This is a genomic window from Bacillus sp. FJAT-50079, assembly GCF_018343515.1.
Classification (GTDB): domain Bacteria; phylum Bacillota; class Bacilli; order Bacillales; family Bacillaceae_C; genus Lederbergia.
Map to the genome: position 1 here is coordinate 320,260 of NZ_JAGYPD010000005.1, position 115,343 is coordinate 435,602.

General features: G+C 37.7%; 117 protein-coding genes and 1 pseudogene (2 of these 118 only partly in view). 29 read left to right on the forward strand and 89 right to left on the reverse strand.

Annotated features, from left to right (window positions below; all coding sequences use genetic code 11):
- The 5 genes from KHA95_RS15195 to KHA95_RS15215 all read right to left on the reverse strand — a co-directional run.
- A protein-coding gene (locus KHA95_RS15195; protein WP_213138366.1) for a hypothetical protein crosses the window boundary here: on the reverse strand, positions 1-209 show its 5' portion. 124 nt of this gene lie to the left of the window's left edge; only the first 209 of its 333 coding nucleotides appear in the window; the start codon lies at positions 207-209; the stop codon falls past the left edge of the window.
- Positions 210-230: 21 nt separating this feature from the next.
- A complete protein-coding gene (locus tag KHA95_RS15200) occupies positions 231-464 on the reverse strand; it encodes a DUF2249 domain-containing protein (protein WP_213138367.1) in 234 nt (77 codons plus the stop codon).
- Between the two features lie 207 nt (positions 465-671).
- Positions 672-1,904, reverse strand: a complete 1,233-nt coding sequence (locus KHA95_RS15205; protein ID WP_213138368.1) for a PTS sugar transporter subunit IIC — start codon at positions 1,902-1,904, stop codon at positions 672-674.
- On the reverse strand, positions 1,897-4,203 hold the full coding sequence (locus tag KHA95_RS15210) for a beta-glucosidase family protein (protein ID WP_213138369.1): 2,307 nt from the start codon (positions 4,201-4,203) through the stop codon (positions 1,897-1,899). Before KHA95_RS15210 ends, KHA95_RS15205 begins: the two co-directional genes overlap by 8 nt.
- A gap of 215 nt (positions 4,204-4,418) precedes the next feature.
- Positions 4,419-6,917: a GH39 family glycosyl hydrolase gene (locus KHA95_RS15215; protein WP_213138370.1), complete on the reverse strand. Its 2,499-nt coding sequence runs from the start codon at positions 6,915-6,917 to the stop codon at positions 4,419-4,421.
- A 246-nt stretch (positions 6,918-7,163) separates the two neighbouring features.
- Here KHA95_RS15215 and KHA95_RS15220 point away from each other — a divergent pair, with 246 nt between their 5' ends.
- The 3 genes from KHA95_RS15220 (at position 7,164) to KHA95_RS15230 (ending at position 10,120) form a co-directional block, all read left to right on the forward strand.
- The gene (locus KHA95_RS15220; RefSeq protein WP_213138371.1) at positions 7,164-7,565 is read left to right on the forward strand and encodes a YlbF/YmcA family competence regulator; all 402 of its coding nucleotides are present in this window, start codon (positions 7,164-7,166) and stop codon (positions 7,563-7,565) included.
- 105 nt (positions 7,566-7,670) lie between these two features.
- Positions 7,671-9,329 (forward strand): biosynthetic-type acetolactate synthase large subunit, encoded by a 1,659-nt coding sequence (ilvB, locus tag KHA95_RS15225; RefSeq protein WP_213138372.1) that lies wholly within the window; start codon positions 7,671-7,673, stop codon positions 9,327-9,329.
- A gap of 95 nt (positions 9,330-9,424) precedes the next feature.
- On the forward strand, positions 9,425-10,120 hold the full coding sequence (locus KHA95_RS15230; protein WP_213138373.1) for a Crp/Fnr family transcriptional regulator: 696 nt from the start codon (positions 9,425-9,427) through the stop codon (positions 10,118-10,120).
- A gap of 91 nt (positions 10,121-10,211) precedes the next feature.
- Here the strand turns inward: KHA95_RS15230 and KHA95_RS15235 are convergent, their stop codons facing one another.
- From KHA95_RS15235 to KHA95_RS15265, 7 genes are all read right to left on the reverse strand, one after another.
- Positions 10,212-11,756 carry a catalase gene (locus KHA95_RS15235; protein WP_213138573.1) on the reverse strand — a complete coding sequence of 515 codons (1,545 nt, stop codon included), beginning with the start codon at positions 11,754-11,756 and terminating at the stop codon, positions 10,212-10,214.
- A 138-nt stretch (positions 11,757-11,894) separates the two neighbouring features.
- Positions 11,895-12,257 carry a cupredoxin domain-containing protein gene (locus KHA95_RS15240; RefSeq protein WP_213138374.1) on the reverse strand — a complete coding sequence of 121 codons (363 nt, stop codon included), beginning with the start codon at positions 12,255-12,257 and terminating at the stop codon, positions 11,895-11,897.
- Positions 12,258-12,277: 20 nt separating this feature from the next.
- On the reverse strand, positions 12,278-12,835 hold the full coding sequence (locus tag KHA95_RS15245) for a hypothetical protein (RefSeq protein WP_213138375.1): 558 nt from the start codon (positions 12,833-12,835) through the stop codon (positions 12,278-12,280).
- A complete protein-coding gene (locus tag KHA95_RS15250) occupies positions 12,832-13,464 on the reverse strand; it encodes an SCO family protein (protein WP_213138376.1) in 633 nt (210 codons plus the stop codon). The genes KHA95_RS15245 and KHA95_RS15250 overlap by 4 nt, the downstream gene beginning before the upstream one ends.
- Positions 13,465-13,555: 91 nt before the next feature.
- Positions 13,556-15,235: a cbb3-type cytochrome c oxidase subunit I gene (locus tag KHA95_RS15255; RefSeq protein ID WP_213138377.1), complete on the reverse strand. Its 1,680-nt coding sequence runs from the start codon at positions 15,233-15,235 to the stop codon at positions 13,556-13,558.
- 14 nt (positions 15,236-15,249) lie between these two features.
- Positions 15,250-15,717, reverse strand: coding sequence for a cytochrome c oxidase subunit II (locus tag KHA95_RS15260; protein ID WP_213138378.1), 468 nt, complete (start codon positions 15,715-15,717; stop codon positions 15,250-15,252).
- 12 nt (positions 15,718-15,729) lie between these two features.
- The gene (locus KHA95_RS15265) at positions 15,730-15,876 is read right to left on the reverse strand and encodes a hypothetical protein (protein ID WP_213138379.1); all 147 of its coding nucleotides are present in this window, start codon (positions 15,874-15,876) and stop codon (positions 15,730-15,732) included.
- 219 nt (positions 15,877-16,095) lie between these two features.
- Here KHA95_RS15265 and KHA95_RS15270 point away from each other — a divergent pair, with 219 nt between their 5' ends.
- Entirely contained in the window at positions 16,096-17,583 is a 1,488-nt protein-coding gene (locus tag KHA95_RS15270; protein ID WP_213138380.1) for a catalase, read from the forward strand.
- 1,187 nt (positions 17,584-18,770) lie between these two features.
- On the opposite strand, the gene KHA95_RS15275 is transcribed toward KHA95_RS15270, so the two are convergent.
- The 3 genes from KHA95_RS15275 to KHA95_RS15285 all read right to left on the reverse strand — a co-directional run bounded on the left by KHA95_RS15275 (position 18,771) and on the right by KHA95_RS15285 (position 20,531).
- Complete coding sequence (locus KHA95_RS15275; protein ID WP_213138381.1) at positions 18,771-19,445, reverse strand: RluA family pseudouridine synthase; 675 nt, start codon at positions 19,443-19,445, stop codon at positions 18,771-18,773.
- 636 nt (positions 19,446-20,081) lie between these two features.
- Positions 20,082-20,264 carry a hypothetical protein gene (locus KHA95_RS15280; RefSeq protein WP_213138382.1) on the reverse strand — a complete coding sequence of 61 codons (183 nt, stop codon included), beginning with the start codon at positions 20,262-20,264 and terminating at the stop codon, positions 20,082-20,084.
- A 54-nt stretch (positions 20,265-20,318) separates the two neighbouring features.
- Positions 20,319-20,531 carry a gamma-type small acid-soluble spore protein gene (locus KHA95_RS15285; protein ID WP_213138383.1) on the reverse strand — a complete coding sequence of 71 codons (213 nt, stop codon included), beginning with the start codon at positions 20,529-20,531 and terminating at the stop codon, positions 20,319-20,321.
- Positions 20,532-20,870: 339 nt separating this feature from the next.
- On the opposite strand from KHA95_RS15285, the gene KHA95_RS15290 reads away from it, so the two are divergent.
- Complete coding sequence (locus KHA95_RS15290) at positions 20,871-21,296, forward strand: DUF5342 family protein (protein WP_213138384.1); 426 nt, start codon at positions 20,871-20,873, stop codon at positions 21,294-21,296.
- Positions 21,297-21,756: 460 nt separating this feature from the next.
- Complete coding sequence (locus KHA95_RS15295; RefSeq protein WP_481748453.1) at positions 21,757-22,539, forward strand: class I SAM-dependent methyltransferase; 783 nt, start codon at positions 21,757-21,759, stop codon at positions 22,537-22,539.
- Positions 22,540-22,597: 58 nt separating this feature from the next.
- Here KHA95_RS15295 and KHA95_RS15300 read toward each other — a convergent pair whose 3' ends face one another.
- The 8 genes from KHA95_RS15300 to KHA95_RS15335 all read right to left on the reverse strand — a co-directional run bounded on the left by KHA95_RS15300 (position 22,598) and on the right by KHA95_RS15335 (position 31,423).
- Positions 22,598-23,245: a YesL family protein gene (locus KHA95_RS15300; protein WP_213138386.1), complete on the reverse strand. Its 648-nt coding sequence runs from the start codon at positions 23,243-23,245 to the stop codon at positions 22,598-22,600.
- Positions 23,246-23,283: 38 nt separating this feature from the next.
- Positions 23,284-24,132 carry a carbohydrate ABC transporter permease gene (locus KHA95_RS15305; RefSeq protein ID WP_213138387.1) on the reverse strand — a complete coding sequence of 283 codons (849 nt, stop codon included), beginning with the start codon at positions 24,130-24,132 and terminating at the stop codon, positions 23,284-23,286.
- Between the two features lie 21 nt (positions 24,133-24,153).
- Complete coding sequence (locus tag KHA95_RS15310; protein ID WP_213138574.1) at positions 24,154-25,053, reverse strand: carbohydrate ABC transporter permease; 900 nt, start codon at positions 25,051-25,053, stop codon at positions 24,154-24,156.
- A 132-nt stretch (positions 25,054-25,185) separates the two neighbouring features.
- Entirely contained in the window at positions 25,186-26,532 is a 1,347-nt protein-coding gene (locus KHA95_RS15315) for an ABC transporter substrate-binding protein (protein WP_213138388.1), read from the reverse strand.
- A gap of 148 nt (positions 26,533-26,680) precedes the next feature.
- Positions 26,681-28,243, reverse strand: coding sequence for a response regulator (locus tag KHA95_RS15320; protein ID WP_213138389.1), 1,563 nt, complete (start codon positions 28,241-28,243; stop codon positions 26,681-26,683).
- Between the two features lie 5 nt (positions 28,244-28,248).
- A complete protein-coding gene (locus KHA95_RS23285) occupies positions 28,249-29,982 on the reverse strand; it encodes a sensor histidine kinase (protein ID WP_213138390.1) in 1,734 nt (577 codons plus the stop codon).
- Positions 29,983-30,229: 247 nt separating this feature from the next.
- The gene (locus KHA95_RS15330; protein WP_213138391.1) at positions 30,230-30,706 is read right to left on the reverse strand and encodes a GyrI-like domain-containing protein; all 477 of its coding nucleotides are present in this window, start codon (positions 30,704-30,706) and stop codon (positions 30,230-30,232) included.
- A gap of 15 nt (positions 30,707-30,721) precedes the next feature.
- The gene (locus KHA95_RS15335) at positions 30,722-31,423 is read right to left on the reverse strand and encodes a class I SAM-dependent methyltransferase (RefSeq protein WP_213138392.1); all 702 of its coding nucleotides are present in this window, start codon (positions 31,421-31,423) and stop codon (positions 30,722-30,724) included.
- Between the two features lie 103 nt (positions 31,424-31,526).
- Between KHA95_RS15335 and KHA95_RS15340 the strand changes: the two genes are divergently transcribed.
- Both KHA95_RS15340 and KHA95_RS15345 read left to right on the forward strand, forming a co-directional pair.
- Positions 31,527-32,024, forward strand: a complete 498-nt coding sequence (locus KHA95_RS15340) for a dihydrofolate reductase (protein ID WP_213138393.1) — start codon at positions 31,527-31,529, stop codon at positions 32,022-32,024.
- A 68-nt stretch (positions 32,025-32,092) separates the two neighbouring features.
- On the forward strand, positions 32,093-33,130 hold the full coding sequence (locus KHA95_RS15345; RefSeq protein WP_213138394.1) for a DUF5050 domain-containing protein: 1,038 nt from the start codon (positions 32,093-32,095) through the stop codon (positions 33,128-33,130).
- Between the two features lie 52 nt (positions 33,131-33,182).
- On the opposite strand, the gene KHA95_RS15350 is transcribed toward KHA95_RS15345, so the two are convergent.
- On the reverse strand, positions 33,183-34,184 hold the full coding sequence (locus tag KHA95_RS15350) for a VanW family protein (protein ID WP_481748448.1): 1,002 nt from the start codon (positions 34,182-34,184) through the stop codon (positions 33,183-33,185).
- Between the two features lie 129 nt (positions 34,185-34,313).
- Between KHA95_RS15350 and KHA95_RS15355 the strand changes: the two genes are divergently transcribed.
- Complete coding sequence (locus KHA95_RS15355; protein ID WP_213138395.1) at positions 34,314-34,895, forward strand: TetR/AcrR family transcriptional regulator; 582 nt, start codon at positions 34,314-34,316, stop codon at positions 34,893-34,895.
- Positions 34,896-35,052: 157 nt separating this feature from the next.
- A complete protein-coding gene (locus tag KHA95_RS15360) occupies positions 35,053-36,063 on the forward strand; it encodes a zinc-dependent alcohol dehydrogenase (RefSeq protein WP_213138576.1) in 1,011 nt (336 codons plus the stop codon).
- 565 nt (positions 36,064-36,628) lie between these two features.
- Here the strand turns inward: KHA95_RS15360 and fosM are convergent.
- From fosM to KHA95_RS15375, 3 genes are read right to left on the reverse strand one after another with little or no spacing between them, the layout of a single operon-like run.
- On the reverse strand, positions 36,629-37,048 hold the full coding sequence (gene fosM, locus KHA95_RS15365; protein ID WP_213138396.1) for a FosM family fosfomycin resistance protein: 420 nt from the start codon (positions 37,046-37,048) through the stop codon (positions 36,629-36,631).
- Positions 37,049-37,102: 54 nt separating this feature from the next.
- The gene (locus tag KHA95_RS15370) at positions 37,103-38,182 is read right to left on the reverse strand and encodes an NAD(P)H-dependent flavin oxidoreductase (RefSeq protein WP_213138397.1); all 1,080 of its coding nucleotides are present in this window, start codon (positions 38,180-38,182) and stop codon (positions 37,103-37,105) included.
- Between the two features lie 25 nt (positions 38,183-38,207).
- Positions 38,208-38,657 (reverse strand): GNAT family N-acetyltransferase, encoded by a 450-nt coding sequence (locus KHA95_RS15375; RefSeq protein ID WP_213138398.1) that lies wholly within the window; start codon positions 38,655-38,657, stop codon positions 38,208-38,210.
- A 164-nt stretch (positions 38,658-38,821) separates the two neighbouring features.
- Between KHA95_RS15375 and KHA95_RS15380 the strand changes: the two genes are divergently transcribed.
- On the forward strand, positions 38,822-39,064 hold the full coding sequence (locus KHA95_RS15380; protein ID WP_213138399.1) for a hypothetical protein: 243 nt from the start codon (positions 38,822-38,824) through the stop codon (positions 39,062-39,064).
- 35 nt (positions 39,065-39,099) lie between these two features.
- On the opposite strand, the gene qoxD is transcribed toward KHA95_RS15380, so the two are convergent.
- The 12 genes from qoxD to KHA95_RS15440 all read right to left on the reverse strand — a co-directional run bounded on the left by qoxD (position 39,100) and on the right by KHA95_RS15440 (position 48,416).
- Positions 39,100-39,381, reverse strand: a complete 282-nt coding sequence (gene qoxD / locus KHA95_RS15385) for a cytochrome aa3 quinol oxidase subunit IV (RefSeq protein ID WP_213138400.1) — start codon at positions 39,379-39,381, stop codon at positions 39,100-39,102.
- Between the two features lies 1 nt (position 39,382).
- Entirely contained in the window at positions 39,383-39,979 is a 597-nt protein-coding gene (gene qoxC, locus KHA95_RS15390; RefSeq protein WP_213138401.1) for a cytochrome aa3 quinol oxidase subunit III, read from the reverse strand.
- Positions 39,979-41,925, reverse strand: coding sequence for a cytochrome aa3 quinol oxidase subunit I (qoxB, locus tag KHA95_RS15395; RefSeq protein WP_213138402.1), 1,947 nt, complete (start codon positions 41,923-41,925; stop codon positions 39,979-39,981). Before qoxB ends, qoxC begins: the two co-directional genes overlap by 1 nt.
- Positions 41,926-41,972: 47 nt before the next feature.
- On the reverse strand, positions 41,973-42,908 hold the full coding sequence (qoxA, locus tag KHA95_RS15400; RefSeq protein WP_213138403.1) for a cytochrome aa3 quinol oxidase subunit II: 936 nt from the start codon (positions 42,906-42,908) through the stop codon (positions 41,973-41,975).
- A gap of 410 nt (positions 42,909-43,318) precedes the next feature.
- Positions 43,319-44,779 carry a DUF4153 domain-containing protein gene (locus tag KHA95_RS15405; RefSeq protein WP_213138404.1) on the reverse strand — a complete coding sequence of 487 codons (1,461 nt, stop codon included), beginning with the start codon at positions 44,777-44,779 and terminating at the stop codon, positions 43,319-43,321.
- Between the two features lie 65 nt (positions 44,780-44,844).
- Entirely contained in the window at positions 44,845-45,483 is a 639-nt protein-coding gene (locus KHA95_RS15410) for an HAAS signaling domain-containing protein (protein WP_213138405.1), read from the reverse strand.
- A complete protein-coding gene (locus KHA95_RS15415) occupies positions 45,464-45,811 on the reverse strand; it encodes a PadR family transcriptional regulator (RefSeq protein WP_213138406.1) in 348 nt (115 codons plus the stop codon). The genes KHA95_RS15410 and KHA95_RS15415 overlap by 20 nt, the downstream gene beginning before the upstream one ends.
- A gap of 357 nt (positions 45,812-46,168) precedes the next feature.
- Positions 46,169-46,822 carry an acetate uptake transporter gene (locus KHA95_RS15420; RefSeq protein WP_213138407.1) on the reverse strand — a complete coding sequence of 218 codons (654 nt, stop codon included), beginning with the start codon at positions 46,820-46,822 and terminating at the stop codon, positions 46,169-46,171.
- 98 nt (positions 46,823-46,920) lie between these two features.
- Positions 46,921-47,163 carry a hypothetical protein gene (locus tag KHA95_RS15425; protein WP_213138408.1) on the reverse strand — a complete coding sequence of 81 codons (243 nt, stop codon included), beginning with the start codon at positions 47,161-47,163 and terminating at the stop codon, positions 46,921-46,923.
- A 172-nt stretch (positions 47,164-47,335) separates the two neighbouring features.
- Positions 47,336-47,704 (reverse strand): fluoride efflux transporter CrcB, encoded by a 369-nt coding sequence (crcB, locus tag KHA95_RS15430; protein ID WP_213138409.1) that lies wholly within the window; start codon positions 47,702-47,704, stop codon positions 47,336-47,338.
- Positions 47,701-48,078: a fluoride efflux transporter CrcB gene (gene crcB / locus KHA95_RS15435; RefSeq protein ID WP_213138410.1), complete on the reverse strand. Its 378-nt coding sequence runs from the start codon at positions 48,076-48,078 to the stop codon at positions 47,701-47,703. The genes crcB (KHA95_RS15430) and crcB (KHA95_RS15435) overlap by 4 nt, the downstream gene beginning before the upstream one ends.
- A gap of 53 nt (positions 48,079-48,131) precedes the next feature.
- Positions 48,132-48,416 (reverse strand): PepSY domain-containing protein, encoded by a 285-nt coding sequence (locus KHA95_RS15440; RefSeq protein ID WP_349305487.1) that lies wholly within the window; start codon positions 48,414-48,416, stop codon positions 48,132-48,134.
- Positions 48,417-48,734: 318 nt separating this feature from the next.
- Between KHA95_RS15440 and KHA95_RS15445 the strand changes: the two genes are divergently transcribed.
- Positions 48,735-49,484, forward strand: a complete 750-nt coding sequence (locus tag KHA95_RS15445) for an AAA family ATPase (protein ID WP_213138411.1) — start codon at positions 48,735-48,737, stop codon at positions 49,482-49,484.
- A gap of 63 nt (positions 49,485-49,547) precedes the next feature.
- Here the strand turns inward: KHA95_RS15445 and pyc are convergent, their stop codons facing one another.
- Both pyc and KHA95_RS15455 read right to left on the reverse strand, forming a co-directional pair.
- Positions 49,548-53,051 (reverse strand): pyruvate carboxylase, encoded by a 3,504-nt coding sequence (pyc, locus tag KHA95_RS15450; protein WP_249316954.1) that lies wholly within the window; start codon positions 53,049-53,051, stop codon positions 49,548-49,550.
- 350 nt (positions 53,052-53,401) lie between these two features.
- Positions 53,402-57,052: a metallophosphoesterase gene (locus tag KHA95_RS15455; RefSeq protein ID WP_213138412.1), complete on the reverse strand. Its 3,651-nt coding sequence runs from the start codon at positions 57,050-57,052 to the stop codon at positions 53,402-53,404.
- Between the two features lie 328 nt (positions 57,053-57,380).
- Between KHA95_RS15455 and KHA95_RS15460 the strand changes: the two genes are divergently transcribed.
- On the forward strand, positions 57,381-57,548 hold the full coding sequence (locus KHA95_RS15460; RefSeq protein WP_213138413.1) for a hypothetical protein: 168 nt from the start codon (positions 57,381-57,383) through the stop codon (positions 57,546-57,548).
- 26 nt (positions 57,549-57,574) lie between these two features.
- On the opposite strand, the gene KHA95_RS15465 is transcribed toward KHA95_RS15460, so the two are convergent.
- Positions 57,575-58,123: a short-chain dehydrogenase gene (locus KHA95_RS15465; protein ID WP_213138414.1), complete on the reverse strand. Its 549-nt coding sequence runs from the start codon at positions 58,121-58,123 to the stop codon at positions 57,575-57,577.
- Between the two features lie 62 nt (positions 58,124-58,185).
- Here KHA95_RS15465 and KHA95_RS15470 point away from each other — a divergent pair, with 62 nt between their 5' ends.
- Positions 58,186-58,551: a hypothetical protein gene (locus KHA95_RS15470; RefSeq protein WP_213138415.1), complete on the forward strand. Its 366-nt coding sequence runs from the start codon at positions 58,186-58,188 to the stop codon at positions 58,549-58,551.
- Between the two features lie 303 nt (positions 58,552-58,854).
- Here the strand turns inward: KHA95_RS15470 and KHA95_RS15475 are convergent, their stop codons facing one another.
- From KHA95_RS15475 to KHA95_RS15515, 11 genes are all read right to left on the reverse strand, one after another.
- A complete protein-coding gene (locus tag KHA95_RS15475; protein WP_213138416.1) occupies positions 58,855-59,658 on the reverse strand; it encodes a formate/nitrite transporter family protein in 804 nt (267 codons plus the stop codon).
- Complete coding sequence (locus KHA95_RS15480; RefSeq protein WP_213138417.1) at positions 59,642-60,142, reverse strand: precorrin-2 dehydrogenase/sirohydrochlorin ferrochelatase family protein; 501 nt, start codon at positions 60,140-60,142, stop codon at positions 59,642-59,644. Before KHA95_RS15480 ends, KHA95_RS15475 begins: the two co-directional genes overlap by 17 nt.
- A complete protein-coding gene (locus tag KHA95_RS15485; RefSeq protein WP_213138418.1) occupies positions 60,115-60,849 on the reverse strand; it encodes a sirohydrochlorin chelatase in 735 nt (244 codons plus the stop codon). Before KHA95_RS15485 ends, KHA95_RS15480 begins: the two co-directional genes overlap by 28 nt.
- On the reverse strand, positions 60,842-62,248 hold the full coding sequence (gene cobA, locus KHA95_RS15490; protein ID WP_213138419.1) for a uroporphyrinogen-III C-methyltransferase: 1,407 nt from the start codon (positions 62,246-62,248) through the stop codon (positions 60,842-60,844). Before cobA ends, KHA95_RS15485 begins: the two co-directional genes overlap by 8 nt.
- Before the next feature lie 3 nt (positions 62,249-62,251).
- Positions 62,252-62,566, reverse strand: a complete 315-nt coding sequence (gene nirD, locus KHA95_RS15495; RefSeq protein WP_213138420.1) for a nitrite reductase small subunit NirD — start codon at positions 62,564-62,566, stop codon at positions 62,252-62,254.
- Between the two features lie 13 nt (positions 62,567-62,579).
- On the reverse strand, positions 62,580-64,985 hold the full coding sequence (gene nirB, locus KHA95_RS15500) for a nitrite reductase large subunit NirB (RefSeq protein WP_213138421.1): 2,406 nt from the start codon (positions 64,983-64,985) through the stop codon (positions 62,580-62,582).
- Between the two features lie 613 nt (positions 64,986-65,598).
- Complete coding sequence (locus KHA95_RS23190; protein ID WP_283248176.1) at positions 65,599-65,724, reverse strand: hypothetical protein; 126 nt, start codon at positions 65,722-65,724, stop codon at positions 65,599-65,601.
- Positions 65,725-65,762: 38 nt separating this feature from the next.
- On the reverse strand, positions 65,763-65,888 hold the full coding sequence (locus KHA95_RS23195) for a hypothetical protein (RefSeq protein ID WP_283248177.1): 126 nt from the start codon (positions 65,886-65,888) through the stop codon (positions 65,763-65,765).
- 232 nt (positions 65,889-66,120) lie between these two features.
- Positions 66,121-67,296, reverse strand: a complete 1,176-nt coding sequence (locus KHA95_RS15505; RefSeq protein WP_213138422.1) for a DUF3221 domain-containing protein — start codon at positions 67,294-67,296, stop codon at positions 66,121-66,123.
- A 114-nt stretch (positions 67,297-67,410) separates the two neighbouring features.
- On the reverse strand, positions 67,411-68,784 hold the full coding sequence (locus tag KHA95_RS15510; protein ID WP_213138423.1) for an MDR family MFS transporter: 1,374 nt from the start codon (positions 68,782-68,784) through the stop codon (positions 67,411-67,413).
- Between the two features lie 73 nt (positions 68,785-68,857).
- Positions 68,858-70,522 (reverse strand): SWIM zinc finger family protein, encoded by a 1,665-nt coding sequence (locus KHA95_RS15515; protein ID WP_213138424.1) that lies wholly within the window; start codon positions 70,520-70,522, stop codon positions 68,858-68,860.
- 314 nt (positions 70,523-70,836) lie between these two features.
- Between KHA95_RS15515 and KHA95_RS15520 the strand changes: the two genes are divergently transcribed.
- Both KHA95_RS15520 and KHA95_RS15525 read left to right on the forward strand, forming a co-directional pair.
- Positions 70,837-72,030 (forward strand): chromate transporter, encoded by a 1,194-nt coding sequence (locus KHA95_RS15520; RefSeq protein WP_213138425.1) that lies wholly within the window; start codon positions 70,837-70,839, stop codon positions 72,028-72,030.
- Between the two features lie 241 nt (positions 72,031-72,271).
- Positions 72,272-72,664: a hypothetical protein gene (locus KHA95_RS15525; RefSeq protein WP_213138426.1), complete on the forward strand. Its 393-nt coding sequence runs from the start codon at positions 72,272-72,274 to the stop codon at positions 72,662-72,664.
- Between the two features lie 185 nt (positions 72,665-72,849).
- On the opposite strand, the gene KHA95_RS15530 is transcribed toward KHA95_RS15525, so the two are convergent.
- Together KHA95_RS15530 and sstT are read right to left on the reverse strand one after the other, a co-directional pair.
- A complete protein-coding gene (locus KHA95_RS15530; protein WP_213138427.1) occupies positions 72,850-73,461 on the reverse strand; it encodes a class I SAM-dependent methyltransferase in 612 nt (203 codons plus the stop codon).
- A 125-nt stretch (positions 73,462-73,586) separates the two neighbouring features.
- The gene (gene sstT, locus KHA95_RS15535; protein ID WP_213138428.1) at positions 73,587-74,825 is read right to left on the reverse strand and encodes a serine/threonine transporter SstT; all 1,239 of its coding nucleotides are present in this window, start codon (positions 74,823-74,825) and stop codon (positions 73,587-73,589) included.
- Between the two features lie 302 nt (positions 74,826-75,127).
- Between sstT and KHA95_RS15540 the strand changes: the two genes are divergently transcribed.
- Positions 75,128-75,841, forward strand: a complete 714-nt coding sequence (locus tag KHA95_RS15540; protein ID WP_349305488.1) for a class I SAM-dependent methyltransferase — start codon at positions 75,128-75,130, stop codon at positions 75,839-75,841.
- A gap of 462 nt (positions 75,842-76,303) precedes the next feature.
- Here KHA95_RS15540 and KHA95_RS15545 read toward each other — a convergent pair whose 3' ends face one another.
- The 4 genes from KHA95_RS15545 to hpaB form a co-directional block, all read right to left on the reverse strand.
- The gene (locus KHA95_RS15545; protein ID WP_213138429.1) at positions 76,304-76,876 is read right to left on the reverse strand and encodes a Uma2 family endonuclease; all 573 of its coding nucleotides are present in this window, start codon (positions 76,874-76,876) and stop codon (positions 76,304-76,306) included.
- 162 nt (positions 76,877-77,038) lie between these two features.
- Positions 77,039-77,434: a VOC family protein gene (locus tag KHA95_RS15550; RefSeq protein WP_213138430.1), complete on the reverse strand. Its 396-nt coding sequence runs from the start codon at positions 77,432-77,434 to the stop codon at positions 77,039-77,041.
- Between the two features lie 231 nt (positions 77,435-77,665).
- Positions 77,666-78,193 (reverse strand): cupin domain-containing protein, encoded by a 528-nt coding sequence (locus KHA95_RS15555; RefSeq protein WP_213138431.1) that lies wholly within the window; start codon positions 78,191-78,193, stop codon positions 77,666-77,668.
- A 103-nt stretch (positions 78,194-78,296) separates the two neighbouring features.
- A complete protein-coding gene (gene hpaB, locus KHA95_RS15560) occupies positions 78,297-79,733 on the reverse strand; it encodes a 4-hydroxyphenylacetate 3-monooxygenase, oxygenase component (RefSeq protein ID WP_213138432.1) in 1,437 nt (478 codons plus the stop codon).
- Positions 79,734-80,156: 423 nt separating this feature from the next.
- On the opposite strand from hpaB, the gene KHA95_RS15565 reads away from it, so the two are divergent.
- Both KHA95_RS15565 and KHA95_RS15570 read left to right on the forward strand, forming a co-directional pair.
- Positions 80,157-81,065 carry a peptidase U32 family protein gene (locus KHA95_RS15565; protein ID WP_349305493.1) on the forward strand — a complete coding sequence of 303 codons (909 nt, stop codon included), beginning with the start codon at positions 80,157-80,159 and terminating at the stop codon, positions 81,063-81,065.
- A 14-nt stretch (positions 81,066-81,079) separates the two neighbouring features.
- Positions 81,080-82,312: a peptidase U32 family protein gene (locus KHA95_RS15570; RefSeq protein ID WP_213138434.1), complete on the forward strand. Its 1,233-nt coding sequence runs from the start codon at positions 81,080-81,082 to the stop codon at positions 82,310-82,312.
- Between the two features lie 91 nt (positions 82,313-82,403).
- Here the strand turns inward: KHA95_RS15570 and KHA95_RS15575 are convergent, their stop codons facing one another.
- From KHA95_RS15575 to KHA95_RS15615, 9 genes are all read right to left on the reverse strand, one after another.
- Positions 82,404-83,150: a DUF6843 domain-containing protein gene (locus KHA95_RS15575; protein ID WP_213138435.1), complete on the reverse strand. Its 747-nt coding sequence runs from the start codon at positions 83,148-83,150 to the stop codon at positions 82,404-82,406.
- Between the two features lie 145 nt (positions 83,151-83,295).
- A complete protein-coding gene (locus KHA95_RS15580) occupies positions 83,296-83,775 on the reverse strand; it encodes a glutathione peroxidase (protein WP_213138436.1) in 480 nt (159 codons plus the stop codon).
- A 27-nt stretch (positions 83,776-83,802) separates the two neighbouring features.
- Complete coding sequence (locus KHA95_RS15585; RefSeq protein WP_213138437.1) at positions 83,803-85,917, reverse strand: MMPL family transporter; 2,115 nt, start codon at positions 85,915-85,917, stop codon at positions 83,803-83,805.
- A 135-nt stretch (positions 85,918-86,052) separates the two neighbouring features.
- Positions 86,053-86,631, reverse strand: coding sequence for a TetR/AcrR family transcriptional regulator (locus KHA95_RS15590; protein WP_349305489.1), 579 nt, complete (start codon positions 86,629-86,631; stop codon positions 86,053-86,055).
- Between the two features lie 54 nt (positions 86,632-86,685).
- On the reverse strand, positions 86,686-87,081 hold the full coding sequence (locus tag KHA95_RS15595; RefSeq protein ID WP_213138438.1) for a DUF5412 domain-containing protein: 396 nt from the start codon (positions 87,079-87,081) through the stop codon (positions 86,686-86,688).
- A 37-nt stretch (positions 87,082-87,118) separates the two neighbouring features.
- Positions 87,119-87,439 (reverse strand): hypothetical protein, encoded by a 321-nt coding sequence (locus KHA95_RS15600; RefSeq protein WP_213138439.1) that lies wholly within the window; start codon positions 87,437-87,439, stop codon positions 87,119-87,121.
- Positions 87,440-87,471: 32 nt separating this feature from the next.
- Complete coding sequence (locus tag KHA95_RS15605; RefSeq protein ID WP_213138440.1) at positions 87,472-87,912, reverse strand: YhfM domain-containing protein; 441 nt, start codon at positions 87,910-87,912, stop codon at positions 87,472-87,474.
- Between the two features lie 20 nt (positions 87,913-87,932).
- A complete protein-coding gene (locus KHA95_RS15610) occupies positions 87,933-88,967 on the reverse strand; it encodes a DUF1835 domain-containing protein (RefSeq protein ID WP_249316956.1) in 1,035 nt (344 codons plus the stop codon).
- Positions 88,968-88,982: 15 nt separating this feature from the next.
- Positions 88,983-90,035 (reverse strand): C45 family autoproteolytic acyltransferase/hydrolase, encoded by a 1,053-nt coding sequence (locus KHA95_RS15615; protein ID WP_213138441.1) that lies wholly within the window; start codon positions 90,033-90,035, stop codon positions 88,983-88,985.
- Positions 90,036-90,216: 181 nt separating this feature from the next.
- On the opposite strand from KHA95_RS15615, the gene KHA95_RS15620 reads away from it, so the two are divergent.
- On the forward strand, positions 90,217-90,723 hold the full coding sequence (locus KHA95_RS15620) for a GNAT family N-acetyltransferase (RefSeq protein WP_213138442.1): 507 nt from the start codon (positions 90,217-90,219) through the stop codon (positions 90,721-90,723).
- Between the two features lie 155 nt (positions 90,724-90,878).
- Here KHA95_RS15620 and KHA95_RS15625 read toward each other — a convergent pair whose 3' ends face one another.
- The 8 genes from KHA95_RS15625 to KHA95_RS15660 all read right to left on the reverse strand — a co-directional run bounded on the left by KHA95_RS15625 (position 90,879) and on the right by KHA95_RS15660 (position 97,670).
- Complete coding sequence (locus tag KHA95_RS15625; RefSeq protein ID WP_213138443.1) at positions 90,879-91,742, reverse strand: TIGR03943 family putative permease subunit; 864 nt, start codon at positions 91,740-91,742, stop codon at positions 90,879-90,881.
- Between the two features lie 9 nt (positions 91,743-91,751).
- The gene (locus KHA95_RS15630) at positions 91,752-92,756 is read right to left on the reverse strand and encodes a permease (protein ID WP_213138444.1); all 1,005 of its coding nucleotides are present in this window, start codon (positions 92,754-92,756) and stop codon (positions 91,752-91,754) included.
- A 20-nt stretch (positions 92,757-92,776) separates the two neighbouring features.
- On the reverse strand, positions 92,777-93,733 hold the full coding sequence (locus tag KHA95_RS15635) for a CobW family GTP-binding protein (RefSeq protein WP_213138445.1): 957 nt from the start codon (positions 93,731-93,733) through the stop codon (positions 92,777-92,779).
- A 158-nt stretch (positions 93,734-93,891) separates the two neighbouring features.
- Entirely contained in the window at positions 93,892-94,881 is a 990-nt protein-coding gene (locus tag KHA95_RS15640) for a zinc-dependent alcohol dehydrogenase family protein (protein WP_213138446.1), read from the reverse strand.
- 294 nt (positions 94,882-95,175) lie between these two features.
- On the reverse strand, positions 95,176-96,216 hold the full coding sequence (locus tag KHA95_RS15645; protein WP_213138447.1) for an alpha/beta fold hydrolase: 1,041 nt from the start codon (positions 96,214-96,216) through the stop codon (positions 95,176-95,178).
- Between the two features lie 73 nt (positions 96,217-96,289).
- Positions 96,290-96,850, reverse strand: a complete 561-nt coding sequence (locus KHA95_RS15650) for a hypothetical protein (protein ID WP_213138448.1) — start codon at positions 96,848-96,850, stop codon at positions 96,290-96,292.
- Positions 96,851-96,867: 17 nt separating this feature from the next.
- The gene (locus KHA95_RS15655; RefSeq protein ID WP_213138449.1) at positions 96,868-97,083 is read right to left on the reverse strand and encodes a DUF6980 family protein; all 216 of its coding nucleotides are present in this window, start codon (positions 97,081-97,083) and stop codon (positions 96,868-96,870) included.
- A 209-nt stretch (positions 97,084-97,292) separates the two neighbouring features.
- Positions 97,293-97,670: a DMT family transporter gene (locus tag KHA95_RS15660; protein WP_213138450.1), complete on the reverse strand. Its 378-nt coding sequence runs from the start codon at positions 97,668-97,670 to the stop codon at positions 97,293-97,295.
- A 263-nt stretch (positions 97,671-97,933) separates the two neighbouring features.
- Here KHA95_RS15660 and KHA95_RS15665 point away from each other — a divergent pair, with 263 nt between their 5' ends.
- Positions 97,934-98,416, forward strand: coding sequence for a GNAT family N-acetyltransferase (locus KHA95_RS15665; RefSeq protein ID WP_349305494.1), 483 nt, complete (start codon positions 97,934-97,936; stop codon positions 98,414-98,416).
- 339 nt (positions 98,417-98,755) lie between these two features.
- On the opposite strand, the gene KHA95_RS15670 is transcribed toward KHA95_RS15665, so the two are convergent.
- The 6 genes from KHA95_RS15670 to KHA95_RS15695 form a co-directional block, all read right to left on the reverse strand.
- Complete coding sequence (locus tag KHA95_RS15670; RefSeq protein WP_213138452.1) at positions 98,756-99,589, reverse strand: ABC transporter ATP-binding protein; 834 nt, start codon at positions 99,587-99,589, stop codon at positions 98,756-98,758.
- A 60-nt stretch (positions 99,590-99,649) separates the two neighbouring features.
- The gene (locus KHA95_RS15675) at positions 99,650-100,699 is read right to left on the reverse strand and encodes a FecCD family ABC transporter permease (RefSeq protein ID WP_249316958.1); all 1,050 of its coding nucleotides are present in this window, start codon (positions 100,697-100,699) and stop codon (positions 99,650-99,652) included.
- A gap of 45 nt (positions 100,700-100,744) precedes the next feature.
- Positions 100,745-101,761, reverse strand: coding sequence for a FecCD family ABC transporter permease (locus tag KHA95_RS15680; RefSeq protein WP_213138453.1), 1,017 nt, complete (start codon positions 101,759-101,761; stop codon positions 100,745-100,747).
- Between the two features lie 41 nt (positions 101,762-101,802).
- Complete coding sequence (locus tag KHA95_RS15685) at positions 101,803-102,807, reverse strand: iron-siderophore ABC transporter substrate-binding protein (RefSeq protein ID WP_213138454.1); 1,005 nt, start codon at positions 102,805-102,807, stop codon at positions 101,803-101,805.
- A 741-nt stretch (positions 102,808-103,548) separates the two neighbouring features.
- Complete coding sequence (locus tag KHA95_RS15690) at positions 103,549-104,169, reverse strand: hypothetical protein (protein ID WP_213138455.1); 621 nt, start codon at positions 104,167-104,169, stop codon at positions 103,549-103,551.
- Between the two features lie 20 nt (positions 104,170-104,189).
- Positions 104,190-104,711, reverse strand: a complete 522-nt coding sequence (locus KHA95_RS15695) for a CueP family metal-binding protein (RefSeq protein WP_249316959.1) — start codon at positions 104,709-104,711, stop codon at positions 104,190-104,192.
- 313 nt (positions 104,712-105,024) lie between these two features.
- Here KHA95_RS15695 and KHA95_RS15700 point away from each other — a divergent pair, with 313 nt between their 5' ends.
- From KHA95_RS15700 to KHA95_RS15720, 5 genes and pseudogenes are all read left to right on the forward strand, one after another.
- A complete protein-coding gene (locus KHA95_RS15700; protein WP_213138583.1) occupies positions 105,025-105,366 on the forward strand; it encodes an ArsR/SmtB family transcription factor in 342 nt (113 codons plus the stop codon).
- 22 nt (positions 105,367-105,388) lie between these two features.
- Entirely contained in the window at positions 105,389-105,886 is a 498-nt protein-coding gene (locus tag KHA95_RS15705; protein ID WP_213138457.1) for an SRPBCC family protein, read from the forward strand.
- 48 nt (positions 105,887-105,934) lie between these two features.
- Complete coding sequence (locus tag KHA95_RS15710; protein ID WP_213138458.1) at positions 105,935-106,333, forward strand: VOC family protein; 399 nt, start codon at positions 105,935-105,937, stop codon at positions 106,331-106,333.
- A 64-nt stretch (positions 106,334-106,397) separates the two neighbouring features.
- Positions 106,398-106,738, forward strand: a pseudogene (locus KHA95_RS15715) (DUF2200 domain-containing protein).
- A gap of 407 nt (positions 106,739-107,145) precedes the next feature.
- Positions 107,146-108,942: a DUF4153 domain-containing protein gene (locus tag KHA95_RS15720; protein WP_349305490.1), complete on the forward strand. Its 1,797-nt coding sequence runs from the start codon at positions 107,146-107,148 to the stop codon at positions 108,940-108,942.
- 196 nt (positions 108,943-109,138) lie between these two features.
- On the opposite strand, the gene KHA95_RS15725 is transcribed toward KHA95_RS15720, so the two are convergent.
- Together KHA95_RS15725 and KHA95_RS15730 are read right to left on the reverse strand one after the other, a co-directional pair.
- Positions 109,139-109,798, reverse strand: a complete 660-nt coding sequence (locus KHA95_RS15725; RefSeq protein ID WP_213138459.1) for a hypothetical protein — start codon at positions 109,796-109,798, stop codon at positions 109,139-109,141.
- A gap of 4 nt (positions 109,799-109,802) precedes the next feature.
- The gene (locus tag KHA95_RS15730) at positions 109,803-110,198 is read right to left on the reverse strand and encodes a DUF5071 domain-containing protein (RefSeq protein WP_213138460.1); all 396 of its coding nucleotides are present in this window, start codon (positions 110,196-110,198) and stop codon (positions 109,803-109,805) included.
- Positions 110,199-110,294: 96 nt separating this feature from the next.
- Between KHA95_RS15730 and KHA95_RS15735 the strand changes: the two genes are divergently transcribed.
- A complete protein-coding gene (locus KHA95_RS15735; RefSeq protein WP_213138461.1) occupies positions 110,295-110,960 on the forward strand; it encodes a DUF3885 domain-containing protein in 666 nt (221 codons plus the stop codon).
- 106 nt (positions 110,961-111,066) lie between these two features.
- Here KHA95_RS15735 and KHA95_RS15740 read toward each other — a convergent pair whose 3' ends face one another.
- The 4 genes from KHA95_RS15740 to KHA95_RS15755 form a co-directional block, all read right to left on the reverse strand.
- Positions 111,067-111,315 carry a hypothetical protein gene (locus KHA95_RS15740; protein ID WP_213138462.1) on the reverse strand — a complete coding sequence of 83 codons (249 nt, stop codon included), beginning with the start codon at positions 111,313-111,315 and terminating at the stop codon, positions 111,067-111,069.
- Positions 111,316-111,431: 116 nt separating this feature from the next.
- Positions 111,432-112,091, reverse strand: a complete 660-nt coding sequence (locus KHA95_RS15745; protein WP_249316963.1) for an NUDIX hydrolase — start codon at positions 112,089-112,091, stop codon at positions 111,432-111,434.
- A 38-nt stretch (positions 112,092-112,129) separates the two neighbouring features.
- Positions 112,130-112,351: a helix-turn-helix domain-containing protein gene (locus tag KHA95_RS15750; protein ID WP_213138463.1), complete on the reverse strand. Its 222-nt coding sequence runs from the start codon at positions 112,349-112,351 to the stop codon at positions 112,130-112,132.
- A 9-nt stretch (positions 112,352-112,360) separates the two neighbouring features.
- The gene (locus tag KHA95_RS15755; RefSeq protein WP_213138464.1) at positions 112,361-112,837 is read right to left on the reverse strand and encodes a DUF2975 domain-containing protein; all 477 of its coding nucleotides are present in this window, start codon (positions 112,835-112,837) and stop codon (positions 112,361-112,363) included.
- Positions 112,838-113,066: 229 nt separating this feature from the next.
- Here KHA95_RS15755 and KHA95_RS15760 point away from each other — a divergent pair, with 229 nt between their 5' ends.
- Together KHA95_RS15760 and KHA95_RS15765 are read left to right on the forward strand one after the other, a co-directional pair.
- Positions 113,067-113,642 (forward strand): LysE family translocator, encoded by a 576-nt coding sequence (locus tag KHA95_RS15760; protein ID WP_213138465.1) that lies wholly within the window; start codon positions 113,067-113,069, stop codon positions 113,640-113,642.
- Between the two features lie 25 nt (positions 113,643-113,667).
- Positions 113,668-114,444 carry a helix-turn-helix transcriptional regulator gene (locus KHA95_RS15765; protein WP_213138466.1) on the forward strand — a complete coding sequence of 259 codons (777 nt, stop codon included), beginning with the start codon at positions 113,668-113,670 and terminating at the stop codon, positions 114,442-114,444.
- A 316-nt stretch (positions 114,445-114,760) separates the two neighbouring features.
- On the opposite strand, the gene KHA95_RS15770 is transcribed toward KHA95_RS15765, so the two are convergent.
- Positions 114,761-115,343, reverse strand: the 3' portion of a protein-coding gene (locus KHA95_RS15770; RefSeq protein WP_213138467.1) for a CotH kinase family protein. It continues 1,115 nt past the right edge of the window; the window shows 583 of its 1,698 coding nt (coding positions 1,116-1,698); its start codon lies off the right edge, out of view — the gene reads right to left on this strand; the stop codon is at positions 114,761-114,763.

Sequence of the window (115,343 nt, forward strand, 5' to 3'; positions counted from 1 at the left end):
AACATTTTTTCAAATAATTGCGCGCTATTTTCATACGCATAAAAACAATAATGCGTAAAATGAAATTCAGGCATTTTTTCATAGATCATCATAATTTCATATGCATAATTTTCCACTTCTCTAGCCGCAGCTTGAACCATTGAAATGGCATCCTCAATCGTTAATGTAATTTTTATCTTCTTTTCATCGGTAATCGTCACATTTACCACTATGATCAACTCCGTACGATATTATAATTTATCTATTTTTACTTGAAATGTTGTTGGACCTTGTTCGATATACTCCCAGTTAAATTTTCCCTCATACATTGACTCAAACTGAAAACGTAATGGTACTGGATCATGATCATTTACGATTAACATTGACTCTGAAGAATGTAATTGTTTAAACGTCTCGAAAATAACTTTATGTTTAAGATGTGGCGGATACTCTGTTACTTTAACTGTTGCTGCAAAAGTACTCATCATTGATTCCTCCTAAATAATTGATTACACCTATCATCTTAAGCCTGTTAGTGCAACGATTCTGTGATGCGTATCACATAGTATAATTATTTTAATTGTGAGGCTTGTCACATCTCCTTCTTATAAAATCGATGTAAAGTTTCGAGGTAAAAAAAACCGGGCAAAAACCATGCCCGGTACTTTTTAGCTAGTGAATATTAGTTATACCTATCTTCTTTCTTTTTTCTCTTTTTCCCATTCTTGTTTGTCGTACACTTTAAAGAATGGGAACCATATAAGGAACATGATCACCAATACAATTGCGAGTAAAATTAATCCCGTTATGCCCGCAATAATGTATGTTGAAATACCGAGTGGTGTATACCAAAGTTGAAACAGTATGCTTGGAATTGGAACTAATCCAGTATTAAGAGCAATGTATACAATGATTGGTGATACCAATCCATTTATCCAAAATGGAATCATTAAGATCGGATTAAAAGCAACGGCTCCATAAACAATTGGCTCATTAATATTAAACAAGGATGGAACTAATGTTGTCTTACCAACTGCTTTCAAACGTGTTGATTTCGCAAAGAATAACAAAATCACCAATGGAAGTGTTGCACCTAAACCACCGACCCCAAGCCAACCAGAGAAAAATGTTTCAAATGTATTAATATTAACTGGGTCTAAGCCTTGTCCAACAAGTGAAGAGTTCTCATTAATCGCTTGCAGCCAGATTGGCATTAGGATTGGCATTAAAACCCAAGGACTCATCCCAAACGAATAAAGGAAAACTAGGATGAAATTAATGAGCACAAACCCTGCGAAACTTTGACTAATTAAAGTAAGTGGTTCAAGCGCTCCTAATATTACATCAAACATATCTATTTGTAATTGATAATTAAATAGCCAACCTACAAGTAAAATAAAGGTTATCGGAATTAATGAATCAATCCATTCGATAATAAACTCCGGGAGTTCACTGCCTTTTTTAAAAAATGAAAAGCGTTTAAAGATCCCCATTACTAGGCCGACAAACATTCCGACAATTAATGCATTCATCATTCCGGATGGCCCAAGTCTTTCTAAAATGAAAGTAATATGTCCTTCATCCGTAATGGAAGGTCGTAAGAGCATTAAAAATAGTGATAACCCCGTTGCACCTGCGATGATCTTGTTTTTATCATAGCCCTTTTTATCCATAATATAATATGGTGTTAGGAAAGAGATAAATAAGCCGAATAATCCGAAACTGAATGTTGTAATTGGCGATAAATCAGGCAACCATGAGATAAAATCATTTAAAATGGAAAATAGGGTTAATAATGAACCGACAAGGATCATTGGTAATATAACCATGATTGCCTCAGAAATGGAGGAAACATACACATTTTCAGTGAACTTGTTTAATTTCGGCGCAAACTTTACATTCATCCAGTTAATTAACCTATCCATTTAAAAGCCCTCCCTTGGCAGTTTCATTCACCTGATTAACTTGGGCAAGCAACTGATCTAATACGGCATCAGCATCATTTTCATCCATCCATTTTTGCCCAAATAGCGAAATCACTGCTGGAATTGGGCATTCCTTAAGAAATGATAAAGTGTATGGATCTTCCATATTCAATTCGTCACTTAGCTGATCAAAGAAATTCACGATAATTTTTTTGCCATTTTCATCTTGTAACCATTCTTTTGTTAAGCTTTTTCGTGTAAGCATAGGATTCCTCACTTCAGTTGAAGTTACATGTATCGTAGTTGATAAACGAATGTCTGCAACGGAACTTCCTACTAAAAGATTAAATAATCCTGTTTCTACATGCCATCCTTGAGATCCAACATCATAATAGGAAAAATCACGTTTCGCTAATTTGAAAGTAATCTGCTTAGCTTCACCAGGCTGTAAGTCAACCTTTTCGAATTTTTTTAGTTCCTTTAATGGGCGGATTACACGAGAACCTTGATCACTCACATAAAGTTGGACTACTTCTTTACCAGCCATTAAGCCATTATTTCGGATCATTACAGTTACTTCAACAGTTTCAGTATCGTTTATTGCTTCCTTGTTCACTTGAATCGATTCATACGTAAACTCGGTATAAGATAGACCATGTCCAAATGGGAACAGTGGCTTGATATTCTTTTTATCATAGTAGCGGTAGCCAACGAAAATACCTTCACGATAATGAACCTTGCCATTTTCACCTGGGTAAGTTAAATGCGCTGGATTATGGGATATATGTTCAGGAAATGTTTCCGACAACTTGCCTGATGGGTTTGCCAGCCCAAATAAAATATCGGCAATTGCACTTCCACCTGCCTGTCCGGCAAACCAGCCTTCAACTAAGGCGGGCACTTGATCCACCCAGCTAGTCATCGTTAACGGAGAACCATTCGATAAAACAACCGCCGTATTTGCTTGTTCTTGTACAATAGCTAAAATCAGATCGATTTGCGACTGCGGCAATTCAGTCACTTCTTTATCAAATCCCTCCGCTTCCTCTAATTCTTCTGGTATGCCTGCAAAGATAATGACTTTGTCTACTTGTTTCGCTAAAGCAATCGCTTCTTGCTGATTCATTTTATTTTTACTTGGATCAAAATCATCATATCCATCCAAATAATGAATCGTAATATCATCACCGGCAATTTCTTTCATCTTTTCCAACGGAATGTCCAAGCGATACGGCGTGACCATTGCACTTCCGCCTTTACCACCAATTCGAGGGTCAATCGCATGTTTACCAAGGACTAATATTGATTTCGTTTTTCCTTTTCGAATCGGTAAAACGGCATTTTCATTTTTCAATAATACTGTTCCTTCAACAGCTACCTGCTTTGCGACTAAATGATGTTGGTCGAAGTCACAAGCGTCTTTCGCCAATTTTTTCCCCTTAATCGCTTTCATAACTAATTCGAGGATTCGTTTCACGCTAGCATCAACTACGGCCTCATCGACTTCACCATTGCGAATCTGTTCAACTAACTGTTTTTGCCTAGAAAGAGACGGTCCTGGCATTTCAATATCTAGAGTCGCTTGCAATGCTTTTAAGCGATTCGTGACAGCTCCCCAATCGGAAATTGTTACACCGTTATAATTCCATTCATTTCGCAAAATTTGATTCATTAAATGCGGATTTTCCTCCGAGCGATAACCATTGACTAGATTATAAGAAGTCATAACAAGCCAAGGATTTGATTTTTTAATAGCGATTTCAAAAGCAGTTAAATAAATTTCACGTAATGTTCGTTCATCCACTTCCGAACTAATTGTCATCCGCTCAAATTCAGAATTATTAGCTGCGTAGTGTTTTAGTGAAGTACCAATTCCGTTTTCTTGTAAACCATTAATATAGGCACTAGCTATTTCACCTGCTAGAATCGGGTCTTCAGAAAGATACTCGAAGTTTCTGCCTCCTAATGGAGTTCGTTTGATATTTACTCCAGGTGCCAAGAGTACATGAACATCATAATGATGACATTCATTCGCTAAAGTCTCCCCTACTTCGTGAGCTAATTCGGGGTTCCAAGTGGAAGCTAGCGCTCCTAATATCGGGAAAGCCGTTGCTGGATTATTCCCCTCGAATACTCCGGTCGTATTAATGTCAAGCGGCTTACGTACTCCATGTGGCCCGTCCACCATCATTACATCTGGAATATCACTAACACCAGCGATCTCCCACATTCCTTTTCCAAATAGTAGAGATATCTTCTCTTCTAATGTTAACGTTGAAAGGCTTTCATTTATATTCATCTTCTTTTCATCTCCTGATGTTAAATCTATTTCTCATGATTTTAAATTTGAATCGACCTTATAACCTTCATAGTATATAAGTTGGTTAACCTTTACTTCGATGTTTTTGTTAAGTTTCAAGGCGTTTTTTGTTGATTTGGTTAACGCAATCATCGGGGAAAATCAAAAAAAAACAAAAAACACCCCTGCTGTTTAGCAAGAATGTCTTGTGTTCATTAGATGGTTTTATTAAGAGTAATTAATTGGACACCAAAAGATGGAATTTCCATTGTCACTTGAATGGAAGAGTCAACAACAAGCTGTTCTGTTCGAATTGTTGGCCCACTTCTTTTTTTCAGATAATTAATTTCCTCTGTTGAAGGAGATTCGGGCGCACCCATCGCTAACCACTCATCAAAGACAGAGCCATGCTTGCGATCCAACTGATAGTGCGTAAATTTATAATCTCCGGATATGTTGTGGATCTTCAATTCAAGACTTATTTGTTCTTTTATTTCAAACACACTATATCGATCTTTTTCCGTAATACCTGACCAATCACCTTCCATAAACAGTTGATCCACATGACTATAATTAAAGGCAAGTATTTGGATGTCCTCGTTTTTCTTCGTGATGATATACTGTTCACCTTTCTTAATGATGTGAGGCCCTAATTTATTCAGCAAATAGTAGGCATAGTAGGAAGGCTTCTTTAAGCCTTGCATATTCATCAAGCCAAACCCGCCATGAAATACCGATGTACCTGCAAGAAATTCCTCAAAAATGTCAGTAAATGTCCAAAAACCAAGCGACTGAACCTTACCGATTGAATCAAGCACATGCTTGATAATAAACGGCCCCATAAACATCGTATCATGAATAAGATTTCGTGAAAAAAGTGAGAAATTCCACTCCGTCACATGCATACTTAAATCATTACGATTAGCACGGGATAATGTTTCTTGCACTCTGTTAATGATTTCTTGATAAAATGTTGCTTGCTTAATTTCAGTTAAATGAGTAGATTTTGTTTCCGCTGTATCTATGTATTCGGAATACATATGAAACGAAACAAAATCAATCGGTACTTCATTTTGCTCGCAAAAATGAAGGAAATCTGACAGCCATGTTTTTTCCAAAGCAGTTCCATAATTAAGAGCAGGTCCTCCTACCTTTAACTCGGGGGAAACCGACTTGATCGTATTCGCTGTCGCTTGATAAAATTCAAAGTATTCTTCACGTGTCCCAGCCCAACAGACACCTTCTAAATCTGGCTCGTTCCAAACTTCAAAATTCCAATTTCGCACTTCCTCGATTCCATAACGCCGAATACAATGGCGAATAAAATTCTCGACGAGATCAGTCCATTTTCTCATATCATTGGGCGGAGCAATATTGCCTTTCCACCAAAATATCGTCTCATCCGAACGTCTTAAACTAGAGGGCATAAATCCCAATTCGACAAATGGATGTGTCTTCGTCTTAATGAGGAAATCGTATAATTTATCGACGTAATTCCAATTGTAAATGCTCTTTCCCTCAGGTGATTCCTGATAAACCATCATTTCATCATTAAAGATCCCATGGAAACGAATGTACTGAAAATCTAATTCTTCTTTCAACATTATAAATTGTTCTTGCCAATCTGCTCGAAGACCTTCTGCTGCTCTTCCAGCAGTCGTTAATACTTGCCAATATGGTTCATAGGGCTGACTATGCTTGTCGATATCAACTTCAACGCGAAGTTGATTAATGGTAGTAAGTTCCCCTGCAACATAAGTCTCCTCGCTAGGTAAATATTCAAATAAATTTTCTAAGATGTTTACCTTAGAAACATCTGAATAAATGCCATTGGGCGTTTCCTCGATCTTTAAAGGGATTAATGGCGGAAGAAAAGTTTGGTGCCCAATACACTGCTGACGAAACTCGGTTGGCGTCATTTCAAATTTATCCTTAAAACTCTTATTAAATGCTTTCGTATTCGCAAAGCCGCAATCAAAAGAAATATCTAAGATTCTTTTATCCGTTTCCAACAACTGAGTAGCTGCTTTATCTAACCTAATTAAGGTTAGGTATTTTTTAAAAGACAAGCCCATCTTATTCTTAAAAAAGTGTGAAAAATAGTAAAAACTAAGATGCTCTCGTTCTGCCATTTCATTTAAAGACAGCTTTCGCATATAATTTTCATCAATGTACTGAATAATCCTGCTTAATCGTTCCATATCATGATTATTGGACTTAATCATTTCTGGATCTTTAAATTCATGAGGAAAAGAACGAAACAGATGCCCAATTAATAAATAAAGAATCCCCACTAGATTTGACCGGAATCCATGTACACGTTTATTGAATTCCCAGACCATCTGTGCGAGATAACGCCGAATAATATCGTATGTCTCTTGATGCTCTGTATCTTGGGAATTGCAATGGAATATTGCTTTATCTAATTCTGGAATGTAGTGCTTTGTCAGGTCTAGATCAATTTGTAACGTTAACAACACATTTTCCGAATCGATTTTATCAACTTTATGTACATCCATGCTATTTATCACAATCAAATCTCGTTCATTCAGTATATACCGCTGACTTTCTACAATTAACTCAATCGACCCTTGTATAACAAAAATTAGCTCAATTTCCTTATGCCAATGAAATGGAATATAATCCACGCTATTGATAAACATTTTGAAAGGTAAATTTTCTTGATGTTCAATAAACTCATATTTATGCCTCATATGTTAACGCCACCTTCCATGTGTTGGGCAGTCATTTTCTTTATATAATGTACCACATGATCTAGATGGTAATGAAAGTAATGCCTTTTCTTAATATTAAGCATCCCATTTATATTTTTTGACATGCATAGAATTGGTTCATGATTATTAACAATTATTTTAATTGTGAGGCTTGTCACATCTCCTTCTTATAAATCGATGTAAAGTAAAATGGATTTCAAATGATTAAAGTGGAGTGATTGAAGAATGGTTGTAAAATCAAATACAGAATTCGTTTTTGAAAAGATGGAGGAACTTTGTTCTACCTTATTGAAGCAAAAATCTTATAAATTGTTTAGAGAGATGATCGATCAGTTCAATTCAGATGTAGAAGCAGTGCAACAATATGAGCATTTCATGGAAATACATCAACACCTTTATGAAAAGGAACAGAAAGACATTGAATTAAGTAAAGAGGAAATCGAGGCATATGACCAGGCTGAGCGAGCTTTATATGATTATGATGTCATTCGCCAATATTTATATGCTCAGCGTGAATTTAACCAACTACATACGATAATTAGTCAATTTTTCACAAAAACGCTTGAATTAAATCGTTTGCCAAGTCGAAGCGAACTGAAAAAAGCTGGCTGTGGCAGTGGACATTAATTTTTTATCAGAAAATTGCGCATAGCATTAAAAGAATGTGATTCATATCACATCTATTTCTTCAATCCTTTGGTAATGTTGCTACAAATAAGGAGGAAGAAAATTATGTATGGGGCAGAAATGCTAATTCAATTGTTGATAGAACAAGAAGTAGATACTATTTTTGGATATCCGGGCGGCGCAGTGCTGCCTGTATACGATGCTTTATTTGATTGTGATCGTATTAATCATATTTTGGTTCGGCATGAACAAGCTGCCGTTCATGCCGCCGACGGTTATGCACGAGCAACCGGAAAGCCAGGTGTCGCATTAGTCACGAGTGGTCCAGGAGCAACGAATGCGATAACTGGTATTGCCACTGCCTATATGGACTCTGTGCCGCTGATCGTACTAACGGGACAAGTGTCAACGGACTTACTCGGTTTGGATAGTTTTCAAGAAGTAGATATTTTCCGGATGACCATGTCAATCACTAAACATAATTATATCGTTACAAATCCAAATGATTTGCCAAAAATGATTCGCGAAGCTTTTCAGATTGCAGCAACAGGACGACCCGGACCTGTGCTAATCGATTTACCGAAAAATATAATGATGGAAAAAGTAACAAGATTTTTCGATTTTAAAGACGAAAAGTATATAAAGATGGCGCAACCAACAATCAACGGTGACCAGCTTGATCAAATGGTTGAAAGATTGATGAGCGCCGAAAGACCAGCACTAGTTGTTGGCGGCGGTTGTATTACAGGTGACGCTCCATTTTTATTACAAAAGCTTGCAGCCCGTTGCCAGCTTCCAGTAATTACGACATTAATGGGAATTGGCGCATTTCCAACGAACAATCCATTCTATTTAGGGATGCTTGGAATGCATGGAACGGTTGCCGCCAATCGCACGGTGCATGCGGCAGATGTTCTACTTTGCTTAGGAATGCGGTTTAGTGATCGTGTCACTGGCAAACGTAAATCCTTTTCACCCCATTCGTTCAAGATTCAAGTAGATATCGATGCAGCTGAATTAAACAAAAATATTCACATGGCAATACGCGGATCCGTCGATGATGCACTTCGGGGCATTCTCAACCGGGTCCAAACAAAAACGCATCATCGTTGGCATAAACAAATCAATCAATGGCCGAAACATGCGCCAAAATTTAAAACATCTGACCAGCAATTATTAACTCCTCAAGAAGTAATTCGGCAAGTTTGTGAATTAGCTGATGATGAGGCGATTGTTACGACCGATGTTGGTCAGCATCAAATATGGACAGCACATCATTATACGTTTACACAGCCGCGGTCTTTTTTAACATCTGGTGGACTTGGAACGATGGGATATGGTTTACCAGCTTCGATTGGTGCTGCCGTTGCCTTCCCCAACCGTCAAGTCATCTGCATTAGTGGTGATGGAAGTTTTCAAATGAATATGCAAGAAATGATGACCGCCGTTGATCTTGGCTTAAATATTAAAATCGTAATTTTGAAAAATGGTTATCTTGGCATGGTTAGACAGTGGCAACAGTTATTTCTTAATCAACGCTATTCGGCAGTACGAATTAGCTCTCCCGATTTTGCCTCAATGGCCAAAACATTCGGTGCACACGGTTTTTCCGCTAACAATACTGATGATGCCAAAAACATGATCAAGTTAGCCCTTCGCAAAAATGGCCCCGTTATTATGGAATTTGATGTAATCGAGGAAACGAATGTATATCCGATCGTTCCACCTGGTTTAAGCAATCAGGAAATGATCGAGCATGAATGAGCTTGTGAAGAATTGGTGATCTTTACCTTGTATATATTGGTGGATGCCCATTCGTTAGCTATAATGAAGGAAGAGAGTATGGAAGGAGCATTCCAATGAGCGACAAAAAGATCACTGAATTTTTCCAGCAAATTCCCTTATTTCAAGATTTAACGATCCAAGAATTAGATAGACTTGAAGAGATTACAATTTCACGATCTGTATCGAGAAAATCAGTTATTTTTTCCGAGGGAGTTGAAAAGGAAGCTGTTTTCTTTATTATGGAAGGATTGGTCAAGACATACAAAACCGATGAAAATGGCCATGAGCAAATTATTTCGTTCTTAAAAGCTGGAGATATGTTTCCACATACAGGACTTTTTAATAAAAAACCATACCCCGCAACTGCAGAAGCGATTATTGATTGTAAGCTGTTCGCTATTCCGGTCAGATTGTTCGAACATTTGATGACCGAGACGCCGTCGATCGCAATAAAAATGATGCATGTGATGGGAGACATTATTCGTGAGTTGCAAGAAAAGCTTCAAGTATTAACTGGACAGGATGTTAAATATCGTGCTCTCTCCTTCTTGTTAAAACTTGCTGATCAGCACGGCCAAATGAAAGATCAGCAAATAACGATCAATTTGCCAATGACGCACCAAGAATTCGCAAACTCAGTCGGGACGACTCGGGAAACAATTAACCGCCTTTTGAACCAACTGACAAAGGAAAATATTTTGGTCGTTGATCGAAGAAGAATTGTAATAAAAGATATTAATCGAATAAAAGAATTGTTGGAAAACAAATAAAGATATCATGTTAAGGGCAATGAAAATCAAGTAGCTTTTCCGTGCCCTTAACTATTATAAATACCAATCGTTTTAGATTTATTCGCGCTTCTTAATAACCGTCTGTTTTATGCCCCATCTTTTCTGCGTCCTTTACTGCCTTATCTGCCGTGGCACTACTGTTATGTTCGTAGCTTTCCTGTTTCGCATTTTTAATTCCTTCTGCTACACGTTTGCCGTATTCAGGGTCAGCATTTGTAAAGTATTCGATCATTTTTTTTTGAATTTTTGGGTTACATATTTTTAAAGCATCGACTAAATTTGAGATTAAATCTTGACGTTCCACATCATCTAAAGCGCGATATGTTTCCCCTGCTTGTTTGAAATCATTGGTCCGGTCAATTTTTTGCCTAACGAGTTTAGCGTCATAATACGGTTCATGATCTTTCCCTGTTTTCGCTGCCTCCTGTAATCCACCTAGGACCGACGGCTCATAGTTTACGTGAGGATTTTGACCAGGGGCGCGGTCCACTTTATATTGCATTTGTCCGCCGCCTTGATTCGTTGCCACTCTACATCTTGGAGCGTTAATCGGCAGTTGCAAATAATTCGTACCTACCCGATAACGCTGAGTGTCAGAATAAGAGAACGTCCGGCCTTGAAGCATTTTATCATCAGAGAAATCAAGCCCATCCACAAGTACACCTGTACCAAAGGCAGCCTGTTCTACTTCCGTAAAATAATCTTCGGGATTTTTATTTAAGATCATTTTTCCGATTGGTAGCCATGGAAATTGATCTTCCGGCCATAATTTTGTGTCATCAAGAGGGTCGAAATCCAATTCAGGATGCTCATCATCGCTCATAATTTGGACATGCAGCTCCCACTCAGGGTAATCACCGCGTTCAATCGCTTCATATAAATCTTGAGTCGCATGATTAAAATTCTTTCCTTGAATTTCTTCTGCTTCCTTTTGTGTTAAATTTTTTATCCCTTGCTTCGGTACCCAGTGATATTTAATGAGCACTGCTTCCCCTTCACTATTTACCCATTTATACGTATTCACCCCCGAGCCTTGCATTTGACGATAATTGGCCGGAATCCCCCATGGAGAAAATAAAAAGGTGATCATATGTGTGGCTTCCGGTGTTTGCGAAACAAAATCAAACATTCTTTCTGGATCGGGAAGATGTGAGACCGGGTCATGCTTAAAAGCATGAATCATATCAGGGAATTTCATTGCATCGCGAATAAAAAAGATTTTTAAATTATTTCCGACTAAATCCCAGTTTCCTTCTTCTGTGTAGAACTTTACCGCGAATCCACGAGGATCACGTAAAGTCTCCGGAGATTGACCTCCACCGGCTACCGTGGAAAAACGAACGAAGACAGGCGTTTGCTTCCCCGCTTCTTGTAATAATTTCGCTCTCGTATATTTAGAGATCGGCTCATCTCCAACCTTCCCGAAAGCTTCAAAATATCCATGTGCCCCTGCTCCGCGTGCATGTACAACTCGTTCAGGGATTTTCTCGCGATCAAAATGTGAAATTTTCTCAATGAAATGGTAATTTTCTAAAGTAGATGGTCCCCTGTCTCCAACCGTTCTAATGTTTTGGTTATCTGTAACTGGGTGACCTTGACGATTCGTTAAGGTCATATCGCTTTCATTTTTTTTCAAATCTTTCCCTCCAAATAAGTTGATATAGTCATATTAATCTCCAGAACTTATTCAAGTATGCACGAATAGAAAAATCTCCCAAATAGCTACCGTGCTAGCTGTTTGGGAGATTCGATTCTATTCCTCTACAATTAATTTTCCTACCATATCATTATGGCCTGCTCCACAGAAGATTGAACAAATATATTCAAATTCTCCTGCTTTGTCAGCAACAAATGTGATTGTTTCATCAGCTTTTACTTCTTTTTTATACCCTTCGAATTCAACGGCATGCATCCCTTCTACATTTTTCAGTGTTACTTTAACCGTATCCCCTTTATTTACTTTGATTTCCTTAAGGTCAAAATCAAAATTTGATGCTTCAATTGTAAACTCTTTTACTTCTCCTGTACCCGTAGCATCCTCTGATTTGCTGCCACAAGCAGACAAAGCCAATATAGCTACAATCGCTATTAATAATGCTGAAAACCATTTTTTCATTTCCGTTTCCTCCTTTGATTTCATTCATATTTTGTATGGTCCATAAAAGTCATGTAAATCATATAAACAATCATACAAATCGCCGTTAATAAAAACCCCCAACCGAGTGTAATTTGTTCGATTAACAAGTAGTTATTGCATAATTGAACAGGTGAACGAATGTACAACCAGCCTAAACCGATAAACATCGCCGTAAAGCTGACGAAAATAATGCTTTTCCCTGTTAATTCTAGCTTTCGCCATGAATCACGAAAAGGGACACCAGCTAAAAATGGGAGACTAATAAACTTGAATAGTTCAACCGTCCATACCGTTAACGCTTCATCCATCGTTCGCGGAATCATCCAATAGACGAAAATAATGATGAATAAAAGAATCCCTGGAACACCGTTTCCATTCCATTTTTCAATAAAACGCGGGAATTTATTTTGAAAAAACTTTCCCATTAAAAACCCGGCAATGATCAATAATGGCATTTGCATGTGCATATGCACGATCATAATTGACTCCATTACATGGGCGACAGGTGGAGTTATAAGGAAAAGATAAAGCAGCAAGCCGTAAAATGATTGCCTCATCCCTTCTCCTCCCCTTTCAACACTTCGATCACTTTAGCAGCTGCCTCGTCAATATTTTTATAATCCATCACATCAACGAGGTGACCTTGTTTATCAACGAAATAAAAGGCGGAGTTATGAGCAAAATTTCCACTTCCATCAGGTATGACGATAACACCAAATTTTTTTAATAATGCATCTAACTGCTTTTGATCGTTAATTCTAGCCATGCGCCACGTTTCCCCATCACTATAAAAATAATCTTTATATCGATCTAACGTTGTCGGATCATCTCTTTCAGGATCAAAACTAATGCTTAAAAAAGTGATTTTATTCCCGAGATATTCGCGCGGAATTAATTCATACACATCCGCCATATTAAATTCCAATTCAATACAAACCGTCGTGCAAGATGTGTACATGAACGTGATGAATAAATACTGATCCTCAAATTCGGTAATTGGATAGATTCGTTGATTACTGTCTTCTAAGATGACGTCCGGAAACTTTGGTTTTTCTTCAATTAGTTGATTGACCCGGGCGGTTTCTGCTGTATACGCTTGGAAGCCGTCCGTGCCAATGTAAAAAAGTCCAGCCCCAAATAATAAAACGAGGATGATAGCCAACAGATTATGCTTGTTTTGGATCATGTAAACCACATCCTTTGAAAGGTCCCGCAGCGGCAAGAAGGGATAAACCAACCTTCTCGCCGGACTAGGCAAGCACCTTACACTTTTCTTGTTACCATGTTTTAAACGGCGGCGATCCTGGTGGTGCGTTGACGATAAATTCAACGAGCGGGATCACATAGGCCATTGCTACAATTAAGAGCATCAATACGATCGTTACGCTCCAACGCTCTGTCCAATAAGGTGTGTACGTGTCGTTTTCTTCTTTTTCCGCGATTGGAAATTCTGTTACGCCTTTTGGTGCGCGGAACATGAGATGAAATACTGCGTACACTTGAATGATGACGCCAATAATCAAGAGCGTTCCACCGATTGCTAATAAAATCAGATATGGGTCCCAGCTAAGCGCGGTTGCATTATCTCCATATGTTGTGTAGGACGTTCTTCTCGGTGAGCCTAGCAGTCCAACATAATGCATCGCACCAGACATAAACAACATTCCAACTGTCCAAATAATAGTTTGGATGACACCTACTTTATTCATCGCTGGTGTTAACTCACGTTTAGAAATGAATGGAATGAGCCAATAACTAATTCCGAAGAACGTGAGCATGACTGATGTTCCAACCGTTAGGTGAAAATGGCCGACGACCCACATTGTATTATGAACTACTTGGTTTAGCTGGTTCGTTGTTTGCGCAATTCCACCTGCCCCACCGGGAATAAAAGCAACCATCGCAATGAACGGTGCGAGAAAGCGAACATCTCCCCATGGAAGTTTTTTATACCATGTAATGAGTCCTTTTCCGCCTTTTTTTCTTGCTGTTTTTTCAAACACCGAGAACATTGCATACGCCGTCATTAAAGATGGAAAACCAATTGCGAGACTCATAAACACATGCATATATTTCACAGACTCCGAAATACCAGGGTCAACAATTTGATGGTGGAATCCACCTGTAATATTCAAAATGACTAATAGCATGATCACAACGCGAGTAAGCGTGTCGCTGAAGCGTCTGCCGCCGATAATTTTTGGTACGATTACATACCATGCGGATACGGCTGTCAAATACCAAATATTTACGAGCGTATGCCCAAACGCCCAAAACAGTGTTCGTGCAACCATAACGTTAATTGTTTCTACCCATCCGAATGACCAAGGAATAATCGTTAATACTTCAATTGCCACAGGTAGACTACCGAAAAATAGTAGGACAAATACGCCTGTTCCGAAGAATGCTAAAATCGGTAAATGTTTTCCTGGATTTTGTTTGCGCCAATGGGCTACATTGATAAAAGCTCCAAATGCACACATCCATACTCCTAATACAATAAACACTAGGCCTATATAAAAATCGGGCGAAGCTGCCATCGGCGGATAAAAGGTAAACATGACAGATGCTTTATTTAATAAAATAGGGATAACTGCAAGTACGAGTCCGAACACCTTCATTCCAAAGCCAATCCATCCCATTTTTCTTACCTTTGGAAGAAGTCCGCCTAAAGTATGTGATAGTGCTGCGTAAAAGTAGCCAATTGTGAAGAAAGCTGTGAGAACGAGAACTAATAGTACACCGTGAGCCGTCAATACTTGGTAATAGTTAAACCATGACGGTAATTGCAAAACTCCGGCACGTTCGAGTCCTTGCAATAACCCTAGCGTTCCCCCAACGAGTAAGGCGATAAACGCTACAATCATATACGTTCTTGTAAACCGGGCATCTGCCGCATTGATTCCAAGCGCTTTATTTGTTTTTTCCTTAAATGATCCTGATAACGCCGCCTCCATTGATCTCCCCTCCTTTATTTCACCGTAATCGTTGTGCTCATATATTGATGACCAGCGCCGCAATATTCATTACAAAGCACTAAATATTCGCCAGGTTCATCAAATTTTTGTTTAATTTTTTGAATATGCCCTGGCATAACCATTGCGTTAACATTCGTTCCAGCAATTTGGAAGCCATGAATGACATCTTTAGAAGTCATTGTAAAGTGTACGGTTGCCCCTGCAGGAATTTCAATATTTCCTGGATTAAAATTAAATACTTCCAACGTCATCACTACTTCATATTCGTTTTCCCCAATTTCAAAGACGCCTGGTTGGTCGAATGGTGCTGTTTCATCTACTTTTTGCGGGTCAATCGTCTCTGTATGGCTCGGTGGCCCCATTCCAAGAGCAAATGTTTGATATCCCGTTAACAGCATGAATCCTAAGATCATTCCGAAGCTAATGATTAGCCATATCTCTTCAGATCGATGCATTTTCATCTTTTTCCCCTCCTATACTCTTGCCATATATAGGCCATAAAGTACTAAATACGTAATCAAAATGACGAAGCCAACGACACCGACTGAAAACATCGTCCCTTTATACGTTTCTTTTTCCTCTTTATTTAAAGGTGATTTCGACTCATTCACTGCTTTCATAGAACTGAGACCTCCCTTATTCATTTTGTATCTTTAGTGTAGTTGATAGTGATTCTCACCATTGTGAGGAATATCACACTTATTGAAAATATTTTTTAATAAATATAGCAAGCCAAATTTTAATCGTTATCGTTTTATAATTAATATAATTACTGGTATATTCCTAATCTTTTTGCTATCATTAATAGTGTACAAATTCATGTCAGGGAGTGAGATCCAATGAGTGAGAATAAAAATCAGAAAAGAATGACTACAGCAGCTGGTGCTCCAGTTAGTAACAATCAGGATTCAATGACGGCTGGTCCTAGAGGGCCAATGTTATTGCAAGATGTTTGGTTTTTAGAAAAAATGGCTCATTTCGATCGAGAGGTAATTCCTGAGCGGCGTATGCATGCGAAGGGATCTGGTGCATATGGCACATTTACCGTAACACATGATATTTCGAAGTACACGAGGGCGAAAATTTTCTCGGATATTGGCAAGAAAACGGACATGTTCGCGCGCTTTTCAACCGTTGCTGGTGAGCGTGGGGCCGCTGATGCAGAACGCGATATTCGGGGATTCGCTTTACGATTTTATACCGAAGAAGGTAACTGGGATATCGTCGGAAACAATACACCTGTATTTTTCTTCCGCGACCCGCTAAAATTCCCAGATTTAAACCACGCCGTTAAGCGTGACCCGCGCACAAATATGCGCAGTGCAAATAATAACTGGGATTTTTGGACAAACTTACCTGAAGCTCTTCATCAAGTAACGATCGTCATGAGTGATCGCGGAATTCCGAAATCTTATCGGACGATGCACGGCTTCGGAAGTCATGCATTCAGTATGATTAACGCAGAAAATGAACGCGTTTGGGTGAAGTTCCATTTTCGTTCCCAACAAGGAATTGAAAACTTAACGGATGAAGAGGCAATTGATGTCGTCGGCGTTGACCGTGAAAGCCATCAAAGAGATTTATATGAGGCGATTGAAGAAGGCAATTTCCCGAAATGGAAAATGTACATCCAAGTCATGACAGAAGAACAAGCAAACAATATGCCATATAACCCGTTTGACTTAACAAAAGTATGGTATAAAAAGGATTTCCCATTGATTGAAGTTGGAGAATTTGAGCTAAACCGAAATCCGGATAACTATTTTGCTGAAGTAGAGCAAGCTGCCTTCACACCAGCAAACGTTGTACCTGGTATTAGCTTCTCCCCTGACAAAATGTTACAAGGAAGACTTTTCTCTTACGGTGATGCGCAACGGTACCGTTTAGGTGTCAACCATCATCAAATTCCGGTCAATCAACCAAGATGTCCAGTACATAGCTTCCACCGCGATGGAGCAATGAGAGTGGACGGAAACGCTGGCAGCACACTCCATTATGAGCCGAATAGTTATGGTGAGTGGAAAGAACAGCCTGAATACAGCGAACCTGCTCTATCCCTTTACGGCAATGCAGACCGGTGGAATTTCAGAGAAGATGATGATAATTACTACGAACAACCTGGAAAGCTCTTTAATTTAATGAGCGCCGAGCAAAAGCAGGCGCTATTCGAAAATACAGCAGCCAATATTGGGCCAGCTGATAAACATATTCAACTACGTCATATAAAAAATTGTTACAAAGCCGATCCGGCCTACGGCCAAGGCGTAGCCGAAGCACTCGGCATCGCTTGGAGTGAGCTAGAAGTAGCCGTAGAATTGGATGATTAATTGCAAGGGAGCAGCGAAATGAGGCTGCTCCTTTTTGTTTTATCGACATTCACTTATTCAGATGACAATTAAAGTTGGAAAATGATTTGCGATGGTGACCGTATCAAAAACTTTAAAATGAGAACTTAGACTGTTAGACGGTGGCTAATTGACCGCTTCCTGTCGAGAGTCGAGAAAGCGGTTCATTCGAAAGATCCTGATCGACAGGTTCTTATCCAAAAGTGAGATGGCTAGCCATTGGGCAGTTCCTAATCGACTGGTTTCCATCTAAAATCAAGAGGACCGGCGATTAGACAGTGGCTTATCGACAAGGTACTATGCATATTCATGATATTTGTCCATTAGGAACGCCCTTATCGACTGGTTTCCATCTAAAATCAAGAAGATCGGCTATTAGACAGTGGCTTATCGACAAGGTACTATGCATATTCATGATATTTGTCCATTAGAAACGCCCTTATCGACTCGTTCTTAGCTAAAATCAAGACGACCGGCTATTAGACAGTTCCTTATCGACCAGGTACTATGCATATTCATGATATTTGTCCATTAGGAACGCCCTTATCGACTCGTTCTTAGCTAAAATCAAGACGACCGGCTATTAGACAGTCCCTTATCGACCAGGTACTATGCATATTCATGATATTTGTCCATTAGGAACGCCCTTATCGACTGGTTTCCATCTAAAATCAAGACGACCGGCGATTAGACAGTGGCTTATCGACCAGGTACTATGCATATTCATGATATTTGTCCATTAGGAACGCCCTTATCGACTCGTTCTCATCTAAAATCAAGATGACTGGCTATTAGACAGTCGCTTATCGACCAGGTACTATACATATTCATAATGTTTGTCCATTAGGCAATCCCTTATCGACTGATTCTCATCTAAAATCAAGAGGACTGGCGATTAGACAGTGGCTTATCGACCAAGTACTATACAATTTCATGAAGTTTGTCCATTAGGCAATTCCTAATCGACTGATTCTCATCTAAAATCAAGAGGACTGGCGATTAGGTAGTTCTTATCGATCAGTTTTCACCGGGCTAGAGCAAGAACTTGGAAGATTAGACAATCTTCATTTTCTCGCTTCTTGTCTAAAGTCGTAATATCGGTTCATTAACAATCTGTACATCATTAACCACTCTTCTACGGGCTAGCTCCAGATTCTTCAAGCAGCTTGTTAAATCTCCCACAAATTCCATGGATATTCGTTTGGTGGCTTTGAATGAACTTCCACTATTTCTTTCGTTGTTGGATGTGGAAAATTTAATGTTCGAGCCCATAATGCGATTTGTTGCCCAGGACGATTTACTTTTGGCCCATATTTTTGATCGCCATAAAGTGGCAGTCCGGATGCTGAGAGTTGGACGCGGATTTGATGTGAACGCCCTGTATGCAGACGAACGGCAAGTAGACTTAGTTTGTCTCTCGTTCCTATTAATTCGTATTCAAGTACTGCCTTTTTTGCTTGCTTATGATCTGCTGAAACCGCGTGGACTTTATTCTTTTTTGTGTCTTTATATAGATAGTGTTCCAATATTCCCTGATTTTCCTGTGGTTTTCCTCTCACAACAGCGATGTACCAGCGGTCAAGCTCTCCTTTTCGGATCACATCCGATAATCGCGATGCGGACTTAGATGTTTTCGCAAATACCATCACACCTCCGACAGGACGATCAAGACGATGAACAAGCCCTAAATAGACATTTCCAGGCTTTTGGTAGCGAATTTTTAAGTCTTGTTTTAAAATCGTCAATAAATCATTGTCACCGCTATTATCTGCTTGTACAGGAATATTTACTGGTTTTTCAACAACGAGTACATGGTTATCTTCATATAGAATCGGTATATTCATCATTGCTCTCCTTACCTTTTGTACCCATCATTATACATGGTAGAAAAATTTTTTTCGCATAATATGTTTATCCTCCTTTGATTCGGGTAAATAGAAAATACAAGGCGAAACAACCATTGGATGATATGTATGTAGACGGGGAGTTTACAGTTACATTCAATGGATGAAATGCACAGCCTTGGCGGAAAGTTTGCTTCGCTGGCGATTTGGTACACTCGTCAAGAACCAAACATGGTTCTATTCACAGTGTTTTATCGTAATTGGCAGTAGATTTTTTGTGAAAGTGCAACTTGAAGACTGACTGCAAAAAGGGATGTTTCCTATGCCAGGTAGGCAATGACAGTCAGATCCATCAAACTGCATTGACGGGTATTTTATTGTTCGTCAGGAAGGACAGTTTGGGAAATGTGAAATGGAATAAACAAATTTTCCGTGTGCACCCCTTTTTGAGCGGGCTGAAAAAGAGGAGAAAAATGCCAAGAAACCTCTATAATATTCTGCTTATACTGAAAGGTAATCAATCATGTGGGTGGAAATTAGGTTTCGAACGTTCTTTTTCTCGGACATTGTAGCCACCTCTTAAAGGGCAAAGGAAAAGGCATGGTCCTATTCGGATCACGCCTTTTTCTTTACCCTTTAATGCATCCCCTTCCATTCTCCTTGATTTTTCGATGACTTTGCTTTTTTAGCTTTTTCCTTATGTGCGCGATTAGCATTTGCGCTACCAAATTCTTTAGAGAATTCTGCATCCGTTTTACTTTGGTCAAATCCTTGTTTATTCTTTTGTTCCGCATCTTTTTTCTTCGTTCGTTTCGCCATGGGACATCCTCCTCATTTCATCTTTATTATGAGAAAGGAGAGAGAAAATATTCGTCACCATGTAGATTGTCGGTTTTTCCTTTTTACTTCCTCCACATCCGTATCGCTATATATTGTTGTACCTTTCCCACCCGTTGTTTGGGCTAGCCATTCCTTTACTTCATTGTAAGACATGCCCGATTGCTCATTTTTTCTTTTCACTTCATTAATATTTGTTCCGGCTACTGTGAATATGTCATTTGAACGATTTTCGTCATTTGTTTTCATCACGCCACTCCTATTTTCGTTTCACGTTAGCTTCTCCTGAAATCCTTTTCTCATTCAGATGAATCATAATGAGACCTATCACCATCGAGATTGATCGTCTATGACCATTTGATCATAAGAGAAATTACCTTAAACTTCCCATTCATTTCTATTTATTTTATGTTACAATGGATCACAATATAGAAATCACAATACAAAATGCCGATTTCTGGATTTACTTTCTAATGAAATTTTAATCTTATCCTCATTGTTCTTTTAAATTGGATCGTTATGATGGTAATACAGAAGCAAGACATGATTAAAATCTTTAGAAAATGAAAATAGGAGGAGGTTTTCAACATGGTTCAAGATTTTGAGGTAAAAACGCTTTTCGAAGGACAAATTCACGAGCGTCAACAATTTACATTAAGCATTGAAGGCAATAAATATCAGGGGATTTTTCATGAAAAGGAAATTCAATGGTTTCATCCCCACCCTAAAAATATTCTCGAAGAGGAAGATCTTGAGAATGTTGAAACCAAGGTTTATGATTTAATAACCAATGAAGAAATTGAAAACTTTGAAGTAAAACCATTATTTAAAAATCAAATTCATGAACGTCAGCAATTTACATTAAATATCGAAGGTCACACATATCAAGGAATTTATCATGATGAAGAAATCCAATGGTTCCACCCCCATCCGAAAAATGTTCTTGAAGAGGAAGACCTTGAAAATATGGAATCTAAAGTATCTAACTTAATGACAAATAAATTAGAGCATTAGATTTACATGTGGCTGCCTGTTTGGGCAGCCACATTTTTTATTCATTTGCAAACGTCTAATTCGATTAAATCTATAAGTTTTTAAAGTGATCAAGAGTTCTGTTTGTTCCTCGCTAGCTAATCCTTACTGTAAGCTATGCCGAATTATCATAGATTTCAACTCCTTTGTTAATTCACATCATGCAGGTTAGGCTTTTAACATTCATTTTTCCGAATCACTTAGTGAGAAATTGCCCACTACTCGATCTCCGAAGATTATTCGTATCTGTTAACCAAATTTCATACGCCCTTTCACTCATCTGAGCGATTATTTGATTAAGTGCGCCATATTGGGCATTATTATCCTGCTTTCATCTCCTTGTACTTATATAAACATCCCCCTATTCTGATTTTTAAGTTGATCGATTGTAAAAGACTATATCTAATCTTCCGTTTATTCATTATAATTGTAACCAATCTAGATTTTTGAGGAGTGTTTGACAATGGACGATCAATGGAATGCCCATTTGTATGACAGAAAACATGCTTTCGTTTCACAATATGGTGAGTCGCTCATTGATTTATTGGCTCCAATGAAAGGAGAAAAGATTCTTGATCTCGGCTGTGGTACAGGAGATTTAGCTAAACGTTTGTCCGATTTAGACACAAATATTATTGGCGTTGATCAATCGGAAAATATGGTAAATCAAGCATTAAACAAGTATCCGAATCTTTCCTTTCAAGTGCAAAACGCACTCGATTTACCGTACAATAACGAGTTTGATGCTGTCTTTTCAAACGCAACCTTGCATTGGATAAAACCGCCAGAACGAGTATTACATAGCATTTTTAATAGCTTGAAAAAAGGAGGTAGATTGGTTGCTGAATTTGGCGGAATAGGAAATGTCCAAAGTATTACCGAGGAAATGATCCATCAAATCGAGAAGCTAGGAATGGAGTATGATTATACGCAATTTCCTTGGTATTTTCCTAGCATTGGTGAATATACAGCTTTAATGGAGAAGATTGGATTCCACGTAACATTTGCCCATCACTTTGCACGTCCTACTCCTTTAGAAGGGGAAAATGGGCTTAGAAATTGGATCACCATGTTTGCGGATAACCTATTAGCAGGCTTCACTGAAGAAAAAAAAGAAATAGTTATCGAGAATGCGGAAAAACGTTTAAAACATATTCTATATGTGGATGGTCAATGGATCGCGGATTATAAGCGAATTCGTGTAATTGGAGTGAAGGTACAATAGATACATGAAAGCATGCTTAGAATTAGCATGCTTTCATTTTTGTCTACAATAATGACGTTTATAAAGCTACCCGCCCTGTATGTGTTTTTTCTGTCATCCGCTCAATCGATTGAAAGCATTGATAAGCTAACCACATATTTAAATGGCATAAAAAGGTGATGCCAAAAAGAGGAATAAAGCCCGGTAAATAAATAAAAAAGTAATACGCTGTTACGCATGTAATGATCATGGCGATCAGGTTTGCGGGATGTAAAAAGGCAATGATTAACGCTTGCTTCAAATACTCAAACAAGCTTAGTTTATAATGAACATAAACTGGAAACACATAAAAAAGTAAGATAATGAACACAACCGCAATTAAGAGCATTAGGAAGCTCATAATTAGGCTGCCAGATCCTTCAAAGCTTCTGAAAAAGAATAAATTAAACGTAATTAAGAGAGCCAAGATAAGCAACATAGCTCCAAATCTGTTTGAACGCAAAAACTCCTTCCGATACACATGCCAAAATGTTTTTGTAATCGGAATATCTTCCTCGCCCATCGCTGTTTTTCTCGCAATTGAATAAAGGGCAATCGTACTAGGCATTATCCCTAAGAGAATCCCACCTAATAAAGTAAAGCCAACCCATAATACATTTAAATAAAAGAAATGAGTAATCCATCGACAAACATTGTAAATCCCTGTTAATAATCGATTCATTTGCATTTTTCCCCACTCCTTCCTAAGCAATCGGAATGGACAAGTTACGATTTCAACCCACTTGTACTAATCCCTTCCACGATATATTTTTGGAAGATAAAAAAGATAATAAAGACGGGTAATAAACTAACCGTCGTCATCGCAAACATAGCCCCCCAGTTCGTTACCGCATTAGGATCCGAAAAAAGCTTTAATGCCAAAGAAACAGGATATTTTTCAGGAGTAACTAAGTATAATAATGGTCCCATAAAGTCATCCCAGCGCCAATAGAATGAAAAAATAGCTGCTGTCATCATTGCCGGAACAACTAATGGCACAATAATTCTAAAGAAAATTGAAATTGTATTGCAGCCATCAATTCTCGCAGCTTGGTCTAGTTCGGTTGGAATTGTTCTAATAAACTGCATGATCAAAAATATAAAGAATGGCACTCCGAAAAAGGTTGGCAAAATTAATGGAAGATACGTATCAATCCACCCAAAACTATTAAACATAATATACTGTGGAATCATGACCATTTCATATGGAAGCATCATTGTCAGCATCATTAATACAAACCAAATATTTCTTCCGACGAACTTCACCCTTGAAAAGCCATAGGCAATAAAAGTGGATGAGATAATACTGCCAATTGTTGATATAAACGTAATAATGAAGGAATTTTTGAAAAAGGTGGAGAATGTTATGCCTCCAAATCCTTTCCATCCTTCTTTAAAATTCGAAAAATCCCATGAAGTTGGAATTAATTTATGAGCATCAACAAAAACGGTGGAACTTTCCTTAAAGGAGCTCATTGTCATCCAGGCAAGTGGGTACAGCATGATTGCGGTAAAAATGATGAGCCCTATATGTAAAAGTATTTTGTTATTCCTTTTTTTCGTCCTTATATCCATCTTGGTAGGCTCCCTTCCTTATTAATCACCGTAATGTACCCATTTATCTGAACTCTTAAAAATAAGTGCGGTTAAAAAAGCAATGATAATCAGCATTACCCACGCCATCGCTGAAGCGTAACCCATATCAAAAAATTCAAACGCTCTTCGATACATATAAAGAACATATAATAACGTACTGTTCATTGGTCCTCCATTTGTTACGATAAAACTAGGCGTAAAGGCCATAAATCCTTGAATCGTTTGCATTACAGTATTGAATAAAATAACCGGAGTGAGCAGTGGAATCGTAATTTTCATAAACTGTTGCCAAGGCTTAGCTCCATCTACGCTTGATGCTTCATAATACGTTTGTGGTATATTCCTCAGCCCAGCAAGGAAAATTAACATAGATGAACCAAATTGCCACCCGTATAGAGCAACCAATGTCCAAATGGCTGTATCTGGATCGCCTAACCATGAATGAGTAGGCAAACCTAGCATTGCTAAAATTGAATTAAGCGCCCCATCAATTCCGAATAATTGTCTCCACATGATCGCAATACCGATGCTTCCTCCAACAACAGACGGCAAGTAAAGGAGTGTACGATACAAACCAACAGCCTCTACCACTTTATTTAGAACAACTGCCACAAATAAAGCAAAAATCAATCTTATTGGTACAGCAGTAGCCGCGTAAAAAAACGTTACTTTTAATGATTCCTTCCAAGTTTTATCCGCTGTAAACATCCGCTCATAATTTCCCAGTCCTATCCAATTGCCTTGACCACCCATCGTATAATCGGTAAATGATAAATATAATGAATATAAAATCGGATAAAGGGTCAAACCAATTAAGCCAATAATAAAAGGTGAAATAAAAAGATAGCCCATACGATTTTCATAATCGGTTTTTAATTTTCGCCTTCGCGGCGTTTTCATCGGTGTTTCGGGTGTTATTTCTAGTTTATTTATTGCCACCATACTCACCCTTTCCCAAGTTTCTCCTGATATAAATGGTCCTGGTCATTTACATGAACACAGGACCATTTATTAAAGGTACGATTCTTACGTTTATTTCTTGCGATTCAAGATCGTCTCCGCTTCTTTTCTAAATTCCGCTGCCCCTTCTTCAGGTGACAACTTCTTATACATGACCATCTCATCCACATTCGCTAATTCCGTTAATACTTCGGATGCTTCAGGCGGGAAGTTGGAATCAATTGGTGTGCTATTCTCCGTTACATACTCAATATATTCAAATACCTTTTTATCGACGTCCCCTAAATTAGCTGACATGGCATTCCTAATTTCTTCTTTAATTGGAATTCCACGATCTGTACCGCCGATATTATATACCTCAATATTATTCGTAAAGAAATCGATAAACTTAGCCGCTTCCTCTTTCTTTGTGGAATTTTCTGCAATGGACCAGAACATAGCTGGTTTTAAATACATCCCTTTTGTATTGTTTGCACCAGGCAATAGATTTAATTCTAGTTCTCTTCCAGATGCAGTCGTCACAACTCCAACTTGATTTGACCATCTCCAATCGATGGCAGCCTTCCCGTGAACAATCAGTTCATCTTCCGGTCCCTGCACTTGTTGAATCACGTCATAGCCAGGCAGTGAACCAGCTTCATACAGCTTTAGGTTAAGCTTAAAATAATCGATCAGTAATTGATCATCATCATAACCTAATCCTGTTCCATCATCGTTAAATAAGCGATATCCTTGCTCTCTTAAATAATATTCAAAAATATTTTTCGGCTCTGGTAATCTTGCACCGAAATTACCTGTTTTATCTTTTACAGCTGTAACAACATTTTCATAGTCTTCCCATGTCCAATCATGTTTCATTTCTACCCCGGCTTCCTCCATCATCGCAGGGTCATAAAGGGCAGTTAATGCATTCGTTCCAGTAGGGATGCCTAATAGTTTGTCATCTTTTATACCGGAATCCATTACCGTTTCGCTCACCCCGTCTAAATTAAGCGTTCCATCTTTAACAAAAGGATTTAAATCAGCCAGTAATCCTTGTGAAGCGTATAAATTTAAATATTCACCAAAGTTTTGCTGCATAATATCAGGTAAGTTATTTCCAGCAGCCTGTGCGGCCATTCTTTCAAAATAACCATCAAAGCCAGTAAACTCAGGTTCAATCTTCACATGCGGATTTTGCTCTTCATACAGTTCAATAATTTTTAGCGTCATATCATGTCTTCCTTGGGAGCCCCACCACGACATTCTTAATGTAACTTGTTCTGGTTCTTCTTTAACCGGTTGTTCTTCTTTGTTTTCTTTTTCTTGTTCATTTCCAGTGTCGTTTGTACTTGATGAACCTTGTTCTGTCCCCCCGGAGCAGGCAGCTAATACAACAGCAAATACAACTGTTAATATTAAGAGCAAATATTTCTTCATTAATCCCCCTCCATCCTTTTATTGTAAACGCTTTCTATATCCTCTTTACTATATTGCATTTCAACATTTCGAAAAATAAAAAAATCAGAGGTGAATGTATAAAAATTAGACAAAAAGAAAAAGGAAGATTTTTTACCTCCTCCTTTAACTATTGAACAATCCCATGATGATGTTTATATTCCGTTGGCGTAAAACCTGTCTGCTTCTTGAATACTTGGCTAAAATAGCGGGGATTATTTCCGAATCCTACTTTCTTTGCTACTTCTATTGTCTTCATTTCTTCTGGTTGTTCAAATAATTCAATTGCCTTTTTAATACGTTGGTCTATTAAATAGGTGGAAAATTTCTCTCCCATTTCCTTTTTAAATAATTTCCCAAGATAATCGGAATTCATATAAACGACTTCATTTGCAATTTTCGTAATCGACAATCCTTCCTCGTTAAGATGTTCAGCCACATATTCGATTGCCTTTTTTATAATTGAGCTTTGTGTTTGTTTCGTATTTGAATAATAGAGTCGAGTTACCCCCTGTGCAATCGTCACCATAAACTCTCTAATTTGCTCAAATGTAGATAATTGGACTAATTGAATGATTTGTTTAAATAAGGCATCCCTATGCTCTTTATTTGCTTGTCTAATCATCGACATAAATAATTCTAAACTATGTGTTTTCACTAGATGCTCATCATACATATCCTGTTGTAAATGAACGAAAAATTGATCTACATAGCTGCGAACCCTAATTAAATCGCCGTTACGAATTGCGCGTATGAGTTCTTCGTGGTCAAATTGGAAACTTGTTTCATTCGTTTCTTTTTCTTCACAATCTTGCTTCGTAATAATACTTCCTTCTCCTAAATAGAATCTCCTCATTAAATAATCCAGTGCCTCATTGTAAAGTTTTCGCACTTCTTGTATATAACCTGAACTACTTATTGCCGTCGTAAACGTAAGCTGATAAACATTTGTAAAAATTTGTTGGACACCTTTTAATAATTCAATAAACTGCTCCACTTCAATATTTTGTGTGATTATAATAATTTTCTCACCAATCGTTGTATTTAATAAGACCGGCCACTTTTTTATTTCATTTGCAAGCGTTTCTTTCAAAGCAAAAATATGTTCATATTCATGTTCGTTTTCAATCATTAATATGAGCACCCGGAATTGTATGTTGTTTACTTCAATATCAAAAAGAGTTTGATAATATTCCCACTCTTTCACTCCATATTTTTTATTTGTAATGTAATCTTTTAAAAATTGCTCCTTCGCTCGCGGAAGAATTCGTTCCAGTTTTTGATTCATTGATGAAAGGAATTGTTCTTTTCGCTTTTGTTCATTGATCTCCTCGACAACTTTTAGAAGGGCTTGTTCAATTTTTGTTTCATTGCTCGGTTTCAGCAAATAATGTCTTACATTGTATGCCATTGCTGTTTTGGCATATTCAAACTCATCATAACCCGAAAGAATAATAAACCTTACATGTGGATATGACGTATGAATTTTTTCAATTAGCTCAATTCCATTCATTCCAGGCATTTTTATATCGGTTATGACAATATCAGGGACACGCTTCTCCACATACTCTAAGGCCATTTGGCCATGATACGCCTCCCCAACGAGCTTCGTTCCACATTTTTCCCAATCTACAAGCATCGCGATTCCTTGTAAAATATGAATCTCATCATCGACCAATAAAACTTTATACAATTTCTTCACCTCGTCATGAAAGGTAAGGTTATAACAACCTTTGTTCCAGAACCTTTTTTACTTTCGATGTGAATTCCATATTCATTCCCAAACATTAATTTAATTCGTTCATTTATATTAAATAGACCAATTCCGGAACCTTTTGATCGTATTTTCCCCTCATAAATGGTTTGGATGGTTTCCTCTTCCATACCTGGACCATTATCAATGACTATAATTTGCAGTTGATCTTCAAGCGTTTCACAGTAAATTGTAATCTCACATTCGGAAACTATTTCCTCCAATCCATGCTGGATCGCGTTTTCGACAATTGGCTGAATCGTTAATTTTGGGATACTATATTTTTTTATGTCGTCTTCTCCATAAATTGTGTACCGAAGCCTCTTTTCATAACGATATTTTTGAATCGTAATATAATGATGAACAATATCAAATTCCTCTTCAATCGTGATCAAGGGGGCCTTTTTACTAATAATATTTCTCATCATATTTCCCAATGCCTCTGCTAGACTCGAAATCTTATCTTGTTTATTCATTCTTGCTAGCCAATTAATTGAATCAAGTGTATTGTATAAAAAATGTGGATTAATTTGTGCTTGAAGTGCCTTATATTGCGTCTCCTTTATAATTAGCTGTTTTTGATAATTTTCTCTAATTAGTTCGTTAATTTCTTTTAACATTAAACTAAAATGTTTTTGCATTTGGCCAATTTCGTCTTTTTGATAGTTTTCATTCGTAAAATGCAAGTCTTCAAACGTTCCTGTCTGAACTTGCTTCATTTTTTCGGTTAATTCTTCAATCGGCTTTGATATCGCCTTTGCCGCTCTTCTACTGATAAAAACGGTTAACACGATCATAAAGATAAAAAACATGATCATTACATGGGTGATAATCTTCGTTTTTTCCGCGATATGATCGTAAGGAAGAACATGATAATAGGTTAGATTTGAATAGGCAGATGTTTGAAATGTAATAAAAGATTTTTTCCCTTCAATTTCACTAATATGATAACCACGTTTCTGACCATATGTATCTCTTTCAAGAAATTCATCGATACCGCTTTCAGACAGACCATCCTTATAAAGAATGTCATCCCCCTTTGTAATAATAATTTTACGATCAATCGGGTAATTCAACAGCTTCCTAAGTAAATTCTTTGTATCAATTTTTATATAAAGGATGCCAAGATGATCCAGCTTAACATTTTCCGTCCGTCGAATTTGTCTAGCGGATAATAACGTATCTTGTTCTAAACTTCCCCACACATTCGCCCCTTGAAAATTATAGATTTCTTCGTTATATATTTCTAAATCATGATGTGAGCCATAATCATATCCGCCAATATAAGGCTCTGAATGATAGTCAATCATTTGAACAGATGTAATATACCACTCCATATTGGCATAAGCAGCCAATCGTTCAGTGAGCATCATCCTTGTCTTATATGCTTGGTAATCAAGAGGATTAGACTTAATCGTACGCAAATACATTTGGAACATACTATCCGTACTAATTTGAAACGACATTTTTTCCACCTTTTTCAGCTCTTCATCTAATATCGTTGACCATAAAAGCAGACTTTCGGCTGACTCGGTGTAAATCCGTTCTTCGTACATTTTAGAAAAATAGTGAAATAAAAAAAGTACTGTTAAACTGAATAGAAATAGTAGGAATAAGGTAACAAAGAAGATTTTATTTTTGATCGTATTAAAATAATTAAATAAGCGACTTATCTTCACTCTTTCCCCCCTAACCATTTGTTCAGGGTTTGAAACTTTCACAGTTATATTGTTATTCCTGTAATGACTAGGCTGAAAGAAAAAAAACTTCATTATCATCATTAGGTCTTAATTCACATTTATTACTTAAGTATAAACAGTTTTATCAGTAGTCCGCAACCGAAATTTGAAGATTTAAAATATTCGCTTCACGCAATTTAAAATAACAAAGAAACAACTTATTATAAGTGCTCTTTTGCCATTAAATTTATTTCACTGAAATATATATATCGACCTGGCTATTTTCAGGATCGGCCGCCCGCTCATCATATACTTCAAAATCAGTGGAGAAAGCCCTCTCATTATGTTGAGTCCATTCCCAAATTTCTTGCCATGCTTCAACAACCACTTCTTGGACGGGTCCTTTTCTCGTTGTGAATATTACATACTTGCCTTTAGGGATCTCAATCGTTTTCATTCCTTTGACAGTACTTGAAGCCTCTGTTATTTCAGCTCCAATTGCAAATGTATACATTCCCGCTTCATCCGATTCATAATCCGTATATAAAGCAATAATAGAGGAATTCTTCTTATTCTGTATGTTCTTCCACAGATCAAATTTGTAAAAATTTTCCCACTGCGCAGCGATCACCCCTTCTCCATTCATTTCTGCCCGATTATTTGTCCGAGCTGGAATGCCGATAAAGATAAATCCTTTCAGCGCTACACGATTTTTTCCAACCATCCGAAACCCTCCTATTCATTTGCTAACAACAAAAGTAATTGCATTCGTCTTTAACAAAACTGGCTTTTCATTTCTAACAATTTTATATTCTAATCGTTTTACGATCGTATCCAATTGCTTCCAACCCAAGTATGCCTCCTGTAACTTCTTTATCATCTCGTTTGTAGGGATATTGAGCTCAATCAATGCATCGAGTTTTTCATTTGTCTCAATATTTATTTCTTCCACTTCAGAATTGACGATAATACAATTGATGCCATTTTCTTTCGTCCCTTTCGCCATTCGTTCAAGCGTCTTAGTAAAAATCGCTTCTGTTCGTACATGCTCAAGACTGGAAACAGCAACAATCAGATCAAACTCATCGGGATTAATTGGATAATGTTCAATGTCAGCTTTAACCGTTTGAATCACTTCGTTCACTTGATACTTTTCACTATATTGCACTAATTTTTCTAATGCCGAATCTAGCAGATCAACACAGATGACCTTTCCTTCTTTTTCTTTTATCGCTTTGGCCAATGGAATGCTATTTCTCCCTACACCCGCACCTAAATCAAGAATCATTGGTTGCGGGCTGTCAGCCAAGAGAGGAATAAGATCGATCACTGTTTTAACAGGCTTATGAAGCCATGATCCTGCTTCAAAAAGCTTGTAATGATCGTAACAAAAATCGTGATATTCCTTTTCTTCTTTTCTGATAAATTCAATTCTATCCATGATTTCTCTCCATTTCTTTTAACTAATGATCATTTCGATATGCAAATGTAAATCCCTCTATTTTTCCATCACATGGTACGATATAGAAAAAGGAGGAGCTAACGTGAACATTTCTTTAATTGCTGCGATGGATATAAATCGTGTGATCGGTCAGAATAATGATCTTCCTTGGAGATTACCGAGGGATTGGCAACATTTGAAAAAGATAACAATGGGGCATCCGATTATTTTAGGGAGAAAAAACTTTGAATCGATTGGGAGACCTTTGCCGGGAAGAAGAAATATTATACTTACTAGAAATAGTCGTTGTACATACGATGGCTGTGAAATTGCCCACACTATTGAAGATGTTTTTGAACTGTGTAAAGGTGAAGAGGAAATATTTATTTTCGGAGGAGAACAAATTTATCAAATGTTTCTTCCTTATGTTGAAAGGATGTATATAACAAAGATTCATCATTCATTTGAAGGAGATACATATTTTCCAGACTTTGATCATGAAGAATGGAAAGAGGTTTCCGTTGAAAAGGGCATCACTGATGAAAAGAATCCTTTTGTTTATTATTTTCATCTGTATGAAAGAAAAAGAACGACTCTTTAATTATTAAAGCAGCTTCCGATATGAATAAGGAGTGGGAAGATTAAATAGATAAAAGGAGCTTGCTTGAAATGAAAAAGGGGATTTTTATCTTGATCAGTATGTTCTTACTATGTGCCTGTTCGAAAGCGACAGAGAATATACAAGAAGATCAGGAAGTCAATATTGGACAACAAGAAGAGGATATAGCGGCAAATAACGAATTAGCTGAAGTTGATGACCATGAGGTAGAACAAGAAGGTCAACCATCTTTTATTCATTCTAGCGGAAATGTGAAGGCGGGTGGACGTTTCATTTATGCGAATGATTGGGTCTACTTTGCCAATCTTTTTGATGAAAACCATTTATATAAAATGAAAGCCGATGGGACGGAAGTAAGTAAGTTGACTGAGCATCCCGTCACTAATATTCAACTGGTCAGGGATTGGATTTACTATGTACAGTTAGACTATGACGACATGTATCCCATTCACTTATCAATCAATAGAGTGAACGTAGATGGCGGTGATGCAAGTGTTGTATTAGAACATCCTGTTGGCGAATTACATGTTTTTGGTAATGACCTGATCTTTATTATGGATGATAAGGTCCATACAATGAATATCAATGAGAAAGAAGCAGTCTCCCTTCCTTATACCGCTTTTTCAATGAGTGTGTTTGAAAATCAAATCGTTTTTTATAATCATGCTGGTTATCATTTAGGTGATATTAAAGGTTCAGAAGCTGAAGAACTTTTTCTAGAGAGCTACGGGGATTTCGTCTTTGAGGAAAATAATCTGTATTTTACCCATTTTGAAGGTGAGTCAGGGCTTTTCCGTTACTCATTGGCAGATAAGGAAAAATACCATATCATTACAGAACCAGTTGACTTTTTTAATGTGGATGGAAATACGATATATTACTCAACAGCTGAAAATGAAGTTGATCGTTCCATCTATTCTGTTAATACATCTGGTGAAGATAAAACAGATTTGGGTGCATATATAACTTCAATCTATCTTTTTGATCAATATTTGCTTGGAGATTATGCCCGCCAAGGGGTTGGTGCCATCATCCTTATGAATCGAGAAACAGGAGAATCAAAAGAATTATTTATCGATGCACAATAATCATAGGTTTAACAAGAGGTGCCATGAAGCTGTTGCACCTCTTGTTTTTTACTCATGATGATTCATTCAATATGAGTTGATTTTCCTGCGATGTTCTTAATTCGACAGTAAGCGATCCATTCTTTGTATATGCCTTTAATAAAAATGGAATACCCGTTGTATTTTGAAAGCGAAAATCTAAGCCACCGTATGATACCGTCGCATCCCGTCCATTTGGAACATAACCAACATTTAAGGAATGATGATGTTTTTCCACATATGAAACAGCAAGTTTATCTACCGCATTGAATAAGGTCGATGAAGTTTGGCAAATGCCCCCACCGATCCCTTCAACGAGTTTTCCATTTAACGCTTCCATTGCTTTTTGATAACCGTGTTCCTCATCACTCGGACCAACCGTCGTATTAAAGGAAAATATGTCCCCAACTCCAACAATGACATTATTGATCGCATCTGCGGAAAGCTCAATATTCTTCGTCCTTCCGGCTACACTGCTATCAAAAGTTGTTGAATAGGATGCGATGACTACTTCCTCCAATTGCGGCACTTCTTCCGGTTTATATCCGCTTTCGCTTACATAAAGAGGTAGCTCTACGATGCCTCCATCTTTAAAGGCGTTGATCACTTTTTCAGATAGCTCTGCTTCCTCTAAAATCACTCGAGGAGTTCCTTTGATGACCTGTCCGTTTTCACCTATTATATCCGGAATCATTCTTTGGTCATAGCCTTCCGCTGTTTCTGTTCCTCTCGCCAACTCCCTTGCCCATTGTTCGATTTCCTTTTTATTTTCTTCATCGTTAATGTCCATTTCCAGAGGATAAAACGTTTGAATGACCTCATTTGTCCTCGGATCGACCACTTCCACTGTCATCGGGTTTTCCACTTCTATTTGTGTCTCTTCTTCTTTTTTATCGTACATATCAATTTTCTTTTGTAATTCAGCGATTTTCTCCTCCAACTCTTCTTCTTTTGCGTTTTTGTTGGCGCATCCTGCCATTCCTATTAAACTAGCAACGAATACAATCATCATGAGCGAGCGAAATGTCTTCATCATTTCCCATCTTTCTTTGTCTTATTTCACCTCTTCATTGTATTCAGCTCAATTTTTTATATGCCAAACATTTCTCTCACCAACAACAATATGTATTATAATTTACATAGTGTTTATTAAAGGAGCGATCGTATGTCTATGACTTCCAATGATTTAAGGGTATATCGAACTCGAAAATATTTGAAAAAGGCGTTTATTTCCCTGCTTGAAGAGCAAGAATTCTACAAAATTTCTGTTCAAGCTCTTACAAAAAAGGCTGAAATTAATCGAGTTACCTATTATCTCCATTATCAAGATATGGATGATTTTATCGAACAATTTTTACAAGATCTGCTCGATGAGATTGAAACCATTTTGATGGCAAAATATGACGCACCTGAGGAGCCCGACTATGAGCTTAATATACTTGTCACCTTTCTTGAATACATCTCTGCCAATTCTCATATTTATAAAACTTTAATGGTTTCCAAAAGTATTCCATATTTCACGCCACGCCTTATAGAATTGATGCAAAAAATGATTTTACAAGACGAAACTCATACTTCTCCTGCATTTCAAGGCTCAGATATCCCAAAAGATATTGCTGCCTGGTACGGGACATCTGCAATGGTCGGGACCATTGCACTTTGGTTAGGTGAAGATATGCCTTATTCTCCACATTACTTAGCGAAACAAATGGTTAAACTGAATCCTTTCTTCCCTAAAATCCGCTAACATATCATTCACATTTGTCTAAGATTGAATCATTTTTTTACATTATCCATTTATATGTAGTTTAATTGTCATCATCTAACGAACTGTAGATTGTGGAATCCTTAAATTCCTTTTACGATAAAGGAGAATTATTTATTTAAGGGGGTCGTCTAAATTGATGAAAGCCGGTATTTATCACGGGCAGCAAGATGTACGTGTTGAGGAACGTCCTATACCAACTGTTGGACCAAAAGATGTTCTAATCCGTAATTTGCGCGGAGGAATCTGTGGCACAGATATTAATATTATTAAAGCTGGAAATGAGATGGGGATTCGCTTCGGAAAAGAATTTGGTCATGAATTATTTGGTGAGGTCGTTAAAATAGGTGCAGAAGTCACAGATGTAAAAGTAGGAATGCGAGTAGGCCTCAACCCAATTACAGCTAAACGTGCGGGACGCCGTTATTCGCTTGAAGTAGGTGGCTTCTCGCAATATGTATTAGTTGAGGACGCTGCCTTAAACTACAATTTATATGAATTTGCAGACGATGTAACGCCTGAAGAAGCCGTACTAATGGAACCGATGAGCGTCGGTTTTCATGGTGCATTTAGTACCAATCCACAAATTGGCGAAAATATTGTCGTTTTAGGAGCTGGGCCGATCGGCCTCTCCGCTGCTGCAAGCTTAATTGGGGAGGGGATTTATAATGTCGCGGTTGTTGACATCGATGACTGGCGTTTAGCAAAAGCAAGAGAATTAGGAGCGAAAACAATCAATACGAAAGAAGAATCATTAGCAAAAGGCTTGAGTAGGCACTTTGGTCAAGTAAATGTATACGGTATGGATGTACCAAATGTAGATGCCTTTGTCGATGCAGCCGGCGCCCCAATTCTATTTGAAGAAGTAATGGACATTGTTAAACCTAACGCAAGAATCGCAATTATCGCCGTATACAAGCAAGAAGTTCCTATCAATCTAGCACAAGTGATGAGTAAAGAAGTTAAAATTATTGGTGCAAGTGGCTATACACATGAAGATATTACAAAAGTCATTGCCCATATTAACGAAAGAAAAACACCTATCGCGACAATGGTAACGCAAGTATATCATTTAAATAGCATTCAAGAAGCGTTCAATAAAGCGATTGAAGCAAGTGAAACGATTAAAGTAGTAGTGGATTTGACCTAATAATTAATAAAATGAGGCTGGGACAAAAGGTTTTTATCAAATCAAAATACGAACGCTAGCTACTGCAAATGACTTACTTCAGACATATACTTCGCTAAGGTATTGCATTGTTTCGCCTATGGAATTGATCACTTAAGTTATGTCCCAGCCTCATTTTCTCAAAATTATGCTTCTCGGCACACCGTGGAATATTTCTTATTGTTTCGACTGATCATATAAGCGATATATATTCCAATCAGCCTTTTCAGGCGTAATATATAAATCTAGTCAGTAGTCGTTTTTAATGCAAGGGGAGCAAAAACGTCTATCAATGGGTGAAAAGAATCCTCCAGTCTAAAGACCACAGAACATTATCGAATGACTGACAATCAAAAAGACACTTAAATTATCCGTTATCAAAGGAACTCACCATTTCTTTTGATACGCTCCATATGGATATAAGTCTCCTAGCTAAGCAAGGGAAAATTAAAAAATAGATGATGAAGTGAAATCATCCCCAAAGGTCATCATTGCCGACTAAAAATGTTATACAGAAAAGGTGCGCCTATTTTGACGCACCTCTTTTTCAATCAAAAAACTTCATATGCTCTTTTTCCTGTTTATAATAAGCTAAACGATCTTGTAAAGTACCTGTATGAAATTCAAACTTATGTCCATCGGGATCACTAAAGTAGATCGATTTTTTATCCCGTTTATCTCTTGGACGGCCTGGAAGGATATGCACTTGTAGCTTCTTTAACTTTTCATACATCTGATCGAAATCTGCTTCATCAATTGTGAAGGCAATATGTGTGTACGATTGTTTGATTTCATTGCGGGGAATTAATTTTTCTTCATTTAAAGCGAACCACATCCCATTTACATCAAAATAGGCGGTGCTCCTCCCTTTTACTAATAATTTTGCGTCGAACACTTGCTGATAAAATTGGATCGATGTTTCTAGATGAGAAACAGAGAATAGAAAATGATTAAACCCTTTGATCATAAATATCTCCTCTATTTTAATAGTGGATAAGGACTTCGCAATGGACGAAAAACTTTAATGATTTGCCATGCTTATTTTCTTCGCCTCAGAAATAATCGCGTTTATTAACGATTCCACACTTTGATTTTTCGCCAATCTCGGACTTTGTCCAGACCAAAGAGACATGAACTCGCAATTATTTTGTTTACTAGATGCTTTTCTAATTGATTGAGTAAGTGTATTTTGTATTGGGAAAACTGGAAAATCCACTTCAAAATCTTGCATCTCCCGAATCAATTGATTTTTTATCCCTCTTGCCCATTTTCCCGAAAAAGCGCGCGTTACTGCTGTTTCATCTTCATCACTATTAAGGATCGCATCCTTGTGCATTTGATGTGCCCCGCTCTCGCTGCATGTTAAAAAGGCTGTACCCATTTGCACCGCTTTTGCTCCTAAACAAATGGCGGCCATCACCCCTCTTCCATCCATAATTCCTCCGGCAGCGATGACAGGAATGCTGACATGGTCAACAACTTGAGGAATTAACGACATTAAACCGATCATGCCATCTTCTGCGGAAGAAATAAAATTCCCACGATGTCCCCCTGCTTCACTCCCTTGCACGACAACGATATCCATCCCGCTTTTTTCGACTTCAATTGCTTCCTTCACTGTCGTAGCAGTCCCTATTAATATGATCCCTTTTTGTTTTAAAGCGGATATGACTTCTTTTGACGGGATGCCAAACGTAAAAGAACAAACAGGGATCTTCTCTTCAATGATAACTTGTATTTGCTCATGAAAAATATGAAAATATTCTTTTGGACTAGGAAGCTTCACATTTTCTTGTTTTATGTTTAATTGGTCACGTATCGGCTGCAATAACTGATTACTTATTACAATGTCGTTTTCCTTCACTGTAAATTCATTAGGGACAAATAGATTGATGCCAAATTGGTTTGCAGTTAATTTCCTTACATCCTTAATTTGCTCGCGTATTTGACCAGGACTCATATAACCTGCTCCGATCATACCAAGACCACCATGATTGGAAACGGCAGAAACAAGTGATGATGTTGTTACCCCACCTGCCATTGGCGCTTGAATAATTGGATGCTCAATTTGTAGATCGTCCGTCAAGTCATTACGTAACATCGTATACACCCCATCGATATAAAAATTATAAATCTAGAGATAAGCGTATCATATCCCGGCATTGAATCCCGTTCTCGACAATCTTTTGCTGATAATGCCTGATGAAAAAGTCTCTGTCTATACCTATGATTCGAAAACCACATTTTTGATACAAGGCCAATGGTCCAATACTCGAATTTCCAGTGCCCACTTCAATCACTTTATATTTCCTTTTCGCTCTTTGAATAGCGTCCATTACTAATTGTTTTCCTAATCCATTTCCTTGCTGCTCTTCTCTTATTGCAATATTTACTAATTCTACTACACCAATTCTTATGGGAAGCAGCACATAAACGCCAATCATCTCTCCATCCTTTTCAGCAAGAAAACACTCTCCCTTGTTGACGTAATCTTCAATCTTCTCCGGAGAAGGATCAGCTAACAGCAATAAATCCATTGGAGCTTGCTCATGCTCATGCAGTCCTCTAATCTTCATTTTCTCACTCCAGTTCTTTCTATCATTCATTTATAATTGACAATATTATACCATGCCCACCAATCGTCACTTCCAATTATCCATATAGGCTCCATCCTATCCTTCAAAAAACATTTGACAACTTTGTGAACAAGGTGAATAATAAGATAAAAGGGGGCAATACAATGAACGTTCATGAAAAATTATTAAATGCGGTTAAATATATTGGTTATTCAATCCTTACAATTGGAAGCGCTCTATTTTTATACGGATTTTTTGTAAGCGATAGCAGTACAGTGACAAGCATTGGAATTGGTACCGTAATGGGAGCGATTTTTATCTTTTTAATGGGGGTTTTTTTCGTAGCGACGGAGGAAGTGCAGGAAAGAACAGATAAAGGCATTAGGCTGATTTCGTCTAAAGAATAGTAAAAGGAGCGCCACTATCGGCGCTCCTCGCATTATTACATATCCCAAATTAAAATGAGCAATGTCCCGAAAATCGTAACGAGAGCAATCGCAAATCCATAGAAAAGATTCGTATAAATCGATCCTTTATCTCCGGTTTCGCCAGCATGCATAAAGACAATGAGCTGAACGAGTGCTTGAATAAAAGCAGTGGCCAAGAGAATGGTCATTCCAACTGCAAATGATAAATCAAAGAAATAAACAGCTAAAGCAACGACAGTAAGGACTAATGAGAAGATGAAGCCCATTACTTGCTTTCTTGGGAATAATTCGCTCATATTACATCATTCCTTTCAAATAGACGAAGCTGAAAATAAAGATCCAAACGACATCTAAGAAGTGCCAATAAAGGGAAAAGATGAATGATTTATTCGCTGTTGCAGGCGTTAATCCGCGTTTTTTCACTTGCAGAATTATAAATAATCCCCAAAATAAACCAACTGTTACGTGTGCCCCATGCGTACCTAATGTTGTAAGCAGAACCGCAGTAAATGCACTCGTTTGAAGACCTGCCCCAATATGCACATAATGTGCAAACTCATAAATTTCTACTCCTAAAAAGGTAAGGCCAAGAAGCAGTGTGATCGCAAAGAATGTGATCATCGCATTCTTTCTACCTAATCTCATTGCATGAACACCAAGCCCGATTGTAAAACTACTCGTTAAAAGGACAAATGTTTCAACAAGTACAGGAGCAATTTCAAAAATCTCTGAACCTGCCGGCCCGCTTCCCGTACGATCCACTAATGTGAAATAAGTAGCGAAAAGTGTGGCAAACAGCATAACTTCGGCTCCAAGGAAAATCCAGAACCCTAATATATTTAATTTATTTTGATCCGTACTATATTCAAGTGGGAGCGAGTGATCCATCTTCATTAGCTAACACCTCGCAGTTTTTTTTCTGTTTCTTCAACTTCTTTAACAGAAATATAATATCCGTCATCCTTCTCAAATGAACGATGAGCCATACAAATAAAAATGGCGATCGTTGTAATAATGGCTGGAATCCACATACTAAATACGAATGAGAATCCCCATACGAAGAAAATACAACTCATAATAAATGGAACACCACTATTATTTGGCATATGGATCTTTTCCACTTTCCCAGGGAATAAAGGAATATTCTTCTTCTTCGCATCCCAGAACGCTTCGATTGAATTCACTTGCGGCGTAACGGCAAAGTTATAAGTTGGAACCGGGCTATGTGTCGCCCATTCAAGTGAGCGTGCATCCCATGGATCTGAGCTAATATTTCTTGATGCATACCGTGTGCTGTAATATACGTTATAAACTATTAAAGCAAAACCGATTGCAAGACCGACTGCTCCGGCGAAGGATAGCAAGTTCAACGGACCAAATCCAGTTGCTTCAGAATATGTGTACATTCTGCGTGCTTGACCGTCTAAACCAGTGAAAAACATCGGGAAGAAGGTAACATTAAAGCTAATCGCAATAAACCAGAATGCCCATTTTCCGATTCTTTCGTTAAGCATAAAGCCAAACATTTTTGGCCACCAATACGTAAGACCAGCGAGCATCGCAAATACGACCCCAGGAATAATCGTATAGTGGAAGTGAGCGACTAAGAACATCGTATTATGATATTGATAATCGGCACTTGCCATACCAAGCATAACCCCAGTTACTCCACCGATCGTAAAAATCGGAATAAAGCCGACTGCATAAAGCATTGGAACCGAAAATTTGATTTTCCCTTTCCACATCGTCAATAGCCAGTTGAAAATCTTAATTCCAGTCGGAATCGCAATCGCCATTGTTGTAATCGAGAAAATACTATTCGTTAGTGGACCTTGCCCCATTGTAAAGAAATGGTGTGTCCAAACTAGGAATGAGAAAAACGAAATAATAACGATCGAACCGACCATCGATTTATAACCGTAAAGATTTCGCCGTGAAAAAGTCGAGATGATTTCACTGTAAATACCGAATGCCGGCAGAATTAAAATGTATACTTCAGGATGTCCCCAAACCCAGAAAAGGTTGGCCCAAAGCATGTCCATCCCGCCATTTGTTGTTGTAAAGAAGTTTGCGCCAAACAGGCGATCCATAGTCCCTAATAAAAGAGCAATTGTTAATACTGGGAAAGCATAAACTACAATGATATTCGTAATAAAAGCAGTCCATGTAAACATCGGCATTTTCATCAATGTCATGCCTGGTGCTCTCATTTTCAAAATCGTTGTAATAAAGTTAATCCCCGATATTAATGTCCCAATACCAGCAATTTGGATCGAAAGCATATAATAATTCGTTCCGACCGATTGACTGAAATCATTGCTCGCTAGCGGGAAATAGGATGTCCAACCTGCATCAGGTGAACCACCGACAACGAAAGAAATATTGAACAGCATCGCTCCCATGAAAAACAACCAAAAACTAAGTGCGTTTAAGCGTGGGAATGCCACATCACGTGCACCAATTTGTAATGGAACAACGAAATTCATTAACGCATAAATAAATGGCATCGCCATAAAAATAATCATGACTACTCCGTGCGTAGTAAATACTTCATTATAGTGCTGCGCGTCTAACAATGTATTATCAGGGACGGCCGTTTGTGCCCTCATCATCAGAGCATCTACGCCACCACGGAATAACATAAGTAAAGCGGAAATTAAATACATAATACCAATTCGTTTATGGTCGACCGTAGTCAACCATTCACGCCATAAATAACCCCATTTTTTAAAATAGGTTAAGCCGACTAGGATGGCGATAACCGTAAGGCCGATCGCAACCATCGAAGCATAAATTGCCGGGCTTGGGTGTGGAATGGCAAATCGATCAAAGTAACTCATACTTTTGACTCCTTTCATGCAAATCGATTTGGTAACAAACGTTCAATCTATTCATGATGATGTTCGTTTGTTTCTTCATGAGAATGTTGCACATGTTCCTCATGATCGTGTTCGGATTCTTTATTAGAATGCGCTGACCCATGATTGTGACCACTGTACTCACCTTCTGGAGCAGGTAAAAATGTTAAATGAGTGCCAGTAAATGTCATCTGTCCAAGATGCCCTGGCTCTAGCAATTCATTAAATGTTTCTTCTGTTAATGGTTCAGCCGTTTCCTTTACGTCTTCAACCCATTTATCAAAATCCTCTTGAGACATTGCTTTTACTTGGAACGTATTTTCTGCGAATCCTTTCCCGCTGAAGTTTGCGTTCCTTCCCATAAATTCACCAGGTTCACTCGCAGCGAGATGCAACGTCGTCACCATGTCAGACATCGCGTATTTTTGGCCGCCTAATTGCGGAATCCAAAAGCTCGTGATCGGCCCATAAGAATATAATTTGAATTCAAGCGCACGATCTGTTGGGATATATAAATAATTGACCGTTTCAATCCCCTCTTCTGGATAGCTAAAATGCCATTTCCAATCAGATGAAGCAGCATAAATCGTTAACGGCTTTTGATCTTCATAGCCTTTCGGCGTTGCTTCTACTTCGTACGTCGATTTCACCGTAACAATTGAAAGAAAGATAATAATGAGTACAGGAATGCCGACAATGATCGATTCCACAATCGGATTGCCTTCAATATGTGGCGGTTCATAATCATCACTTTGTTTTGAAGCCCGATATTTTGTTACGATATATATTAAAAGACCAAAGACAACTACTACAATAAATGCCATCGTTACGATTGAGATCCAAATGACATTTGCTTGTGTTTCTGCTTGAGGCCCTTTTGGATCCAAAACCATTAATGGTTCGCACCCGGCTAACACAACCAAGCATGTGATAACCAAACTAAACAAAGCCCATTTCAATTTCATTAAGGTCTCCCCTCTTTCCTTTGGAGTAAAAACTTTAAAAAGTAATACAGTAGCATTTCATTATTTTATTATTAGATTCGTACGAAAGACAGTAAAATGTGATCTACGTCACAAAGTGTTCATGAAGTTTATTCACAAAATGGTAAAAAAGTCGATAAAAAGACGACATTATATCAAAATAACATTTAGCACATTTTATAAAAATGAGTTATGATATAAGTTTCTTTTTAAAAAAATAAAGCCATTCCGAATTGGAATGGCTTTAATATGAAATAAATAGAACTCCACTTACATTAGCTGTCATAAGCCTTTCTGGCATTGCACAGCATACGTGTTTTTGAAGAAGTTAAGGAAGAAAAATAAAGATGCCCATAGCTTTGACTACACTATGGGCGAAATTACTATTACGATTATTTATCCAATTCCAACTCACCAAGCTTTATATATGCTTTGTTTTTCGTTACATTAAATGACCGCCATGAGTCCGTTTTTAAAGACATCCTTTCCTCTTTATGGCTCTGAAGCAACTCTTCAAGTCCTTGAATATGAGGATTTCTTTCATGTAATTCCATTAGCCCTAAAATGCCCGTCGATGAAAGATGGCTTAAATAGCCAATATCGATTTTCCCAGTCATCTCAAAACGTTCGAGATTTCGCTCAACCACAATGCGGTCGAGATTGATAACATTTATACCGACATAATAAATAAGCGAAGCGATGAAATAGAAACGGAACAGCGATAACTTTTCCAGCCAAATTTTTACGAATGTATAAGCCAAAATGACCATAAGAAATACCATAAACGTATTAACGAGGACGCGAGTAAATGTATAACCATAAGCCGCTTCATACATCGACATCCGCATGAAAGCAGAAACAAGGAGGACGCCACTTGATAAAACGAGAACTGAAAGTGCCAGACGAATCGCCTTTTTCATTGTCCCTTGAACCGTCTTTGTAAAGTGAATAACCGCTGTGGTAATTGTTATATTAATAAGCGTCACAAATAACAATTCAAAAAAACCTCGGCGGGCATATTCAGCATACGTATAGCCATCATTAAGCGTTCCGCTGAAAAAATACGTAAATTGGACGGCAATAAATAATACATAAACAGCATTAAAAAGTAAAAGCATCGTTAACGTAATGATTCCATCCATTTTAATCGGCTCAATTGTGATTTCGTTCTTAAATACCATTTGTTTGTTTATCAGCACTTGCATAAATCCGAAAAAACCAAACGTATATAGTAAAATGATGATGATTCGAAATACCGTTTCTGCATCAATCGTTAGCAAATTCGGAATTTCGCTTACTAACTTTTCAAAATGGGCATCTGCCGAAACAAGCAATTGCAAAATGAGGAACAATAATGGTATAGAAATACAAATTCCAATAATGACTTTTTTCCACACATCATACTGCTTCTTATTGTTGCTTCGCATCAATAGTTTTGCCACATATTTTGTAAAAAAGGCATTATAGAGAAAGCCCTCAAACAATCGCTGTAACGTATAAAAGACGAAAAAAATACGGCTCCATTCCGCTTTCTTTGGTGACGTTATAACGACAAGATGAAAAATAACAAGGGAAGGGATGATCAATAAGTTTAATACTTTAAAAAGCGCTACATCATATAAAAAGTAGCCGACCGCCAAAAGCCAAATCGCTATTAGTAATAAGTAACCAAACCGTTGATGTGAAAATGAAAACGAGCGAAATCGATAAAAGAAGACGGCATAAAATAGAGCAATAAAAAGGATATAGGCCACGCCCATTTCTCCCCTGAAAAAAGCCTCTTCCGCAACAATCCCTAAAAATAAACAAGCGATAAAAAAGAACCAATCCAACCTTTTAATTTGTATATCCATTTTTCAACCTCCGTATATAGTTGTTCTATATACATAGTTATTCTATGTATATAAGTAAAAAAAGCTCAAATGGAAGCTTTTTTCCCCCATTGATAGCTAATCAAGCATACGGGGTATAAAAGTAGTGTTAAGAAAATACAAAGACTTATAAATGTTTTTGTTAACAGTGGATAAAACCATTCATGAGGAATGATGTTAAAAACCGTTAAGACCATCAATGTTAAATTAGGAATTAACGCTAACAAAAACGTCTTTCGCATCAGCCTTTTCCCTTTATGTCCAAATCCCCTACCTATTTCATAGCCAAGCAATGCCCAAAAAAACATGTACAGAAGGGCTATAAAGATCGGGATCGAGGTAATCTGCTGCCATAAGCTTGAAAGCCACTTCCAATCAAAGAGATGATGTGCAAGTGTAAAGATCGCCCCCCCACCGAAAAGCAAAACATTCATACCAATGAAAAGCCACTTCATATTGCTCGGTGTCACTGAAAGTTCTGCTTTCCACATTGCCGCAATCTCTTCAGGTGTTCCAAAACGTGAATGGATCTGCTCACGTATGTTTAATTCATCCTCAAACATTGTCAGTTCTAATAGAAATTCATCCAGATGACTCTCATATTCTTGTAGGATCGCTTCTTTCTCTTTATGATGAGCAAGGCATTGCGCAAGATCCGCTAAAAATTCATTCTTCAAACGTTCCATGCTTTTTTCTCCCCATTAGCCTGTTCATCACCGACACAAAGTCATGCCATTCACGGGTTTTTTCAAGAAGCATTTCTTCTCCCGCCTGCGTAATTCGATAATATTTTCGCGCCGGACCTTTTTCCTGTTCCCTCCAGTAGCTTTCAATGTATTCTTGTTTTTCAAGCTTATGAAGAGCAGGATACAATGTACCTTCCTTTATAGAAAATTCATTTTCACTGCGCTTTTCCAATTCTTTTACAAGTTCATACCCGTACATATCTTTTTCTTCAAGCAATTGAAGTAATAAAAGTGAGCTACTTCCTTTTACCAATTCTCGATTAAACATATTCTCACCTACATAGTTATTTTAGGTATATACAAAGTTTATATTTTTTTGAATGAAAAGTAAAGATAAAAAAATTTAAGTTTACCGATTTTCATTAGGGGTAAAGGCTTTTTCATCAAACAGGCACTTTCGAAATAAAAATCGTTTGATTCAATTCTGTTTGCTCATTTGAGGCATAGCAAATAAACGTACGGTTAGGTACCTTTTTCTAAAAGGTTAATAGTAAGACAAGAGTGTTGATTTCCGTTCTGGCGTCCCCAGGAGCGGAAATCAACAGTATTATGTAGTACATTTTAGGTAAACTTTAAAAAAATCCTTATAGTTAATTTTTCATCATTAACTATAAGGAATCGCATATTAGCTTACTCTCTTTTTCACATGTACATGTACTTGTTGTTTTTTAAAAATCCCAAATGGTTTACCGATCGGCAGCACGACTTGTCCGAAGTGAGTGTTTAACACATTTGCTGCGGAAGCATAAAAAGATAGCAAAGCGATACACATTTCTGCTATTGCGGCGATCATATGGGTTACATTATAAAAAATGTTAAAAGAGCTTAAAGATAAGCCAATGAATAGGAAATCGATAAAGATAAAAATAAAGAATAATACTTTATTTGTCTCCATCGCCCCTATCGTCATAAATATACTGAAAATTAAATAGCCGATAAATGCAAACCCAAGTTGTTTCGGATCAGCATTTGCAGCGAGGACTTCTCCGAAAAAACCTAACTGAATCAACCATGTCGTTCCGACACCAAACCAAAAAAGTCCGAATGCCGCGAATGCTGTTGTGCCAAATATATTGTTAAGCTTTGCATCTAAAATCGAAGCATATATTTGGGCCAGCCCTCCTAAGAAAAATACCCAAGGCAATAGATAAGATAGTCCCTCTGTTATACCTAACTTTTGTGATGATGCTACGAATGTGACCATCGCTAAACCGAACAAACCTAAAGCGGACGGATCTGCTGTTGTAACTTTTACTTGTCTGTGATTCTGAGCTTCCATTGTTTCCTCCTAAAAAATTCATACTTATGTACTGTATCGGATTAGGTAATGGGTGTCAAATTGATCTGGTATTAACCTACAAACGAAAAAAGCGATGACTAGTCATCGCTTTTCATCGTTGATTTTGCCCCGCTATATAGACCACTTGCTGATAAACCGAGCATCATCCCGACGAGAACTCCTTGCTTCCAATCCATTGCAGCGACGTATACAACTCCGATAATGATTCCAATAGCAAGAGCAATAAAAGGAAGATATTTTTTGTTTACACCCGCCTTTTTAAACATTTCTACAATCCCCATGATTAGCGGGATAAGTACAACGTCATAAATTTCAAACATTTCACCGCCTCCTTGTGCTATCTTATGAACAGCTTGTTCTAAAAGAAACGGCATTTTACCTTTGAAAAATGATATAAAATATGTTGGATTTTTGCAATTGCACGGGTTTCTCATTGATTTGCATGACTTTCGATTACAATTGCACCACTTTCATGCCTAATTGCAGGTCTTCCTACACAGCAATCATTTTCCCAATTTGCCCTCCTCCCCAAGCGAAAAGAATGGCTAATACAACAGAGGTCATCACATAAAGAAGAGCGTTTCCCACCTCTTTTTTCTCTAACAGCTGAATCGTTTCATAACCGAAGGTGGAGAACGTTGTGTATGCACCGAGAAAGCCAGTTCCCAAGAGCAACCATGCCCAATCCGAAAACATATGTCGCAAATGTAATACGAATAAAATACCGAGGAAAAACGAACCTGTTATATTAATAATCCACGTGCCTATTGGAAACGAGGAAGTCGTCTTGCCCGCAATCCATTTTCCTAGCAAAAATCGGACAATGGCGCCGCCGATCCCGCCAATCCCTACATATATCATTGCTTTCCTCCTTTGTTAACAGCTACTTTCACACCGACGAAAGCGAGTGTTATACCACCAAAAATACTAAAAAAAACATATGTAAAAGCGATCATATATTGTTGATGTTCAATTAATGTCAATGTTTCCACTGAAAAAGTTGAAAATGTTGTGAATGCGCCAGTAAAGCCGGTTCCAATTGCTAATTTGACTTGTGGACTAATGCTCCAGCGTTTAACCGTTATTGTAAAAAACCAAGCAAGAAAAAAGCAGCCTGATAAATTAATGACAAAAGTACCCATTGGAAAGCCGTTCGTGATAGGAAGCCATTCACTAATTAAATATCGAAGAATCGCACCAAAAAAACCACCAATGCCAACTGCTAATACGTTCATCCTCATAGCTCCCAACCATAACAAGGATGTGAACCGACCGCCACATCCTATAATTATTTATTAATCAAATCATGTTCCTCTTCAACCTTTATAATTCTTCCATTTTTTGCGCGAACCTCTACTTCAAATATTCGATTATCCGCTGTTAAAATAAATACCTCATAAACTAAAACGCCCTTTTCTAAATCCATACCTACGTGTATAACTTTCCCTAGTACACGTTTAAGGGCAATATATTGTGCTTGTTGCTTCGTTATTCTTTGTCTATGCATCGGCGCTTGATTGGCATAATAATAATTTTCGTATATTCGAAAATATCCTCCTTCTATATCGTCCAACTCACTTATTCATATGTATTGGATAAATAAAAGGTGCGGTTATCTTTTATACAAATATTGTACCCTAATCGCCGCAAAAAGGAGGTTCGATGTATAAATTTTTCCCCGTTTTCCATTCGGCTATTTCGAGTGTTTAATTTCACATGAATTAAAAATCCCATGAATCTGTATTCATAGAAGTACTCCTCACAGATTTGCGTAGGATATGACACAAGCATGATGAAAGCTTTATTTATATTATATAACAATGATTATCCTAATCACGTATGGAGGGATTCCTTATTTAATTTGTTATACTAAATTAAAAAAGGAGTTCTTATGAGGGAAAAACATTATATTAGAGGGATGAGGCTAGAACGAGCTCGCATTTCTTCTTTTCGTGATTATCCGTTTCACTTGCCAAGTATAAAGACTTTAAATGAGCTGTCTTTTCATCCAAATGTAACTTATTTTGTTGGTGAAAATGGAATGGGGAAGTCGACATTACTAGAAGCGATTGCGATTTCCGCGGGATTTAATCCAGAAGGAGGCTCATCTAATTTTCAGTTTTCAACCTATCATTCCCATTCTTCGTTGGAAAAATATTTGACATTAATCAAAGGAATTCAGCGACCGAAGGATGGATTCTTTCTACGTGCAGAAACCTTCTATAATGTAGCAACGAATATTGAACAATTGGATCTTGAACCAGGTTCAGGACCACGTATTATTGATTCATTTGGCGGGACGTCTCTTCATGAACAATCACACGGGGAATCTTTTTGGGCTACCTTTATGAATCGTTTTCGCGGAGAAGGATTGTATATATTAGATGAACCAGAAGCCGCCTTATCACCGCTAAGGCAATTATCAATGTTGGCTCAAATTCATGACTTAGTCCATCAACATTCACAGTTCATCATTGCTACACACTCACCGATCATAATGGCATATCCACATGCGAAGATCATCGAATGTACCGAAGATGGATTAAGAGAGACATCACTGGAAGAAACAAATCACTACAATATTATGAAACAATTTTTCGAAGATAAGGATCGATTATTGCACCATTTACTTGGAAAATAAAAAAAGGGGCTGAACTTAAAACTTCAGCCCCTTATCGGCTTTGAAATGCCACACTGTAAAATCTTATATTGTGCTTAGAACATTATTAACAGGTTCCTGTTTTACTAATTCCTCTGTTTGTTTTTCTAATTCAATTAGTAAATCACCGGTTGCGATCGCTTCGCCGTTTTGCACGTGAATACTTTTGATCCTCCCAGAAAATGACGCTTGGATTGTCGTTTCCATTTTCATCGCTTCTGTGATCAATAAATAATCGCCTTGCATAACTTTTTGGCCTTTTTCTACTAATACTTTTATAACTGTACCGGGCATCGTAGCGGCTAGATGGCTTTCATTTTTTGGATCTGCTTTCACCTTCGAGGCAACGGATGATTGAATGCTTTCATCTTTTATGATCACTTCTCGCGGCTGTCCGTTTAATTCGAAATAAACGACACGTGTGCCATCGGCCTCCGGCTGCCCAATGGAGACAAGCTTTACAATCAAGGTTTTCCCTATTTCAATTTCGATTTCAATTTCTTCGCCGAGACGCATTCCATATAAAAACGTTGGCGTGTCGAGCACAGATATATCTCCAAAGCGATCGAGCGTGTTAGCATATTCGATGAAAACTTTTGGATATAACGCATAAGCAATCATATCATGGCTTGTTGCATGACGTCCTAATTCTTTCAATAACTCATCATGCAATGCTTCGAAATCGACTTCTTTCAGTAATTCGCCCGGACGGACGGTAAGCGGTTCTTTTCCTTTTAAAATTACTTTTTGAAGTTGCTCTGGGAATCCACCATACGGCTGCCCTAAATAACCTTCAAATAATTCGATGACTGAATCAGGAAAATTAATTTTGTCGCCTTTTGTTAATACATCTTCCTCTGTTAAATCATTTTGCACCATGAACAATGCCATGTCGCCGACTACTTTAGAGGATGGGGTAACTTTTACGATATCTCCAAACATTAAGTTCACTCGGCTGTACATATCTTTTACTTCTTCCCAGCGCTCGCCGAGTCCTACCGCTTTTGCTTGTTGCTGCAAATTGCTGTATTGTCCTCCTGGCATTTCATGCTTGTAAATTTCCGTGTGCGGAGCGATCATTCCGCTTTCGAAGTCTTGATAATATTTGCGGATTCCTTCCCAATACTGCGAGAGCTGCTCTAGTGAGTCAATATTGATAGATGGCTCACGTTCGGTTCCTTTCAATGCGTAATAAAGCGTGTTCGCGCTTGGTTGTGAAGTTAATCCAGCCATCGCACTGATGGCAACATCAACGATATCTACACCCGCCTCAATTGCTTTCGCATACATGTAAATCCCATTCCCACTCGTATCATGCGTATGAAGATGGATCGGAATATCGATGGTTTCTTTAAGCTCGGAAATGAGTCGGTAAGCGGCCTGTGGCTTTAATAAGCCAGCCATGTCTTTAATGCCAAGAATATGCGCACCTTGATTTTCTAATTCTTTCGCCATTTCTCTATAATACTGAATGTTATACTTCGTTCTTGTTGGATCATCGATATCCCCCGTATAACAAATAGACGCTTCAGCAATCTTCCCGGTTTGACGGACAGCATCAATGGCTGTTTCCATCCCTTTAATCCAATTCAAACTGTCAAAAATACGGAACACATCAATGCCCGCATTCGCTGATTTTTCCACAAATTCACGGATAACATTATCTGGGTAATTTGTGTATCCAACAGCGTTCGACGCACGGAGAAGCATTTGGAACATGACATTTGGAATTTGCTCTCTCAATGTGATCAGACGCTTCCACGGATCTTCCTTCAAAAAGCGATAAGCTACATCAAATGTGGCACCTCCCCACATTTCGAGCGAAAACAATTCAGGTAAAAGCTTTGATGTCGGCTCCGCAATTCGAGTTAAATCATTTGTCCGTACTCGAGTCGCAAGCAATGATTGATGGGCATCACGAAAAGTCGTATCCGTAAGAAGGACCTCAGAACGTGATTTGATCCAGTCGATCAGTCCGGCTGCCCCTTGTTCATCAAGAATTTGCTTCGTTCCTGCTGGAGCAGGCTGTAATGGATTCACTTTTGGCACAAAGCTTTTTTCAAACATTGGTTTTTCCTTTTTCTCAATGCCTGGGAAGCCGTTAATAGTTACATTGCCAATATAGTTCAGCATTTTGGTACCACGGTCTTGTCTTTTTGAAAAAACAAACAATTCCGGTGTTGTATCGATAAAGGATGTATCATAATTTCCAGTAATAAAGTTTTCGTGGCGCATGACGTTTTCTAAAAAAGGAATGTTTGTTTTAATCCCTCGAATACGGAATTCCTGTAAGTTTCGCAGCATTTTTGACGCCGCTTGCTCCAACGTCAGCGCCTGTGTAGAAACTTTTACAAGCAATGAGTCATAATAAGGAGTAATGACTGCCCCTTGGAAACCGTTGCCCGCATCTAACCGAACACCGAATCCACCGCCGGTACGATACGCCATAATTTTCCCTGTATCTGGCATAAAATCATTTAATGGGTCTTCTGTTGTCACACGTGATTGAATCGCATATCCGTGAATCGTAATATCGTTTTGTTTCGGGATACCAACTTTATCACTATGTAGAGAATGACCTTCGGCAATTAAAATTTGTGACTGAACAATATCGATCCCTGTTATCATTTCAGTAATCGTATGTTCCACCTGAATACGTGGATTTACTTCAATAAAATAAAATTCATTGTCCGCAACAAGAAATTCGACCGTACCCGCATTTAAATAACTAACGTTTTTCATCAATTTGACGGCCGCAGCACAAATTTGATTGCGTAAATTTTCAGGTAATGATACGCATGGAGCAACCTCGACTACCTTTTGATGACGACGCTGTACCGAACAGTCTCTTTCAAATAAATGAATGATGTTTCCCTCATGATCACCAAGTATTTGTACTTCAATATGCTTTGGGTTTTGGACAAACTTTTCCACGTACACTTCACTATTTCCGAAAGCCGCTTTTGCTTCTGATTTAGCCCGGTCGTATGCTTCTCTCACTTCTTCGATGCTGTTCACAATTCTCATTCCACGGCCGCCACCGCCAAGCGCCGCTTTAATGATGATCGGGAATCCATGCTGTTTTCCGAATGTAACGACTTCCTCAAGATCAGATACTGGTCCATCCGTGCCTGGAATCACAGGGATATTGGCATTCTGAGCTTGGATTCTCGCCTTCACCTTATCACCGAACATATCTAAATGTTTAGTGTTAGGTCCGATGAATATGATGCCTTCTTCTTCACAACGTCTCGCGAATTCAATGTTTTCTGATAAAAATCCGTAACCTGGATGAATCGCATCCACTTTCGCTTGTTTTGCTACCTCAATAATACTGTCAATATCAAGATAAGCGTCAATTGGCTTTTTCCCTTCACCTACTAGATATGCCTCATCCGCTTTATAGCGATGATAAGATCCCGTATCTTCTTTCGAATATATTGCTACCGTTCGTATATGCAGCTCTGTACAGGCCCGAAAAACACGAATAGCAATTTCTCCCCGATTGGCAACTAGCACTTTATTTATCCTATTTGCAACATTTGTCAAATCCGTTCACCCCTCAAAATAATAACTTTTATCGCGCTAAACAAGTCGATCCAATTATTCATTTGTAACTGCTATTTTTTTACTTTCATCGACTTTGCGTGCTTTCATATATATTACAGAAATATCGGTAACTTTTAAAGATTAAATTATTTCCTTCGAGAACGAGGTATCTTATTTATCATGTCAAGTACTTCATATATAGTTTGCTTAGGCTGTTATGACCGTGATTTAAGATAAACAAAAAAAGATGAGACACTACCTTAGTAGATACTCACCTTTTTATCATTGAATGATAGACAATCATATTTTATAAAACGGAAAAGCTGGATATTCTTGAACTTTTAATCTACTCAAATCTTTAATTGATTATTTCTTGCTCTTCGATAAGCGACTAGAATTCCTCCACTTAAAACTAGCAGAACAACACCAGCTAGTAGCCAATTATACATAGATGTCGCAGTATTTGGCAGTGGCTTTCCTTTATCAATTCCTATTTTCTCTCCTCTTTCCGACACTTCAACTTTTTTATCCATCTCTTTTTCTGTTTCATTCTTTACGTTATCACCCTCTTTATTATCCGAAGTTGAATCATTCTTCTCTCCGTTTTCCACTTCATCAGAAGATGGATCTTCGCTATTAATAGGATCATCTTTATCTATTATTTGTTCCTGCTCATCTTCATCTACATCTTCGATCGGAGTTTCTGGCTCTGGTTCAGGTTCTTGGGCTTGGAATTGCTTCTCCAATGTAAATGTATCTACAAGCTCATTATCAATTGTATATACTTCTCCCTTAATTTCTTCTCCGTCCACTGTAATCGAAGTGAATATTTGTTTGTCGGTATCATACAAAACATCTACATAATCATATGATTCAGCAGGGTAAAATTTAGGTCCAGCTGATCCCCCGATAATATATTGTGTTCCTTGTCCATCTAATTGTGGCTGACCATCTTTCATTAAATATGACCTCATATACGCGTGATCATGACCTGTAAGTACTAAATCAACGCCTAACTCCTCCAGTATCGGTGAAAAAGTCTCAGCAGTAGCGTCACGGCCTCTTAATGGGTTACTCGCGTAAGGTGAGCGATGAAACATAGCAATTGTCCAGTGCTTATCCGAGTTTTCGACCTCTTGTCGAATCCATTCTTGTTGTTCTTTCATGTCAGATACGCCAAATTCCGAATTCAACATGATGAAGCGGGCATCCCCATAATCAAATGAGTATACAAATCCTTGTTTACCTTCTGGACCATTTTGTGGATTTGGAAATAGCTTGTTGTACATATTTGCTCCATCACCATATACATCATGATTCCCAAGTACCGATAAAAGAGGGATTTTAGTCGTTAACTCTTGAGCAGCATTTAAGAAATACTCCCACTGGCTTAATTGACTTCCATCCTCTACAATATCACCCGAATGAAGAGCAAATCTTGAATCTGGAAATTTTTCTAATCCTAGTTGGTATAATTGTGTCCATAAGGCAAAACCAGCTGGATCATATGCTTGTGTATCCGTAAAGAATAAGAAGTTAAATGGCTCCTTTTCAGACGCGGATTCCGTTTTAAATGTACCTACTTCACTCCATCCTTCATCAGAACCATCACCGACGCGATATTGATATGTAACCCCAGGGGTTAAACCGGTTGCTTCTGCACGATGGATGATCATTTCTCCCGTTTCATTTTGATCAGCAAATAATTCATTTTCACCATCAAAACGTTGTACTTGATTACTTTTAAATCCTTCTTCCACACTCGTAGGAACAACTTCTACTAGTGAGTTTTGTGGAGCCGTATTCGTACGCCATGTAAAGTGCTGCGTTGTTTTCGGATCATTTACCCATGTTAGAACAATATTTTCTGGCGTCTTAACACCTAATTGCGGTAAAACGACAAACGAAATGACCTGACTAACCAGTTCCCCCTTGCTAGCTTGAATACGGATCGGTATTCTCGAAAGAGTTAGTAAGTCTGTCTTTACTTCACCATTTTCATCTGTTTGGTCAAAAACAGAACTCCATTCAACCTCTTCTACGTCCTGTTTAGGAACATGATAATAACGTTGTTGTCCGTCTGGCATATAGATTCGATAATAATCAAACCCAGCATAAGGTTTATTGGCATATGGCATGTAAGTCCCTACATCAACTTGTTGATACGGATCACCGGCTATCCCGCTCCCACCTTTGTAAATATCAGTTGGATTTAGAACCTTAATAAGATTATTTCCATCTAATATTTCAATTTTAGCTCCTTCAACAGGATTACCATTCTGATCTTTCACCTTAATTGTACTAGGTGTGTTCAATGACTTTCCTTCGATATATAAAGTTAATGGCTGGGAAATCTCAGCAATATAAGGTTCCATGAAAAATGGGATTGTACCAATCAGCGGATCTAGATATGTTAAAGAGCCATTTGTAGCTTCTAGCTTCACATACCCCGTAGCGTCTAAGCCTAATCGAAAGGTAAGCGTAGCTAACGCTTCATTTTTCTCCAATGTTAATTTATCTAAGTTGGCCCACTTCAAGTTGATCTTACCTGTTTCATTATTAACCTCGTGGGTAATAACGGAATCTTTTAGTTTATCAGGAATATTTACTTGAATGCCTTCTATCTCTTCTGCCGCGTCCACTAATTCAAGTAAATTGCTATTATATGATAATTGGACCTCTGTTCCGCTTAGGACATCAACATTCTCCATTGTAATTTGAACTTCAAAGGTTGAACCGGCATATGCTTTTTCAGACCCTTTCCACCCGAATGCAGGTCCATCCGTAGAAACAAAGAAATTCCAAGTATGAAACTTATGATTTCCCGCATGATCAAACACTTCGATCCAAACTTCATGTAATCCTTCCGCAAGTGGTGAAGCTGGCGTATAAGCTATTTTACCTGATAAAGAGTCATATGTAGGTGCAACGGATTTACCATCCACTTTCATAAAAATTTGTTCCGCATTAATTCCGGAACCACCTTCATTATCAGTAGCGACAGCACTAATTTCAGGTTGATTGAAATAGTCAATCTCCTGGTCAGCTGGTTTAAAGTTGGATAAACCTGGGTTAATAACATCCTCTTCGGAATCATAGTAAACAGCACGTATACTATCTATATAAATAGTTCCGGCTGTTTTTGCATCATCACTAGTAGCCATATATCTTATTGCTTGACTTCCCATACTATAAGGAGCAACCCATGTAGTCGGTATTGTCGCCTCGACATATTTCCATCCTTGCCATGTCACCCCATTTGGATAGGAGGGAGTGAAATCAATGTTGAAATTTTGGCCATTAGCATCTGTTAGCTGTTGCCTAAGCCAATGCTTATGCCCATCACCATAAACCCACATGCCAATTTTCACAGGGTTACCTGGAATTACGATTTTATCGGTAGATGCATAAATTCCTGAAGTTCCCTGTGTATCAGTAAAATCATAGTCTAATTTCAGCGCATTCTGACCAAATCGAACAACATCCGTTGTAATAGAAGCATTAATGGAATTATATTTGGCCCCACTTGTATTCCAACTACCAATTCCATTTTCAAAATCCTCTAAAACTATGTAAGGTTCACTTATTTCCTGGTTTATCTTATCTGCCATAAGTGAAGCTTGTTGAATACTACGCTCTTCAATATTTTCAGCTTCTTTATGATTAGTATTATCTACTTTTATTTTCTCTGATTGACTTTCTTCTATTTCCTGTCCGTCAATTTCACTAGTATTTTCCCTAGTTTCATCCGTTTCAATAACTTCCGTGTCGGTCTGGTCCATATGATTTAATGCCTCCTGTTGACCGATCACCCCTTCATGTATTTCCGGATTACTTTCCACCTCTGTTTCATGCACTACTTTGTTACCAAGCTCTTCTTCCACGCTATCATGTTCTAATCGAATCAAATCTTTCGCATGAACCATATGAATTGTACTTTGAAACGCGTTAAAAAATACTAAAAAACATAAAAACAAAATAAACATCCTTTTTCTTAACAAATTTATTTCCTCCTTCAATAGTTATTATTTACTACTTTACAACCATGAAGTTAAGAATCTGTAAACGTATGATATTGATTATGCAAACTTTATGTAATTTTCTAAGTAATATAGGTATTTAGTTAGATTAATTTAAAAAAGCCATATATACTAATTTCAGTTTGTATATTATGGCATCCTTACTTATTATTAATTTTTTAAGGACAAATAAAATTCTATCTTTTTCACTCTTCTCTACTAAGCTTGCTCGATTCAATAAATATATAGCTAGCCGGAAAGTGATTATTGTCTTATAGTGATTTTACCATTCATGATTGGAGGGATAGTCTTGAATTTAAAAAACGTAATCGGATATCTTTTAGGTGCAATCATTGCTTTTCTTATTATCGGACTAATTAAAGGCAGTTTTAATTTTATTAATTTTTTCTTTTTTATTTTAGGTGCTCTCGTCTTTTATATAATCATTTTCACTATTAAAAGGAAAAAATCAAAATAACTATCGTTCTAGACAATTTCTACCGCTCAATATGGCCGCTTTTCCCAAGGTTCAATGACACCAACAGTATGCACGGACTTTTTCTGTTGAATCGCTTCGATTACACCATTGGAAATTTCCTGATGTGTTAACCAGCGTGATTGATTGCCTTCGTTGATAAATCCGAGCTGAATTTGATGATATTGACAAAATGGAGGAACAGCTGTTTTTTGCTTAATATCTTCTATATTTGAGCTGCTGCCCAAAACGTGAAATAATGACCATTCGTAATGATAAAGCGAAACTTCATGGCAAATTGCTTTCAGTGCATCAGGAGCAATCGTATGTATCCATGCGACAACTAGATTAATTGGATGATTCAGCCGAATGGACTGTTGGAGCCTTTCTCGTAATTCCTTTTCGTTTATATAATCTACGATTATTGGTGTTACCTCTTTTGAATCGATCCGTTCTAAAAACTTTTCCATTCGCACTTGGTTTCGGCCAATAACCGACACATGATAGCCATTGGCAACGAGCCAATGCGACACATTTGCTAGCATCCCTGTTCCACCGACAATCAACGCATGTTTCATTTTCAACATCCCCTTTAGAATTTGACCTTAGTATACTGCTTTTCTTGTTAACTGGAAAAATGATGGAACTTTCATCCTTTTCGCTCGTCAATGATATGACAAAGCCAGTTCACCTTATCCGATTTTACGGGATGCCTGGCGTTGAAACAGCATTAGCAAAAAACACGCCTAAATACCAAGAAATTTTATATGACCTGAAACAATGGTATATTATTTTAAATTTCGCAATGAAAGAAGCGGATCAATCGGAAATGGGTACGACTATACCACTTGAGGAAGAGGTACAGCCTGCTGTGGAAGAAAAGATTGAAGACATCGAAGAAACAGTTTTGGCAGTAAAAGAAATAAAGGAAGATGAACCTCAACCATTAGAAGAAGACACACTATCCGAGTTTGAAAAATTATTAGAAGAAAACAACATAGGTTGAAATGAAGCCAGATAATGAACAGTGACCCACGTTCATTATCTATTTTTATCTCAAAAGAGATTCAACTTGGAGGTCCATAATGACTCGCAAAAAGTATTTATACATGGGGTTGAAAGAACTTTTACAATGAAGGAATTTGATTAATTGTGGCTTTAGGCAATTTGGGGATATGATTCATTAGGGAATTCTACGACAGTCACCGTCCGTATTTAGAAAAAAATAGAAGTGGACCTTTCGAACCCGCGATTTAGGGAGTCGGTTATCGTTTAATAAAATAACGATATCCGCCTCCCTCCCTTTCATTTATCCTAATTTTCGTAATCGACTCGCGGTCATTTTTGGTTTCTTTTCAACGGCTCCGTATGAATAAGCAGCTCCGACAAACAGGGCGCCACCGACGATGTTACCAAGTGTCACTGGAATTAAATTAGCTGCCATTCCGACAATTGTGACCGTTTCAGGATGGGGAACGAGCAGTGATATCGATAATAACGTCATATTTGCCACACTATGCTCAAAGCCAGAAGTGATAAAAGCAAATAAGCACCAGAAGATGACAATTAACTTCGCTGTTTCACTTTTCAATTTGACAGAACACCAGACGGCTAAACAGACTAAAATATTACAGAGAATCCCGCGAACAAACAGCTCCATAAATGGGGCGTTCATCTTTGCACTTGCTGATTGTGCAATAAAATCAGCCGTATCACCAACGGCTAAACCTGAATAGAAAAATAAAATTGCGACAAGGACTGAACCCGCAAAATTACCTATATAGCTATACATCCATATCGATGCTGTCTCCGCCCATGTTGTTTTTTTCATCATCGTTCCGATCGTCATAATCATATTATTGCCAGTAAATAGATCGGCTCCAGCCATAATGACTAATGTGAGGGCGATCCCGAACGAAATACCCATGACGATTTTTGTACCAGCAAATTGCGCTGGAGCTAATAAACCACCGATCGTGAAAATAAGAATAATTCCTAAGCCAATGAAAAATCCTGCTAACATTGCCATCGTTAAATATTTACGTTTACTGCTTTTTAGTTGATTCACTTTTAACGCTGCTGTGTTTGCAAAAGCATCAACGGTTGCTTTCATTTTTTTCTCTCCTCTCCGCATACTCCTTCACAAGCTTTCCGTATCCAGCGTATTTTTCTTCTAATTCTTGTTTGATTTCCTTTGCAAGGATTGGGCTAGCTCCTGATGTAGAAACCGTTAAAAGGAGTTGCTCTTTTCTAACAACCGCTGGAGTGATAAAGCTTGAGTTTTCACTGTCGCTCGTATCGTTTACCCATTGAAATTCATGGGCCGATTGGCAAACCGATTGATTCACTTCCTGATTATTTGTCGCTGCAAAAATAAGATGGGCATCGCGAATATCGTCTGCTGAAAATTCCTTTTTCCTCCATTGTATACAAGGCAATTGCAATAGCTCTTTATTAATCTCTGGGCTGATAATCATTATGTTTGCCCCAGTTCCTACGAATCCTCTCGCTTTTCTTAATGCGATGCTCCCTCCTCCGACGATCACCACATTTTTCCCCTTTAGCTTCATTATGACGGGATACACATATTCTGACATCGCTTTTCCTCAATTCTCACTAATAAGGTTTGCTTCATTAAATCATCAAATTGTAAATGATTGCACATGACAGCAGTACGTGGATATTTAGCTGTGATGCGCTCGATATGTTTTAACAATAATCCTGTAAAAAGGAGGTAAGGCATGACATAGACCGTTTTGTATTCGTGTTGCAGCTTGTCTAATGCTTGATTTACCTTTGGATCATGTGCAGTTAGGAATGCATTGTATACCGGTATTTGTAATCTCTGCTCAACATGCTTAGCTATTTCCTTTAGCTGAAAAATGGGGTCGCTATCGCTGCTTCCTCTTCCTACAAGTAGGACAGCGCCATTTTTTTCACACATTGCCGTCTCTACTCGCTTTTGGACAAGCTGGATCATATACTCATGAACCCCAAACGGCTCGGTCATCGTAAAGGATATATGCGGGTACTTTCTCCGAATCTCTTGGAGTTCTATCGGAATATCTCGCTTATGATGGAGTGCTGAAAACAAAAGAACGGGAACGATTAATAGATTCGACGCTCCTTCTTTAATGAGCTTATTAAGCGTATCTGAAATCGTAGGTGTTGTCAGCTCTAAAAAGGCGACCGCTTGCTTCTCATATGGAAGCTCCTCCATTACCGCTTGGACGAACTGAATGAATTGTGCATTTCCCTCTGCTTTACGGCTGCCGTGGCCGATATATACAATTGCATCAAACATTTGTCTTCCCCCACTTCTCCCTTTCCAGCTCATCTTGGACTTTTTGATCAATCGTAGTGAAACCTTTCTTCAGCGCATATTCCTTAACTGATTCTCCGATATAAGCAAATGACAACTCGTTCTCGGTATAGACATTTTCTTTTATAAACAGATCGATCGCTGCCTTGTTTGGAAAAATAACGGTGTCCCATTTATATTCCGTTAACATTCGTTCATTTATTTCGCGAAAGCGTTCATCGATAACCATTTCATGTGTATGAAAAATGTTGGCATCCCCATTTTTAGTTTCATAACCATAGGGAGCAATGACTACCATCTCCGCTTCTTCCACTCCCTTTTCCGCGACCAGCCCTTTTGCAGCAAGCAGCTTCTTCGTTTGATTGGAACGACAAACAATTTTCCGCGGTAAGTCCCTAATATCGATTCCTTCAATAAGCAGTTGCTCCAAAAATAATTCTGCACTTTCCGGGCTAGCAAACATCAACGATTGACTGTTTAAAATTTGCTTAATTTCAGCGTCTGTAAGTTGCTTCTTTTTTCTTTTAAGAAGAGGAAATGAGTATGCCTCTGCTCCTTGATCACTAAAATGTCGTTCAAGCTCAAAATTACCTGTTTGCGATCGGGCAATAAGAATATGTTTTCCATAGAATGGTTTCGTTTCAAACCAGGAGAGTGATTCTCTCAATGATACGACATCACCGATAATCGTCATCGCCGGATTTTCAATTTCATGTTCACGGGCGATTTGAGCCATCGTTTCAAGCGTTCCTTCAATCACTTTTTGCTTGCCAAGCGTGCCCCATTGAATCATCGCTACTTTTGTATGCTTTGATTTTCCTTGAGCAATTAATTTCTCACAGTTTGCTCCGATGTTTTTCACACTCATATAGTAAGCGATCGTATCCCCGACTTGCTGATGAGCTCCTTCTTTCCCTTCGTTCAATGCACAATCATGTCCAGTCCTCATTGTAAAACTATTACTATATTTCCGATGTGTAACAGGAATTCCCGCATAAGCCGCTGCGGCAATGCTTGAAGTAATGCCCGGAATCCATTCATACGGAATGTTATTTTTCACTAGCTCTTCTGCTTCTTCTCCCACTCTTCCAAATACAGAAGGATCTCCGCCTTTTAAACGGACGACATATTTCCCTTGCTTTGCTAATTCCACAAGCTTCGCATTAATCATTTCTTGACGCATCACATGATTGCTTGGCAATTTTCCGCAATAAATAAATTCACATTCATCTTTCGCTTCGCGTAATAAGCGCGGATTGGCGAGGCGGTCGTATAAAATAACGTCCGCCTCTTCAATACACTTCAGCCCTTTGCATGTAATTAATTCAAGATCTCCAGGTCCTGCCCCAACGATCGATACAAATCCTTTGTTGTTTGTCATTTCTCACACCTCGATATAGACAAATCCATCCTTCACAGCTGTTTTGAAAACTTCTACTATACCATCATCTGGTTTTTGTACTTCTCCAGTGATCAAGCTAACCTTCCAATTTTGCAACGGACAAAATACATATTCGCCAGCAACGATCCCTTCAGCCAAAGGACCGTTCGTATGCGGGCATGTGCTGCCAATTGCCCTTACTTCACCGTTTCCTAAATGGAAAAGGGCGATTGACTTTCCTTCTACATGCACTTCTTTTCCTATTTGCTTCGGTAACTCTGTTAATTCGATGATTTTTACGAGCTGTTTCGTCTCCATGAAGATCCCTCCTTTATCTTTTGATGACTTCAAACATACCCATTTTCTTCTTATTCTCCAGTGCGCTTGTCCACGCTTCTTCATATGTGCTTTTCGCTTCATCAAAGCGTGCTACGAGTTGGTCTGTCATATTGCGATCTAATAATACGGCTTTAATCGTCTCCGTTCCTAGACGTTCTACCCATGGGGCTGTTCTTTCGTTATAAATGCCTGTTTCACGATAATACTGTGTAAATGCCTTCGCATAATAAATCACTTCATCTTCCGTTTTTACAGCCATAAACGAATCACAGTCACGCGTAACCGTTCCACCGTTTCCACCGAAATAGAGCTGGAAGCCATTTTCAACACAGATGACGCCAAAATCTTTTGTTAATGCTTCCGCACAGTTACGAGGACAACCGGAAACGCCCATTTTCATTTTATGTGGGGTATCGACCATTTCAATGGCCTTTTCCAAGTCAATGCCAAGTCCTAATGCATCTTGCGTTCCAAAACGGCAGAAGCGTGAACCGACACATGATTTCACATTCCGTAATGATTTAGAGTACGCATAGCCTGAGCGCATACCGAGATCTTTCCAAACGTTCGGCACATCCTCTTTTTTCACTCCATATAATCCAACCCTGCTTGCACCGGTAATTTTTACTAACGGCACATTGTATTTCTTGGCGACTTCCCCTAATTTAATTAAGTCATCACCCGTTGTTGTACCTCCATACATTCTGGGAATGACCGAGAAGGTACCGTCTTTTTGAATGTTTCCTTCCATCCGCTCATTAACGAATCGAGATGCTTTGTCATCCGCATATTCTGTTGGATAAAGCATTCTCATATAATAGTTCAACGCTGGGCGGCATGTTGAACAGCCCTCTTCATGCGCAAACCCTAATACGTTGCGAACTTCTTTTGGGGACTGTAAGCCTTTCGCTCTGATTTCCTCCACCACTTCATCCCGTGTTAAGATTGTACAGCCGCACATTCCAACTTTTTCTTCCACGGCGCTAAAGCTATCTCCCAATGTGTGTGAGAGGATTCCCTCGACGACTCCGCGGCATTTTCCACAAGAAGCACCTGCTTTTGTGCAAGTTTTTACTTCTTCATACGTGTGTAAATCCTGTTCAAGAATCGCCTGGACGATCGTCCCCTTCGTCACTCCATTACAGCCGCAAACCGTTTCTTCGGCATCCATTTCAGCAATCATGTCTGTTACAGCATCTGCTCCTACTTGTTGTAAAACAGCTGCACTTGTAAAACCACTAATATCTGTTTCTTTTTTCAACATGGTGAAAAGGCGGGTTCCATCCGATGCATCGCCATAAAGGACGATTCCTACGATTTTGTTCTCCTCAATTAATATTTTTTTGTAAAGTCCGGCGAATTGATCTTGAACAATGATCGCCTTCGTATCACTATCTTCATGAATTTTTCCACCGGAGAAAAGATCGCAGCCGGCCACCTTTAACTGGGTTGATAAAATACTACCTTGATAGCCTTTCGTTTCCTCACCAGTTAAATAGGTTGCAAGTGCGGTTCCTTGCTCATACAGTGGCGCAACTAAACCATACGTGATTCCGTTATGCTCTGAACATTCGCCGACCGCATAAATATGATCGATTGATGTTTTCATATAATCATTGACAACGATGCCACGATTTACTTTTAATCCCGCATTAGCAGCTAACGCAGTATTCGGACGGATTCCAACAGCCATCACAACTAAATCACATTCAAGCGATGTCCCATCAGAGAAAACAAGTCCCTCGACACGATCGTTACCGATGATTTTAGACGTTTGTTTTTCCATTAAAAATTTCATGCCTTGCAATTCCAAATCTCTTTTTAGCATGTTTGCTGCTGTCGAATCCAATTGCTGCTCCATTAAATGCGGCAGCAAATGAATCACATGCACGTCCATCCCGCGATCGATCAGCCCTTTAGCAGCCTCCAAACCGAGCAATCCGCCGCCGATCACAGCCGCCTTTTTATACTTTTTCGCCGTATTAATCATATATTCCGTATCTTGGATCGTTCGGAAACCAATGACACCTTCTAAATCTTTACCCGGGAGCGGTAAAATAAATGGACTTGAACCCGTAGCAATAATTAATTCATCGTATTGGATTCTTCTCCCAGTGTTTGTGATCACTTCTTTCATTTCAGAGGCAATTTCAATTACTTCTTCTCCTGTATATAAGGTAATATCATTTTCTTTATACCAATCCCACTCATTCACATTAATCTCATCAAACTGAACAGACCCTTGTAACACATTGGATAACATAATTCGATTGTAATTCGGATGCGGCTCATCCCCGATAATCGTAATCTCAAACAAATCACGATTCCTTTTTAAAATTTCCTCAACGCACCTAACACCAGCCATCCCATTCCCAATCATCACTAGTTTCTTTCTCATCTTTTGTCCTCCTAAACCCTTTATTGTGAAATGATTCACAAGTGTGATTAAAAAAATATAGAGTTATAATTAAATGCACGGAATCAGTTATTTGTGAAAATATTCACATAACACTATAAAGAAAAATGGCATTTGTTACTTATCTTTAGTATACATAATTTCATTTCGCATTTCCTCCATATTTGTTACAAAAATTTGAACAAGTTGATTGTGGATATTATGAATGAGCTTTTAGGCTGTGCTTCTAGGCCAAGCTCGGTATGCTTTCAAGCCAATTGATACTTTTTTACGAGTTATTTCGCGCGAGTTACGAGGTACTCTCTTATATACGAGCCACTTCACACATTTTTCAAGCCGCTTTCCCTTATTTACGAGCCGCTTCACGCATTTTTCAAGCCACTTTCCCTTATTTACGAGCCACTTCACGCATTTTTCAAGCCGCTTTCCCATTTACGAGCTGCTTCACACATTTTTCAAGCCACTTTCCCTTATTTACGAGCCACTTCGAACATTTTTCAAGCCTCTTTCCCATTTACGAGCCACTTCACGCAATTTTCAAGCCACTTTCCCTTATTTACGAGCCACTTCGCACATTTTTCAAAGCCACTTTCCCTTATTTACGAGCCACTTCACACATTTTTCGAGCCGCTTTCCCATTTACGAGCCACTTCGCACATTTTTCAAGCCGCTTTTCCTTATTTACGAGCCACTTCACACATTTTTCGAGCCACTTTCCCATTTACGAGCTGCTTCACACATTTTTCAAGCCACTTTCCCTTATTTACGAGCCACTTCGAACATTTTTCGAGCCGCTTTCCCATTTACGAGCCACTTCGAACATTTTTCAAGCCACTTTCCCTTATTTACGAGCCACTTCGAACATTTTTCGAGCCGCTTTCCCATTTACGAGCCACTTCGCACATTTTTCAAGCCACTTTCCCTTATTTACGAGCCACTTCGAACATTTTTCAAGCCACTTTTCCTTATTTACGAGCCACTTCACACAATTTTCAAGCCACTATTCCTTATTTACAAGCCACTTCGCATGATTTGCGAGTTACATACTTTCATAATTCTAATAATATTTATGAAATAGGGAAAAATGAATATTTTCCCCTATTTTAAGTAGAATCCCTTATTCATCTTTTATTTCTAGCTCATATTCCAATTCTTCTTGTTTTATACTAACGATCCATATGCCCTTTTCATCTTCATATTGTATGTCACGAATCGCTGGAACCCATGTTGATTTTTCTTTCGCCATTTCCACTGCGGACCGGATCACTTCCGACTCTGAAAGGATGGATTGCTCGGGCTTATATTCTGACAGTACTTCAACGAATTTGGCGGTACCTTGTGCCGGATAGGATTCCAATAATGGCCCAGAGCTTTCTACTATTACTCTTTGCCCTATTTTTAATTTTTTCTTCGCCTGTGGAAAGCGAAAGCTGATTGCCTCATAAAATTCTTCGTTTCCGCCAGTAGAGCCAAAGTTTTGTGGCATCGCACGGACGACCATTATTCCATTCTCATCTATACTTACAATATACGAACCATCTTTTGAAGGCATATTGATTGTTTTTTTATCAGGATATACGACATCTTCCTCATCACCGACTGGAACTAAGCGTCCATCTTGTTTAATATTCCACTCATAGTCAGCGAATGATGTTTGCAATTCGTCTATATTTTCTTTCGTTAAAAAATTATGTCCGACCTCGATCGTGTTCGTCAGCGAATTCACATAGACAGTCCACGATACTTGATTTGCTTTTTCGTGTTTTTGAGCATAATCATTAATGGCGGTAGAAACTTCTTCCGATAATAAATCGATATCTGCTTGTGAATGTTTTTCTTTATACACGTAAATATAGTTTGCTAGTATCTCACCATTGTCCACTTGCTGTTGTAAACTATCTAATACTTTCGTTAATCGAGCATCAGGATTTTTCACACCGATCCAAATACCAGGATATTCCGCGCCATCTTCTTTATTTTCCATGAAAATAACCCCTTCAGCATAAAATCCTGGGCTGGTTCCATAGACATTGTCAATTTCGTCGATTGCCGCCTGTCCTTCAATTTGTTGATAGATCACATCTTCTATCATTTCAGGTGCCATATTTTGTTGAATATTTTCAAGCTTTTCATCACGTTTACTCGTATCTCTCGTCGTCTGTTTTAACTCGGCAATGATTTCCCTTCCACTCACTGTCTTTAATGGATTCCATTCTTTATTGGATGATAAATTGCCCTCTGTTCCACATCCAAATAGAAATAGCATAATAGCGATAATCCAAGCCTTTTTCATCTTATTATCCACCTCCCCTTTTCATACGTTTAACATGTTAGACGTCAAAATATCATTTTTGTTACATGAAAAATAGGTTGAGAAAATTCATCTAATTTTCCCAACCTATCTTTTTTATTCCACTATAAAAGACTTCTCTTTTTTGCTTAACAACATTCCTGTGACAGCGAAGGAGCAAATGGCAAGGACGAGCAGCAAAATAAATACTGACTGCAAGCTTGATTCTAGTGCAAATCCTCTTAATTCATCGCTTAACCATAATCCAGAAACCGCGATCCCAATCGCTTGACCAAGATTTTTTAGTAAATTATGCGATCCCATCGCGGCGCCACGCATTTCCCATTGAACGGCAGATTGAACGGCGACAGTGAATGCAGTATAGGTGAACCCGAAGCCGAGTCCTAAAATGGCCGTCACAAGCATCATCCATGCCAGCGTCGTATCTGTTCGGAAAAAGATTAGACCGATACAGCCAACAATAATGATTGCGACCCCTAACATCGTAATATGAGAAATCGGTCTTTTGCTCATCCATCTTCCCGAAAAAACAGCACCCAGCGGCCATGTTAAAGACATTGGCAGCATTGCAATGCCGGAAAAAGTTGCATTTAAATTTGTGACGCCTTGCACCCATAAAGGAATATAGAAAGTAACAGTCACAAGAATAAACCCTAGCAGGAATCCCGTCAGATTCGCGATCGTAATCAGTTTATTTTTAAACAATTCAAGTGGGAGCATCGGTTCTTTCCCTTTTGCTTGAAACAAAATAAAAAAGCAAAGAGCGATGAAAGCGACAAGAAATAATATGAGTAAGTGACTGTTCATCTGCTTATATTCTTTTACTAATGTTAAAGCATATAAAAAGGCACTCATACTTACTGTAAAAGCAAAAATTCCTTTATAATCAATAATTTGCTTTTTCTTTTCGATTTGTTCGTGTAATGACATCCATAACATGATGAGTGCAATGATACCAAATGGAAGATTCATAAAGAAAATCCAATGCCATGAGATCGTATCAACGATAAATCCACCTGTGAGCGGGCCAAAAATACCAGCTATGCCCCACACACTACTCATCCACCCTTGCATTTTCGCGCGGGTTTCAAATTCAAATACGTCCCCAATAATCGTAAAAGGAATTGTTGCTAATGCCCCAGCACCTATTCCTTGAATCAACCGAAAGATTACAAGTTGTTCCATCGTTTGTGAAAAACCACAAAGTACAGATCCGACTAAAAAAACAATCGTCCCGATCGTAAACATCGATTTTCTTCCGTATAAATCAGCCATTTTTCCAAATATCGGCGTGCTAATGACAACTGCTAATAAATAGATTGAAATGACCCATGTATATAAATGGCTACCGCCTAAATCAGCCACAATTTTTGGCATTGCCGTACTAACGATCGTTCCTTCAATCGCCATTAAAAAAGTGGAAATCAATAATGCAATGACAACGGATCTCTTATTTGTTTCTTTCTTCATTTCTTTGCTCCTTAAAACAGCGCCAGCCCCCAGCACGTTAATTTTTTACGCACCGGGGGTAGGGCACCACAAATTATTTTATTTTCTCTAATTCATCTAGGAATGCTGGTCTTCTCTTATATGTGAGAGACAGTTCGTTTATCAATTCTTCCTGTTTTTCCTTACCAGCTAGTGTTTTATATTTTTTAAGTTTATTACATACATTTCGATACGCATTACGATAAGATGAAGCCTTTGCTTCTTTATTTATATAGTCTTTATATAGGTCAATCACTTCATCCCTGAATGATTCGATAAGCCTATCGGCATAATATTCGATCCTTGTTATATTCTTTCTAACATATTGCATGATCTCTTCTACATCATTTTCTTCCTCAATTAGCTTAAGAAATATATTTTTAGAACCCCAGCCATTGTCATTTCTCAGTTCTTCTTTTAATTTATCATAAAATACGGCTTTATCCTCAATAGATAATTCCTTTAGGTCTTCATAATAGTGGAAATCCCCTTCAAATAAAAGCTCCTTTGCCAATTGTTCTTGTTCTTTTTTTAATGATTGTTCTTTATAAGCCACGTAGCGAAGCTGTTTCCATTTCGATACTAATCCTGGGTATTGTGCATCTTGCATTTCCCCGTCTTTCGTCAATTCTATCACCTTATGATAATTTCTTTCTTGAAAACATTGATTAATTAGCTGCTCTCTAAAGGATGTATATGTGATGTGATCGATAATGAATTGTTCTGCTTCTTCCCTTGTCCCATATGATTCAATTAAAGTGAATAAAATTTGCAGCATGCCTTCATTGTTATATTCCGTATATCGGTCATCTGTGCTTAGCTCTAGCATTGATTCAATTTTTACTTTAAGCCGAGCCCTTAACTCAACTACATCTGCAAATTCTGTACATATATATAGTAGATTAATTTTAAATTCTTCCCATCCGGAAAAAACTCCACTATCAACATGAGCCATTAATTTTTCAAATGCTCGTTCCCTTTGAGGGATGCCTAATTCGTTACTTTCTATTACGATCTCCTCTATTAATTCCAGAGTAACTGTGACTAAGCCACCAATGTCTCCATCAGAATCATCCGCATATTGAAAGGCGTTCATCGCTTCTATCAATAAAAAAAGAGCGATTTCCAACCCCATGAGTGGATTTTCATGATTTCTCGCCTTTTCGAAAATATCATCTAGTTCCCCTACAAAATCAGATACTTCTCGATAGCTGATGAATCCATCCCTAGCGATATATCTGTTCTTAATCTTATTCATCAACGCTTTGCATTTTTCAAGCTCATCCTGATCATCACCTTTAGCATATTTGAAGATTAAACTCTGCTTTAAAACGGCATCCTCATTAGCCATATTGATAAGAATATCCACCAGTTCTTCTTTTGAAAGATTGACTAACACTTCTTTTATTTTTGGCTGACTTTTCCTGTGCTTTAATGACTCACCATGCTCATTCAACATTTCAATTAATTTAAAATAGGCAGCAACTTCGTGTTTGCATATCGGTCCAAAATCATAAGGACAATCGCAAGTTGAACATTGTATTTCTCTGCTATCATCGATTTCAACGAAAACCTCGTAGTCTTCGCTCCCTTCAATGATAAAAATATACTCGTTACGTTCTTGTTCGTATGCCTCTACAATATTACCTTCAAGATAGTAACTATAGCCCCTGTCTAGAATTGTCTTATTTATGTGCTGCTCAAAATGAAGAAGGTTCATTTCATTCCTCATTTCCTTTTGTTATAAAGCTTACTATATTCGATCAATCCTCTACCTTTATCATATTCTAGCACTGAAAGATTCGAAAGCCTTATTGCTCTTTCCATTCTAATTTTGAACAAATCATTTTCTTTACCTATTCTTAAAACAACCTCAATGTTCCGTGCATTGTTATTTACATATAAGCGAGGTATCATATAAGCGTTCGCTTATACAGGGTCAAGAGGATGTTGCCATCATTTTTATCGACATTGAGACTCCTTATGTTCACACCGATTGTATAAGGCATCAAAAAAAGAAGTTAGGTGTAGTTTATGATTGCTAGAGGAGTAGAAAAATTTAAATTATTAATTGAAATTTTTATCATTGCTTCCAAACTTGGGCTTACTTCATTCGGTGGACCCATCGCTCATTTAGGCTATTTCCATGAAGAATATATTCGTAGAAGAAAATGGATGGATGAAAAAGATTATGCCGACTTAGTTGCCTTATGTCAATTTTTACCTGGTCCCGCAAGTAGTCAAGTAGGAATTGGAATTGGGGTCATGCGTGCGGGAGTTTTGGGCGGAATGTTTGCTTTTATCGGCTTCACTCTCCCATCTGTCCTCGCACTCATTCTTTTCGCCTCACTTCTTCACACGTTTACTATTGAAAGTGCTGGCTGGATTCATGGGTTAAAGTTAGTCGCTGTGGCAATTGTGGCCCATGCTGTATTAGGAATGGCCAAGAACTTAACGCCTGATATACAACGGCGGACGATCGCTCTATTTTCAATGGTTGTCACTTTATTATGGCAGACAGCCTTTTCACAAGTTGCTGTCATCCTCATTGCAGGCATCATCGGGTACTTTATTTATAAACAACAGACAATGGATAAAGATGGATCATCGCCCATCTACGTTCCCATTTCACGCCGTACGGCATATGTTTGTTTATCATTGTTTTTTGCTTTACTTATTGTACTTCCTATTTTACGTGAGTCCGTTTCCATTCACTGGATCGCTTTATTCGACCATTTTTACCGATCTGGCTCACTTGTATTTGGAGGGGGGCATGTTGTTTTACCATTGCTTGAACGCGAATTTGTTCCAACAGGTTGGTTAAGTACAGAGGAGTTTCTTGCTGGATACGGTGCAACACAAGCAGTTCCAGGCCCTCTATTTACGTTTGCAGCTTACATCGGTACGGTCATTGATGGTTGGCAAGGTGGAGTTTTAGCTACTTTCGCCATCTTTTTACCTGCTATTTTACTTGTTTTTGGTGCACTGCCTTTTTGGGACTCCTTGCGCCGTAATCCAAAAATAAAAGGCGCATTCATGGGTGTAAATGCTTCCGTAGTAGGAATTCTAATTTCTGCACTTTACGACCCCATCTGGACAAGTACCATCTTAACACCGATTGATTTTGCCTTTGCGGCCGTTTTATTTAGTTTACTCGTCTTTTGGAAGCTCCCCCCGTGGATCGTTGTATTAACAGGTGCATGCGGCGGAACTCTATTATCCTTATGAATAAAATAGGTAGAGTAAAACGGTTATTTTTCTCTACCTACTTTTTAATTGCGCGGCACTCTTCCCTTAATCGCTGCACTATTTAAACATTTGAGTCGACTAATACAGTCATACATATCTGATTTTTTTATCGATTCCCCACCGTCATAAAAGTGCCACGCGATGAAAATCCCAAACGAATAAATAAGGATTGGCAGCCTCTCTTACATATGATAGGATGAAAAAAAAGGAGGTGGAAATGATGAGTGAGGAAAGATTTGATCGGATTGAGGAAATGCTGGCACAGCTATTAAAAATGGTAGCAAATACGAATCAAGAGCAAGCAAAAATGAGAAAAGAAATGGCTTTGAAAACTGATGTGGACTCATTGAAGGCAGACATGGGCACCATGAAAACTGATATGGACTCATTGAAGGCGGACATGGGCACCATGAAGGCAGATATGGACTCAATGAAGACAGAGATGGGTTTCATGCGCGAGAATATTTCTCGGATTGAAAAAAAGGGCGATGAGCGCCATGAGCAAATCCTATCTGAATTACAATTAATAAAAATCGACCAAGATTTTACTTGGGAAAAGGCCGTTAAAACAGAGCGAGAAGTGGGCATTATAAAAAAGCAAATGGGTCTATAAGCATCATCGATATTTTTTTCATAAGTTTTAAAGCTCTATCTGCCCCATGCATCTTTCACAGATAATGTTGCCTCATCCAGACACGGTATATTTCATTAAATTTTATCCATGTGGCTCAATTGAATGCGAAGCACGGATTATTACATCTATTCAGCAGTTTTTGTTAGAACTATTCTCTTATTAGTTTAGCTAATCCTTCCAGGTGTTGCCCATATTAAATGAAACATGCCCCACCAATGACTTTCGACCTTACGTAATTGTAAGTCTGATTCTTGAATAAGACGAAGCATATCTCGCTTTTGATGACAGCCAATCAACTTAAAGTGAATAGGATCTATAACTTTCTGAACAAATCCAACTACCGGATTAAAACTAAGTCCGTGCTCCATAAGCAAAATCTGCCCTTGTGGCTTGCACCAGTGACTAAGTTGATTGAGTACTTTAACGGGATGTTCATAGGCGCAAAAAGATAATGTGGATACAATGGTATCGAACGTTTTCTCGGGAAATTCAAGTGTTTCGATATCCGATAATATAAATTCCGTATCAATTCCTTGTTCCTTAGCCGCTATTTTCGCTTTATCTAGCATTTGCGGACTGAAATCAACGGCTGTCACTTTTACGTCGGATGAATAATATGCAAAATTCGCCCCGGCCCCTACTGCAAGCTCCAAGACCTTTCCTTCTGCTCCCAGCAAAAGCTGTCTTCGCCACGCTTCAAGATTTTTCGTTTTTCTTTGCTTTTCATATAAACCAGCTTGTTTATCAAATTTACGTACTAGCTTTGATTTATCCATGCTCCAACTCCCCCTCTACTGATTAATTAATGGTAAAGTTTTCGTTTTAATACGAATTTATATGATCAAAAAACTGCACCTTTATGTTTCTTCCATTTCATTAAGGTGCAGCTTCATTTTTCATATTATGCTATTTTATTAAATTTAATTGTTTTCCCTTGTTTACGCCATTCTTTATATTCAGCTGCTGCTGTGAAAAGAACGTCCGTCGATGAATTAAGTGCTGTTTCAAAAGAGTCTTGTAAAACACCAATGATAAAGCCTACTCCAACGACTTGCATTGCAACATCTGGAGAAATTCCAAATAAGCTACATGCTAGAGGGATCAATAATAGGGAACCGCCAGCAATCCCTGAAGCACCACAGGCACATATCGCTGATAATACACTTAGGATGATTGCTGTTGGAATATCTACCTCAATTCCAAGTGTATGAACGGCTGCGAGAGTTAAAACGGAAATCGTAACAGCCGCCCCAGCCATATTGATCGTCGCTCCTAATGGAATCGATACAGAATAACTATCTTTATTTAAACCAAGATTTTGACATAATTTCATGTTTACAGGAATATTTGCAGCAGAGCTTCGTGTAAAGAATGCCGTAATGCCGCTTTCCCTTAAGCACTTGAAAACGAGCGGGAAGGGATTTTGTTTAATAAGTATATATACAATGATTGGATTAACGACCAGTGCCACAAAGAGCATACAGCCAATTAACAATGCAAGTAATTTTCCATATCCAAGCAATGCATCTAACCCACTTGTCGTAATCGAATCAAATACAAGGCCCATGATGCCTAATGGTGCAAGTTTAATCACCCATGTAACAACTTTCGAAACTGCATCAGAAAAATTAGAAATTAGCGTCTTTGTCGAGTCGGCAGCATTTCTTAAAGCCAAGCCAAGAAGAACCGCCCAAGCTAAAATCCCAATATAATTCGCATTAGAAATAGCATTAATCGGATTATCAACAATATTTAACAGCAATGTTTTAAGAACCTCAGCAACGCCGCTAGGAGGTGCTAGATCCTCCGCTCCATTTACAAGCGTTAAGCTTACAGGAAAAATAAAACTTACAATAACAGCAATAAGGCCGGCTAAAAAAGTACCTATTAGGTAAAGAACGATGATCGACTTCATATTCGTCCGTTCACCCGCTTTATGTTGTGCGATTGCAGCTATTACTAAAACAAGCACTAGGACTGGCGCGATTGCTTTTAAAGCTCCTACAAATAAAGAACCAAAAATACCAATCGGACTAGCTGCTTCTGGGATCGTTAATGCCAAAACAATACCAATAACTAAACCGACAACGATTTGTTTAACTAAACTCAGTCGATTCCATTTTTCCAGTAAATTCTTCATATATTTTCCTCCATTTCTCCCATTCCACGGTTATCTTCATACATTCTAGACATATATAGCAAAAATTGTTCGGATTCTATTAATATTCCACCACAAAAATACAGTTGTCTTTTCAATAAATACGATTATACTTACTTTTTTAATATATTACAATACTATTATGAAAATAATATTCAAATCGTTATCACGATATTTACTTATATAGGAGTAAACATACGTTCACGTAGGAAGGAAAGTAATGGATGACCTAGTCATATGTGGAACCATCCGATTTTTACTGACATATCATGATGATGTAGGGGGTGGTTCTAATTGGACAGTCAATGTATATAGATTTTTTGTCCAAACTGGGTGTTGGCGGTGCACATCCTGGTGGTTTTCAATTAACAAAGGAATTATTGTCGATGGAGAAGATTAACAGATCGTCATACATTTTAGATGTTGGATGTGGTACTGGTCAAACTGCCGCTTATTTAGCTGCTCATTACGGTGCAAAAGTAATAGGGATAGATATTAATCCAATCATGGTGGAAAAAGCCAGACTTCGAATGAAACAATATAAATTACCCGTAGACATTATTCAAGGTTCAATAGAGGATTGCCCATTTGAAAATAATCAATTTGATTTCATCCTTTGTGAATCTGTTCTTGCCTTTGCAAATGCACCTAAATCCCTTAAAGAAATATTCAGGGTTGTAAAAAGTGGAGGTCGGTTCATTGCAAATGAACTAACCATCAATCATTCACTTGATGAAACTAGTAAAAAAGAAATAAAACAATTTTATGGACTTAATAACATCCTTATGGAGCAAGACTGGATCACATTATTAGGACAGTCAGGTTTTCAAAATATAAAAATTCATATGCAAAAATCACCTCTCTATCATTCAATGACTGAATTTCCATTCTCTGATTATGTAGAAACGGAACTTTTGATGATAATGATTCAGCATTTTAATATTATGGCGAAATATCATGGAATTTTAGATAATAGGATATTTTCATGTACGAAATAAATCATATGTGATGGAGAAAAGGCTTGCGTTATGCTGCAGGCCTGTTTTATAAATAAGACGATTAAATTAGGCACTGTATTAGCGATATGATAGCGGAATACGGTATCGTTATTGCTTTTTTCAATTGAAGTTTCATTCGTTTCAGGGATAAAAACTTCTAACTGTGGTGATATACAGTGATTACTACCGATTATTATATGGTTACTACCGATCTTCTTACCGTTACTACCGATTTTCATGCTATTACTACCGATTATCCATTCAATACTACCGATTGTAAAAAAATGTTAATATCATAACAAGCATTATACCGGCTACATGTTGTAGATTAATATTTGATTCAAACCATCATTAAGGCTGTTCGAAGTGCAGTGATGACAATAAAATCCAATCCATCGAAACTAGCCCAAAAAGAAAAACCAAAAAATGTTGTTATTACAACTTTCTTGGGTTTTATCGTTTTTAGTCTTCGGACCGATCAAACACCAACAACCGACTAAATATCGACTCCAAATCAACGTTTATACAAGTTAATAAGTCGGAGCGAATCGAGTCCTTATTGCCATATGTCTGTGCAAGGATGTATTTTTGATCCGTAAGAATGAATTGATCCACATATAAATGTGTCGGATCGACAATCCAGTATTCTTTCACACCGAAACGTTCATATACGGCTTTTTTGTGGATTTTATCGTTGTTGCTTGTGCTTGGTGATAGAATTTCAATGATGAGGTCAGGGGCGCCAATCACTTTTTTCTCCGTAACAATGTGAAGATTGTCATTTGCAATATAGATCAAGTCGGGCTGGCACTCGTTATCGTCATTAAACTTCACATCAATAGGCGAGGTGAGAATAAGTCCATCAGGTGCACAAGTATCCTCCAAATTTTTTAAAAAGTAAGTGACTAATTGTTGATGTCTAATCGCTGGTGCTGCTTGCATATCATAGCGAATTCCCTCTATTAATTCGAAACGTTCTTCGTTGTACTCATAGGAAGGTGGAATCTCCTTTAATTTCAACTTTTTTTCGGACATCTCTTCATCTCCTTCATTGCTATGTACCAATAGTATACAGTAGATTCAGAATTGGTGACAGGCTTGATGTACTACGGGGAATTTAAAAGAATCGTACGGGAATTCGCACAAAAAAACACGTGATAACATGCCTCTATCATCACGTGTACGATTTTATTGTTTTTATTGCGCATTTACATCAGGTTGATGGATTCCAAATACATTGCCCTCTGTATCAATATAATATCCTTGCCACGCCATTCCAGGTAAGGCATGTTTCGGCTTGGCCACCTTCCCACCATGCTCAATGATTTTAGCCTCCGTTACATCGTAATTTTCAACTCCCATTGTACAAGCAAATCCATTTAGAGCTTGGCCTGTTTCCGGCGGAGCACTTTGCCGCTGCATTAAGGCACCATTGATTCCAAGTTCATTCTCATCGCCAGTAACCGCTCCAAAGTAAGGCATCCCAGCATAATCACTCCAGTCTTGAAATGACCAGCCAAATACCTCTCCATAAAAATTCTTTGCCCGTTCCATATCATTTACATGAATTTCAAAATGAATTAATCTTCCCATCATATCCTCCTACTTCTTTATTGACATCGCTTACACTTACCTATTCATTATTATAAAGGTATTAAAAATGTTCATTCAAATTTTAAGCCTCGATTCGAATGAATAGGAGCTATCGATCCATATTATAACTCGCTTCCTGCGGCTACGATACGAATTAAGCTTTCATTCTAGACAACAAAAAAGACCCGGAACGAAATCAGGGTCACATTTGGAAAAATTTACGATTATTCATTAGCCTTCCATCGCTTCTGCAACTGCTTTCGTTTCATGGACTGTACCAAAGGGATGATTTGGTGGCGCATAAATCGAATAAAGTTTTAGCGGAATATTTCCTGTGTTCGTTACATTATGCCATGTTCCAGCAGGGACCATAATGGCGAAGTCATCAAAAACGTCTCTTTGGAAGTTTAAATTTTCCTTCGTCTTCCCCATTTGAACGATCCCTTGCCCTTGTTCAATTCGTAAAAACTGATCAACATGAGGGTGAACTTCCAAGCCAATATCTTCGCCAACACCAATACTCATTAAAGTAACTTGTAAATGCGATCCTGTCCATAAAGCTGTACGGTACGTTCTATTTTGCTTCGCGGCTTTATCAATATTAACAACAAACGGTTTTCCTCCATAATCTTTTAACAAAATACGTTCATTTGTTCGATCAACTTCATAAGGTAAAATCCCGTAAACAGACTGTCCTCCATAATTATGGATTGGCAGCATGCGAACATAATATGGATATACACAAGGAACATAGTACATTTTTTCTCCAACCCTTCACATATTAATCCATTTATCCTATGTAATGGGTTAAAGGAAGGTACTTAATACATTCCAGCTGGAACATCCATACCTATATTCATGCCTATATTTTCAAAAAATCGCTAACTGTTTTTACATTTTTCTCCTTTGGATAGCTTCTATATAATTGACTGGATAGACGAATCGGGTCACCAAAAAAGTATCTTTCGTATTGAGTCTGCCTCGTACCAAATGAACTCATAGTAAGATCCCAAGCCAATCGGAATAGTTTTACCCGATCAAAAGCATTTCTATTATCACCTTGAAGATACATATCAAGATCTTGTTTAAGTGAATGGAAAGCATTTTCTGAAGGCAATGAGATAATCCCGCTAGCCGCTATTAATTGAATAATTTCGCTAAAACGAGGGTAAATCCTCGGAAAAACGTTACTTGCCACTTGTAGAGGAATCAAACTTGGACGCATAAATCCCCATTCATCCAATTCTGCTTCGTTCTCGGCTTTCTCTAATAGTGCTTTCATTGTTTCAATACCAATAATGATTTCCGATAGTTTTTCCTGAATATGTTGATATTCATTAATATTAATGGTTTCGACGAGCAGTTGAGCTAAACCAAAGATAAATTCTATTTTGGCAATTTGCCTTATGATTACTTGATGGTAAGCAAAATGATAAAAAGAGCTTTGTTCTTTGAAATCTGTGGCCACTTCAACATTGTCATAAAAAAAGACTTTTTCCCACGGTACTAATACATGATCAAACACAACAATGGAATCCATTTCTTCAAATCTTGAACTTAACGGATAATTGAAAGTGGATTCCCCTCCAACAAAAGATTCCCGGCAAATAAACTTTAATCCATCAGTATCGGAGGGAATGGAAAAGGCAAATGCTTCATCTGGATTAAAAAAGAATCTAGGAGCCGTATAAACCAATACCTCATCGGTCAAACCTCCTTGTGTAGCAAGAAGGCGTGCACCTTTAATAATGATTCCTTTATTATTTTTCTCAATCACTCTTGCTGAAATGGGTTCATTTGAAAATCCCAAATTGATTTGAGAACGATTCACCTGTGGGGTAATGAATGTATGTGTAAAAGATAAATCTTTTTCCATCGCTCTTTCATAAAGGGACTGAATGTTTTCTGGAAAGCAATGATCTTTCCCCTTTAATATGGCTGCTGACGCGGCATAACTCATAATGGTCGTATTCATATAATCTGGACTTCTTCCGAGCATTCCGCAACTATGTCCTGCCCAGCATTCAATCATTGCCCTTCTTCTTTTTAAATCAGCTTTCGATTTTGGCTGTAAATACGAAAGCCCAATCGATTCGTTCTTGCCAGTTGCATTGAATGTCATTTTGTCTTTTAAGGAAAGGTCCATTTGTAAGTCATATAAAGAAGCGGTTGATTGAATCATCCCTCTAAAGGAAGGATGTTCAGTGATCTTCCCTTTAACTTTTTCGCCATCATACCAAAGGTCAATATTCAACTGATTTCGGCGGTCAATATACTCTTTTCCACTTATCGCTCCCATTTTACCACTCCTTATCCATTTAAATAGTGGCAGATGGTCTATTGTATTTGAAAATATTTAATATTATTCCGTGAATTATTCATTCGTATATACAACGTTAAAGAAATTCTTTCCCGAACTAATGTCTAATTTATGAATCTCTCGATTTCCCATTTACAGCTTGTCCTGTTTCTGAAGGGCACGTTAAGCACCAATGATACTAAGTTCACTGTCACCGCCAGTAACCGCTCCAAAGTAAGCATCCTTGCATAATTACTCCAGCCTTGAAATGACCTCTCCCCTTCACAATAAATACATTTAATCTATGAAATGTGCTAAACAATCCACTTAAAACAAAAGTGACAAATGTCACAGTGTAAGTTTCCTTTTTTTGATATGTTTATCCTATTGAATTTTAGAACGATGAAAAGAGGATTGTGAATGATTGAGCTCATAACAACTGCTGAATCGGTTGATCAAGCAAAAGGATTGATCCGGGCTGGAGTTGATACATTGTATATAGGTGAAGAAGAATTTGGGCTGCGTCTGCCAGCTTCCTTCTCCAGGGAAGAAATGATCGAGATCACAGAGTTTGCACACACATACAATAAACGAATTTGTGTAGCCGTAAATGCGATTATGCATAATGATCGGATTAAAGAGGTCATTCCGTACTTGGAATTTTTACAGAAAATTGGTGTTGACTCGATCACAGTTGGCGATCCGGGCGTTATTCACTTATTAAAAATAAATAAAATAGATATTCCGTACGTTTATGATGCACATACGATGATTGCCAGTGCAAAACAAATAAATTTTTGGATGAAGCGTGGTGCAATCGGTGCTGTTCTCGCAAGGGAATTAACGTTTGAGGAATTAAAAACAATTGCAGCTCAGGTTACGATTCCAATTGAAATATTAGTGTATGGTGCAACATGTATTCATCACTCTAAACGACCGCTTCTAGAAAATTATTTTAACTTTACAGAGCAATCGATGCCTTCTGAAGGTCTTTTTATTTCCGAACCAAAAAAGCCAGATTCCCACTATTCTATTTTTGAAGATATGAATGGAACCCATATTTTTGCGACGAATGACGTCAATCTCCTGCCATATTTAGAATCATTAGTTGATGTCGGTCTAACCCAATGGAAATTAGATGGAATTTTTACTCACGGTGATGATTTTATTGAAATCGCACGCCTTTTTATTGAAGCGAAACAAGCGTTAGCGGCAGGTAATTTGACGGAAAAATTAATAGAACAATTAAACGGGCAGCTAATCTCTCTTCACCCAAAAGAAAGATCTTTAGACGAAGGATTTTTCTTAAAAGATCCGAACGATGTAAAATAACGAGGGGGATTATAATGAGAAAAATAACGAAAAAGCCAGAGGTTTTATCTCCAGCAGGAACACTTGAAAAGTTGAAAACGGCCATTATATACGGCGCGGATGCTGTGTATATTGGTGGGAATCAGTACGGACTTAGAAGCCGTGCGGGAAACTTTACATATGATGAAATGCGCGAAGGGTTAGAATTTGCCAAAAAGCATGATGCAAAGGTGTATGTTGCGGCAAACATGGTAACACATGAAGGGGATGCAGATGGTGCAGGTACATTCTTTCAAACCCTGCGAGATATCGGCATTCATGCAGTGATTGTATCTGACCCGGTACTCATTGATATTTGTGCAACAGAAGCTCCAGGTTTGCCGATTCATTTATCAACACAAGCTTCTGCAACGAATTATGAAACATTGAATTTTTGGCATGCAGAAGGATTAGAGCGCGTTGTATTGGCAAGAGAAGTGAGCATGGAAGAAATCAAGGAAATTAGGCAAAATACAGATGTGGAGATTGAGGCTTTTATTCATGGGGCTATGTGTATTTCATATTCAGGTCGTTGTACATTATCAAACCATATGTCAGCTCGTGACGCGAACCGTGGAGGCTGTTCACAATCATGCCGTTGGAAATACGATTTATTCGAAATGCCTTTGCCAAATGTACGTCAATCAGCTCTAGCAGGTGATCCCATTGAGGATTTTTCCATGAGCGCCGTCGATATGTCGATGATCCGCCACATCCCCGATTTAGTGGAAAATGGCATTGACAGTTTAAAAATTGAGGGAAGAATGAAATCCATTCATTATGTATCAACCGTTTCAAATGTGTATCGTCAAGCGATCGATGCTTATTGCAATGATCCCGATCATTATGAGTTCAAACAAGAGTGGGAAGATGAGCTCTGGAAAGTAGCTCAACGGGAATTATCAGTAGGTTTTTATTATGGAACACCAACTGAAACTGAGCAATTATTTGGCGAACGCCGAAAAATTCCTGCCTATGCTTTTATTGGACAAGTGTTAGATTATGATGAAGAAACACAAATAGCAACGATCCAACAACGCAATCATTTTGGCGTAGGAGACGAAATTGAATTTTTCGGTCCGGGCTTTACTCACCTGCATCAAACGATCGATTTTTTATGGGATGAAGCAGGAAATCCAATTGATCGTGCCCCGAATGCGATGATGATTGTAAAAATGAAAGTAAAAGCGCCTGTTAAACCTTTTGATATGATCCGAAAAAGAAAATAATCATGCTAAACATGCTGACCGAAAGATCGAATCTTTAGTCAGCATTTTTTAATAGGACATCATCTATCCCAAGTAAAAACTCCATTACAATTTACCATTCCACTCCGTAGTATTCCTTGATTATTTCTCGAATAATCTTTTCTTTATTTTCTCCCCTTCCATGACTTTCCGTCCTAAATTCATCATTGCAATGAACTTTTGTTAGCTTGAAGCCAGTATAACGAATATCAATTTCTTCATCCGCAGATGTTGAAAACCCTCCTGTTCCAAATGGGCTAACACATGTATGATTTATAGCAGTTCGATTCCCTTTTTCATCTACGTAATAGTATTTATCCGTTACAATGCCATAGTCCATATCGGGTGTCGAAGTTACGAAATATCCTTTTTCATTAATAACATGCACTTCATAACCATCTTCGGTTTTAACGATCGGTGCTCCTTTTACATTGTAAAAAACATAAACATCTCCTTCGTACCCGTTAGGTATTAAGTATATATCGTTCGTTTCATCACTTTTGTTCAACAAATACAGAGTGAGCGATATGACAGTGGCTGCTAGTAATATACTGAAAATAACCTTAATAGTTCGGGAAAAACGTGTGATCTTTCCCATTAATACATAGACGGTATAAGCTAAGATGCTCACAACAAGCAAAATCGGCGTAATGTAAATTATCGCAAAAATGAAGCCTTCCCAAATAGAAAAATAGTAAACATTCGGCTCCCTTTCGGATAATTTGGTGTAGCTTATGAATGAACCAAATAGCGAAATAACGAATGATAAAATGACCGCAGCAAACATAATTTTTAGTAATTTTAAAAATGACCATCTCATTCATATCCACCCCGGTTCAATCTTCATTGCTATTAGTATAGCATTTATACATTTTAAGGATTGGGGGATCTTTGTTCTTTTCAAAGGTGGCTATCGATCCCTAACAAAAGAAAGAGCCCGTATTACTCTGGGCCCTCTCTGCTCGTTATTCTTTTAATAATTTTAAAATATCCTCTTCGATTTTTAGCGGTCGAATAGTCGGTGCGTATCGTTTAATGACATTTCCTTTTTTATCGATGAGAAATTTTGTGAAATTCCATTTGATATCCGATGTGATTAAACCTTTTTTTTCCTCTGTTAAATATTGAAATAGGGGATGGGCCTCTTTCCCCTTTACTTCGACTTTTTTAAATAAAGGAAAGTGGACGCCAAAGTTTAACTGACAAGCTTTTGCTACTTCTTCGTCTGATCCCGGCTCTTGATTTTTGAACTGATTGCATGGAAAGCCTAACACTACAAAGTTTTTCCCCTTATACGTATCGTATAATTGTTGCAATTCGTCAAATTGCGGGGCAAACCCGCATTTTGTAGCTGTATTGACGATTAAAAGTACTTTCCCTTCATAATCACGTAATGATTTCTCTTCCCCATTCATTAAAGGGGCTGAAAATTGATAAATACTCATCGCTATCCCCTATCTTCCTTATTAGGCTTAATTTGAGTGTTTTCGTTTAACGGCTTTTTCTTTTTCAAATAATACGATGAGTCCCGGCAAAAGAACACCCCTTATTAAAAATGTATCTAATAAAATACCAACCGCGACAATGAAGCCAAAGACAAATAAAAGTTCAATCGGCTGAGTCATAAGGACAGCGAAAGTTGCCGCTAAAATTAAACCAGCCGAGGAAATAACCCCTCCAGTATTAGCGACGGCAATTTGAACCGCCTCTTTGACAGCATGCTTTCTCCTTTCCTCTTGATATCTAGAGATTAATATGATGTTGTAATCCACCCCTAGTGCAACTAAGAATACAAAGGAATATAGTGGTACTCTATCACTTATCGTATGAAGATCAAAGATAATCCCACTTAAAAACATCCCTAAACCTAAAGCGGCAAGAAAGGAGATTAAAATGGTTCCCATCATATAAATAGGCATCTTAATCGATTTCGTTAAAACAATTAGCAAGGCAAAAATAAGAATCGTTTCCAATATGACAATTAAAATTAAATCGCGATTATTAATGGAGCGCTCATCCACCTTGGAAGCCGTCTCCCCAGCAAAGTGCAGACTGCCTTCTAGTTGCTGGTCTGTCATAATTGTTTCCGAGTTGTCGATGATATTTTTTAAAGCATCGATTGTATCAATCGCATAAGGGCTCTCATCAAAAGTTAGGCTATAATTGATCACTTTTTCATTCTCAGAAATGCCATTTATCCGAACATTATTCACTAATGGTTGACTCGCTAGCGCATTTTTTAAATTTTCTTGCTGCTCGAGCGTAATGATTTCTGTTGCCTCAAACAATACCGTTGTAGGCGCTAAATCTCCTTTATGAAAGTTTTTCTCTAAAATTTCATAGCCTTGTCTTGATGGCATATCCTCAGGAAAGGATTTCATCGTATCAAACTCGTATTGCATATTAAACAGATTGCTCGCCGAAACAAGTAAGAAAACCCCAATCACCGCAACAGAAAGCCCCGGCTTCCTTACAACAAATCTACCAACCCGACTCCAGATGGAATTTGATTTAATAATCGTCTCACCAACTTGCGGGATTTTTGGCCAAAATGATTTTCTGCCAAAGAGCGTAAACAAGGCTGGAACGAGTGTGATTGATGCTAGCATAATAATTACCATCGTTGTTCCAAACGTCGGAGCAAAATTGTTATAATCCCCAAATTCAGCGAAGAATAGGACAAGCATTGCAGCTAATACCGTCCCACCTGAAAAGAAAACAGGCATTCCTATTTCGCGCATTGCCGCACTCATTGCATCATACTTGCTTTCATAGGTTTTCAGCTCTTCGCGATAGCGAGAAAATACGAATAAAGAATAATCAATCACAGCGGCAAATAATAAAATCGTCATAATCGACAATGTTTGATTGCTGAAAACAAGTCCAGCAGCGCCCATTACACCGAGTGTTTGCATGACAACTTCATAAACGAAGGCGGCTGCCAAAAGTGGGATTAGTGCCAGTAATGGAGATCGATAAATAATGACCAATAGCACGAGAATTAATCCAACCGTTGATAAAATCAAAACGACGTCCGCTCTTGAAAATAGTTCAAGCGTATCAGCAGCAATGCCAGCAGGGCCAGTAACATACAATGCTAAATCACTTTGCTCCTTAACAATTTTTTCAATTTGTTCTTTTGCTTGCTTTAGTTCTTTTGTTTCAAGCGAAGCATTGAACGTTAAAGGAATAACTGCCGTTTTTTTGTCTGCTGAGAAAAATCCAGCAGTTGCTTGTGGCGGCAATGCGGATAAAGGGATGATTTGTTCCACTTCTTTCATGTCTGCCTTTTCAATTCGGTCGACTAAGTCAACCAGCTGCTGAAGCTCAATTTCCCCTTTATCTGATTGAAAAACGAGAATGCCGGGCACACCATCACTATCTTTAAAATACGTATCGACTTTTTTATTAGCGATCACAGATTGTGCTTCTTTTGGCAATGCATCAATGGAAGATACCTGATATTCCTTTGCACTTGGCGCAAAGATTGCTAGCCCCATCGTCAAAATAAACCAGACGGCAAGGGTAATCCACATCCCTTTTTTCGTTGTTACACGGTCTGTAATGAATTGCAAAAAAGCTTTCATATTCTCAGCCCTTTCTATGTGTAGGATTTCGCTTTATTAAATGGACAAGCAAAGTGACACACTTGTCACTTTAAAGAAAAATAAAATGACACTACTGTCATTGTTATTATCTTTTAAAGGTAACAGTAGTGTCAATTACTTTTTTGTAAACATTCCATGACTAATAATTTCTTTAATGGAACGCACCCATTCATCATGAGAAATGCCGGAATGATTTGGAATTGCAATCGTTTGAAAAATAAACCCTAATAATAACCCGTCAGCAAGATGTGATTTTAATCTTTTTTCTTGTTTCCCTAATGTAATAAATCCTTGCAATTGCTTATACATATCAAGATGTAATTCATCAAGTTTCGCTTTATTTTTTTTCACCTTTTCAGAAATGTTCGCACGTATTTGTAAAGCAATAATAATCATTTGATGAATTTCAGTATGTTTAAAAATAAGTTCGATTAAAGCATCAAATTGTTGTTCAAACCCTTCAAATTTTTGAATGTTTTCCAGCTTTAATAAAAATCTTTCCAATTCATCCAGCATATAATCTGTAATGAGCTCTTCCTTATTTTCGAAATACTTATATAGTGCACCTCTTGATATTTCTAATCGCTCCGCTAAAATGCTAAAGGTAAAACCCTCATAACCATGAAGAAGAAGCAATTCCTTAGTCGTTTTATATAGATCATCGACTGTAAATTTTCGTTCCCTTGCCAGCATGCTCACCTCTCTTCTATTATTAATCGTCCTCCACCAAATACTTTAAGTTGGAGTTTAATTAACATCGGGATCTGGCGGATTCTGTTCAAACGAGCTCTCATTTCTCCGAAAATCATACGTATCCTTTGGAACATTGAGCTCAACATGATTAATAATGACTGTATCATGATCGACCCATCTTATCGTAGCTATTTCAATTCTATATTGCCAATAAATATTTTTCGGCTTCCTTTTTTCATTATTAAAATTTAGCTCTCCACGAACCGCATATGAAGTTGTGGCTCCGCCGTTTGTTACATATGCCTTTACCGTATATCGACCATCTGGTGATGTTACTTCATTGATATACTCACCTTTAGGCAGTCTTCCCATATCAAAAAATGCCCAATAAATTCCGTATGCCAATAGACTAGTGAGTATTAAAATAAGGATTAAAAGCCTTTTCCACATCCTTTCCTTTATTTCCTTTCGAAAACATCGAGAATTACTACGATCCCTTAAGCATTAGTAAATAACTGAGTAAATACAGAAAACACGTCACGCCAAACAAAGCAAATATGCTTGGAGTCATTGCAGTGTATAAACTGATTGGCAGCGACCAGATGAAGGCAATGAACATCCATAATTTTTTCCTCTTTAAGGAAGAGATAATTGCTAAACAGGCGGGAATAAATAGCATGATGAAAGTATTTAAAATAGGCGCAAATTCAGCAGAATTCGAATAAGGATTGAAGAAACTAAATACAAGCCATAGACAAATAGATAATATCCCCGCAATGATTCCTAATATGGCCGATGCTTTTTTCATATCGCTGCCCCCTTATATTACAAACACTAAAATCAAAGATTAGATTGAATGAATGATCTTAATTTTTGAGTGTCTTTAACCGTTGTAAAATAAACATCTTTATCCCCAAGGTACATAAACATACTTTTTTCATTTTCCTTACCTAGCCACAAATGAATTGCGTGTGTTGGCAATGGACCTTCCTCAGATGTGTATCCAATCATTACATCATATTCCGGTTCAGATATATCTATTTTATCCTTTTGTTTTTGAGCTGCTGTGATCACATGTCTAAATATTTTGATCGATTCGGCATCGGTATAAGTTTGCATTATATCTTCATTCATTTCGCCAAATCCATTAGATTTTGAAATTTCCACTTTTGAAATCTTTTCATCTAAAAGAACCATCGTTTCGGTCGGCCGTAATTGACAGCCAACTAAAATCAACGTTCCTACAATAGATATGATTAAAATGACCATTTTTAATTTCATTTTCAAATTCCCTCTTCGCATCATTGTTTCAATTTCACGCTATAAAATCTCATCGCTTCAAGACTTCCTTTTGACTCAAATATCCCTGCGTCGATAAGCATTCTAAGCCGATATTCTAAAAACGCATCGCCAACATGCTGTTCTAAATGTCCAAGCACATCACCAATTAATCTGGCAGATTTCATGAAACCACTTAGCTCTGATTGTCGATGTAGACTTTTGGCCCTTTGAATCATGAATGAATCATAATAGTCTTCAGGAACTCTCTTTATTCTGCCATTTCCCCATATTCGTAATGTTTCTGCACACTTTGAAAGGGTGAGCCATTCATTTTCTAATGTGACTCGCTCTTGCTCTGTTAATGGCGATATATTTTTACTCCGCTCATCAATTATTTGAATTTTTTCGGGGGACAGTTCCCCTGTATGTAAGACGGTATACTCTATATCTTTTTGATCAAAAAGTTCAGCATGTTTCTTCGTCGTATTGATGACGACAATATCATTTTCTTTATTTTTTAACAGATAAAGAGCGTAAAGCAGACCCGTCTGTTCATGGGAACTATCTGAAACCCAGATCGTAATCGGTATCTCCTCTTGAATCATGCTTATTTCGTTTACAGACTCTTGAAATCTATTTTGAAACTCTTCGTATTCATCATTCATATTCTTTTTCATCCAGGTAAATCTAGCTTCTTTCCCTGCCTCATCATGTAACTGATAAATGGGTCCAACGGAAAACATATCCCAAAACGATATGATCTTTTCCATTTTATATCTTCCCAAATCCTTTAATGCAACTCTTAAACTTCCAGCGGCGGAATCACCGAAAAGTAGATGAACCCTTTCGACATCCTCTTTCATTTCTTTATTATGTAATTCCAAAACCTTATCGTATAAATTTTCCATATCATTGACAAACTCGTTGTTCGAATAGGTCGTATCTTTCATAAGACTTACTCTTAGAAAAACATGAAAAAGCAGTGATTTTGCTTCCTCCTCGGGCATTTCATTGATGATTTTTTTCAATTGTTCTATATCCATTAAATCGTTCATGAGTATCCCTCCACTCTAGCGCAGCCCTTTATCCATATGTGCAAAGCCAAGCTCCGTATCAACCTCGCCATAAATTCTTGTTACTCGTATATCTTCACCTTGGAGCCATTTGGAAAAATCAAATTTCACTGGTTCCTGGTCTCCTCCGAGTGCCATCCATGCCTGCTTTTCTTTTGGTAGATAGACAGAAGTATGAATCGTTCCCGCCCAGCTCTTATATTCGTTAGAAAACACATGTTTATCTTTATCATTTAACATCCGAAAAGCTGCATATGCATTTGTAGCATTGTCTTTTTGCTCCAAAATAGCGTCCAAACGTTTATGGGAGTCAACCAAATGACGACGGTTTTCCTCGGTCATGATTTCAAAATGATTCGTACAGGCGTTAGATTGGCGAATGGCTACAGCTCTTGGACTTGTTTCGATAACATACGTTTCTTCATTAGGATCAAGCACGATATAACTAAATGAATGCCGATGCGGAATTTCGTTGAGCAACGCAATGGCTTCCTTAACATTGGCACAGTTTTCTAGTATCATTCGGCCGATCATCCAGCAAACAAACCCTACACCCGGTTGTTTACGATGCATCGAATTGTAGCCCATTGCTAGCCCTTTTTCATTCATCCCATCCATCCGACCTATGATGCGCTGTGCTGGTCCTATACTAGCATAGCCTGTATCTGTTGGCTGAAAAATGCTAAACCTTCCCTCATACGTTTTCGGGTGAAAGTCATAATTTCGTACCATGAAATCCTTACCGGTGAAAATCGAACAACCACTCCGTTCGATTGGGATTCTATAACCACCAAAATCTCGTAAAATATCCTGCATTGGCCATTTAAGCGCATCCCTTAGACCTTCGATTTCAGCCCAGATCGCTGGCGCAAATGTCATAAATACCTGTTTGGTCTCCTTTTCATCAACGGTAAATTTTGGTTTTCTAAGCTTCCATATTCTTTCCCGATTTTCAAGTGTTAATGAATCTTTTATTTGTTCCCCTTGCATAAATCCAAAATCATAATGATCCCCACGAAATTGAATAATATCACTATATATCTGCTTCATTTCACCCATCCTTATCCGCTGCATTGTTACACATCATTGTACAGGATGTTAGTGAAGAGATGAAAGATTAAGATTGTGTTATTTATCATAAGCATAGGCTTTTTATAATCCAATTCTGCTACACTAGAAGCGGATAGTAATATACAATAATGGGAAATTTATTCGAAAGGAGCGAGCCCGATTGATAACCGTTCAAAAAGCTAAACAAAAGCATATTCATGGCATTGCAAGGATTTGTATCGCTGGCTACCGGGCGACATACGGCGACTTACTATCGACGGCATACATAGAACGTCTCATTAAAGAATTTTATAATCCTAATCGATTGCTAGATGAAGTGACGAAAACCTCAAGATCTTGGATTGGCTGGATTGTCGCTGTTGAAGATGATGAAGTTGTCGGTGCAGGTGTTGGCGGGATGATTAGCAAGGATCACGGCGAATTATTTGTTTTATATACTGATCCAGAACGAAGAAAAAAAGGAATTGGCACAATGATTTTAGATACAGTTACAGATGAATTAATTAAATATGGCGCTAAAGAGCAATGGGTCAATGTTACAAAAGGAAATCAAAAAGGCATTCCGTTTTATGAAGCAAAAGGATTTCAATTTGTCCACGAGCAAGATGAGTATGGCATCCTCCCAGGCGAAGATTTTAAAGCGTTAAGGTATCATCGATTTCTTTAAAATGTTGCTTTTAGAGACGTTTAAAAAAGGAAATGTAAGTGGATTATAAATATAACTAAGAGGGATGCCGTTTTAGAGCATCCCTTTTTCCTTATAAATACATAGAAACCAAAATGGCGGCAACTAAATGGTGAATATAACAGTATCAATTCCATTCACTCTATTAACGGCTTTAGCATTTCATAAACATACGGATTCTCGGGCTGTTCCACTTTTTCTACTTGATTAATTTTTAAATAAGGAAGTTCTTGCCCTTGTACCATCGTTGTAGATAAGATTCCTGTTACCTTTACCCATTCATCCGTCAAAACATCCTGGCCATGATCGATCGTGGAAAGGAGGCCATACACGGACGCATCTGCAACACAACATGCCACTACAAATCTAGCGATAACAAATTGATGGTCCTCAAATTCTGGCTCTTTAAAGACAAACCCTACGATTTCTACTTCTTTACCTAAGAATACATGTGGATAATCATGGAGGAAATCTAATATTTCAAGATATCGCTCTTCTTCTACATTGATTTTATCATGATTTAAAAACTCGGCTTTCAGCTTTTCTTCCTCATCTGACATCATTACATTCTCTTGGTCTTCACCAGCTAGGTTATCATGATCCGCAAGTTGTTCGGCATATACACTGGATCCATATTTAATCCCTCTTTTTGCGACAACCGAGCTGTCCAGTACCGTGTTAGGAAATAACAATCCTGATATCACTGGTAGAAAAAACAATAAATAAATAAAAAGCGTTTGAACGAATGATCCATTTTGATTGTGATCAAAACCACAATTGCAATATAAATCCTCCATTCGTTTTGAACCACTCCTCCAAATTTGCATAAACCCCAATATAAAAAAGACCGTAATGGTAAAATATTGAAACGAAATCATTTTTGGTGCTATGAAACGATGAATATCTCCAGTTATAAGCAACTTAAAAATTAATAAAAAGAAGCCGATTAAAATGATCCCTCTCAGCAATAAATGGAGACCGTAAGCTAATTCTCTATTCATTTATGCACCTCACAAAAACAAGTATTGATAGATCAATATTGTTGCATAAACAGCTATCGTAACAATGATCATAAAAGCAATGACAAATTTAGCTCGAAAATAGGCAAACAGCATAATCGCATTTTTTAAATCTAGCATTGGTCCGTATACTAAAAATGCGAGCAGCGAACCGATTGAAAAGGTGTGGGAAAATGAAGAAGCAACAAAAGCATCCGCTTCAGAACAAAGCGATAGCACAAAGGCAAAGCCCATCATGATGATGGGAGAAACGGAGTCACTCGAAGCTAGGTTCACAATGATATTTCGATCAAAAAACACTTGAAAAAGGCTGGCAATGATGGCCCCCATTATTAAATATTTCCCCATGTCAAAAAACTCATCACTCGCATGAAAAAAGGTCGATTTTAGTTTATTGGTTCTGATTGTATTCACTTCTATCGGTCGATCCAGCAGCTCCGTTGTCGTCCATTTTAATTGATCGCGATTTCGAAAGACTACATATATTAAACAACCAATTATAATAGATAATAGGAAAGCAAGTCCCATTCGTGCATATGCAATCATTGGTGTCGTCTGAAAAGCATAATAAGTAGCAGCAAATACAATCGGATTTAATATCGGTGCTCCAACGATAAATATGACACCAATATGTAACGGCATTCCTTTTTTTATTAACCTTCTTACAACAGGTATAATTGCACATTCACAAACAGGAAAGATCGCACTTACAATAACCGCAGGTACTATTGCGGCAAGTGCATTCCTAGGAATGAAGCGCCTCACTGCCTCCTCTGCTACAAATGTTTGGATCAATGCGGATACAAAAACACCAAGCAACACAAATGGCAAAGCCTCTAAAACAATACTTAAAAAGATCGTATTGACATTCAACCAGCTTTTAGGAATAGTCTCTTGAATATTAGTGAAATCAGCATACACAAACAGAAAGAGCAATACACCAATAAACAGCAAGCCTGTCCCTTCCTTTACCAAAGCCGCTCCGATTCCACGCATGTTTTTAAACTCCAATCTATTTATTTTGAATGAGCTAGCTGTTTCCAATCCTTTTTCATTTGTTCGACATCTATATCTATTCCAATGAGAATGATAACCGGTTTTCGATTGAAACCAGCAGACACTGGCATAAATGCAGACTTTCCAGACGCATATTGAAAACTAAAAAGCTGATCAGATCCATCTATTTGAACATATCCTTTTCCTCGTAAAACATGACAAGGTAATTGCTTCAGCCATTTTTCAAATATCTTTTGTTTCAATGGCGGAACCTCCTCAAGCTTGACCATTTGAACAGTGGAATGGTGATGGTGATATTCACCTTCGCTCCCCATTAATATTGATCGAATTCGCTTTTTTAAAAGTTGATCAGAATCGACCTTTCCAAACGTACTTTCAATTAGTTTTTTATCATCACCTACTATCCTCTGAATTTTACTTTTAACTTTTTCCAATTGCTCAAGGCGGATGAGATCTGTTTTATTTAACAGCAATAGACTTCCACATATCATTTGTTCTTTTAATAGCGTTCGAAGCTCAGATGAACTTGAAAAAACACTTTGGAATTCTAAGAAATGGCTCGCATCCAATACGGTGATCACAGACATTAATTCGAATCTTTCCATATAAGGTCTACTAAAAAGAACCTCCTGTATTTCAAGAGGATTGGCTACACCCGTACCTTCAATAAATAAAATATCGATTGCTTCTTTTTCTGTTTGCAAAATCAGCTCATCCATCGTTTCCTTTAAGTCGTCTTGAATAGTACAGCAAATACAACCATTCAATAACTCGTACACGTTTTCATTTTTAAACAAATGGCCTTCTACATTGGTTTCTCCTAGCTCATTTAGGATAATTCCCGGTCGGAGTCCTTGCTCCTTACATTGTTTAAGCATATGTAATAAAACCGTTGTCTTTCCGCTTCCAAGGAATCCGCTTAATACATAAACAGGAGTTCGTTGATTTTTTTTCATTAATCACTACCATCCTTTCTATTAAATTTCCCAAACCAATAGAACACTCTATTACAGTCTATTTTTAATCTAGAAAATTATAACGAAAACATTCCAAAACAAAAAAAGACTGCTAATTGCAGTCATCGTTAAAAGCCCCATTATATGTTTCTTTAAAACTAACTTGTTAATATTACTTTCCCCAGATTTCCTTTCGTTCGCTCTGCAACACGAACAGCTTCTAGTACATTCGATAAATTATAGTAGGAGCTTGGTTGCATCAGCTTCAATTTTTCATCGTTTATTAAAGCGATCACAAGATTAAATGTTTCTTGCCAATCTAATATTGACACTTGCTGATTCCAATGTCGAAGGTGAAACATCCGAATCGTCACATCTATCGATTCCGATATCTTTTTCCAATTCACAGATTTCCCTGATAGGAGCCCGAGCATTAAGAAGATGCCTTTAGGCTGGACACAAAAGGCTAATTCCGTCCCTTCCATCCCACCAACCGAATCAATTGCTGCCTGAGCGCCCATCCCATTTGTTAACTCCATCACCGTATGATGTAATGATGTTACTGCTGTATTAATCACATGTGAAGCACCTAACCGAAGCAATTCTTCTGTATATGTATGATCCCTCGTTACAGCAATCAATCGAAATCCGAATAACTTTGAAAGCTGTGCAAATATCCGGCCAATCGAGGATCCACAAGCATTGACTAGTAAAACATCATCTGGTTGCAGCTTTAAAATTTCCTTACTGACAATCCATGCAGTTAACGGATTGATGTATAATTGGGAGGCGATATCATCATCGATCGTATCAGGGATTGTGACTGCCAGATTTGCATTTGTTTTTACATACTCCTGCCATGTTCCTTCTCCACGCAACGGCAGAACGCGCCGGCCAATTAAAGTTTGAGAGACTGAAGGTCCAACAGCTTCTACAATTCCTACCCCTTCGTATCCAGGAACGGCAGGCAAAGTAATACGATTCGAATACGCTCCTTGAATCGGAATGAGATCGGATGGATTAATGGGACGCGCTGTCATACGAACAATAATTTCACCGTTCTTAGGAGCTTTAATATGTTTATGTTCTACTTTTAATACGTCTTCAGGCTTACCAAATTCATAGTATTTAATGCATTCTGCTCTCAAAATCATCACCCTAATGGAATTGTTAATTTATAGTATGTAAATGATTCTTAGTAATAGATATTTCCAACCTTTCAAAAAGAACAACTGCGATTCTAACAGATGGGCAGTCTATATATTAAAAAACTGCTTGTATATTTTTCATTTAAGATAATGGCTTTGACATTTCTACATCGCCGCTTTTTACCAAGATCCCACTATAACTGTAAACGCGTTTTATACATTTTAACCTCCATAATTATAATTCAGTTAAACAAAATGGAAGTCTATTATCATACTGAACTTGATTAGAATCAATCATTCAAGCAGTTCTACCCACATTTTATCCAACCATTCAGCAAATTGCTCTTTTTCCTCAAACTGAGGATAATGTGCTGATCGATCAAAAATAACGAAATCTTTTACTGGTGCTTCTAGTTCTTTAAAATATTCCATTGCTGCATTTACCGATGTCATATAATCATATTTCCCCATTACAAAATAAGCGGGAATATCCAAGTGGTCTACGATACTTGTTATATTATTATTTCTTTCTTCTGTTAACAGGACGTCTTGTGAGATGGAGACCCCTTTGAAGAAACGGATCATATCAAGCAAATTGTATTCAGGTTTGAACAGAAATCCTTTAACATAATCCATATTATCATCGATTAATCTTGAAGCCCCCCCGTACTTCCGCACTAAATTTCTCGGTGTAAAAGTATCTCCTCTGACAATTGACTCCCTAAGTGACTCTAGTTTTTCAACATCCTTCTTATTATTTGCTTGCTTTGCCTGATAGACTGTATAATCCAAGCTATCCAATTCACTCTGAACCGTGTCAGCAACTTGACCAATACCAATATAAGCAGCAAATTTATTAGGTGCTTTTTCCGCAGCTTTTATTCCTATATATGTACCAAACGAATGACCAATTAATAATACCTTTTGTTGGCCAAACTCCTTTGTTATATAGTCTGTTAATGCCAGTAAATCATCGACATGCACATCTGTTGATAGATTAGAATAATCCTCGAGGAAATGGTAAGACTTACCACTCCCGCGTTGGTCATAATGTACTATCGTAAAATTCTTCTCAAGTAGATCTTGATATTTTCGTACATACGGGATTTCGGAGCACCCTGGGCCACCATGAACAAAGATAATAACAGGGTTCTTTTTGTCAGCCCCTCTAATCATTACTTCCAGTTTTGTTCCATTAATATTGATCTGTTCCAGCTTACTAATGCTATTATTGCCTTTTATCTTGGGAGTCCAGGTTGGAGAGAATAAGCTGAATAATAATAGGATGATTGCGATTAAAATAAATACATACAATATTTTCCTTTTGGTTTTCATATTGTAAGTCCTCTCTATATACATTTATCCTTTTTTGAGATTAAACAAGCATTTCTATAAACTAAATGATGTTTTAAATTTTAATATATATACGATTCTTCTCCTTTATATCAGTAAAACCAGTTTCATCAAAAGCATTAAAAATAGATAAATAACTATCTCCCGTATTCAATCCGATCCCATTCAACGATAATTCTAAATCTAACAGGACACCTGATAAATCATATGCCTCCTGCTTTCTTTGAATGACTTCAATATCTTCTTTTGTTTTACCTATAAATGAATGATATCTGCTTAACGCATTTTTGCGCCACTCTAGATTTGATTCTTGACTTCCATACCAATCTAGCTCTCTCATTACATCTATTTGACCCCATGTAATAGATATTTCATCTCTAATTGAGCAAAATACTAATCGTTTCCCACCAATAATTAAAATAATAGGGCAATCAGCCCAAAACTCACCATCCATTCTCTTATGCACTGTCCATATTTCTTCAATTGTTGATCCTATTACTCCTTTTAATACTTCCCCATGATCTTTAATAAAATCGTTTATATCAGTATAGAAAATAGGTTCGTAGTTATGAATACCAAGTATTGCATCACCTTTGTTGATAAAATTTGTCCACATGAAAACAATTCTCCTATTTACTTTTCATCTTTCCTAAACGACAAGTTTGTTCCACACCATGGGCAAAATTTGATTCCTATCACAGAAGAACCGCCATCATGAATCATCAAGCTGTAATCATTAGCCTTTTCGTCAAATAAGATTAACTGATCAGGACATTTAAATGGATCATCATGTAAATCACATTGAAACGTTGCATGATCATTCATATATTCACAACAATGTTGTTTCATCGCCATACTCCTTATTTAAAGATTTAATATTAAACTTAATATGTATTCCTTTGTAGTTAAGGCTTGTCAAAGGCAGGAAGTTTCTCAATACCATTTCTGAACCCACTATTTTATAATACTTCATTTATTTTCAATCATGTTATTTTTTCAACAGAAAAAAATCCCCATTCTTTTGCCTAAGAATGAGGATGAACCGATACGTCATAAAGCTAACTTTTCGGGTCTTTTACGCTGGCTGAGACAAGAACGGATCCTAATAGAACAATGATAGTTCCTATAATAAATTGCAAGTTTATAGAAGCTCCCAAAAATAAAATTTCCGTTAATATCGCCCAAAAAACATATGTATTGTTAAGCGATTGCTCTCTTGCTGCCCCGATTAAATGAATGGACGTGTAGTATAAAGAATAATTTGCGGTTCCTAAAAAACCGGCTAGTACAATGATCCATACGATATTAGAGGACGCAGCTTCAAATGCTAGCGGATAACCATGAATGAAAGGCACAATTAAAATTCCATAGCTTAATGTGGAGGTCATCTGTCTTATATTAATCGCATAAAACGGAACAACCTCTTTTCCCTTCATTCCCCAAGCACCGACCACACCCTCAAGCCCCAAAATACAGCAGCGGTCATACATACGTATAGTTAGACAAATATTTTTTAATATACCATATATTTTACAAAGGTGGAAATTTAGTGAAACAAGTAAACCTTCTGTAAGTTATAATATTAGAAAAGAAATCCTTTCTCGTTCCGGTTGGTCTGTAATAAAATGGCGATTTTCAATTTTATTAATAGTTGATGTTTAAGTAGAAATAGGTAAAAGGAGATGTTCAAAGATTGATTGTGATTTATGATGATACATATAAAGAAGATGTTATTCAATTAGTATTGCACATACAGAATGTTGAATATGGTGTAGGAATCAGTATAGAAGAGCAACCAGACCTTTTGGATATTCAATCAAACTATATAAATGACGGAGGAAATTTTTGGGTAGCGTTAAATGAAAACGGTAAGGTTGTAGGTTCAATCGGTTTACAGAAGAAAACGAACGAGGTTGCCATATTAAAGAAGTTTTTCGTTTATAAAGAATACCGCGGCAAAGAGTTGGGGATAGGAACAAGTTTATACAAAGCTTTGCTTGATTTTGCCAATAAACAAAGATTTTTAAAGGTGATTTTAGACACTCCCTCCAAAGCCACTAGGTCACATAGCTTTTATAAGAAGGTTGGATTTAAGGAGGTTGCTAAAGAGGATTTGACAATTATATATGATTATCCTGATAGAGATTCACTTATTTTTGAATTAGACCTATTGGATAATTAATAAGAACAATTAAGATGAAAGGTAACTGGAACACTTAAATGACCAACACAATAGCTTAAAACATAGGAAATATACGTAGAAGAAAGGCACCGGTGAGACCACGCAGTGCTCGTTTAAGGTACAAAGCCATCGCCACATCGTGCGGCAATGGCTTTGTCACCAACATCCTGTTGACCCGAGCTCAACAGCCTCACCGAGGAAAGCGAGGTATGTTTCCAGAGCGAGTTATTTGCAGTTGCTATAATTCGTATGTTGATTTGATAAAAAACTTTTGTCCCAGCTTCCATTTTTTAAAAACTATTGATCTTTATTTTGCTATTGGTAAGCTTCATTTTCTTATCAAAGACGTTCTTTGCCTAACGGGATGACAAGTGGCGTGTGGGAAATAGGATCATCGATGACGATACATTTTAAGCCAAATACTTCTTCCACTAGCTGCGCCGTGACAATCTCCTTAGGATTTCCTTGCGAGATCATTCGCCCCTCTTTCATAGCAATAATATGGTTTGCATATCTAGCAGCATGATTAAGATCATGCAGGACAGCCACTAATGTATTGCCTTGCTCATTTAAGTCAGTAAACAACTCAAGTAACTCAATTTGATGGGCGATATCAAGGTATGTCGTTGGTTCGTCTAATAGAAGCAGCGGTGTTTGCTGGGCAAGTACCATCGCAATCCAAACTCTCTGTCTTTGTCCACCCGAAAGTTCATCAACGAAACGATGTGATAAACTACTCGTATTCGTAAGTTCCATTGCAGTCAGAACCGCTTTTTCATCTTCGTCGGTCCACTGTTTCATGAGACTCTGATAAGGATAACGTCCATGAGCGATCAAATTCGCTACTGTAATGCCATCAGGAGCCGTTGAAGATTGTGGGAGCAAACCTAATTTACGAGCAACTTCCTTAGATTTGTAAGCGGTGATTTTTTTACCATCTAAAAGCACATGTCCTTTTGACGGTTTAATCAATTTTGATAATGTGCGCAAAAGGGTTGATTTTCCACATGCATTTGGCCCTACAATCGCCGTAAAGGAGCCTGGAGGAATTTTTACAGATAGGTTTTCGGATATGACACGGTCATCGTATTTAATTGTAATATTTTCTGTCCAAAGTCGGGTGTCTATAATAGAGCTTTTCTTGCCTTGATGGGCAGCATTTAGTAATGTCATACTCCAATTCAACTTCTTTCAAACAGTATTTCCCCATTTACGATTACATTTGTAAATAAGCTAAAGTGTTGTGCGCGCCTGATGAAATAATAAATAGATGAGATAGATTCCACCTAATGATAACGTGACGACTCCAACCGGAAAAATATTTCCTGAAATTATTCTTTGAGCTAAAACATCCGCACCAAGTAATAGAAAAGCGCCCATTGCCGCTATCGGGAATAAACTCTCGGCAGATTTGGTAAGCCGTAAAGCAATCTGTGGAGCAACAAGGGCGACAAAACTAATCGGCCCCATTACCGCCGTCGGTGCCGCAGTTAATGCAACCGCAATAAGTATAAGTAACAACTGATCTCGCCCTATTCGGACACCATGTGATTTGGCAGCATCATCTCCCAATTCCATTTCACGTAATGGTCTGTTCATGATCCAAGCACATATAAGCAAGAAAATAACAACGATGATGGGCAGAATTGCTTGCTCCCAATCAATCCCGTTCAATGAACCTACTCCCCATGCTGCTGCGGTTAGTGCGACTTCCGCATCACTTTTTAAAAGTAACATCGAGTTCACACTTCCTAAAACGGCCGAAATCGCGATCCCAACGATAATTAGTCGAAATCCCTGTGTCCCTTTCCTAAAAGCAAGCAAATATATAATGATTGCCGTGGCAAACCCTCCAATTAACGCCCCAGTTGCAACACCGATGTAAGAAGTCGCCCCTGAAACAAGCATGGCTACAAGTGCACCTGTGTAGGAGCCCGAGGTGAAACCTATAATGTCGGGGGAACCCAACGGATTTCGTGTTATCGATTGAAATATAGCCCCACTAACAGCTAGTCCTGCGCCGAATATGATTGCTGCTAATATCCGTGGCAAGCGCCATTCCATGACGACGGTTCGCTTCATTCCAGACGCTTGACCAACGAAAGCCGAGAAAACTTCTTGAACACTTAATTTTAATGTGCCCGTCATTAATGCAAATATCGCTACTGCAATCGTAAGTAAAATCAGTATTGCTGTAATGATCAGGCTTTTCATATCAATGCGCAGTTTTATTGGGCCATTAATTCGCACGTAGCGCCGGCCAAAATCAATGGGACGCATCATCTGCTCCTCCCTCCTTTCAAACCGGGGCCACACAGCTTGTTCCGATCACAATCCGCTTACTTTTCTTCTTCGAACGAGAATTAATAATATCGGAGCACCAATTAACCCTGTAATGATTCCAACTGGAACTTCAGTTGGAGCCAAAACAACTCTACCAATTATATCAGAAAGGATAAGTAAAATTGGTGCTGCGACAAGTGAATATAGAAAAATCCACGGTTGGTCCGGACCTATGAACCATCGTACACAATGGGGCACCATTAATCCGATAAAACCAATTGGTCCCGCTAATGCAGTGCCGCCGCCAGCTAATAAAGTGATTGAAAGTAAACTGATCGTTCGGGTCGTTCCCACGTTTACTCCTAAGGATGATGCACGGTCATCGCCATAAGCAATCGCATTTAACGCTGGTGCTGCGACGAAAGCTAGGAGTGCACCAACAACAAGAATCGGCAATACAGACCAAAGATCGTCCAAACTTCTTCTTGCCAAAGTACCAACATTCCAATTTAACATCCGCGTAAAAGCGCCGCTATTCATTAATGTTAAGGCCGTCGTAATCCCGCTAAGAGCGGCTCCTAAAGCAACTCCAGCAAGTGTAATTTGAACAGGTGTTGGTGTTTTCTTGCCAGCACCTCCGCTAATAACATATACTGCAATGGTTGCAACAAATGCCCCCAATAGAGCAAACCATACATAACCGGACATAGTTGTAACGGAAAATATCCCAACAGCCAATGCAACAGCAAAAGCAGCCCCAGCATTCACTCCAAGAATGCCAGGGTCTGCCAAAGGGTTCCGCGTTAATGCTTGGATTAACGCACCAGCTAGTCCAAATGCAGGACCGACTGCAAGTGCAATCAATGTACGCGGAATACGTGAATTTTGAATAATCGTATCATCATAGCTATTTGTTGGAGCAAACAGTGCATCCCAAACAACTCCAATTGGAAGTGGTTTAGCACCAATCATAAGACTTAGTAATACTGCAGCAGACAACAAAATAAGCAATACAAGGAAGCCGATCATACGTTGCAGCCTTACAGAAGTAATGATATTCATATTTCTCCTATTCTTTGACCGCTTCCCCACTGTCAAATTGTTCACTTCCCGTTTTCTAATACTTCTTTAAACTGAGGTGTTAAGTTTTCGATCGTCCATAGTAATGCCGGAACTGTTCCCATTGAAAATGCATTTGCCGTGTTAGCATCAAGTATGATCGATCTGCCATCTACAACGGAAGGGATCTTTTGAAACAGTTCATTATTTGTAATTTCACTAGGATCCACCCAAATTGGCATAATAACCGTAAGATCAGCATCCAATAGTTCTAATTGTTCATCGGCAACTTTAATATAAAAGTTTCCTTCATCAAGTGCTTCAATTTCATCCTTCGTCTTAAAGCCTAGGCTCGTAGCAAAATCAATACGCGCATCGCCCTCTACATATGCACCAAATCCATTTGCATCATACGCACCGACAACAATGGTTTTGTCAGCAAACTCAGGATTTTCATTGGCTGCTTTTTCAAATGCCGCGTCAACTTCTTTCAGCAGTTTCTCTCCTTCTTCAACTTTACCAATTGCTTTTGCAATCATTCGGACTTGATCTTCCATCGAAGTGATATAGTTTTCCCCGCCTTCAGGAACGCCAACCGTTGTCGTAATTTCCGATAGTCGTTTATAGCGTTCTTCGTCACCTGAAGACTTCACATCAAGAATAAGATCTGGTTCAAGCGCAGCAATTTGCTCATAATCCAACTCCATTGTGCCGATAATCGTTGGTGAATTCTCATACGCGCCTTCTAACCATGGTCCAACACCATCTCCGCCGAGCGCAAGCCAGTCACTTGCTCCAACGGGCTCCACACCAAGACTTAATGCAGTCTCCGCATCTCCCCAACCAAGTGCAACAATCCGCTTAGGCTGCTCCGTAATCTTCACCTCTCCAAATTTTGTATCGATTACGACCGCAGTATCCTCAACACCTGTTTTATCTGTTTTATCCGTTTCCTCCTTTTGAGTAGACGAGCAACCCGCAAGCGCAAACAAGATAAGTATAAACAATGACAATCCTATTAGTTTTGAAAATCCAAAATATTTCTTCAAGTCTTCTTTCTCCTTTTATATGTATATTCTAAATGAGGATGATTCTCAATATCATATTTAATATAGTTCACAAGTATTCGTTTGTCAATTGAAATTATAAGCGGAAGGTTATTTATAAAAAGATGCTAAAACTTATTCTTTTCTCTGCAAGAATGGATACAAAATATTCCCGCTTCGATTACGTCTAATTGTAGCGTGAAGAATACGACTTCTATATCACGGCTTTTTGTCATATTAACGAATAAATTGATTGGTAACTCCATATGAAAGCAATTGTCAAGTATATTTTTTTGATTTTCATGAAGAATTAATTGCTAAACATGTGAGAAGGCATAGCATAATAAAAGTATTTAATATAGGTGCAAAATCAATTGTATTCGAGTAAGGGTTGAAGAAAACTGGTACAAAAAATTTTATCAACTCAACATACGAACACTAGCAATTGCTTTAAACTCTCCTTTAATATACTTCGCTTTCCGCGAGCGGCTGTTGAGCCTCGGGCCAACAGGATGTGGTGAATTTAGGCTGCGTTCCTTAAACAAACACTGCGAGGTCGTAGCGTTACCTCTCTTCCCACAGGGGGTCTACGTATATTTACTACGTTAAGGTATTGCATTAGAATTGATCGCTTTAGTTACGTCCTAGTCTCCTTCCTGTATTGAGCCCTAATACAGTTGGAATTTTTCGAATATCACTCAACCACTAATCCTTCTCTTGTTAAGCTTTTGGAGATAAAACTTTCTAGCCACTAATTAGTTCAAATACTCTTTCATATGCGTCATAAATTTCGTCTGCTTCTTTTTGCATGTTGAACACGTCCTTATACTTGATTACAAGTAAATCCATTTCATAAAAAGCAATTAGTATTTTCACCAACGATTTTGGTATTGCTTCCCAAGAGGTTATTTCACCATGGATCTTTGTCAGTTCCTCAAATATTTTTTCAAACTGCTCTTGATCCATCCCTTTTCCCTGTCTCATTTGAACAAAAAAACCATTATTTTCATCGATAAATTTTATCAGATCTAGAGTGATATCATCCTGACAGTGATTCGGCTCACTAGAAAGACAGTGCTCTCTCAACTTATAGATCTGATGCACAGCATCACTTATCCGTTTGGCTTCTTCCCCCGAATAATTTAATGAAAACTGATACAGTTCAGCATAGATTTCAATGATTGGATGAACTGCTTTATTTGGTATTCCACCCTTTTGTTCCCACAGTCTAATAAGCTCTGTAAAAGTATGGATGAACTTTTCATATTCTTCTCGGTCCAAACCATTGCCCATACGTAACTCAACAAGCAATTCTATTTCGGACTCGACGAATATTTCTAGTAAAGATGATTGGTTAATTTTCAATCACACTCCTCTTTCCTGCCCTATATTAACTGCATTGTCGTTACACACGTATTATCGCCTTCAAAGGTTGAAATTTCAGATACTGCCGTTTTTCCATCATGCTTAATTTTCACTTGAAATGTTTGATCTCGCGGAAGCCATAAATCAATAAATCCGTTTTCCAATGACTTCATCGTTTCATCGACAACGATATTGCCTTCTTCATCCTGAATATAGACATGGAATTCCTTTTCGACTAATTCTCCTTGGCAACCTGTCAAATTATGGATTGCACAAGGATGTGTTTCCTTTTCAAACGGTGCAATTGAAACAAAAAATTCTTCTTCTGGAAGGTCAAATGAAGTCTTTTTACCTTTATCAGTTACAATCAGTTCAGCTGATGTGATCGATGCAGTGACATTGTCAAAACTGCCAACACTATAATCATGAACTAATTCCTTTATATCCTGTACAGCTTTTTCATTTGGTGTACTACTATTACTACAAGCCGCCAACATGATAGCCAGCAATAAACCTGAAAACGCAAGCAAACCTTTTTTCATCATCATTCACTCCTGTTTTGCTTTCATATTGAGAGAGTTCACTCTGTGAATATTTTAACATATTCAAATAACATTAAAACTTGTTTTCATTTCTTTTGAAAAATTCATCGTATGTACACACATTTCCCAACTAACGTAATCGTGTTTTACTCCTAGCTGTATTTACGTTTTTTATCTTTCATACTTTACAATCGATCTCATTCGAAACTTTGAATATTTCGCATAATCCCCTCATTGAAAAGAATTAAGTGCAAACGGCTTATATTTAACCAAATGGTTGAATATAAAAATCATCCCTGATATATTTAACTACATGGTTAACCATAATAATGATCATTTAAACAAAATTTTTCATGCTTTAGCTGATTCAACTAGAAGAGAAATAGTCCATATGTTAGCTCAAAAAGAAAGGACCGTTTCTGAATTAGCAGAGCCTTTTGATATGTCTCTTGCTGGGATTTCAAAGCATATTAAAGTTCTTGAGAGAGCAAATTTAGTGGATAGGAGTGTAAATGGAAGAACTCACATATGTCGCTTAAATGCTGAATCATTATCTCAAGCTACTAAATGGCTCCATTTTTATGAGAAATTTTGGAGCAATCGTTTTGATCTTCTGGAAAGTGAGCTATTAAAAGCTGAAAAGAAAGAACACTAAAGCCATTGGAAGGAGTATTTTTATGAACAACATCTCAACGACAACATTAAAAATGATAAGAGAATTTAATGTAAAACGTGAAAGGGTTTTTGACGCATGGTTGAATCCCTTAATGATGAAAAAGTGGTTTTTTACATTAGAAGGAACGAACAAGGTTGCACAGAATGACCCCAGAGTAGGTGGAACTTGGGAGATCGTGGATCATAGAGAGGGAAAAGACTATCGGGCAGTTGGAGAGTATCTTGAAATTGATCCTCCGAAAAAAATCGTGTTCACGTTTAAGATGCCACAATTTAGCGAACTAGAAGATACAATTACAGTTGAACTCAAAGAAATCGAGCAAGGCTGTGAGATGACGTTCACGCAAGTAATCCATGTTGTTCATGAAGAGAATTGGACAGACACTGATATCGAAAAAGCCCATGGCGAATGGCATGATAGCACTGAACACGGCTGGAATTTAATGTTTATGGGATTAAAGGAATTAGTTGAAACAGGGAAAATTAGCTATAAAGGTTAAGTTTCAAGAAATAACAACGAAATTTTTAAAATGAAAGGGTAGTTATATATGAAAAAAGTAACTCCATTTTTAATGTTCCAGGATGGCATCGCAGAAGAAGCTATGACATACTACACATCACTCATTGAGGATTCCGAAATTAAAAGCATAATTAGGTATGGGGCAAATGAAGCTGGAGAAGAAGGAACGGTCATGAAGGCTACCTTTACTCTCAAAGGGCAAGATTTTATATGTATTGACAGTAATATAAAACATCAGTTTACCTTCACACCTTCATTCTCCATCTATGTTACTTGCGATACAGAAGAGGAAATTGATCATCTTTATCAAAAATTGATTGATGGTGGACAAGCCCTAATGCCAATTGGTGATTATGGTTTCAGTAAAAAGTTTGGATGGCTAAATGATCGCTTTGGGGTGTCTTGGCAGTTAGATTTTCCTTTATAATTTATAACGAATCTGACTTTTTTCGGAACTATGATTAAGATAACGATACTAGGTAGGGAGTATCTTGGCCAAACATCAAATTTATACAATGAGCATTGCCAGAGTCTATCCCCTTTATATTACAAAGGCGGAGAAAAAAGGACGTAAGAAAACAGAGGTTGACGAAATTATCCGTTGGTTGACAGGATATAGCCAGGAAGACTTAGAAGTACAACTGGAAAAACAGACTTACTTCGAGCCCTTCTTTGCGGAATGAACCCTGCACGCGCTTTGATCAAAGGGGTCGTTTGCGGAGTCCGAGTGGAAGATATCGAAGAACCAACGATGCAGGAAATTCGCTATTTGGATAAGCTAATCGATGAGTTAGCAAAGGGAAAAGCGATCGAGAAAATATTGCGGAAATAATAATCAACCACTAATTCCATTTATATAGCTTTATTTCTGAAGGAAGATCAATCTTGCCTAATTAAAGCCTAATTTCTCACTTCCCATGAGAAATTAGGCTTTATATATTTGAATTTACTATTGGAGTTGGAATATGGGTTATTTCATGAATGAGTGATTTCCGAAATCGAACGAACGTCCAAAGCGTTCTTGTTTCTTTTCCATTTCATTATAGAAATTTTATCGACTTCTCCCATTTTCCCCATATCGGTTATTAGAAAATCCTCCTCTGTTTCAGATAGGACTTCAAATAAAACTATCATTATGCTGAATATGCGATAATAAAGATTTTTATGACGGGTAAGCATATAATAAAGGAAAAGAAAGGATCCGTTTTTTCAATAAATTAGGAAAGATAGGTGATAAAAGTGAAGGGAATTTCAAGCTTACAGACCAAGCTAAAAGGGCTCTCACAAGCTGTAGATCGTTATCCGTTAACAATGCTCTTTCTGTTCATCACTACGGTAGTTAGTGCAAAAGCAATTAACGATGATGCAGGCGATTATTCAAAATTTATCTTTACTTTTATTATTGGGGCATTTATTAGTGCAGTCGGACAGCATGTATATGAACGATTTTTTACAAAAAGGAGTGAACGTCTTCTCATAATGGGTGGGGCGGTCGTTTTAACGGCTTTATACTTTCTTTCCGTTCGGACGACATCGCTTTTTAGTATCGAGCCGGGGACAAAAACAGCCGTTGCATTGTTTGCGCTCCTGATTGCCTTCATATGGGTTCCAACAATCAAAAGTAAGATTCCTTTTAACGGGAGCTTTTTGTCCGCTTTTAAAGCGTTTTTCACTACTGTTCTTTTTAGCACAGTCATTTCAGCTGGTGTTAGTTTAATTATTTTTGCCATCGATCAACTTTTTTTCTCAGTTAACTACAAAGCAACCATCCATGCGTTAAATATAATCTATTCCTTATTTGCTCCGATTTTCTTTCTATCTCTGACACCGCCCTATCCTGGAAAAAATGATGCTAATCGAACGCATGAGGAGCTGGCTTTGCGAGAGCAAATGATAGAAAGGTCAATGAACTGTCCGAAAACCCTTGAAATTCTGCTTTCTTATATTATTATTCCTTTGACCGCCGTATATACGATGATTCTACTTGTCTATGTCATCTTAAATATTAGCGGGGACTTTTGGACAAAAAACCTATTAGAACCATTATTGGTTTCCTATGCGATTATCGTTATTTTAGTTTATATTCTCGCTAGCAGCCTTGAAAATCGATTCGTTCACTTTTTCAGAAAAATATTTCCTAAAATATTAATCCCAATTGTGTTATTTCAAACGCTCGCTTCTATGTTGAAAATAAACGAAATGGGCGTTACCCATGGACGCTATTATGTCATCATGTTTGGGATCTTTGCCATTATTTCTGGGATCATTTTCAGTTTCATGAAAACGAAAAAAAATGGGTTAATTGCGCCTATTTTAATTATCTTTTCGGCCATTTCCATTATTCCGCCAATCGATGCTTTTACAGTTAGCCGCGTAAATCAATTCCATTTGCTTGAACATACACTTGAGAAAAACAATATGCTTGAGAATAATCGCATCGTTCCAAATTCAACGATTTCTACGGAAGATAAATTAATAATTACAAAAACAACCAGTTATTTGGATAGCTTGAATTATAAAGATACATCAGATTGGTTGCCTGACAAACTATTTTATTACGATCATTTTAATAAGACATTTGGATTTGATGCCGTGTATGATAATTATAATCGCGGATCAAATTATTTTGCCAACCTCGATTGGAGTCGAAATCCCGCTATTAATATTGATGGCTATGAGCGTATGGTTCATCTATATATAAACAGCTATGGAGGCATCGATGCGAAGAAAAATATTCCACTTGAAATCAATGGGAACGTCTATACATTAACAAAACAACCCGTTGATAATGACGTAAGGATTAGATTAATGAGCAATGATAAAGAATTAATCCAGTTCAATACAAAGGATATTGTCAACTTGATTCAGGAGATGGGCGAAGAAAACAATCATAGCAAAGGGCATTCATTGACAGCGGAAGAGGCTACATTGATTCAAGAAAATGAGCAAGTGAAAATGAGCATTCTCATCAATAGCGCAGAAATCTATGAATCACAGTACAACTTTGACCTATATATTTTCATTAAAATCAAATAACGAAAACTGGGGGGTGGTTTTTAAAAACCACCCTTTCCTTTGCTGACATCGTGTTTCATACTATCACTCCACATCATGTAATTTCATCACCTGCAACGATCCCCAATATGGCTGACACTTTTTGAATACCACTCGCCCCCTAACATTTCCGAGCCATATCGAATACCCCTAATTTATATGGTCTCCTCCCTTCCCCTTATAACCTTCTACTTTTTTCGCCCGACTTAATAATAATGTTTACGGAAGATGCTTCTCCATTTTCAATGTGGTTTTCCATATTTGATACATCAATGTACGTCTTAATTTTCACCGTTTTTCTTTCATGACCTTTTAGCTCCACTTCATAAGGGGAATCATTATTCATGAGTGATAACATTCGAATATCATCCTCAAAATAATATTTTTCATAAAATTCGATAGTATAATGAACATCATTTCTATTGAAATTTTGAAATGGAAGCTTACATTCTCCAAGTAATGTTGTTTCATTTATCTTTTCAAAATGGCAAGAACTTAAATCCCGCTCATAATTAATAGCATAAATACCCGTGGCAATTGTTTTTTGAAATGAACTTGCAATCATTGATGGTCCAATCGATACTAAAATAATAGCAAGTATGACAATACGTCCATGATATTTTTCAAGCGAATTGATTAGAAGATATATACTGATAAGGAATAGTAAAAACAAGGAAATTCCTATATAATGGAATCCATTAACTGAACGAATAGGTATATTAAACGCTGATACAATTGTTTCTCCGTATAGGCTCTCATGCGGAAAGGGAAGGTTTAATACCATCGTTGTGAAAAGGAAAAAAAGAGCGAGATAAAATTTTGTTTTATTTTTTATCATTAAATCACCTCATTTCGATCATCCGTAAAATCTCCATTGCAGTTTCATCGAGTTCTTCTAACTTTTCTCCTTCTTTGGGCTCTTTTGCAAGTCTTACTAATTCATCTTTTAATTGCATCTGTAATTCTACTGGCAATTTTTTCACTAAACACTCTAAACACCAATATTTCCATACATCGTCGTTAGTCGCTAGGACCGTTTTTAAAAGGGGAACTAGTTCATTAGGAAATGTTAATAGTAGTTCTGCCACCTCTTTAGCGATTGGCCAATTCATATCTTTAATCCATTCCATTAGACCAGGTAACAGATGGATAAGCCCACTTCTTTTTATACTTTTAAGCTGATACACTCTTATAAAGTCATGCTTATTTCTTGGCAGACAGTCTTTTGAAGCATTCATATGAAACCACCAACCTATACCAATTTATTTTTTTGATGCCTGACCTTTTTCATATGATCATAGTATTACATTTCGGTATTTATTTGGAGGAATATAATGACAACGATTATAAAGCATTTTATGAAAGATCATTTTAACAATCTCACACTTAGACCGCCTTTATTTTATTTATGGCCAGATGGGATTCGTTTTGAAATTTCCATGCCTTGGATAGATCATGAAGATGAAAACAACCTTCAACAAATTAATGAACGAAGCACGGGAATTTTCAATCATGTCTTTCAAGACACGGATGAAATATTACTTATTACTGATATCCATTGCGGAGTAAATGATACCTTTTTGCGGAAGAGACCGACAAACGTCTATAAAAAATATGTAAAGAACAAAGAATTACTCAAGAAGCTTAAACACAATCTATTGCCGAATGTGTTCGCGGAAGATGATGAAGTTTACGGGGATATGGTCACACACCGATTTGTTCTTCCTTGCAAAAAAAACGACATGCGATACCATCAGCTATTATCCGCAATCAGCTATGAAGATTTCCCACATCCAACAAGAATCTTAAAACGAAATAATAGCTGTAGTTATGACATTTATTTTGTGAATGTTACACGGAAATTGATTTACCATCTTTATGATGACCGGGGTTGTGACGTGATTGCATCTAACAAAGAGGATCTACGTCAACTTTATGTAGCTTGTAATGATTGGATATTGGATTATGATCGGGATCAGATAGACCAGTTATTCAGATAATGTGATTGTTTATTTATAAGGATTTTAGTCCTTTTGGAGAGCTGGGATATTCCCTGCTCTTCAAAAGGGTTTGCAAGAAAAATTGATCTAATTATTCTAGGCATAATTATTTACATACTAAACACTCAACTGGATCTCTTTCTTGTATAGCAACTCGTTTATCCCTATACCAATAATAGCTACCGTTTTCCTCCCGATTATCAATAACCTTTTTAGTAAAATTTCTTACATCTACATGTGGGCACTTAGAACGATGCAAGGTTTGTGTTTTAGTTGGCTTATCCGTTATAACAATATAGCCTATACCGTTCTTTTTAACTTTTTCAAACTGTTCCAACTTTGTAATCTTTGACATAGTATCTTCCTCCTTCATAATAAATAAAATTGATATCTAACACCCCCAATTTTAATATCCACACTTTCGGAAAACCCCTTATGTGTATAGGGGAACTGCTTATAAAAATCGCAACTTTAGTAAATTTCTTCTTCTATTTTTTGAATCACTCCCAGATAAAATGAAGGTTGATGTGGGGCAAACTGATCTTTTCCAATATATTTATCAATCATCATTCTTTTGCCTTCTTTATTTAATTCAAATCCTTTAATCTTGATTGTTTCTTTTTCACCAAACCAAAGATCGCTAAAATCTTTAAATTCTGCCAACACCATTCCTGAGACTTCCTCAGTTTGAAGAATAAACTCATCAAGGCTATGCTCACTTTTATACAGAAAAACATGTGCAAATTCTTTATCTATGAAATTTTCTTTTATCGTACAGTACTCCATGATTCCCAAGGGCACTAAATCATTAAATAGAACATCAATACCTAGTTCCTCTTTGACCTCCCTAACACCATCTTGGACTTTTTCATCTGACGTTAAATGGCCCGCGGCAGTAATGTCAAAAAGATTCGGGTAGTCTTGTTTCGTATCGCTTCGAAGCTGTAAATAGATATAATCTTTTCCTTTATGTTTCGTTACAAACCAACAATGGAAGGTTTCATGCCAATATCCAAGTCTATGTACGTCGTTTCGGGAGGCAATCCCAATTTCATTTCTATCTTCATCGAATATTTTAAAGTATTCATCTTCCATATTTGTTTCCCCATTTCCATTAAACTCAGCACGCATTCATTCTTTTTCATGAAATCTGCGGCAATACTAACGTCTCACTCTCCCGCTTCCGCGTCACTTCTATACTCTAAAATATCACCTGGTTGACATTCCAAGGCCTTACATATTCCCTCTAATGTGGAAAATCGAATCGCTTTAGCTTTGCCATTTTTCAAAATGGAGAGGTTTGACATCGTAATCCCCACCTTCTCCGACAATTCTGTCACGCTCATTTTTCTTTTAGCTAACATCACATCGATATTGATTATTATTGCCACGTTTCCACCTCAGATTGTCCATTCATTTTCTAATTTAATTGTTAATCCATTTTTTAAGAGCTCTTGAAGAACAGCGGCAAAGAAAAAAATAACAATCGTTGAAAAGAGGATGACAAAACCAATAAGGGCTATACCTGGATGCAAAGCATTTTGTGATCCAAGAAATACCATCCCAATAACATACAAAATAATAATTATGACTGCACAATGTTTTACTTGGTTAAGAGCATGTAAAGCCAACTCCGAAAAGGCATGGTTGTTTTCAATATAATTTAGTAATTTTAATACTTGATAAAGGGCAAAGAAAAATGGTATCGCCGTAAGATACAAACCAATTAGAACCGGGTATTGCAAATAGGCATATTCAGGATTCATTTCAGCTGAATATCTTGCCAAAGACGGTAAAGCAAAGACACATAAACAGAGAATTACTAGCCCAATCACATAAATCGTTGTCTTTAGAAAAGTAATCTTTCCTTGTTTCATGAAGCATCCCACCTTTTTCCTTTTATTCATATCCTAATATATATTTTATTGTTTAACAATAAAAAAATACCATTTAACAATAATACTTCATTGTTTTTGGTCAACTTCACACTTTCTATATTGTCTGTCATGTTTAACAAATCCTGGATTTCCCCCTGCAATAATATACTATATTCCTTTCAATTTTTAGTTATATATTTATATAAGATTATTGAAAGGGGTTTTCATCATGGATATTGCATCTTTTATCTTATATTGTTTTATTGTAACTTTTACTCCTGGACCTACGAATATTGTCATATTATCCACAGTACATAATTATGGAGCAAAAAAAGCAATGGAATATACGTATGGCGCAACGATTGCTTTTGGTTTATTACTTGGTATTTCCGCTATGTTGAATACAGTATTGATAAATGTCATACCAAAGATTTTAATTGGTATGCAGCTAATCGGAACGATCTATATGTTATATCTTTCTTATCAAATCTACAAAATGGATTCATCAGAACCGACTGACAACAAGACTGGCACTTTTATCTCCGGTTTTCTTATGCAGTTTTTAAATCCAAAAGTAGTAATATTTACACTGACAGTCATTCCTAGCTTTGTTTTGCCCTACTATACCGACATGTCGGCCGTGTCAATAAGTGTTATCGCTATAACGATTATTGGATTCTTAGCATTTATTGCATGGGTTCTTTTCGGTGCATTCTTTAAGAAGTTTTTACAAAAGCATAGTCGGGTTGTAAATGTAATCATGGCTCTATGCCTAGTTTATGCTACAATTATGATCTGGAAATAAGGTAGTGTTGTAAGAGGTGAATGAAGTGGATAAATTTATTTATAAAAAGGCGGCTGGTATTACGGCGTTGTCAGCTAGTCTCACTGATTTTAAGTATAAAATTCACTCCCATAAGGAATATGCAGTTGGCGTCACATTGCGTGGCATCCAAAGTTATAACTTGGATGGCAGTTTACAATTATCGTATCCGAATGGAGTCATGCTTTTTAATCCAGAACAGGCACACGACGGAATGGCGCATGATAAGGAAGGCATTGATTATGTAATGCTTTATATTGATCCCCAACTGCTTTTAGAGATTACTCAGAAAAAGGATATCGTACGTTTTTCAACTCCAATTGTATATGATTTTAGACTTGAACAAAGAGTGCTAAGTTTAGCTAATGCAATATTAAATGAAAAAGATGAAGCGTTGTGCTCTGAATTACTTTTATCCCTCTCGGATAACCTGATTCAAACAAATCTTTCAACAGATGGTCAAAGAGATCATACGCTAATTAGGAAAGCAAAAGAGATGCTTCATTCTGACTTAGGTAATGTACTTAAACTTGAGGAAATCAGTAAAGAGCTTCATTTATCAAAATTTCAATTTATCCGTTTATTCAAATCCCACACTGGAATCACACCATACCAATATTTTCTTAACTGTAAGATCGAACGTGCCAAGCGGCTAATAGATAAAAATCGAGATATTTATGCAGCAGTCGCTGACTGTGGGTTTGTTGATTTAACCCATTTAAACAAACATTTTAAAAAGACGTATGGCATAACAGCATTTGAATATATGTCCTATCTAAATTGAAGAGAAGTTTTTTCTCTACTGTGTAAAACAAAATAAAGGCTTCTGATTTTCCCTCCTTTGCATACTTAATCGTGATCTCCGGCCTTCAGGGTTGAAAATCATGTTTATCGATAATGAAAAAGGAGAAAAAACCGGAGACACAACAGTTTGGATAGAAAAGGACCCCGAAATCAGAATGCTTTTTTCACGAAATCGGGGTCCAGATCGATAAATGTTGATGTTTATTTTTTCACAAATCCTATACATTTAAATTAAAGTCCCGCATATTTTTACAATTTTTCCAATTAATCTAACTACCTTCTTCTATTTTGTCTAACTACTTACCTGACCTTTTATACCCACGATACCTCTTGAAACGATTAACAAACAGTAAAGAACCAAATAACAAAACAAGTAGGGCAGCAACCGTTATTAGTTCCTTCAGCTGGTCTTGATGATTTGCACCTTGGTTTCCATTCATTCCCCAAGGCATGCCCCCTCTCCCCATATTTGGCATACCTCCATTCCCCATGGCTGGCATTCCTTCTGGCATTTCTCCGTTATTCATATTTGGAAATCCTTCTGGCATTTCTCCATTACCCATACCTGGAAATCCTTCTGGCATTTCTCCATTACCCATACCTGGAAATCCTTCTGGCATTTCTCCATTACCCATACCTGGAAATCCTTCTGGCATTTCTCCATTACCCATACCTTGCATTCCTTCCCGCATTCCTCTATTATCCATACCTTGCATTCCACCACTTATCCCTTCACCATTTACATAGCTTGGGATTTCACCATCTAATTGTTTCTGAACATGTGTAAGACGCTCTTTCATAAATCCAACAATTCCAGGCTTGCCGTCTATCAATTGGTCGCCAGTGTTAGCAATAAATTCATCATATGAATAAAAAGCT

Excerpts from the sequence above, each read along its gene's own strand:
- KHA95_RS15200 (WP_213138367.1), bottom strand. The coding sequence starts at position 464 with ATGAGTACTTTTGCAGCAACAGTTAAAGTAACAGAGTATCCGCCACAT.
- KHA95_RS15205 (WP_213138368.1), bottom strand. The coding sequence starts at position 1,904 with ATGGATAGGTTAATTAACTGGATGAATGTAAAGTTTGCGCCGAAATTA.
- KHA95_RS15210 (WP_213138369.1), bottom strand. The coding sequence starts at position 4,203 with ATGAATATAAATGAAAGCCTTTCAACGTTAACATTAGAAGAGAAGATA.
- KHA95_RS15215 (WP_213138370.1), bottom strand. The coding sequence starts at position 6,917 with ATGAGGCATAAATATGAGTTTATTGAACATCAAGAAAATTTACCTTTC.
- KHA95_RS15220 (WP_213138371.1), top strand. The coding sequence starts at position 7,164 with ATGGTTGTAAAATCAAATACAGAATTCGTTTTTGAAAAGATGGAGGAA.
- ilvB (WP_213138372.1), top strand. The coding sequence starts at position 7,671 with ATGTATGGGGCAGAAATGCTAATTCAATTGTTGATAGAACAAGAAGTA.
- KHA95_RS15230 (WP_213138373.1), top strand. The coding sequence starts at position 9,425 with ATGAGCGACAAAAAGATCACTGAATTTTTCCAGCAAATTCCCTTATTT.
- KHA95_RS15235 (WP_213138573.1), bottom strand. The coding sequence starts at position 11,756 with ATGACCTTAACGAATCGTCAAGGTCACCCAGTTACAGATAACCAAAAC.
- KHA95_RS15240 (WP_213138374.1), bottom strand. The coding sequence starts at position 12,257 with ATGAAAAAATGGTTTTCAGCATTATTAATAGCGATTGTAGCTATATTG.
- KHA95_RS15245 (WP_213138375.1), bottom strand. The coding sequence starts at position 12,835 with ATGAGGCAATCATTTTACGGCTTGCTGCTTTATCTTTTCCTTATAACT.
- KHA95_RS15250 (WP_213138376.1), bottom strand. The coding sequence starts at position 13,464 with ATGATCCAAAACAAGCATAATCTGTTGGCTATCATCCTCGTTTTATTA.
- KHA95_RS15255 (WP_213138377.1), bottom strand. The coding sequence starts at position 15,235 with ATGGAGGCGGCGTTATCAGGATCATTTAAGGAAAAAACAAATAAAGCG.
- KHA95_RS15260 (WP_213138378.1), bottom strand. The coding sequence starts at position 15,717 with ATGAAAATGCATCGATCTGAAGAGATATGGCTAATCATTAGCTTCGGA.
- KHA95_RS15265 (WP_213138379.1), bottom strand. The coding sequence starts at position 15,876 with ATGAAAGCAGTGAATGAGTCGAAATCACCTTTAAATAAAGAGGAAAAA.
- KHA95_RS15270 (WP_213138380.1), top strand. The coding sequence starts at position 16,096 with ATGAGTGAGAATAAAAATCAGAAAAGAATGACTACAGCAGCTGGTGCT.
- KHA95_RS15275 (WP_213138381.1), bottom strand. The coding sequence starts at position 19,445 with ATGAATATACCGATTCTATATGAAGATAACCATGTACTCGTTGTTGAA.
- KHA95_RS15280 (WP_213138382.1), bottom strand. The coding sequence starts at position 20,264 with ATGGCGAAACGAACGAAGAAAAAAGATGCGGAACAAAAGAATAAACAA.
- KHA95_RS15285 (WP_213138383.1), bottom strand. The coding sequence starts at position 20,531 with ATGAAAACAAATGACGAAAATCGTTCAAATGACATATTCACAGTAGCC.
- KHA95_RS15290 (WP_213138384.1), top strand. The coding sequence starts at position 20,871 with ATGGTTCAAGATTTTGAGGTAAAAACGCTTTTCGAAGGACAAATTCAC.
- KHA95_RS15300 (WP_213138386.1), bottom strand. The coding sequence starts at position 23,245 with ATGCAAATGAATCGATTATTAACAGGGATTTACAATGTTTGTCGATGG.
- KHA95_RS15305 (WP_213138387.1), bottom strand. The coding sequence starts at position 24,132 with ATGGATATAAGGACGAAAAAAAGGAATAACAAAATACTTTTACATATA.
- KHA95_RS15310 (WP_213138574.1), bottom strand. The coding sequence starts at position 25,053 with ATGAAAACGCCGCGAAGGCGAAAATTAAAAACCGATTATGAAAATCGT.
- KHA95_RS15315 (WP_213138388.1), bottom strand. The coding sequence starts at position 26,532 with ATGAAGAAATATTTGCTCTTAATATTAACAGTTGTATTTGCTGTTGTA.
- KHA95_RS15330 (WP_213138391.1), bottom strand. The coding sequence starts at position 30,706 with ATGGTTGGAAAAAATCGTGTAGCGCTGAAAGGATTTATCTTTATCGGC.
- KHA95_RS15335 (WP_213138392.1), bottom strand. The coding sequence starts at position 31,423 with ATGGATAGAATTGAATTTATCAGAAAAGAAGAAAAGGAATATCACGAT.
- KHA95_RS15345 (WP_213138394.1), top strand. The coding sequence starts at position 32,093 with ATGAAAAAGGGGATTTTTATCTTGATCAGTATGTTCTTACTATGTGCC.
- KHA95_RS15350 (WP_481748448.1), bottom strand. The coding sequence starts at position 34,184 with ATGATGAAGACATTTCGCTCGCTCATGATGATTGTATTCGTTGCTAGT.
- KHA95_RS15355 (WP_213138395.1), top strand. The coding sequence starts at position 34,314 with ATGTCTATGACTTCCAATGATTTAAGGGTATATCGAACTCGAAAATAT.
- KHA95_RS15360 (WP_213138576.1), top strand. The coding sequence starts at position 35,053 with ATGAAAGCCGGTATTTATCACGGGCAGCAAGATGTACGTGTTGAGGAA.
- fosM (WP_213138396.1), bottom strand. The coding sequence starts at position 37,048 with ATGATCAAAGGGTTTAATCATTTTCTATTCTCTGTTTCTCATCTAGAA.
- KHA95_RS15370 (WP_213138397.1), bottom strand. The coding sequence starts at position 38,182 with ATGTTACGTAATGACTTGACGGACGATCTACAAATTGAGCATCCAATT.
- KHA95_RS15375 (WP_213138398.1), bottom strand. The coding sequence starts at position 38,657 with ATGAAGATTAGAGGACTGCATGAGCATGAGCAAGCTCCAATGGATTTA.
- KHA95_RS15380 (WP_213138399.1), top strand. The coding sequence starts at position 38,822 with ATGAACGTTCATGAAAAATTATTAAATGCGGTTAAATATATTGGTTAT.
- qoxD (WP_213138400.1), bottom strand. The coding sequence starts at position 39,381 with ATGAGCGAATTATTCCCAAGAAAGCAAGTAATGGGCTTCATCTTCTCA.
- qoxC (WP_213138401.1), bottom strand. The coding sequence starts at position 39,979 with ATGAAGATGGATCACTCGCTCCCACTTGAATATAGTACGGATCAAAAT.
- qoxB (WP_213138402.1), bottom strand. The coding sequence starts at position 41,925 with ATGAGTTACTTTGATCGATTTGCCATTCCACACCCAAGCCCGGCAATT.
- qoxA (WP_213138403.1), bottom strand. The coding sequence starts at position 42,908 with ATGAAATTGAAATGGGCTTTGTTTAGTTTGGTTATCACATGCTTGGTT.
- KHA95_RS15405 (WP_213138404.1), bottom strand. The coding sequence starts at position 44,779 with ATGGATATACAAATTAAAAGGTTGGATTGGTTCTTTTTTATCGCTTGT.
- KHA95_RS15410 (WP_213138405.1), bottom strand. The coding sequence starts at position 45,483 with ATGGAACGTTTGAAGAATGAATTTTTAGCGGATCTTGCGCAATGCCTT.
- KHA95_RS15415 (WP_213138406.1), bottom strand. The coding sequence starts at position 45,811 with ATGTTTAATCGAGAATTGGTAAAAGGAAGTAGCTCACTTTTATTACTT.
- KHA95_RS15420 (WP_213138407.1), bottom strand. The coding sequence starts at position 46,822 with ATGGAAGCTCAGAATCACAGACAAGTAAAAGTTACAACAGCAGATCCG.
- KHA95_RS15425 (WP_213138408.1), bottom strand. The coding sequence starts at position 47,163 with ATGTTTGAAATTTATGACGTTGTACTTATCCCGCTAATCATGGGGATT.
- crcB (WP_213138409.1), bottom strand. The coding sequence starts at position 47,704 with ATGATATATGTAGGGATTGGCGGGATCGGCGGCGCCATTGTCCGATTT.
- crcB (WP_213138410.1), bottom strand. The coding sequence starts at position 48,078 with ATGAACGTATTAGCAGTTGGCATTGGTGGTTTTTTTGGTGCGATTCTT.
- KHA95_RS15445 (WP_213138411.1), top strand. The coding sequence starts at position 48,735 with ATGAGGGAAAAACATTATATTAGAGGGATGAGGCTAGAACGAGCTCGC.
- KHA95_RS15465 (WP_213138414.1), bottom strand. The coding sequence starts at position 58,123 with ATGAAACATGCGTTGATTGTCGGTGGAACAGGGATGCTAGCAAATGTG.
- KHA95_RS15470 (WP_213138415.1), top strand. The coding sequence starts at position 58,186 with ATGGAACTTTCATCCTTTTCGCTCGTCAATGATATGACAAAGCCAGTT.
- KHA95_RS15475 (WP_213138416.1), bottom strand. The coding sequence starts at position 59,658 with ATGAAAGCAACCGTTGATGCTTTTGCAAACACAGCAGCGTTAAAAGTG.
- KHA95_RS15480 (WP_213138417.1), bottom strand. The coding sequence starts at position 60,142 with ATGTCAGAATATGTGTATCCCGTCATAATGAAGCTAAAGGGGAAAAAT.
- KHA95_RS15485 (WP_213138418.1), bottom strand. The coding sequence starts at position 60,849 with ATGTTTGATGCAATTGTATATATCGGCCACGGCAGCCGTAAAGCAGAG.
- cobA (WP_213138419.1), bottom strand. The coding sequence starts at position 62,248 with ATGACAAACAACAAAGGATTTGTATCGATCGTTGGGGCAGGACCTGGA.
- nirD (WP_213138420.1), bottom strand. The coding sequence starts at position 62,566 with ATGGAGACGAAACAGCTCGTAAAAATCATCGAATTAACAGAGTTACCG.
- nirB (WP_213138421.1), bottom strand. The coding sequence starts at position 64,985 with ATGAGAAAGAAACTAGTGATGATTGGGAATGGGATGGCTGGTGTTAGG.
- KHA95_RS23190 (WP_283248176.1), bottom strand. The coding sequence starts at position 65,724 with ATGGGAAAGTGGCTCGAAAAATGTGTGAAGTGGCTCGTAAATAAGGAA.
- KHA95_RS23195 (WP_283248177.1), bottom strand. The coding sequence starts at position 65,888 with ATGGGAAAGCGGCTCGAAAAATGTTCGAAGTGGCTCGTAAATAAGGGA.
- KHA95_RS15505 (WP_213138422.1), bottom strand. The coding sequence starts at position 67,296 with ATGAAAAAGGCTTGGATTATCGCTATTATGCTATTTCTATTTGGATGT.
- KHA95_RS15510 (WP_213138423.1), bottom strand. The coding sequence starts at position 68,784 with ATGAAGAAAGAAACAAATAAGAGATCCGTTGTCATTGCATTATTGATT.
- KHA95_RS15515 (WP_213138424.1), bottom strand. The coding sequence starts at position 70,522 with ATGAACCTTCTTCATTTTGAGCAGCACATAAATAAGACAATTCTAGAC.
- KHA95_RS15520 (WP_213138425.1), top strand. The coding sequence starts at position 70,837 with ATGATTGCTAGAGGAGTAGAAAAATTTAAATTATTAATTGAAATTTTT.
- KHA95_RS15525 (WP_213138426.1), top strand. The coding sequence starts at position 72,272 with ATGAGTGAGGAAAGATTTGATCGGATTGAGGAAATGCTGGCACAGCTA.
- KHA95_RS15530 (WP_213138427.1), bottom strand. The coding sequence starts at position 73,461 with ATGGATAAATCAAAGCTAGTACGTAAATTTGATAAACAAGCTGGTTTA.
- sstT (WP_213138428.1), bottom strand. The coding sequence starts at position 74,825 with ATGAAGAATTTACTGGAAAAATGGAATCGACTGAGTTTAGTTAAACAA.
- KHA95_RS15545 (WP_213138429.1), bottom strand. The coding sequence starts at position 76,876 with ATGTCCGAAAAAAAGTTGAAATTAAAGGAGATTCCACCTTCCTATGAG.
- KHA95_RS15550 (WP_213138430.1), bottom strand. The coding sequence starts at position 77,434 with ATGGGAAGATTAATTCATTTTGAAATTCATGTAAATGATATGGAACGG.
- KHA95_RS15555 (WP_213138431.1), bottom strand. The coding sequence starts at position 78,193 with ATGTACTATGTTCCTTGTGTATATCCATATTATGTTCGCATGCTGCCA.
- hpaB (WP_213138432.1), bottom strand. The coding sequence starts at position 79,733 with ATGGGAGCGATAAGTGGAAAAGAGTATATTGACCGCCGAAATCAGTTG.
- KHA95_RS15570 (WP_213138434.1), top strand. The coding sequence starts at position 81,080 with ATGAGAAAAATAACGAAAAAGCCAGAGGTTTTATCTCCAGCAGGAACA.
- KHA95_RS15575 (WP_213138435.1), bottom strand. The coding sequence starts at position 83,150 with ATGAGATGGTCATTTTTAAAATTACTAAAAATTATGTTTGCTGCGGTC.
- KHA95_RS15580 (WP_213138436.1), bottom strand. The coding sequence starts at position 83,775 with ATGAGTATTTATCAATTTTCAGCCCCTTTAATGAATGGGGAAGAGAAA.
- KHA95_RS15585 (WP_213138437.1), bottom strand. The coding sequence starts at position 85,917 with ATGAAAGCTTTTTTGCAATTCATTACAGACCGTGTAACAACGAAAAAA.
- KHA95_RS15590 (WP_349305489.1), bottom strand. The coding sequence starts at position 86,631 with ATGCTGGCAAGGGAACGAAAATTTACAGTCGATGATCTATATAAAACG.
- KHA95_RS15595 (WP_213138438.1), bottom strand. The coding sequence starts at position 87,081 with ATGTGGAAAAGGCTTTTAATCCTTATTTTAATACTCACTAGTCTATTG.
- KHA95_RS15600 (WP_213138439.1), bottom strand. The coding sequence starts at position 87,439 with ATGAAAAAAGCATCGGCCATATTAGGAATCATTGCGGGGATATTATCT.
- KHA95_RS15605 (WP_213138440.1), bottom strand. The coding sequence starts at position 87,912 with ATGAAATTAAAAATGGTCATTTTAATCATATCTATTGTAGGAACGTTG.
- KHA95_RS15610 (WP_249316956.1), bottom strand. The coding sequence starts at position 88,967 with ATGAACGATTTAATGGATATAGAACAATTGAAAAAAATCATCAATGAA.
- KHA95_RS15615 (WP_213138441.1), bottom strand. The coding sequence starts at position 90,035 with ATGAAGCAGATATATAGTGATATTATTCAATTTCGTGGGGATCATTAT.
- KHA95_RS15625 (WP_213138443.1), bottom strand. The coding sequence starts at position 91,742 with ATGAATAGAGAATTAGCTTACGGTCTCCATTTATTGCTGAGAGGGATC.
- KHA95_RS15630 (WP_213138444.1), bottom strand. The coding sequence starts at position 92,756 with ATGCGTGGAATCGGAGCGGCTTTGGTAAAGGAAGGGACAGGCTTGCTG.
- KHA95_RS15635 (WP_213138445.1), bottom strand. The coding sequence starts at position 93,733 with ATGAAAAAAAATCAACGAACTCCTGTTTATGTATTAAGCGGATTCCTT.
- KHA95_RS15645 (WP_213138447.1), bottom strand. The coding sequence starts at position 96,216 with ATGAAAACCAAAAGGAAAATATTGTATGTATTTATTTTAATCGCAATC.
- KHA95_RS15650 (WP_213138448.1), bottom strand. The coding sequence starts at position 96,850 with ATGTGGACAAATTTTATCAACAAAGGTGATGCAATACTTGGTATTCAT.
- KHA95_RS15655 (WP_213138449.1), bottom strand. The coding sequence starts at position 97,083 with ATGAAACAACATTGTTGTGAATATATGAATGATCATGCAACGTTTCAA.
- KHA95_RS15660 (WP_213138450.1), bottom strand. The coding sequence starts at position 97,670 with ATGAAGGGAAAAGAGGTTGTTCCGTTTTATGCGATTAATATAAGACAG.
- KHA95_RS15670 (WP_213138452.1), bottom strand. The coding sequence starts at position 99,589 with ATGACATTACTAAATGCTGCCCATCAAGGCAAGAAAAGCTCTATTATA.
- KHA95_RS15675 (WP_249316958.1), bottom strand. The coding sequence starts at position 100,699 with ATGATGCGTCCCATTGATTTTGGCCGGCGCTACGTGCGAATTAATGGC.
- KHA95_RS15680 (WP_213138453.1), bottom strand. The coding sequence starts at position 101,761 with ATGAATATCATTACTTCTGTAAGGCTGCAACGTATGATCGGCTTCCTT.
- KHA95_RS15695 (WP_249316959.1), bottom strand. The coding sequence starts at position 104,711 with ATGAAAAAAGGTTTGCTTGCGTTTTCAGGTTTATTGCTGGCTATCATG.
- KHA95_RS15700 (WP_213138583.1), top strand. The coding sequence starts at position 105,025 with ATGGTTAACCATAATAATGATCATTTAAACAAAATTTTTCATGCTTTA.
- KHA95_RS15705 (WP_213138457.1), top strand. The coding sequence starts at position 105,389 with ATGAACAACATCTCAACGACAACATTAAAAATGATAAGAGAATTTAAT.
- KHA95_RS15710 (WP_213138458.1), top strand. The coding sequence starts at position 105,935 with ATGAAAAAAGTAACTCCATTTTTAATGTTCCAGGATGGCATCGCAGAA.
- KHA95_RS15725 (WP_213138459.1), bottom strand. The coding sequence starts at position 109,798 with ATGATAAAAAATAAAACAAAATTTTATCTCGCTCTTTTTTTCCTTTTC.
- KHA95_RS15730 (WP_213138460.1), bottom strand. The coding sequence starts at position 110,198 with ATGAATGCTTCAAAAGACTGTCTGCCAAGAAATAAGCATGACTTTATA.
- KHA95_RS15735 (WP_213138461.1), top strand. The coding sequence starts at position 110,295 with ATGACAACGATTATAAAGCATTTTATGAAAGATCATTTTAACAATCTC.
- KHA95_RS15740 (WP_213138462.1), bottom strand. The coding sequence starts at position 111,315 with ATGTCAAAGATTACAAAGTTGGAACAGTTTGAAAAAGTTAAAAAGAAC.
- KHA95_RS15745 (WP_249316963.1), bottom strand. The coding sequence starts at position 112,091 with ATGCGTGCTGAGTTTAATGGAAATGGGGAAACAAATATGGAAGATGAA.
- KHA95_RS15755 (WP_213138464.1), bottom strand. The coding sequence starts at position 112,837 with ATGAAACAAGGAAAGATTACTTTTCTAAAGACAACGATTTATGTGATT.
- KHA95_RS15760 (WP_213138465.1), top strand. The coding sequence starts at position 113,067 with ATGGATATTGCATCTTTTATCTTATATTGTTTTATTGTAACTTTTACT.